88 protein-coding genes, 1 tRNA gene and 11 pseudogenes (2 of these 100 running past the window's edge) are annotated in these 115,343 nt (G+C 45.7%); 60 read left to right on the plus strand and 40 right to left on the minus strand.

Translation table 11 applies throughout. From position 1 onward, the window contains the following. Positions 1-1,361 carry the 3' portion of a tetratricopeptide repeat protein gene (locus IPJ02_01825; GenBank protein ID MBK7374341.1) on the plus strand. The gene continues 40 nt to the left of window position 1, outside the view, so 1,361 of the gene's 1,401 nt are visible here — the last part of the coding sequence; the start codon falls outside the window, past its left edge; it ends in the stop codon at positions 1,359-1,361. 297 nt (positions 1,362-1,658) lie between these two features. Continuing rightward, a complete protein-coding gene (locus tag IPJ02_01830; protein MBK7374342.1) occupies positions 1,659-2,273 on the plus strand; it encodes a hypothetical protein in 615 nt (204 codons plus the stop codon). A 26-nt stretch (positions 2,274-2,299) separates the two neighbouring features. Here the strand turns inward: IPJ02_01830 and mqnE are convergent, their stop codons facing one another. Continuing rightward, the gene (gene mqnE, locus IPJ02_01835) at positions 2,300-3,469 is read right to left on the minus strand and encodes an aminofutalosine synthase MqnE (protein ID MBK7374343.1); all 1,170 of its coding nucleotides are present in this window, start codon (positions 3,467-3,469) and stop codon (positions 2,300-2,302) included. 145 nt (positions 3,470-3,614) lie between these two features. Here mqnE and IPJ02_01840 point away from each other — a divergent pair, with 145 nt between their 5' ends. Further along, positions 3,615-4,577, plus strand: coding sequence for a hypothetical protein (locus IPJ02_01840; GenBank protein MBK7374344.1), 963 nt, complete (start codon positions 3,615-3,617; stop codon positions 4,575-4,577). 63 nt (positions 4,578-4,640) lie between these two features. After that, positions 4,641-5,893: pseudogene (locus IPJ02_01845) on the plus strand (nucleoside permease). Positions 5,894-5,986: 93 nt separating this feature from the next. Here the strand turns inward: IPJ02_01845 and trxA are convergent. Next, a pseudogene (gene trxA / locus IPJ02_01850) lies at positions 5,987-6,303 on the minus strand (thioredoxin). Positions 6,304-6,547: 244 nt separating this feature from the next. Beyond that, positions 6,548-10,181 (minus strand): annotated as a pseudogene (gene dnaE / locus IPJ02_01855) (DNA polymerase III subunit alpha). Positions 10,182-10,560: 379 nt separating this feature from the next. On the opposite strand from dnaE, the gene IPJ02_01860 reads away from it, so the two are divergent. Then, a complete protein-coding gene (locus tag IPJ02_01860) occupies positions 10,561-11,229 on the plus strand; it encodes a C40 family peptidase (protein MBK7374345.1) in 669 nt (222 codons plus the stop codon). Positions 11,230-11,284: 55 nt separating this feature from the next. Here IPJ02_01860 and IPJ02_01865 read toward each other — a convergent pair whose 3' ends face one another. Both IPJ02_01865 and IPJ02_01870 read right to left on the minus strand, forming a co-directional pair. Next, positions 11,285-12,799 (minus strand): polysaccharide biosynthesis C-terminal domain-containing protein, encoded by a 1,515-nt coding sequence (locus IPJ02_01865; GenBank protein MBK7374346.1) that lies wholly within the window; start codon positions 12,797-12,799, stop codon positions 11,285-11,287. 19 nt (positions 12,800-12,818) lie between these two features. After that, positions 12,819-14,523: pseudogene (locus IPJ02_01870) on the minus strand (M1 family metallopeptidase). Positions 14,524-14,569: 46 nt separating this feature from the next. Here IPJ02_01870 and IPJ02_01875 point away from each other — a divergent pair. Both IPJ02_01875 and IPJ02_01880 read left to right on the plus strand, forming a co-directional pair. Then, entirely contained in the window at positions 14,570-16,282 is a 1,713-nt protein-coding gene (locus tag IPJ02_01875; GenBank protein MBK7374347.1) for an ABC transporter substrate-binding protein, read from the plus strand. Between the two features lie 20 nt (positions 16,283-16,302). Then, on the plus strand, positions 16,303-16,716 hold the full coding sequence (locus IPJ02_01880; GenBank protein MBK7374348.1) for a c-type cytochrome: 414 nt from the start codon (positions 16,303-16,305) through the stop codon (positions 16,714-16,716). A 177-nt stretch (positions 16,717-16,893) separates the two neighbouring features. Here IPJ02_01880 and msrA read toward each other — a convergent pair whose 3' ends face one another. Next, a complete protein-coding gene (msrA, locus tag IPJ02_01885; GenBank protein ID MBK7374349.1) occupies positions 16,894-17,568 on the minus strand; it encodes a peptide-methionine (S)-S-oxide reductase MsrA in 675 nt (224 codons plus the stop codon). Between the two features lie 270 nt (positions 17,569-17,838). Between msrA and IPJ02_01890 the strand changes: the two genes are divergently transcribed. The 6 genes from IPJ02_01890 to IPJ02_01915 all read left to right on the plus strand — a co-directional run bounded on the left by IPJ02_01890 (position 17,839) and on the right by IPJ02_01915 (position 23,598). Further along, positions 17,839-18,246 carry a DNA-binding protein gene (locus IPJ02_01890; GenBank protein MBK7374350.1) on the plus strand — a complete coding sequence of 136 codons (408 nt, stop codon included), beginning with the start codon at positions 17,839-17,841 and terminating at the stop codon, positions 18,244-18,246. A gap of 52 nt (positions 18,247-18,298) precedes the next feature. Next, complete coding sequence (locus IPJ02_01895; protein ID MBK7374351.1) at positions 18,299-20,413, plus strand: DNA mismatch repair protein MutS; 2,115 nt, start codon at positions 18,299-18,301, stop codon at positions 20,411-20,413. A gap of 40 nt (positions 20,414-20,453) precedes the next feature. Continuing rightward, positions 20,454-20,541, plus strand: a tRNA-Ser gene (locus IPJ02_01900). 54 nt (positions 20,542-20,595) lie between these two features. Continuing rightward, on the plus strand, positions 20,596-22,434 hold the full coding sequence (locus IPJ02_01905; GenBank protein MBK7374352.1) for an ABC transporter ATP-binding protein: 1,839 nt from the start codon (positions 20,596-20,598) through the stop codon (positions 22,432-22,434). A 133-nt stretch (positions 22,435-22,567) separates the two neighbouring features. Further along, complete coding sequence (locus IPJ02_01910; GenBank protein ID MBK7374353.1) at positions 22,568-23,032, plus strand: DUF3276 family protein; 465 nt, start codon at positions 22,568-22,570, stop codon at positions 23,030-23,032. Positions 23,033-23,103: 71 nt separating this feature from the next. Further along, entirely contained in the window at positions 23,104-23,598 is a 495-nt protein-coding gene (locus tag IPJ02_01915; protein ID MBK7374354.1) for a hypothetical protein, read from the plus strand. A 26-nt stretch (positions 23,599-23,624) separates the two neighbouring features. On the opposite strand, the gene pgi is transcribed toward IPJ02_01915, so the two are convergent. The 3 genes from pgi to ltaE all read right to left on the minus strand — a co-directional run bounded on the left by pgi (position 23,625) and on the right by ltaE (position 27,332). Further along, positions 23,625-25,217 (minus strand): glucose-6-phosphate isomerase, encoded by a 1,593-nt coding sequence (gene pgi / locus IPJ02_01920; GenBank protein ID MBK7374355.1) that lies wholly within the window; start codon positions 25,215-25,217, stop codon positions 23,625-23,627. A 165-nt stretch (positions 25,218-25,382) separates the two neighbouring features. Further along, positions 25,383-26,258: a hypothetical protein gene (locus IPJ02_01925; GenBank protein MBK7374356.1), complete on the minus strand. Its 876-nt coding sequence runs from the start codon at positions 26,256-26,258 to the stop codon at positions 25,383-25,385. Between the two features lie 54 nt (positions 26,259-26,312). Continuing rightward, positions 26,313-27,332, minus strand: coding sequence for a low-specificity L-threonine aldolase (gene ltaE, locus IPJ02_01930; protein MBK7374357.1), 1,020 nt, complete (start codon positions 27,330-27,332; stop codon positions 26,313-26,315). 312 nt (positions 27,333-27,644) lie between these two features. Here ltaE and IPJ02_01935 point away from each other — a divergent pair, with 312 nt between their 5' ends. From IPJ02_01935 to IPJ02_01960, 6 genes and pseudogenes are all read left to right on the plus strand, one after another. Next, positions 27,645-28,502: an RNA polymerase sigma factor RpoD/SigA gene (locus IPJ02_01935; GenBank protein MBK7374358.1), complete on the plus strand. Its 858-nt coding sequence runs from the start codon at positions 27,645-27,647 to the stop codon at positions 28,500-28,502. Between the two features lie 155 nt (positions 28,503-28,657). Then, positions 28,658-29,539 (plus strand): DUF4249 domain-containing protein, encoded by an 882-nt coding sequence (locus IPJ02_01940; GenBank protein MBK7374359.1) that lies wholly within the window; start codon positions 28,658-28,660, stop codon positions 29,537-29,539. A gap of 53 nt (positions 29,540-29,592) precedes the next feature. Continuing rightward, positions 29,593-30,531, plus strand: a complete 939-nt coding sequence (gene trxB, locus IPJ02_01945; protein ID MBK7374360.1) for a thioredoxin-disulfide reductase — start codon at positions 29,593-29,595, stop codon at positions 30,529-30,531. A gap of 152 nt (positions 30,532-30,683) precedes the next feature. Next, positions 30,684-31,034: a dihydroneopterin aldolase gene (gene folB / locus IPJ02_01950; GenBank protein MBK7374361.1), complete on the plus strand. Its 351-nt coding sequence runs from the start codon at positions 30,684-30,686 to the stop codon at positions 31,032-31,034. A gap of 84 nt (positions 31,035-31,118) precedes the next feature. Next, positions 31,119-32,926: pseudogene (locus tag IPJ02_01955) on the plus strand (M1 family metallopeptidase). 140 nt (positions 32,927-33,066) lie between these two features. Then, on the plus strand, positions 33,067-34,419 hold the full coding sequence (locus IPJ02_01960) for a DUF418 domain-containing protein (GenBank protein ID MBK7374362.1): 1,353 nt from the start codon (positions 33,067-33,069) through the stop codon (positions 34,417-34,419). Here the strand turns inward: IPJ02_01960 and IPJ02_01965 are convergent. After that, entirely contained in the window at positions 34,416-35,396 is a 981-nt protein-coding gene (locus IPJ02_01965; protein MBK7374363.1) for a helix-turn-helix domain-containing protein, read from the minus strand. The two genes, IPJ02_01960 and IPJ02_01965, sit on opposite strands and share 4 nt — an antisense overlap. A gap of 127 nt (positions 35,397-35,523) precedes the next feature. On the opposite strand from IPJ02_01965, the gene IPJ02_01970 reads away from it, so the two are divergent. Genes IPJ02_01970 through IPJ02_02000 form a run of 7 tightly spaced genes read left to right on the plus strand, consistent with a single transcriptional unit; the run spans position 35,524 to position 39,103 of the window. Then, entirely contained in the window at positions 35,524-35,949 is a 426-nt protein-coding gene (locus IPJ02_01970) for an SRPBCC family protein (GenBank protein MBK7374364.1), read from the plus strand. A 19-nt stretch (positions 35,950-35,968) separates the two neighbouring features. Beyond that, positions 35,969-36,808, plus strand: coding sequence for a VOC family protein (locus IPJ02_01975; GenBank protein ID MBK7374365.1), 840 nt, complete (start codon positions 35,969-35,971; stop codon positions 36,806-36,808). A gap of 5 nt (positions 36,809-36,813) precedes the next feature. Further along, positions 36,814-37,107 (plus strand): hypothetical protein, encoded by a 294-nt coding sequence (locus tag IPJ02_01980; protein ID MBK7374366.1) that lies wholly within the window; start codon positions 36,814-36,816, stop codon positions 37,105-37,107. 4 nt (positions 37,108-37,111) lie between these two features. Continuing rightward, positions 37,112-37,537, plus strand: a complete 426-nt coding sequence (locus IPJ02_01985) for an SRPBCC domain-containing protein (protein MBK7374367.1) — start codon at positions 37,112-37,114, stop codon at positions 37,535-37,537. Beyond that, complete coding sequence (locus IPJ02_01990) at positions 37,534-37,950, plus strand: VOC family protein (protein MBK7374368.1); 417 nt, start codon at positions 37,534-37,536, stop codon at positions 37,948-37,950. The genes IPJ02_01985 and IPJ02_01990 overlap by 4 nt, the downstream gene beginning before the upstream one ends. A 3-nt stretch (positions 37,951-37,953) precedes the next feature. Then, positions 37,954-38,457, plus strand: a complete 504-nt coding sequence (locus IPJ02_01995) for a DUF1801 domain-containing protein (GenBank protein MBK7374369.1) — start codon at positions 37,954-37,956, stop codon at positions 38,455-38,457. 1 nt (position 38,458) lies between these two features. Next, the gene (locus IPJ02_02000) at positions 38,459-39,103 is read left to right on the plus strand and encodes a hypothetical protein (GenBank protein MBK7374370.1); all 645 of its coding nucleotides are present in this window, start codon (positions 38,459-38,461) and stop codon (positions 39,101-39,103) included. A gap of 13 nt (positions 39,104-39,116) precedes the next feature. On the opposite strand, the gene IPJ02_02005 is transcribed toward IPJ02_02000, so the two are convergent. Then, positions 39,117-40,469 carry an MATE family efflux transporter gene (locus IPJ02_02005; protein ID MBK7374371.1) on the minus strand — a complete coding sequence of 451 codons (1,353 nt, stop codon included), beginning with the start codon at positions 40,467-40,469 and terminating at the stop codon, positions 39,117-39,119. Between the two features lie 44 nt (positions 40,470-40,513). Here IPJ02_02005 and IPJ02_02010 point away from each other — a divergent pair, with 44 nt between their 5' ends. The 8 genes from IPJ02_02010 to IPJ02_02045 all read left to right on the plus strand — a co-directional run bounded on the left by IPJ02_02010 (position 40,514) and on the right by IPJ02_02045 (position 47,458). Beyond that, positions 40,514-41,341, plus strand: coding sequence for a DUF3822 family protein (locus IPJ02_02010; protein ID MBK7374372.1), 828 nt, complete (start codon positions 40,514-40,516; stop codon positions 41,339-41,341). Continuing rightward, entirely contained in the window at positions 41,332-41,877 is a 546-nt protein-coding gene (locus IPJ02_02015; protein ID MBK7374373.1) for an RsmD family RNA methyltransferase, read from the plus strand. The genes IPJ02_02010 and IPJ02_02015 overlap by 10 nt, the downstream gene beginning before the upstream one ends. A gap of 113 nt (positions 41,878-41,990) precedes the next feature. Further along, positions 41,991-43,040 (plus strand): tetraacyldisaccharide 4'-kinase, encoded by a 1,050-nt coding sequence (gene lpxK / locus IPJ02_02020; protein MBK7374374.1) that lies wholly within the window; start codon positions 41,991-41,993, stop codon positions 43,038-43,040. 39 nt (positions 43,041-43,079) lie between these two features. Next, complete coding sequence (locus tag IPJ02_02025; protein ID MBK7374375.1) at positions 43,080-44,624, plus strand: sulfatase; 1,545 nt, start codon at positions 43,080-43,082, stop codon at positions 44,622-44,624. Between the two features lie 89 nt (positions 44,625-44,713). Continuing rightward, on the plus strand, positions 44,714-45,277 hold the full coding sequence (locus IPJ02_02030) for an RNA polymerase sigma factor (protein MBK7374376.1): 564 nt from the start codon (positions 44,714-44,716) through the stop codon (positions 45,275-45,277). A gap of 56 nt (positions 45,278-45,333) precedes the next feature. Then, complete coding sequence (locus IPJ02_02035; protein MBK7374377.1) at positions 45,334-45,657, plus strand: hypothetical protein; 324 nt, start codon at positions 45,334-45,336, stop codon at positions 45,655-45,657. 10 nt (positions 45,658-45,667) lie between these two features. Continuing rightward, positions 45,668-46,207 carry a periplasmic heavy metal sensor gene (locus IPJ02_02040; GenBank protein ID MBK7374378.1) on the plus strand — a complete coding sequence of 180 codons (540 nt, stop codon included), beginning with the start codon at positions 45,668-45,670 and terminating at the stop codon, positions 46,205-46,207. A 45-nt stretch (positions 46,208-46,252) separates the two neighbouring features. After that, a complete protein-coding gene (locus IPJ02_02045) occupies positions 46,253-47,458 on the plus strand; it encodes a cytochrome-c peroxidase (protein MBK7374379.1) in 1,206 nt (401 codons plus the stop codon). Between the two features lie 157 nt (positions 47,459-47,615). Here IPJ02_02045 and IPJ02_02050 read toward each other — a convergent pair whose 3' ends face one another. Beyond that, the gene (locus IPJ02_02050) at positions 47,616-48,941 is read right to left on the minus strand and encodes a DEAD/DEAH box helicase (GenBank protein MBK7374380.1); all 1,326 of its coding nucleotides are present in this window, start codon (positions 48,939-48,941) and stop codon (positions 47,616-47,618) included. Positions 48,942-49,212: 271 nt separating this feature from the next. Beyond that, entirely contained in the window at positions 49,213-49,422 is a 210-nt protein-coding gene (locus tag IPJ02_02055) for a hypothetical protein (protein ID MBK7374381.1), read from the minus strand. A gap of 291 nt (positions 49,423-49,713) precedes the next feature. Here IPJ02_02055 and IPJ02_02060 point away from each other — a divergent pair, with 291 nt between their 5' ends. After that, positions 49,714-49,968, plus strand: a complete 255-nt coding sequence (locus tag IPJ02_02060) for a hypothetical protein (GenBank protein MBK7374382.1) — start codon at positions 49,714-49,716, stop codon at positions 49,966-49,968. A 212-nt stretch (positions 49,969-50,180) separates the two neighbouring features. After that, positions 50,181-50,702 carry a hypothetical protein gene (locus IPJ02_02065; protein MBK7374383.1) on the plus strand — a complete coding sequence of 174 codons (522 nt, stop codon included), beginning with the start codon at positions 50,181-50,183 and terminating at the stop codon, positions 50,700-50,702. A gap of 118 nt (positions 50,703-50,820) precedes the next feature. On the opposite strand, the pseudogene bglX reads toward IPJ02_02065, so the two are convergent. The 6 genes and pseudogenes from bglX to IPJ02_02095 all read right to left on the minus strand — a co-directional run bounded on the left by bglX (position 50,821) and on the right by IPJ02_02095 (position 62,034). Then, positions 50,821-52,957: pseudogene (gene bglX / locus IPJ02_02070) on the minus strand (beta-glucosidase BglX). A gap of 335 nt (positions 52,958-53,292) precedes the next feature. After that, positions 53,293-54,363: a family 16 glycosylhydrolase gene (locus IPJ02_02075; protein MBK7374384.1), complete on the minus strand. Its 1,071-nt coding sequence runs from the start codon at positions 54,361-54,363 to the stop codon at positions 53,293-53,295. Beyond that, entirely contained in the window at positions 54,360-55,256 is an 897-nt protein-coding gene (locus IPJ02_02080; protein MBK7374385.1) for a PKD domain-containing protein, read from the minus strand. The genes IPJ02_02075 and IPJ02_02080 overlap by 4 nt, the downstream gene beginning before the upstream one ends. A 17-nt stretch (positions 55,257-55,273) precedes the next feature. Then, positions 55,274-57,349, minus strand: coding sequence for a hypothetical protein (locus IPJ02_02085; GenBank protein ID MBK7374386.1), 2,076 nt, complete (start codon positions 57,347-57,349; stop codon positions 55,274-55,276). Between the two features lie 27 nt (positions 57,350-57,376). Then, positions 57,377-58,888, minus strand: coding sequence for a RagB/SusD family nutrient uptake outer membrane protein (locus tag IPJ02_02090; protein ID MBK7374387.1), 1,512 nt, complete (start codon positions 58,886-58,888; stop codon positions 57,377-57,379). A gap of 23 nt (positions 58,889-58,911) precedes the next feature. Continuing rightward, positions 58,912-62,034 carry a TonB-dependent receptor gene (locus tag IPJ02_02095; GenBank protein ID MBK7374388.1) on the minus strand — a complete coding sequence of 1,041 codons (3,123 nt, stop codon included), beginning with the start codon at positions 62,032-62,034 and terminating at the stop codon, positions 58,912-58,914. A gap of 293 nt (positions 62,035-62,327) precedes the next feature. Between IPJ02_02095 and IPJ02_02100 the strand changes: the two genes are divergently transcribed. Beyond that, on the plus strand, positions 62,328-65,135 hold the full coding sequence (locus IPJ02_02100; protein ID MBK7374389.1) for a transcriptional regulator: 2,808 nt from the start codon (positions 62,328-62,330) through the stop codon (positions 65,133-65,135). A 55-nt stretch (positions 65,136-65,190) separates the two neighbouring features. Here the strand turns inward: IPJ02_02100 and gyrA are convergent, their stop codons facing one another. Next, positions 65,191-67,776 carry a DNA gyrase subunit A gene (gene gyrA / locus IPJ02_02105; protein MBK7374390.1) on the minus strand — a complete coding sequence of 862 codons (2,586 nt, stop codon included), beginning with the start codon at positions 67,774-67,776 and terminating at the stop codon, positions 65,191-65,193. A gap of 225 nt (positions 67,777-68,001) precedes the next feature. Here gyrA and IPJ02_02110 point away from each other — a divergent pair, with 225 nt between their 5' ends. After that, a complete protein-coding gene (locus IPJ02_02110; protein MBK7374391.1) occupies positions 68,002-69,276 on the plus strand; it encodes a saccharopine dehydrogenase NADP-binding domain-containing protein in 1,275 nt (424 codons plus the stop codon). A 4-nt stretch (positions 69,277-69,280) separates the two neighbouring features. On the opposite strand, the gene IPJ02_02115 is transcribed toward IPJ02_02110, so the two are convergent. The 3 genes from IPJ02_02115 to IPJ02_02125 all read right to left on the minus strand — a co-directional run bounded on the left by IPJ02_02115 (position 69,281) and on the right by IPJ02_02125 (position 71,081). Beyond that, a complete protein-coding gene (locus tag IPJ02_02115) occupies positions 69,281-69,763 on the minus strand; it encodes a hypothetical protein (GenBank protein MBK7374392.1) in 483 nt (160 codons plus the stop codon). Positions 69,764-69,795: 32 nt separating this feature from the next. Then, the gene (locus IPJ02_02120; protein MBK7374393.1) at positions 69,796-70,488 is read right to left on the minus strand and encodes an NAD-dependent deacylase; all 693 of its coding nucleotides are present in this window, start codon (positions 70,486-70,488) and stop codon (positions 69,796-69,798) included. A gap of 140 nt (positions 70,489-70,628) precedes the next feature. Next, complete coding sequence (locus tag IPJ02_02125) at positions 70,629-71,081, minus strand: hypothetical protein (protein ID MBK7374394.1); 453 nt, start codon at positions 71,079-71,081, stop codon at positions 70,629-70,631. On the opposite strand from IPJ02_02125, the gene IPJ02_02130 reads away from it, so the two are divergent. Beyond that, positions 71,082-71,294, plus strand: a complete 213-nt coding sequence (locus IPJ02_02130) for a hypothetical protein (protein MBK7374395.1) — start codon at positions 71,082-71,084, stop codon at positions 71,292-71,294. On the opposite strand, the gene IPJ02_02135 is transcribed toward IPJ02_02130, so the two are convergent. The 5 genes from IPJ02_02135 to rpsO form a co-directional block, all read right to left on the minus strand. Further along, a complete protein-coding gene (locus tag IPJ02_02135; protein ID MBK7374396.1) occupies positions 71,266-72,072 on the minus strand; it encodes a M48 family metallopeptidase in 807 nt (268 codons plus the stop codon). The genes IPJ02_02130 and IPJ02_02135 overlap by 29 nt on opposite strands. Positions 72,073-72,209: 137 nt before the next feature. Continuing rightward, on the minus strand, positions 72,210-72,866 hold the full coding sequence (plsY, locus tag IPJ02_02140) for a glycerol-3-phosphate 1-O-acyltransferase PlsY (protein ID MBK7374397.1): 657 nt from the start codon (positions 72,864-72,866) through the stop codon (positions 72,210-72,212). A 142-nt stretch (positions 72,867-73,008) separates the two neighbouring features. After that, positions 73,009-73,833 carry a 50S ribosomal protein L11 methyltransferase gene (gene prmA, locus IPJ02_02145; protein ID MBK7374398.1) on the minus strand — a complete coding sequence of 275 codons (825 nt, stop codon included), beginning with the start codon at positions 73,831-73,833 and terminating at the stop codon, positions 73,009-73,011. A gap of 80 nt (positions 73,834-73,913) precedes the next feature. Then, a complete protein-coding gene (locus IPJ02_02150) occupies positions 73,914-76,061 on the minus strand; it encodes a polyribonucleotide nucleotidyltransferase (GenBank protein ID MBK7374399.1) in 2,148 nt (715 codons plus the stop codon). A gap of 149 nt (positions 76,062-76,210) precedes the next feature. Then, positions 76,211-76,483, minus strand: coding sequence for a 30S ribosomal protein S15 (rpsO, locus tag IPJ02_02155; GenBank protein MBK7374400.1), 273 nt, complete (start codon positions 76,481-76,483; stop codon positions 76,211-76,213). Positions 76,484-76,784: 301 nt separating this feature from the next. On the opposite strand from rpsO, the gene IPJ02_02160 reads away from it, so the two are divergent. Continuing rightward, on the plus strand, positions 76,785-77,822 hold the full coding sequence (locus tag IPJ02_02160; protein ID MBK7374401.1) for a glycosyltransferase: 1,038 nt from the start codon (positions 76,785-76,787) through the stop codon (positions 77,820-77,822). Beyond that, positions 77,819-78,943 (plus strand): glycosyltransferase, encoded by a 1,125-nt coding sequence (locus tag IPJ02_02165; protein MBK7374402.1) that lies wholly within the window; start codon positions 77,819-77,821, stop codon positions 78,941-78,943. Before IPJ02_02160 ends, IPJ02_02165 begins: the two co-directional genes overlap by 4 nt. On the opposite strand, the gene IPJ02_02170 is transcribed toward IPJ02_02165, so the two are convergent. Beyond that, positions 78,924-79,613: an ATP-binding cassette domain-containing protein gene (locus tag IPJ02_02170; GenBank protein ID MBK7374403.1), complete on the minus strand. Its 690-nt coding sequence runs from the start codon at positions 79,611-79,613 to the stop codon at positions 78,924-78,926. The genes IPJ02_02165 and IPJ02_02170 overlap by 20 nt on opposite strands. Before the next feature lie 181 nt (positions 79,614-79,794). Between IPJ02_02170 and IPJ02_02175 the strand changes: the two genes are divergently transcribed. Both IPJ02_02175 and IPJ02_02180 read left to right on the plus strand, forming a co-directional pair. Beyond that, on the plus strand, positions 79,795-80,151 hold the full coding sequence (locus IPJ02_02175; GenBank protein ID MBK7374404.1) for a BlaI/MecI/CopY family transcriptional regulator: 357 nt from the start codon (positions 79,795-79,797) through the stop codon (positions 80,149-80,151). Between the two features lie 102 nt (positions 80,152-80,253). Beyond that, positions 80,254-82,488 (plus strand): energy transducer TonB, encoded by a 2,235-nt coding sequence (locus IPJ02_02180; GenBank protein ID MBK7374405.1) that lies wholly within the window; start codon positions 80,254-80,256, stop codon positions 82,486-82,488. Positions 82,489-82,548: 60 nt separating this feature from the next. On the opposite strand, the pseudogene IPJ02_02185 reads toward IPJ02_02180, so the two are convergent. Further along, positions 82,549-83,720: pseudogene (locus tag IPJ02_02185) on the minus strand (phosphoribosylformylglycinamidine cyclo-ligase). 124 nt (positions 83,721-83,844) lie between these two features. Between IPJ02_02185 and ribF the strand changes: the two are divergent. Continuing rightward, positions 83,845-84,768, plus strand: a complete 924-nt coding sequence (ribF, locus tag IPJ02_02190; protein ID MBK7374406.1) for a riboflavin biosynthesis protein RibF — start codon at positions 83,845-83,847, stop codon at positions 84,766-84,768. A gap of 50 nt (positions 84,769-84,818) precedes the next feature. Here ribF and holA read toward each other — a convergent pair. After that, a pseudogene (gene holA, locus IPJ02_02195) lies at positions 84,819-85,818 on the minus strand (DNA polymerase III subunit delta). Between the two features lie 215 nt (positions 85,819-86,033). On the opposite strand from holA, the gene IPJ02_02200 reads away from it, so the two are divergent. Beyond that, positions 86,034-87,038 carry a hypothetical protein gene (locus IPJ02_02200; protein ID MBK7374407.1) on the plus strand — a complete coding sequence of 335 codons (1,005 nt, stop codon included), beginning with the start codon at positions 86,034-86,036 and terminating at the stop codon, positions 87,036-87,038. A gap of 53 nt (positions 87,039-87,091) precedes the next feature. Here IPJ02_02200 and IPJ02_02205 read toward each other — a convergent pair whose 3' ends face one another. Further along, positions 87,092-90,553, minus strand: a complete 3,462-nt coding sequence (locus tag IPJ02_02205; protein ID MBK7374408.1) for a hypothetical protein — start codon at positions 90,551-90,553, stop codon at positions 87,092-87,094. Positions 90,554-90,865: 312 nt separating this feature from the next. Between IPJ02_02205 and IPJ02_02210 the strand changes: the two genes are divergently transcribed. The 13 genes and pseudogenes from IPJ02_02210 to IPJ02_02270 all read left to right on the plus strand — a co-directional run bounded on the left by IPJ02_02210 (position 90,866) and on the right by IPJ02_02270 (position 103,947). Further along, on the plus strand, positions 90,866-91,153 hold the full coding sequence (locus IPJ02_02210) for a hypothetical protein (GenBank protein MBK7374409.1): 288 nt from the start codon (positions 90,866-90,868) through the stop codon (positions 91,151-91,153). Positions 91,154-91,172: 19 nt separating this feature from the next. Next, positions 91,173-92,246 (plus strand): PQQ-dependent sugar dehydrogenase, encoded by a 1,074-nt coding sequence (locus IPJ02_02215; GenBank protein MBK7374410.1) that lies wholly within the window; start codon positions 91,173-91,175, stop codon positions 92,244-92,246. Positions 92,247-92,336: 90 nt separating this feature from the next. Further along, positions 92,337-92,600, plus strand: a complete 264-nt coding sequence (locus IPJ02_02220) for a T9SS type A sorting domain-containing protein (protein MBK7374411.1) — start codon at positions 92,337-92,339, stop codon at positions 92,598-92,600. Between the two features lie 252 nt (positions 92,601-92,852). After that, positions 92,853-94,574: a PQQ-dependent sugar dehydrogenase gene (locus IPJ02_02225; protein ID MBK7374412.1), complete on the plus strand. Its 1,722-nt coding sequence runs from the start codon at positions 92,853-92,855 to the stop codon at positions 94,572-94,574. Positions 94,575-94,655: 81 nt separating this feature from the next. After that, positions 94,656-95,270: a YceI family protein gene (locus IPJ02_02230; protein MBK7374413.1), complete on the plus strand. Its 615-nt coding sequence runs from the start codon at positions 94,656-94,658 to the stop codon at positions 95,268-95,270. After that, positions 95,267-98,182, plus strand: a complete 2,916-nt coding sequence (locus IPJ02_02235) for a histidine kinase (protein ID MBK7374414.1) — start codon at positions 95,267-95,269, stop codon at positions 98,180-98,182. Before IPJ02_02230 ends, IPJ02_02235 begins: the two co-directional genes overlap by 4 nt. Continuing rightward, positions 98,179-98,937 carry a response regulator transcription factor gene (locus tag IPJ02_02240; protein ID MBK7374415.1) on the plus strand — a complete coding sequence of 253 codons (759 nt, stop codon included), beginning with the start codon at positions 98,179-98,181 and terminating at the stop codon, positions 98,935-98,937. Before IPJ02_02235 ends, IPJ02_02240 begins: the two co-directional genes overlap by 4 nt. Before the next feature lie 182 nt (positions 98,938-99,119). Next, positions 99,120-100,691, plus strand: coding sequence for a hypothetical protein (locus IPJ02_02245; protein MBK7374416.1), 1,572 nt, complete (start codon positions 99,120-99,122; stop codon positions 100,689-100,691). A gap of 169 nt (positions 100,692-100,860) precedes the next feature. Next, a complete protein-coding gene (locus IPJ02_02250; protein ID MBK7374417.1) occupies positions 100,861-101,286 on the plus strand; it encodes a hypothetical protein in 426 nt (141 codons plus the stop codon). Positions 101,287-101,335: 49 nt separating this feature from the next. Then, positions 101,336-102,040 (plus strand): hypothetical protein, encoded by a 705-nt coding sequence (locus IPJ02_02255; protein MBK7374418.1) that lies wholly within the window; start codon positions 101,336-101,338, stop codon positions 102,038-102,040. A 24-nt stretch (positions 102,041-102,064) separates the two neighbouring features. Further along, the gene (locus IPJ02_02260; GenBank protein MBK7374419.1) at positions 102,065-102,439 is read left to right on the plus strand and encodes a hypothetical protein; all 375 of its coding nucleotides are present in this window, start codon (positions 102,065-102,067) and stop codon (positions 102,437-102,439) included. A 10-nt stretch (positions 102,440-102,449) separates the two neighbouring features. Beyond that, positions 102,450-103,004 (plus strand): YceI family protein, encoded by a 555-nt coding sequence (locus tag IPJ02_02265; GenBank protein ID MBK7374420.1) that lies wholly within the window; start codon positions 102,450-102,452, stop codon positions 103,002-103,004. Positions 103,005-103,021: 17 nt separating this feature from the next. Continuing rightward, positions 103,022-103,947 (plus strand): annotated as a pseudogene (locus IPJ02_02270) (hypothetical protein). Between the two features lie 17 nt (positions 103,948-103,964). Here IPJ02_02270 and IPJ02_02275 read toward each other — a convergent pair. The 8 genes and pseudogenes from IPJ02_02275 to IPJ02_02310 form a co-directional block, all read right to left on the minus strand. Next, positions 103,965-104,729, minus strand: coding sequence for a succinate dehydrogenase/fumarate reductase iron-sulfur subunit (locus tag IPJ02_02275; GenBank protein ID MBK7374421.1), 765 nt, complete (start codon positions 104,727-104,729; stop codon positions 103,965-103,967). Positions 104,730-104,738: 9 nt separating this feature from the next. Then, a pseudogene (locus IPJ02_02280) lies at positions 104,739-105,622 on the minus strand (glycosyltransferase family 2 protein). Between the two features lies 1 nt (position 105,623). Further along, a pseudogene (locus IPJ02_02285) lies at positions 105,624-107,601 on the minus strand (fumarate reductase/succinate dehydrogenase flavoprotein subunit). Between the two features lie 30 nt (positions 107,602-107,631). After that, positions 107,632-108,345: a succinate dehydrogenase cytochrome b subunit gene (locus tag IPJ02_02290; GenBank protein MBK7374422.1), complete on the minus strand. Its 714-nt coding sequence runs from the start codon at positions 108,343-108,345 to the stop codon at positions 107,632-107,634. Positions 108,346-108,447: 102 nt separating this feature from the next. After that, a complete protein-coding gene (locus tag IPJ02_02295; GenBank protein ID MBK7374423.1) occupies positions 108,448-109,011 on the minus strand; it encodes a hypothetical protein in 564 nt (187 codons plus the stop codon). Positions 109,012-109,131: 120 nt separating this feature from the next. Continuing rightward, a complete protein-coding gene (locus tag IPJ02_02300) occupies positions 109,132-110,358 on the minus strand; it encodes a T9SS type A sorting domain-containing protein (protein MBK7374424.1) in 1,227 nt (408 codons plus the stop codon). A gap of 69 nt (positions 110,359-110,427) precedes the next feature. Next, entirely contained in the window at positions 110,428-111,243 is an 816-nt protein-coding gene (gene murQ, locus IPJ02_02305; GenBank protein ID MBK7374425.1) for an N-acetylmuramic acid 6-phosphate etherase, read from the minus strand. A gap of 8 nt (positions 111,244-111,251) precedes the next feature. After that, on the minus strand, positions 111,252-112,094 hold the full coding sequence (locus tag IPJ02_02310) for an N-acetylglucosamine kinase (GenBank protein ID MBK7374426.1): 843 nt from the start codon (positions 112,092-112,094) through the stop codon (positions 111,252-111,254). 196 nt (positions 112,095-112,290) lie between these two features. Between IPJ02_02310 and IPJ02_02315 the strand changes: the two genes are divergently transcribed. Together IPJ02_02315 and IPJ02_02320 are read left to right on the plus strand one after the other, a co-directional pair. Further along, on the plus strand, positions 112,291-113,880 hold the full coding sequence (locus IPJ02_02315; GenBank protein ID MBK7374427.1) for a S41 family peptidase: 1,590 nt from the start codon (positions 112,291-112,293) through the stop codon (positions 113,878-113,880). Between the two features lie 283 nt (positions 113,881-114,163). Then, positions 114,164-115,343, plus strand: partial view of a pyridoxal-phosphate dependent enzyme gene (locus IPJ02_02320; protein MBK7374428.1) — the 5' portion only. The gene runs 194 nt beyond the window's last position; 1,180 of the gene's 1,374 nt are visible here — the first part of the coding sequence; its start codon is at positions 114,164-114,166; the stop codon falls past the right edge of the window.

The following is a 115,343-nucleotide window of genomic DNA, read 5'->3' on the forward strand; positions in this document are numbered from 1 at the left end:
TGTACAATATCAGTGTTGGCCAGACAATAAAAAGCCAGGCTACTTTCCGGATGCTGAAAACAGCTACGACCCTGATGGAAGCACAGCAGTTTGAAGCCGCGGAAGAATTCTTTACCAAGGGCCTTCAAAGAGCCAAGGCCAATTACGATGCATACTGCCAGGCATTTGCTTATGAAGGGCTGGGTAACCTGTACAGTAAATTAGACAGGTCCGAAATGGCCATCAGCAATTACCGATCGGCGGTAAGGATATACCGGAGCATGGGACTGACCGTAATTGCCGATGTGGTGGAAAGCCTTCTCAAAAGTCAACAGGGCATTGGGGATATGTATGCCGGCATTGAGATAGGGGCCAAGGGTATTAAATTAAGCGTGATCGAGGTCAAGCTGAGCAAGGACAGGGAATACGATTATACCCTGATCAGCGATACGTCCATCAATACCGATGCGGCGGCACTTTCTTACCAAAGTGAAAAGGAATCCAAGGATGCCATCGCCATTCTCTGGAATATCCTCAGCAGCCGTTATAAGATCCCTTCCGCCAAAGTGCATATTGTGATCAGCAGCGGGCTAAAACAGGAACTGGACAAGTATAACAAAGTGGAGTATTTTGCCAATATCATACGGCCTGTGAACCTTGACCCGGCCATCCGGATCACGTATATCACACCCGAACAGGAATCGCAGTTAAGCCTGCTGGGCATTGTTCCCCAAAAGCGCCGTTTTACCGCTACACAGTTAGACGTGGGCAGTGGCAATACCAAGGGCGGGTATTACAATGAAAATAAGATATTCATACCGGTAACATTTCCCCTGGGTACAAAATCGTTTCAGCGGCTGATCGAATCAAAGACCGAAGGCGACCTGAACAATTACATAAAGACCGCAGAGGATATCTGGAGAGACAGCCTGAAACGGATCGTGATGAATGAATTTTTCATCAAACGGGATGTACGGAACAGGGATATCATGTACATATCCGGCGGAGTGGTGTGGGCCATCGTTTCGCTGATGCATCCGGAAAGCGCCAATTATAATTATACCGAAATAACCAGCCAGGATATCTCTGAATTCAGGCGGCTGCTGTTTACAGACTATGATAACCTGGTAAAACCAGACCTGTCTTTTATGGCCGATCCGGCACAGGCCAGGGTTTCGCAAAAAAATATAACAAGAGTTGTTAATACCTACGATAAGAAGGCTTTACTGGCTGGAACGATCTGGCTGGATGAACTGATAAAAGAAGTAAATGCGGCCAACCCCAATAAGAAACTTATTTATGCCAAATATGCCTATGTAGGTTGGATAAGCGGCTATATCATTAAAAAAGTGACCCAGCAATATACCGGCTTGGTTAACTAAACCGCCTGATTCAGCAATTAGTGGACAAAATTCTACAGGGGATCGGTATCTGCTTCTACTGGTTTTTGGGATTGGGATATTTAGCTTTGTACTGCTTGATATCCAAACCTCTGAATCCGGCCAATATTTGTAAAAACTGGTTTTCCCCGTAAAACGCTTTTTATCAGTTAAAGCCTTCCGATGGAAGGCTTTTTATATCAGGAACAGCTAAGCGGCCTGTTTAGATTTCTCAAAATAAACCCGCTGAAACAGCAATATTTTTTTTCATATTCCGTTTATAGATTAAATCCTAATAATATGAGAAAATCTATACCCAGTATTGCACTAGTGTGCATATCCCTTTTCATGCTTGATTCCTGTGCCATTACCCAGAATTCAGTTGACCAGTCCATGAACGAAACAGAAAGCAGCGGCCCTGTATCCTCTTCCTGTTATGTGATAAAGACCGACGGTTCCACCCAGCTGTATTCAAGTTTAAAACTGGTGACCGGCGTATTGGTCACGCCACACCTGGTGGCTGACAAGAACACCGTAATTAACGCCAAAGATGTCCTGGCATACCATGATGGTAAACGCTATGCGGTATCACAAAAATTACTTTCCACCAAAAAGATCAGCTATGTGGCTGCAGAGACCTTACCTGGATTTGCTGTACGCATCGCCATGGGGAAATTGAATATCTACAGCCGTAAGTACTACAACGGCAACACAACGATCACAGAATATTTCGTACAAAACGGGGATGAAGGACAGATCATTGCATATTCCCCGGCGGTAATGAAAGAACTGGTAAAAGACAATGCAAGGGCATCCGAGTATTACAACAGCAAAGTGAAGGTATCGCCTAAGTCAAAAAAATTAATGGTTACGGCCGATATTTATAACAATCCCCAGTACATATCCAAGAATTAGAAAGGGCAACCTGGTCATACCGGCAATTAATTAAGCACAGCCTGCAGGTTATCGCCTGCAGGTTTTGTATTACTGTGATCTTTCACCACGTTGTACAGGGTATCCCTTTCCACCGGCCTGCGTTTGGCCTGCCTGATCAGCATTACCAGCTCTTCGGTTGTCATGGCGGGATTTTGTTCTTCGCTGCCGGCCATGCTGTAGATCTTAGTTGAGTCGTCAATGGTGCCGTCAATATCATTTACGCCAAAGGACAGGGTGAGTTGTGCATGCTGCCTGCCCAGCATGGGCCAGTAGGCCTTCAGGTGCGGAAAATTATCAAGATAGATACGGGCAATGGCATAGAGCCGCATGTCTTCTGTAACAGAGGATTCGGGTACATGGCTCATGGCATTATCCTGGTTGCGGAATTTCAGCGGGATGAATGTATTGAAGCCACCCGTTTTGTCCTGCAGATCCCGCAGTCTTCGCATATGGTCAACCCGGTGTTCATATTTTTCAATATGGCCATAGAGCATGGTGGCATTGCTGTGCATGCCTAACTGATGTGCTGCTTCATGAATGGCCAGCCAGCCGTTTGCATCTACTTTATCGGCACAGATCTGCTCTCTTATTGCGGGATGAAAAATTTCTGCACCACCACCTGGCAGACTATCCAATCCGGCGTCGTGTAACTGCTTCATTCCTTCTTCAATGCTTAGTTTTGCCTTGCGGAACATATAATCCAGTTCCACAGCCGTAAATGCTTTCACGTGCAGGGCAGGGCGATGCGCTTTTATCTTTTGCATCAGCTCAATAAAATAAGCCATGTTCATCTTTGGATGAACACCGCCCACAATATGCACTTCGGTAATGGGCTTGCCATCGTAGGATCTCACAATGTCAAGCATCTGGTCGATGCTCAGTTCCCAACCATCTTCTTTGTGTGCATACAGGCGGGAATACGAGCAGAAATTGCAACTGAACACACAGACATTGGTGGGTTCAATATGAAAGTTGCGGTTGAAATAAGTTATATCCCCATGCTTTTGTTCCCGGATATGATTCGCCAGCGCACCCACAAAAGCCAGGCTCCCTTTTTCGAAAAGCAGTATGCACTCATCGTCGGTAATCCGTTCACTGTTCTTTACTTTCCCGGCAATGGTCTTGAGCCCGGGTTCGGAAACGGTATCGGTCAGAATATCAAGGGAAGAGGACATCGTAAAAATTTTTACAAAATTACGATGATATGGATTCCCCCCGTTGTTTTTTTGGGAATAATCCCGCTTAAAAAGCCGGGGTTATTCTGGTTGAAGAATAAATGGCTATCTTCCCGAAATGTTCAACAACTAACCGAACTGAACAGTGAAAGCCAGGTTTTTCATCAGCATTCTTCTTCTCACGATCGCTGTGGCTGCAGCCGGGCAGCCGTATAAGTACATTTATTATATGGACGCCAACCTCAACTTTGCTGAAAAAGGGAAAGCAAATGTTATTGGCAAGGCATATGAAAAAGACGGACACCTCGTACTAGATTGTTTTGCAAAAACCACCGAACAAAAATTCCTGTCAGCAACTTTTAAAGACTCCACCCTGGGTGAACTGGATGGTTTATTCCGTACGTTTCACATCAACACGGTACTGGAATCAGAAGGCAGTTATATAAATAATGAGATGAACGGGGTATGGCGATACTGGGATAACCGGGGTTTCCTGACCGACTCCGTAATATACAGCCAGGGCATCCGGGTAGCGTATGCAAAATATGATTACTATTTTGGCAGGTTCACCTTAGGGCAATACTTTGGCACCGATAACATGAAGAATGCATTCCATCTTCTCAGGTATTCTTTTACAGACAGCCTGAATAATACCTTCTCAGAAAAGGAAATTTCATTTATTGATGGCAAACCGAGGCTGAATTTTGAAGCAGATTTTATTGGTAACCGGGGAGTATTGAAGGACTATGACAGTACCGGGGCTTTTAAAACAGACTCCGTATTCGATCGTATACTGAAGGAGGCAAGCTTTCCGGGAGGAGATGACGAATGGCGCTACTTCCTGTTTAAAAATCTGAATTCTTCGGTACCTGCAGACAGCAATGCACCCGACGGAAAATACACGGTCATAATTAAATTCATTGTAGATACGGATGGAACGCTTTATGATATCATTGCCGAAAATGACCCGGGGTACGGAACAGCCAAAGAAGCGCTCCGGGTCATACAAAAGTCACCGAAGTGGAAACCCGCTATTAAATACGGCCGTTATTTCCGGGCTTACCGAAGGCAGCCGATCACATTTTTTATAGAGTCCGGCGGAAGATAAATACCATTGGATGCAACCGATTAATAACTAATTTCAGTACTTAAAACCAAAACCGGGTAACTTATGAATATCAAGTTTCGTCTTACGCTGATGAGTTTTATGCAGTTCTTTGTCTGGGGGCATGGCTGATTACAATCGGGACCTATTGTCTGAATGCCAAACACTGGACATTCCCCCAGTTCGGAGCTATTTTCTCTACCCTTGCCGTTGCTTCACTTTTCATGCCAGCACTAACAGGAATAATTGCTGATAAATGGCTCAATGCAGAAAGGCTCTATGGGATATTGCATATTTTGTATGGGATCGTGTTGTTTTATGTCCCAGAAGTAAATGACCCCGATACTTTGTATTATGTAATTTTAGTTGCAATGATATGCTACATGCCCACCATATCATTATCCAATTCGATTGCGTATACAATTTTAAAGAACAATAAATACGATGTTGTAAAAGTTTTTCCTCCCATACGGGTTTGGGGAACCATTGGTTTTATTGCGGCGATGTGGATCACCAACCTTACCGGGAGTAAGGCCAATGCCAACCAGTTCATTATTGGGGAATTGGCGCTATTGTATTGGGTATTTTCTCCTTTACCCTTCCCAAATGCCCGCCACAAAAAACAATTGCAAAAGACGCTTCCCTTATTGAGCAACTGGGATTAAATGCATTCAAATTGTTCGCCAAATATAAAATGGCTTTGTTCTTTATTTTTTCTATGTTTCTGGGTGCTGCGCTGCAACTGACTAATATGTACGGTGACTCTTTTATAAATGACTTTAGCCTTATACCCAAATATGCCGATTCCATCGTGGTAAAGTACTCCACAATAATTTTATCAATCTCCCAAATATCAGAAACGGTATTTATTCTTACGATTCCATTCTTCCTCAGAAAATTCGGCATCAAAAAAGTTATGCTGTTTTCTATGCTTGCGTGGGTACTGCGGTTTGGTCTGCTTGGCTATGGCAACCCCGCTGAAGGGTTATGGATGATCATTCTTTCCTGTATTGTTTACGGGATGGCTTTTGATTTCTTCAATATTTCAGGCTCCTTATTTGTGGAGACAACTACCGATCCGAAAATAAGATCCAGCGCTCAAGGCTTATTTATGATGATGACCAATGGGGTAGGAGCATGGCTGGGAAGTAAAATAAGTGGGTATATTATTGGTAAATATTTCGTCTCCCCAACGGTTTGAACGACTGGCAGGGCATCTGGATCACATTTGCCATTTATGCCCTGGTGGTTCCATATTATTCTCCATACTGTTCAAACACAAACACGACCCCAAAGCATTGGAAAGCGTACAGCACTGATCCCGATAGCTATCGGGACAACTCAACTATTGCTGTATTAAAAATCCCCCGCTGAAAACGGGGGATTCTTTTATAAAGGAAACAGGTTAGGCCTTATTTGTGCTGCTCAATTTTCTTTACAAAATTAGCCTTCGGCTGTGCACCCACCAATTTGTCAACCACCTGGCCCCCTTTTACAAAAGGATCGCCGGGATGCTGGTAATGCCGTAGTTCATGGATATCTGCGGATTGTTATCCACATTTACCTTGCCTACGTTCACCTTGCCATCATATTCCTTTGACAACTCTTCAATTACGGGGCCTATTGCACGGCAGGGACCGCACCATTCTGCCCAAAAGTCAATTACAGATAATTTATCGGATTCCAGAACATTGGTTTTAAAGTTCGAATCAGTGAATTCTAGTGCCATAGTTAATTTATTTTATTGTATAGAAGGGAGCAAATTTAAGCCCATTCCTGCTAAAATGCTGTTATGACATATCCACAGTATGTGACCAAAATATAATTGACATATTATGAGCCATTGTGGCGGTGGAAAATACCGTTCCAGGGTTTGAAATGTTTCAATCGTTGAATTCGTTTCAGTCGTTTCAGGGTTGGCAGGGTTCGGTCAAACGGTTTAAACCCTGCAACGGGTTCAACGACTCAGATGTTCACCCCGTAACCACACTCACTTCTATATCTTTGTTCTCATTCAAAAAAGACGCCAGTTCATCATTCATGGTCAGGCTTCTTTCCAGGCTGTACATGCCCACTTTGAATTTGTGCCTGCTGTCGATGATGTTGAATTTCAGGGATGTCTTACCGGGATTTGCTTTAACGTTCTTATCGATGAAATTCACCATCTCCTCATTGATGAACTGGGGCTCCACGTCTATGACCACCTGCCTGGTCAGGCTCGACTTAACGGTATCCAGCAAATGCAGCTTTGCCAGTTTAAAATCATACTGGTCACTGTTATACCGCTGGCGGAACGAACCCTCCACCAGTACGATCATTCCTTTTTCCAGGTAGTTCTGGTACTTCACATAATCCTCACTCCATAACATGAACTCCGCTTTACCACTGTAATCCTCCAGGGTGAGTATCCCGAAATTCTTCCCCGCTTTTGTAAGGCGGTGCTGGGCATCCACCACCAGGCCGGCCAGCCTGAACTGCATGGACGGGTTTGGATGGGTGGTCACAGCAGCCTTGAATTCGGTATAATCTGCAAGTGCTGTGATGTTATAATGCCGCATCTCGAACTTGTAATTATCCAGCGGATGACCGCTCATGTACATACCGGTAACTTCCTTTTCATAATCTAACTGCATAGCCAGTGGCCATGGCTCACACACCGGCAGCCGGGAGGAACGATCTCCGGCATCTGCAGGTCTCAAATAACGTATTGCTTGTGCTGGCCGAATTAGACTGGTACACAGTTCCGAACTTCAGTATCTTTTCCAACCCGGTAACATCGCCGGGAGGCTGGTAAAAATATTGAGCCCGGCTGATGTCCGGGAAACAATCAAAAGCGCCGGAATAGGCAAGACTCTCTATTGATTTTTTATTGGCAGAACGGTGATTGACCCGTTTCGCAAAATCGAAGATAGAACTGAAGTGGCCGTGCTTGCCCCGCTCTTCAATGATGTTCTGGATGGCATTCTCACCAACCCCTTTCAAACCGCTGAAGCCAAAACGTATCTCACCTTTTTTATTAACCGCAAAACCATTCTGTGATTCATTGATATCCGGTCCCAGTACTTTCAACCCCATGCGCTTGCATTCCTCCATGAAGAACGTGATCTTATCAATGCTGCCCGCATGGTTGAGCACGGCAGCCATGTATTCACTGGGATAATGCGCCTTTAAATAAGCGGTCTGGTACGCTACAAAAGCATAACAGGTGGAGTGCGATTTATTGAAAGCGTATTGTGCAAATGCTTCCCAGTCGGTCCAGATCTTTTCTAATTTATCTGCCGGGTGTTTTTTTGCCGTTGCACCGCTGATGAACTGAGCCTTCATCTTATTCAGCACAGCGATCTGTTTTTTACCCATTGCCTTACGCAGCACATCCGCATCGCCCTTGCTGAAACCGGCAAGCTTTTGACTTAACAGCATCACCTGTTCCTGGTAAACGGTAATGCCATAGGTTTCTTTCAGGTGCTCTTCCATATCCGGCAGGTCGTACTGCACCTGTTTTTTGCCATGCTTACGGTCAATATACTCGGGTATATAGCTCATGGGGCCGGGGCGGTACAGGGCATTCATCGCAATAAGGTCATCAAACTTATCCGGTTTCAGTTCCCGCAGGTATTTTTGCATACCCGGACTTTCAAACTGGAATGTTCCGTTGGTATCACCATGCTGGTAAAGCTGGTAGGTCTTTTCATCATCCAACGGGATGGTATCAATATCAATTTCCACCCCATGGTTCTGTTTGATGAGTGACAGGGCGGTTTTTAAAATGCTCAGTGTTTTTAAACCCAGGAAGTCCATTTTTATTACGCCGGCTTCTTCAATGGTACCGCCTTCAATTTGTGTCAGCCACAATTCACTTTCTTTTGATGTGGCAACCGGGATCAGGTCAGTGAGGTCTCTTGGAGCAATGATGATACCTGCTGCATGAATGCCCGTATTGCGTACCGATCCTTCCAGTATTTCCGCTTCGTGCAAAATGGTGCTTTGCAGCCCGGGGCTGTTATAAATTTCCCGAAGCTTCCGAACGTTCTCTATATCATCAGCCACCAATGCCTCTTTCTCTTCCAGGGATTTTTCCCGTGCTGAGCCTGTCGCAGCATTTGCCTCCTTGATGGTGAACGGGGCATGCAATAATCTTTTCAGGTTAATGCCCGGCCGTTCAGGAACCAGTTTGGATAATGCCCTGCTTTCTGCCAGTGGCAGATCCATTACCCTTGCCACATCGGCAATGCTGCTTTTGGCCGCCATGGTACCATAGGTGATGATCTGTGCCACCTGGTTCTTTCCATATTTATCAACCACGTAGTTGATCACTTTCTGCCTTCCGTCATCATCAAAATCGGTATCGATATCGGGCATGCTCTTGCGATCGGGGTTCAGGAACCTCTCAAACAGTAAATTGTATTTGATGGGATCGATGTTGGTAATGCCGATGCAATATGCCACCACCGAACCGGCAGCTGATCCACGGCCAGGGCCTACAAACACCCCCATATTCCTGCCGGCCTGTATAAAGTCACTTACAATGAGGAAGTAACCGGCAAAACCCATCTGTTTAATTACACCCAGCTCAAACCGGATACGTTCCTCTGTTTCGGGTGAAAGGATCTTATACCGCTCTTTTGCACCGGCCCAGGTAATGTTCTCCAGGTATTCATCCTGGCTTTTGAAATTGGCCGGTACTACAAAGTGGGGGAGCAGGATATCACGTTTCAGGTCAAGCAATTCAACTTTATCAACGATCTCATTGGTATTGTCAATCGCTTCAGGCAGGTCTTCAAACACCCTGGACATCTCCCCGGTCGTCTTAAAATAAAACTGGTCGTTGGGAAAGGCAAAGCGTTTGTTTTTTACCAGCACATCGTCATCGGTGAATTCACGCAGGGCAGGAGTACTTTGTTTCTCGCCCGTATTGATGCAGAGTAGGATGTCGTGTGCATTGAAATCCTTCTGGTCAACATAATGCGAATCATTACTGGCAATAACTTTTACGTTATACTTTTTTGCAAACTTCAGCAACACCGCATTTACTTTTTCCTGTTCCGGGATACCGTGCCGCTGTAACTCAACGTAATAGTCCTCCTGGAAGATATTGAGCCACCACTTGAATTCATTTTCGCCTTCTTCTTCACCTTTCTTTAAAATGGTTTGCGGCACCAATGCCCCCAGGCAACAGGTGGTGGCGATCAACCCCTCGTGGTATTTATGAATGAGTTCCTTATCAATCCGGGGATATTTGGAATACATGCCTTCAATGTATCCGAGCGAGGTAAGTTTTACCAGGTTCTTATAACCCTGGGCATTTTTGGCCAGCAGTATCTGGTGGTGGCGGGGATCCTTTTCATCTTTGCTGAACGTTTTCCGGTGCCTGTCCTGTGTGATATAAAACTCGCAGCCCACAACCGGTTTTATCTTTAATGTGCCATCTTCATTTTTGTGATTATATGCCTCTTTCACAAATTCAAAAGCCCCGAACATATTTCCGTGATCGCTGATGGCCAGTGCAGGCATGCCATCTGCAATGGCTTTTTTATAGAGGCCTTTGATAGAAGCAGCCCCGTCTAAAAGCGAGAACTGTGTATGTACGTGTAAATGTGAAAACTTCATGGTAATGCTTGATGCGGATGCAAGATACATGATACCAGATCCCAGATCCCGGATCCCGGATCCCGGATCCCAGATCCCGGATCCCAGATCTTGTATCCGGTTGCAAATATCGTTAACAATAAGCGACTTATGTTGTTCGTTTTTCCACAGCAGTTGTTAAAACAGCTGTTTATGCCATACTATTAATAATTCGTTAAAGGGTTGCATTTCCGGCATGGGGAGGTTACCTTTGCAAGGCATTAGAAAAATCTATTTTATAACAGTTAGTAGGACAGGAATCACAGGAAGGAGCAGCTAATCAGCCCGGTCAAAGAATATCGAAGACGAGTAAAGAACAGAAGACTAAGTTGTACTTACGCATAAAACCCCATTTTATCGTATGAAACACTTAATTTTTGTTTCTGTAGCCGCGGGCTTTTTTTCAGGAACATCTATCTCTGCAAACGCACAGGCTGCTGTTAACTCGGTTGCAGATACCCGGGCTATAAACAAATCACCCCAATTTATTGAAGGGATCGAAATAAGGCCGGAAACCAGCATTCCGCCCAGGCCGCCACTTGCTGCCAGCTCTAAGGATAAAAATACGGCTGCAGCCCGGCTTTCCGCACGCAATGAAGCTTCCGCAATTGAACAGTGCAGCTCCCTGCAATTCAAATATGCCCAGCTGCTGAATATGGATGTGGAGGCCGTTACCAATATTGAATTGTACAGTTTCATGGAGAAATGGTGGGGCACTCCATACCGCTATGGCGGCGCCACCAAAGACGGGATAGACTGCAGTGCCTATTCCGGCACGCTGGTGCATGATGTTTACGGAATGATCTTATCAAGGACCGCCCGTTCTCAATATGCTGAATGTGAAAAGATAAAAAGAAGTATCTGCAGGAGGGCGACCTGGTATTCTTTAAAAACCGGAGAGCCATCAGTCATGTGGGCATTTACCTGGGCAACGGGTACTTTACCCATGCCAGCACCAGCAACGGGGTCATCATCAGCAGCCTGGACGAAGCGTACTACAGCAAAAGGTATGCGGGGGGTGGAAGGATAGCCCTGCCTTCAAGGTCTTCCGAATAAGTGTTACATGATCTTTTGATGGGAGATACTCAATCTCCTTTTTTTATGCCCAGCCGTTTTTGAAAGGTTTGCCAGACCGGTCTTACATCCGGTGATAGGTTCAGCAATTTTGTGCCGGCAGCAAAGATCAGGATGAATAATACACTTCTTGCGATCATACCCACGAAACCATGCATATCCCTGAATAAGAAGAAACAGCAATAATAGGAAGCGGCCCCCAGCAGGATGGTATAAATGGTTTTAAGATTAAAAGGCTGCAGGTTGAATTTTTTGTACAGGAACCAATACCGTATGCTGTTGTAAATGGTGAACGTGATCAGGTTGGCAATGGCAGGGCCGGTCACACCATAATAATACTTGGTAAGTATATAATTGAGTGGCAGGGTGATCGACAGCAGGATGATCCCCGTAATAAAATCAAAACGCCAGCTTGTGGAGGTACTGATGATCTGGCTGTTTACCCCGGTGCCCATATCCACGATACGCATCATCCCGATAAAAAAGAATACCCATGCAGCCTCCAGGTAGCGGTGCTGCAACTGAAAATTAAGCACGGCATCATCAAAGTTGAGCCAGATGAGCGCAAACATGGCCACGGAAAAAAGCAATTGGTTGATGGATGAACTGTTGTAGATCCTGCTGATCTTGCCCATATCTTTGTCCTTCCATGCCTGCGACAAAGGTCCGATGGACGAAGAGATCACCCCTCGTTGTGGCGCCTGGATCAGGCTGGCAATATTCTGTGCCAGTGTATAAACCCCCGCCAGCGCCAGCCCATCGGGCAATACTGCCGCTATGATGATGGTATCTATTACCATGGAAACAGTGAACACCAGGCTGCCTCCGTATACAAATGATATCAGCGAAATGATCTTCCGGTAGAACTTTTTAGAGACCCTGCTTACCGAAAAGCTGAATGAAATGTGCTTCGTGAATACGAGGTAGCCAAGCAGGATGATGGCCACCGCAAGGAATGTGAACGAATAGATCTTGATGAACAGGTCAAAGGACGCAATGATGCCGGCGAAGCTCAGAACAATGAGCAGGGTGGTCAGGAGCCGGAACTGTATCTCCCGCAGGAAATTGGTGAACACCGACTTTTTTAATTGCCAGGCATATGCTTCCAGGACAGTGAACAGGGTAAGCCCAAGCCCGAAAGGAAAAACATAATAGTAATATTTTACCAGGTCGGGAGAGTTGGTACCGTATTTACGGATCACGAGGTCTTTGAACAGGATCCCGGCAAGGATGACCAGGCAAAAACCCAGCAAAGAAACGAGCAATGCCCAGCTGAGCATGTCATTCTTCTTTTTGGGCAGGTTATCATTGTAATAAGGATAGAACTTATAGATATAAGCAACCATGCCCAGGTTGGCAAAGGAATACATGATATTGGCAATGGCCATGAAGATACCCGTAAGCCCGTATTCGGCCTGGGTAAAACCGCCCTGCCTGGTAAAGAGATAGGTATTAAGGAACCCGATAGCAAAGCCAATATAAACAACCAGCGAGGAAACAATACTTTGCTTTCGGATCTGCGACATAGCTTCGTTTGCTGCTAAATTACTCTGTCTTTTTTGTAATGATATAGAAATTTGGGTCCACCGTAAAACTATTGTCGCCTTCCGGATACAGGTCCAGCGTTTTCCATTCTTCCGTCGGCTTTATCCATTGTTCTGTCTTGAATTTCACTTTCAGCGGCATGTTAAACCCCTTTACACAATTGCTGTAGCGGTACGAAAGTTTGTTCCCCTCCACTTTGTATTCCAGCACGGGTATCTGAGTGGTCCTTAAATACTGGTCGAACACTTTACTGAGATCGGTCTTGCTCTGCTGACTGATGTAATCCTCCACCTGCCGGGTGGTTACCGTTTGGTGGTAAAATGTTTTGTTCAACCCCCTCAATACCTGCCTGAATTTCTCATCATCATTGATCACCTGGCGGATATTGTAGCATGTTACCGCCTTTATAATACATGTCACCACTTCCTTCCTTGTTCACATTGTATGTACCGATGATGGGCTTATCATTGCTGATCAGTTTACGGGTACCCTGCACATAGGCGTTGCCGGCTTCTTTTCCATACCAGTAATCCGTAAAAAGTGTTTCGCTGTAATTGGTAAAGCTCTCGTGTATCCACATGTCGGCAATGTCTTTTGAAGTGACGTTATTGGCAAACCATTCGTGGCCGCTTTCATGCACAATGATGAAATCCCATTTCAATCCCCAGCCGCTGCCGCTCAGGTCGCTGCCGCGGTAGCCGTTTCGGTAGCCGTTGCCATAAGCGGTTGCACTCTGGTGTTCCATGCCCAGGTGCGGGGCATCCACGAGTTTATATCCGTCCTCATAAAAAGGGTAGGGACCGAACCAATGTTCAAATGCCTTCATCATCTTCGGTGCATCTTTGAATTGCTCTTTGGCTTTTTCCAGGTTTTCCTGCAGCACCCAGTAATCCATATCCAGCTTCCCTTTTTCACCGGAGTATACTTCGCTGAAGTGAACATATTTGCCGATGTATGGAATGATGGTATAATTGTTTATCGGGTTTGTTACTGCCCAATCGTAGGTTGCAGTGCCATCGCCGTTGTTTATTTTGCCACGGTAGCGGCCATTGCCTACACACATCAATGTATCGGGAACCGTAATGTGCATCTCGGCGCTGTCCGGCTCATCACTTTGATGATCCTTGCAGGGATACCATACGCTGGCACCCAGGCCCTGGCAGGCAATACTCACCCAGGGACTGAAGTCCCTGCTCTTTCTCCAGATCAGTCCTCCGTCCCATGGCGGGCGGCGGGCAATACGGGGCTTGCCATGGAAATAAACAAAAAAGTAATGAACATTATTGGTTTGAAGTGTATCACCCAGGTTGATCAAATAGGCATTGCCTTCCTTACTGATGTCTTTCGCTTTTACTTTGATCAGGGAAGTAGTACCAAATTTCCGTGGTTTATAATCCACGTTGGAGCGGAGCAGGATGCTGTCGATCATCATCGGATCCTGCCGGTCGATCTGGAAGACCTTCCCTTTTTTCAAGGCCTTTAGCTGAATGACATTATACCCGCTGATCGTACTATCCGGGATATTGAACTTCACATGCAGATCATATTTCAACACATCCCACCAATCCCGGGAAGGGCCATACGCACCCCGTAAGCTATCCGCACGGGTAAAGTCCTTTTTCTGGTTCAGCGGTTGAGCCTGAACAGCATTGAGAATTAAAAATGAAGAATTAAGAATGACAAAAGCCTTAACAAGTTGTTTCATGTGTATTTGTATATAAGTGCTAATTTAGTTTTCTTTCCTGTTACAAATGAGCCGTTCAAAAAAAAAATACAAAGAATCTGACCTGGATACAAGATACCAGATCCAGGATCAAGGATCTCGTATCTGGTATCCTGTATCTTGTATCCGGTATCCAGTATCTGTTATCCTTCTATCCTTAATCCTTCTATCCTGCACTTCCCACCGGCATACTGATAAAAAGATCTTCCGCTACAACGAAAGCAGCGGACTTGCCTCCCTGGATCCTGCTTTTGCCAAGAATAAACAGGTGATGTGGGCGGTGCATCAACTGTACAATACACTGATCGAGATCGACAGCAATATGCAGATGAAACCATCCCTGGCTCACCGCTGGACAATCTCTGACGATAACCTGGAGTTCACTTTTTACCTGCGCAATGATGTGTTCTTTACAGATGATCCATGCTTTGCGAACGGCAAGGGAAGAAAACTGACGGCGCAGGATGTGGAGTACAGTTTTAAACGGATGGTGGATAAGAACACAGCCAGTCCGGGCGCCTGGATATTCAACAACCGGGTGGACTCTGTGAACGGATTTACGGCCATTAACGACAGCACTTTTCGATTAAGACTCATCCGGCCTTTTCAGTCCATACTCGGGATATTAAGCATGCAGTACTGCTCCGTAATTCCCCGCGAAGCGGTTGAAATGTACAAAGCTGATTTCCGTCGCCACCCCGTGGGTACAGGCCCATTCAGCTTTGTGGCATGGGAAGAAGGGCAGGCACTTATTTTAAAGAAGAATGAGCATTATTTTGAAACCGACACCGATGGAAACCGGTTGCCCTATTTAGACGGCATAAAGGTCTCGTTCTACGACAGCAAGGCAACCGAGTTCCTGGAGTTCCAGCAAGAGCGCCTGGACTTTATTGATGACATCGATCCCTCTTTCAAAGACGAAGTGCTGACCAAGACCGGCAACCTGAAAAGCACATGGCTGGATAAGATCGAACTGCACAAACATCCTTACCTGAACATCGAATACCTTGGCATTCTGGTGGATGATGATAATGAACTGGTGAAAAATTCACCATTACGGCTACAGAAAATAAGGCAGGCCATCAATTATGGTTTCAACAGGAGAAAGATGATGCTCTATTTACGGAACAGCATCGGCATTGCCGCAGAAAGCGGCTTTGTACCGGCCGGGTTGCCCTCGTTTGACCCGGTTGCCGTTAAAGGATATTACTATGATGTTGCCCGGGCAAAACAGTTGCTTGCCGAAGCAGGGTTTCCGGAAGGGAAGGATCTACCCGCCATTAAATTACTCACCATTCCCATCTACGGCGACCTGGGAACATATATTGCCAATGAACTGTTGCAGGTTGGCATTAAAGTGGAGGTGGAAGTGGTTCAGAAAAGTTTATTGATGGAGCAAACCTCCAAATCACAGGCTTTATTCTTCCGGGGCAGTTGGATCGCCGATTATCCCGATGCAGAGAATTACCTCAGCGTATTTTACAGCAGGAACCCGGCGCCGCCCAATTATACCCGGTACAGGAACCCGGCATTTGATGCGTTGTATGAAAGTTCCCTCTCGCAAAAGAATGATTCATTGCGCTACCGGTTATACCAGCAGATGGACCGGATCGTTATGAATGATGCCCCGGTGGTACCCCTGTGGTACGATATGGCCATTCACCTTGTTCATTTAAACATCGTAAATTTCTATCCAAACAGTTTAAACCTGCTGGAGTTACGGCGTGTAAAAAAATTATAGACCCCTAAAAGTCACAGACCATGAAATCGTTTAAAAAATTAAAAGTGATCCTTGTTTTATCCCTGTTCGTTCTTATAGGGATCGCCGCAGTGAAGCAACCCCGGGCTGATAAGTTCAAGAACCTGCAGGTACTTCCCAAAAATATCACCGAAGATTCGCTGAATAAGATAATGGATGCCTTTGCCCTGGAACTTGGGGTTGACTGCAAGTACTGTCATACCCGGGATAAAAAAGCTGATACACTGATCTTTGACAAGGATGAAAAGCCTGAAAAAGAGATTGCCCGTAACATGATGCGGATGACCATGGACATAAACGAAAAGTATTTTCACTTTAATGAAGAAGTGAAGGCAAGCGAGGTACAGGCGGTCACCTGCTTTACCTGTCACCGGGGAGTACCCATGCCTGCAAAAGAAACAGGAGTCAAAAAATAGCTCCTGTTCACTTGTATCGGGGGTAGTGCATCAGTTTTAAAAAATAGTTGTCAGCCTGAACTTGTCGAAGGCGATTTAACAGTAAGATGAACTTCGACATCCCGACAGCTATCGGGATATCCCGACACAATTTATGGTTCAAAATTTTCAGACTGGTGCACTACCTATCGGGTCAACTTACTGTTTCTTTAATTTATTCCGGAACACTTTTTCAAATTTTTCCACCTTGGGCCTTATCACAAACTGGCAATAGCCCTCGCTGGTATTATTGCGGTAATAATTCTGGTGATATGCTTCGGCCGGGTAAAACACGGTGAACGGTTCCAGTGTTGTCACGATCGGGTTATTAAAAGCGCCGCTTTTATCCAGTTCGGATCTATACTTTGCCGCTTTTGCTTTTTGTTCTTCGTTATGATAAAAGATCACACTCCTGTATTGCGGTCCCACATCGGCGCCCTGGCGGTTTAACGTGGTGGGGTCATGTGTTTGCCAGAAGATCTCCAGCAGTTCGTCAAAGCTGATCTTTTTGGGGTTGTACAGAATATTCAGGCATTCGGCATGGCCGGTCGTTTTGCTGCAAACCTCTTCGTAAGTGGGGTTGGCAACGGTACCGCCGCTATAGCCGCTGGTCACTTTTTCCACGCCCTCCAGTTGCTGAAAAATGGCTTCGGTACACCAGAAACAGCCGGTACCAAAAGTAGCTGTATCAAGGGTGAGCGGAGTCGAACCCGGGATATTGCTGAGCGAAGTCGAAGCATTCATTTTATTATTTTTTTTGTTTGAATTATCTTTTTGGGCACAGGAACTAAGTCCTGCAAAGCTGATGACCGAAATGAATAAAACTTTTAACATGGTTGTGATTTTTTCATTTACTTACGCAAAGTTACCCGGCACAGATCGTATAACAAGTTATTGCAACAAAAGTTTAACACGGAGGCCCTTTGAACCATATAGGCACATAGTACACAATAGAAAGAACATAGACACCTTGAGTTCACTTATGTTTTCTATGTTCCAATGTGGTTCAATATCTTACTTGAATTAATCATAATGAGAACCTGTTTCATTATTTTAGTATCCGCGATCTTTTTTTCCTGTCATTAAAAGCCTGCTATGCAAAACATCACTTCTCATGCCTTCCGTTTAAAGCCGGGCCAGGACCTGAAAGCTGAAATTCAGAAAATGGTCAGTGAAAAGCAAATTAAGGCAGGATGGATCAGTACGGCTGTCGGCAGCCTGACAATCTATACCATTCGTTTTGCCAACCAGCCAACCGGCAGCAGCGACAGCGGGTATTTCGAGATCCTAAGTCTTGCTGGAACGGTTTCGGTAAACGGCTCACACCTGCACATCAGCGTCAGCGACTGCAGCGGCAAGACCATTGGCGGGCATTTAATGGAGGGCTGCATCATTTATACTACTGCCGAAATTGTGATCCTAAGCAGCAATGAATTTATTTTTAAGCGGGAGAAGGATGGAACAACCCCCTGGGAGGAGTTGCAGACAGTAGCGGTAAAAAATAAAGAATAAGAAACTACCTTTGCCTTCTTTAATTAAAAATCCTGCTCGAGGGTAACAGGCAATGAAATTTTTTCCTGAATCGGCATTGGTGCAACTGGAATATGAAAAGGTAAAGACCTTACTGGCCCTGCATTGCCGTACCGAATATGCAAAGTACAGGGCCGATAACCTCCGCATCCATACCAAAAAAGAATTCATTACAACCGAATTGCAGCAGACCAATGAATTCAGGCTGTTGCAGCAAAGTGGCCAGCATTTCCCCAATGATTTTACCCATACCCTGCAAAAGGAGTTGAAATTACTGGGTATCCCGGGTGCCGTTCTGAGCGGGGAACAGTTTTTACTGATCCGGCGGTTGACGGACAATGCAAATAATATCTTCCGGTGGTTCGATAATGAACGCCGGATCGCCTACCCGGCCATGGCAAAAGTGACGAGTGATGCCTATTATGAAAAGCGGATCATTGAGATGCTCGATGAAGTACTGGATGAGACCGGGCAGGTGAAAGACAGCGCCAGTGAAGAACTGGGAAACATACGGATGAACCTCTACCGCAAGCGGAATGAACTGCGTCGTGTTTTTGACAGGATAGTAGGCAAGCTGAACAAGCAGGGTTACCTGGCCGATATTGAAGAAAGTTTCATGAACGGCAGGAGGGTGCTGGCCGTTTTTGCTGAACAAAAGCGGATGATCAAAGGCATCCTGCACGGCGAAAGTGACAGTCGCAGGACCTCGTTCATTGAGCCCGAAGAAACAACCGAACTGAATAACACGATCTTTTCGCTGGAGAATGACGAACGGAAGGAAGTGTACCGGATATTGAGAAAACTTACCCAGGACCTGAGTGTATATGCATCCCTGCTTAAAACCTATCATGCCATATCCGGGGAATATGATTTCATCCGGGCCAAGGCAAGATTTTCCATGGAGTACAACGGAAATTTCCCCGTGATACTGGATAAAGCACATGTAAAACTGATCCAGGCTTTTCACCCCTTGCTGTATCTCTACAACAAAACGAGCAGCAAACCCACCATCCCGGTGGATATAACCCTGGATGAGAAGCAACGCATACTCGTCATCAGCGGCCCCAATGCCGGGGGCAAGACGGTTACCCTGAAAACCGTAGGGCTTTTACAACTGATGATGCAGAGCGGCTTGCTTGTTCCGGTGCATCCCGACAGTGAGATGGGGATCTTTAAACAGATCATGATCCACATCGGCGATACACAAAGCCTGGAATTTGAACTGAGCACATATTCTTCCCACCTGAAGAACATGAAGCACTTCATGGAGAATGCCAATGGAAAAACCTTATTTTTCATTGACGAGTTAGGCAGCGGCAGCGATCCCAGCCTCGGCGGAGCCTTTGCCGAAGTGATCATGGAAGAACTGGCACATAAACACAGCCTGGGCATTGTTACCACCCATTACCTCAACCTGAAAGTGATGGCGAACAAAGTGCCGGGCATCATAAACGGCGCCATGCAGTTTGATGAAAAAAAACTGCTTCCCTTATACAAGCTGATCGTGGGCAAGCCCGGAAGTTCCTATACCTTTTCCATTGCCGAACGGATCGGGCTGGAGAAAAGACTGATCGAAAAAGCCCGCAAACTGGTGGATGAAGATCATTTTACCCTGGATAAACTGCTTAACCGCACCGAACAGGACCTGCAGGATATTGACAAGGAAAAAGCCTCCTTGCAGAAGCTGTTGAAGGAAAATGAACGGCTGAAAAAAGAAATGCAGCTGGTGATGGACAAGGAAAAGCACCGGCAGGAGATCGAACGGCTGAAAGAACAGAATAAGATATCGGAAGAGCGGCTGGCTTATGTAAAAGATATGGAGCGGCGCCTGAAGGCCATGGTGATCGAATGGCGCAAGGCAGACGACAAGGATAAAGTGGTGAAGATGATCCATGCGCTGTTGTTCAAACAAAAGGAAAAGATCACTTCCGAAAAGCAGCAGAAAAAGCTGAATGAAAAATTTGAAGAAGTGGGTGGGGAGATAAAGATCGGCCTGAAAGTAAAGATGAAACAAAACCGGCAGGTAGGTATCGTAAAAGATATCCGTGGGAAAAAAGCAGTACTGCAGGTTGGTGTAATGCCCATCACGGTTGACTTAAAGGACCTGGTGGTGGTAAAAGATAAAGTCCCGGACCAAATAGTTTCGTAAAACTTTTGGGTTGAAATAGTTCAAAACGTACTTTTGCGGCGGAGAGATGGCAGAGCGGTCGAATGCGGCGGTCTTGAAAACCGTTGACTGTTACAGGTCCGGGGGTTCGAATCCCTCTCTCTCCGCCAGTACAAGATCCTCCGTCTGATACGGAGGATTTTTAATTTACCTTTACTTCCCGAATGAAACATCTCTCCAGCCTCAATAAATATTTCTGGAAATACCGCTGGCATTTTATGCTGGGATTCATTTTTATCATTCTCACCAATTATTTCCGCATCCTTTCTCCCCAGATAACGGGCTACGTGGTTAATACGGTTGTACATTCCATAAAAACAGAACAAAGCGGCACGGGCCTGCCGGCTACCAGGGAAAGTGAAAAGAACTACGACTTTGCCGTGCAGCAGGTGATCGCAAAGTTTGAAGAAAACCCCTCCGATAAGATCCTCTATGCAGGCCTTACCCTTTTTGTGATCGCCATCATCAGCGGCTTCTTCATGTTCCTGATGCGGCAGACCATTATTGTAATGAGCCGGCACATCGAATACGACCAGAAGAACGAGATATTCACCCACTACCAGAAACTGGATACCAATTTCTATAAAACACACAGCACCGGCGACCTGATGAACCGCATATCGGAAGATGTAAGCCGGGTGAGGATGTACACGGGGCCGGCCATCATGTATTTCATCAACCTGGCAGCGGTGATCGGCTTCAGCATTTTTTTTATGATGAAGGCAAGTCCCAAACTTACCCTGGTTGCATTGTCGCCACTGCCCGTACTGGCCATCAGCATTTATTTTGTTAATACCATCATCAATAAAAAAAGCGAGCGCATCCAGTCGCTGCTGAGCAGTTTAACCACCAATGCACAGGAATCTTATTCCGGCATCCGGGTGATAAAATCATTTGTGCAGGAAAAGGCCATGCTTGGTTTTTTCAAGAAGAACAGTGAAGCATACCGGGACAATGCCCTTAGCCTGGCCAGGACCGAAGCCATTTATTTTCCCAGCATGGCATTGCTCATCGGTTTAAGCACTTTGATCACCATCATGGTGGGCAGCCTGGACGTGGTGAACCAGGTAAAAGGAGCCAGCGTGGGGCAGATAGCAGAATTTGTGATGTACATACAAATGCTGACCTTCCCGGTGAGTGCCATCGGCTGGACGGCGAGCATGACACAGCGGGCTGTCACATCGCAGAGAAGGATCAACGAGTTCCTGCATACCGGGCCGGGTATTAAAAATGGACCGGAGCCGCTAAAACCCATGCTGCAGGGGAACATCCTTTTCTCTCATGTTGATTTTGTGTATCCGCATACCGGTATCCATGCGCTGAAAGATTTCTCCCTGCAGGTCAACAAAGGAGAGAAGATAGCCATTGTAGGCAGGACCGGCTCGGGGAAATCCACCCTGGCACAACTGCTCCTGCATATGTACGAACCACAAAAGGGAATGATCTGTTTTGACGGAATCCCCATCAACAAGATCGACATCCAGTGGCTGCGGCTGCAGGTAAGTTATGTACCCCAGGATGTTTTTTTATTCAGTGAAACGGTCAGCAACAATATCCGGTTTGGCATTGATGGAGCAACGGATGAACTGGTGAGATCGGCAGCCACCCAAGCCAGCATTCACAACGAAATAGAAAAATTCAGCAGCGGGTACCGCACCATGATCGGGGAGCGGGGTGTGACCCTGAGCGGCGGACAGAAGCAACGCATATCCATCGCCCGGGCTTTGATCAAAGATCCACGCATTGTGATCTTTGATGACTGCCTGAGCGCCGTGGATGCCCGTACCGAAAAAGAGATCATCGGCAACCTGTACCGTTACCTGGAAGACAAAACGGCTGTAATAATCACCCACCGCATATTTTCCCTGTTTGAATTTGACCGGATCATCGTGATCGACGACGGCCGCATAGCCGAACAGGGAACCCATCAGCAGTTGCTTGAGCGGAAAGGGTATTATGCCGAAATGTATGCCCGGCAGCAGGAACAGGACCGGGAAAAGTAATGCCCGTTGCCAAGCAGCCCTTTACCAGCCACCCCGGCAACGCTGATACTTATATTTTGTAGAATGGAAAACAATTTTATCTTTGCTTCGCCCAAAAAAATGAGGCTATCGTTAAAAATTAAAACTTAAAACAGTGGCGTACGAGAACAACGAAAAAAAACAGGACAGTGTTTACAGTAAACGCATCAGGGCCGGAAAACGCAGAACTTACTTTTTTGATGTAAGGGAGACCCGTGGCAATGATTATTATCTGACCATCACGGAAAGCCGCAAGCGGTTTGATTCAGACGGGTACGACAGGCATAAGATCTTCCTGTACAAAGAAGACTTCAACAAATTCATCAAGGGACTGGGAGAGGCAGTTGATTATGTAAAAACAGAATTAATGCCCGACTTTGACTTCGATGCCTTTAACCACGACACCCCGTATGAAGGAGAAGAGGGACAGGCACCCCGCCCGGTATCAACCGAAGCCGAAACACCCGTTGCAGTTGCAGAAACTCCCGCGGCTGAAGCAGCGGAAGAAAAGACCGAAGCTCCTGAAGCAACCAATATTTCCGTTGATAACGGAAGCACTGAGGAAGTAGACAAGTGGTAAACCAAACACCAAACCTAATTGCAACAGAGTCCTCCCTCACCGGGAGGATTTTTTTATTGTAACTTGTGTAAATGAAAAAAGTGATCCTGGTCATCGTAGTTGCCGGTACAGGCATCTTTTCATCCTGCGCCCAGGTTACGTGCAAATTCAGCAAGGCCTACGCTTATTTTACCGTTTCCATGCCCGGGACACAGATGGTGGATGAAAAAGGGAACCCCGTGCCCCCTGTACCGGTAATTGAAAGGTTTATTTATATAGAAACGACCGGTCCTGCGATCCCGAAAGTTGTGTTTGTGAGATACGATACCCTTTTAATGAAGGCAACGGTAGCCCGTATCGAAGGAAATACATCCTCTCCGGGAAATAATCCTGAAAATTATAAGCCGGTCATTCTTAAAGCAAAAAAAGGCAACCATCTCTGGAGGATAGACCTGCAACCGGCTGAAGAATCACCAATGAAAGCTACGGCATACCGGAACATCCATGTTAAGATCCTGCGATCCGGCAGATCATGCGTCTTAAGATTTAAAGCTGAGAAAGAGCTTTCTACTTTCCCGAGGTATTGACCTGTTTCAAAAAACCGGGTCTTTGGTTACCGCATTTTTTTATACTGGTTTACCAGGCCATTTGTAGAACAGTCGTGGGAACTTACAACGTCCGTATTCTCCAGTTCAGGTAATATTTTATTTGCCAGGACCTTGCCCAGTTCAACACCCCATTGATCAAAACTGTAAATATTCCAGATAACCCCCTGTACAAATATTTTATGCTCGTACAGGGCGACCAGTTGTCCCAATGTGAAAGGAGTGATTTGCTTCAGCAAAAAGGAATTGGTCGGACGATTGCCCTCAAATATCCGGTAAGGATTATCCTGCGTGGTTCCATTCATCAGCGCTTCTGTTTGTGCAAAGAAATTACTCAACAACTTTTGATGATGATCTCCCACCGCATTATGACTGATTGCAGGTGCTATAAAATCACAGGGGATGATCTGTGTACCCTGGTGAATGAGCTGGTAAAACGCATGCTGGCCATTGGTGCCGGGTTCACCCCAGATAACCGGGCCGGTGGCATAATTCACTTTGTTGCCGTTCCGGTCAACATACTTTCCGTTGCTTTCCATATTCCCCTGCTGGAAATACGCGGCAAAACGATGCAGGTACTGGTCGTATGGGAGAATGGCTTCTGTTTTTGTGCCAAAGAAATTGCCATACCAGATACCGATGACCGCCATCAATACCGGGATGTTTTTATCAAACGATGTTTCCCGGAAATGCCGGTCGGTTTCATAAGCGCCTTTCAGCAACTGTTCAAAATTCTCGTAGCCAATGGTCAGTGCAATGGATAATCCGATGGCACTCCATAAACTGTATCGCCCGCCTACCCAATCCCAGAACTCAAACATATTTGCCGGGTCGATGCCGAACTTTATTACGTCTTTTTCGTTGGTGCTCAGGGCAACAAAGTGTTTGGCGATATGCGCCTCGTCTTTTGCATTTTGCAGGAACCAGTTCCTTGCCGTATGCGCATTGGTCATGGTTTCCTGCGTGGTGAAGGTCTTGCTGGCAATCAGGAAAAGCGTCTCATCAGCCTTTACCTTTTTCAGCGTTTCGGAGATATGGGTTCCATCAACATTGCTTACGAAATAAGTTTCAATACCATCAACCCAGTAAGGCTTCAACGCCTCTGTCGCCATTACCGGGCCAAGGTCGCTGCCGCCGATTCCGATGTTCACGATGTATCTTATTTTCTTACCGGTATATCCCTTCCAGCTGCCATTGTGTATGTTGGAACAAAAATCCTGCATCTGCTGCAATACTTTTTTGATTCCCGGCATCACATCTTCGCCACCGGTCATCACCGGCTTGCCGGAAAAATTCCGGAACGCGGTATGCAGCACCGCCCGGTTCTCTGTTTCATTGATCCTTTCGCCGGTGAACATGGCCTCAATCGCATCCTTTAACCGGCATTCTTCCGCTAATTGAAGCAACAGTTCAATGGTATTTTCGGTGATGATATTTTTAGAATAATCAAAGAGAATATCATTCATCTGCAAGGAGAACCGGCTGAACCTTTCCGCATCATTATAGAAAAGGTCTTTCATGTACACTTCTTCAAACAATTGCCGGTGCTGCTGCAATGCCTGCCAGGATGGGGTAGTGGTGGGATTTATTTTCGGGAACATGTAAATACTGAAGAATTAAGAATGAAAAATTAAGAATGCTGTACGACGAAGATATTTAAAAACAGGGTAAGTACTTGCATCGTTCTTTTTGACGGTGCCCGTCATTCTAAAAAAGAAAACCGGATCTTTATCGGATCCGGTTGTTAAAATATTCGTGCTTATATCTTATTGTCTTTTCGGTATCATTCCCCGGATACCCATATCAATAACCTGGTCGCCGTTATTGGGGTCGTAGGTGCCGTTGCCGTCTACGTCGATCCATTCAAAGCTTTTATTTACAGAAAGCGATACTACGATATTGATATCGGCTGTTTCGTTACCGGTTACAACAAGCGGTGATAGAAATTCACCGGTAACGAGGCAGGATCCCTGCGGTATGGGTGAAGTGGCAAACAAAGGATTGGGAACGGTAGTTGCCCCGGGAGGTGCCTGGCCGGTACTTAAAAATCCAAAGCCCAGGTATTTTCCTTCCACAGCCCAGTAACCCTGTAACTTATTTGCATTCACTGTTACGGTAGAATCCTTTACTTTATAATTAGTGAGATAGGTATTATATCCAATGAAGGATGCTACCGTGGCATCAATGGTTTGTCCCAATGCATTCATATACACATTATAATTCTGGTAGGCCAGTGAAACCCTGAGCCAGGTATAGGTGCCCGCAGCAAAACTTTTAACAGGCACACTGAGAAAAACCTGGTTGTTGCCCGCAAATTTTGAGTTGGCAAAATCAATGGCTTTGGTGCCCCCGGTGGTGACCTCAGGGGCTTTGTACAAAACAGCACCTGCACCTAAAGCAGTAAAAGGAGATGGGGTCATCTCCACATAATGTGCGCTCATCAGGTTAAACCGCGGCGACTGGCCCGCATGGCCCGCCGGCATGGGAGCCGGTTGCCCGATCGCATTCAGCCTGACCTGGGTAGAATCAAATTTGAAAATGAAATTCACTTTCGCTTCACTGGTGCCTGCATCGGGCTCTTTCTGACAAGATTGGAATAATAAGGCGGCGATGGCCATCGCCATGATGGATCGTAACTTCATAGTTGGCTGTGTTTGTTTGGGCTGGAAACGCCCCACGGCCGGTTTATTTCCCATTTACATGGATACGATCACCTGCAGGAGCCGATTTAGCATTTCTTTAGTAAAATCAAGGTGGGTTACCATCCTGACCTGGGTTTGAGAAATGGGCAGGCAGAGTATATCCTGTTGTTTTAGTTTGTCACAAAAGCCTTTTGCCGAATCGTAGTTGCCTTTTACTTCAAAGATCAAAATGTTTGTTTCAACAGGCATGATATTGCCAATAAATTCCTTTTTGTCCAACGCTTCCGCGATCTGCCTGGCATGGTCATGGTCTTCAGCCAACCGGGCAATATTATTCTCCAGGGCATAAATACCGGCTGCAGCAATGTACCCGGCCTGCCGCATACCACCGCCAAAAACCTTCCTTACCCTGCGGGCCTGCTTAATAAAAGCCTGCCTTCCTAATAGCAGGCTTCCCACCGGCGTGCCCATGCCTTTGCTCAGGCAAATGGATATGCTGTCGAATATTTCACCGTACTGCTTTGGGCTCTCATTCTTTGCAACAAGGGCATTCCAAAGCCTTGCACCATCTAAATGGAAGCTGAGGTTATTTTTTGAACAGATTTCTTTAATATGTTGTATTTCAATAAAATCATAACAACTTCCACCGCCCCGGTTAGCGGTATTTTCCAGGCTCACCAGCCTGGTTCTTGCTTTATGCACATCATCCGGATTAATGGCTTCTTCAACCTGGCCGGCTGTGATCCTTCCCCGGTCCCCATCAATTGGTTTTACCTGGCTGCCGCTGTTAAAAGCGATACCCCCTCCTTCATAAATGTAAACATGGCTTACTTTATCGCAGATCACTTCATCGCCAGGTTGCGTATGGCATTTAATGGCTATTTGGTTGGTCATGGTCCCGCTGGGGCAAAAAAGGGCTGCTTCCATTCCAAACATTCCGGCTGCCATGGCTTCCAACCTGTTAACGGAAGGGTCTTCCCCAAAAACATCATCCCCAACCTGTGCTTTGAACATAGCCTCCAGCATGGCCGGGCCAGGTTTGGTAAAAGTATCGGAGCGTAAATCTGCTATCATGGGTTAAAGATAAGCCTCAGGCCCCAAGCTGCAAGGGGGCTGATCTTAGAAAATAGTATGAATATGGATTCGAAAAGGGTCAGAAAACGCATGCCATCCCTTGAAGCTTGTTACTTGTGGCTTATTATCCCCATTCATCCCTTTTTTTACCCAAACGTTATGAAATACGGCCGTTGCAACGTACCTTTGCAAATAATTTTCGCTGGAATTTGAAGCATTAACCATTCGTTTGCAACCTTTTCCCAACAAAATGCGTCTAGTTATTGTTCTTCCATAAGAGTTCTATCTATTTAAGATTTTTAATATAAGAAAATGAGGCAACTTAAGATCGCAACGCAGATTACCAACCGTGATTCACAAGCGGTTGAGAAATATCTGCAGGAAATTTCGAAGATTTCGATGATTACTCCGGAGGAGGAGACCATTTTGGCCCAAAAGATCAAAATGGGAGACCAGCGTGCATTGGACAAACTGGTACAGGCCAACCTGCGTTTCGTGGTATCCGTAGCAAAGCAGTACCAGCACCAGGGCCTTTCGCTGAGTGACCTGATCAACGAGGGCAACCTCGGCTTAATTAAAGCGGCACAACGCTTCGACGAAACCAAAGGTTTCAAATTCATTTCATACGCCGTTTGGTGGATCCGCCAGTCCATCCTGCAGGCGTTGGCAGAGCAGGGCAGATTGGTCCGCCTGCCTCAAAACAAAATTGGCACCTACAACAAGGCTAACAAAGCATATATGGCGTTTGAACAGGAACATGAGCGTGAGCCAAGTACCGAAGAACTGGCTGAATTGCTGGAGATGAGCGAAACAGAGATCAACAACATTTTTCAAAGTAATACCCGTCATACTTCACTGGATGCACCCGTGCATGAAGCAGAAGATGTGGCCATGGGTGACCTGCTGAAAGGTGGCGATGAGACCGATGAGGACGTAATGCATGATTCACTGAAAAATGAGATCCGCAGGGTCCTGAAATCTTTAAGCCCCAGAGAAGCGGAGATCGTGAATGCATATTTTGGGCTGGATGGGGAAAATGGGGTTACCATTGAGCAAATTGGCCAGAAATATGACCTGACCAAGGAACGCATCCGCCAGATCAAAGAAAGAGCGATCAAGCGTTTGCAGAAGGCCCGCTACAGCGGTGCACTGAAAGCATATCTCGGATAATGTAATTTTGATGGGTTATATCAAAGTCCTCCTGCCAAAAGCCGGAGGATTTTTTTATCCCCCAGCTCTTCGCAACATTCGGGATGAATAAATGTTAACTAATATTAACGTACCGTTGAGTGGAATAAAACGGGCTTGATCTAAATTTGATCTTTATGAAACGGATAATCTTATTTTTCAGTACCTGCCTGTTCCTCAGTTCCTGCGAAAAGAACATTGACTTTGATCTCAAAACCACTACATCCCTTTTAGTAGTTGATGCGCAAATTGAGAACGGGCTGGCGCCAACCGTAGCCCTTTCAAAAAGCCTGGACTATTTCGGGGCCATCAGTCCCCAGGTACTGGCATCGTCCTTTGTTCATAATGCCGAAGTGACCATGAACAACGGAACACGTACGCATACCTTTAAAGAATATACCGTACCGGTCGGTAATGGCTATTCCATTTATTACTACAGCATTGATTCAGCCAGTCTTGCCACGGCTTTTTCCGGGGAGTTTGGTAAACAATATGATCTTACCATCAAAGCCGAAGGAAGAACATATGCCGCCAAAACGACCATTCCCTTGCTTACCAAAATATTTGATTCGCTCTGGACAAAAAAAGCTCCTGCACCGGCCGATACGTCTAAAAGGGTTTTATGGGCAAGGGCCATTGATCCACCGGGACTTGGCAATTACATCAGGTATTACACAAAGAAGAACAGCGAACGGTTCCTGCCCGGCCTCAACTCGGTATTCAATGATGAAGTGGTTGACGGTACAACATATTCCGGTCAGGTTGACCAGGGTATTGACCGGAACCAGCCTGTACCAACCGGCGATGATAAGTTTTTCAGCCGGGGCGATACCATTTATTTCAAACTCTCCAACATTGACAGGGCTTCTTATACTTTCTGGAACACCTGGGAATTCAACCAGCAGAGCATCGGGAATCCATTTGCCCAGCCGGGCAAGGTGATCGGCAATATCAGCAACGGGGCACTGGGTGCATTCTGCGGATATGCATCCCAGGTTGGAACTGTTATCGCCCGGTAACGGCAACTGGAAATATTCAGCTAAATTTGCACAAATAATAAGACAGGAGATCTATGGCAACTGAGAAAGTACATTGTTTGATCATTGGTTCGGGACCGGCAGGATATACCGCCGCTATTTATGCTTCCAGGGCAGGACTGAATCCTGTTCTGTACCAGGGCATTCAACCCGGCGGACAATTGACCATTACAACCGAAGTAGAAAATTACCCGGGCTACCCCGATGGGATACAGGGCCCTGAAATGATGGTGCATTTTGAGAACCAGGCAAAACGCATGGGTACGGATATAAGATACGGCCTTGCTACCAGGGTCGACTTCTCTGTCCGCCCGCTGAAAGTAGAAATTGATGAAGAAAAATGGATCGAAGCGGACTCGATCATCATCTCAACTGGTGCATCGGCAAAATGGCTGGGCATTGAAAGCGAACAAAGACTGAATGGCTATGGTGTAAGCGCCTGTGCAGTCTGTGACGGATTCTTCTTCAATGGAAAAGAAGTGGCCATTGTGGGTGCAGGGGATACCGCAGCAGAAGAAGCGCTCTATCTTTCAAAGATATGTTCGCAGGTGCACATGATCGTTCGCCGGGGAGAGATGAGGGCCAGCAAAGTGATGCAGGAAAGGGTGATCAATACGCCCAACATAAAAATATACTGGAACAGTGAAACCGATGAAGTGCTGGGAGATAAGAACGTTCATGCTGTTCGGATAAAGAATAACAAAACAGGAGAGAAGCAGGAGATACCGGTTAGCGCCTTCTTTGTTGCCATCGGCCACCAACCCAACTCGGGTATTTTCAAAGGCTGGCTTGATATGGATGATGCCGGTTACATCAAAACCATTCCAGGCACATCTAAAACAAATATCGAAGGTGTATTTGCATCCGGCGATGTTCAGGACAAAATATACCGCCAGGCTGTAACGGCAGCCGGATCAGGATGTATGGCAGCCCTGGATGCTGAACGTTACCTGGGGGAAAAAGGGTTGCACTGATAAATAAATTAAGAATGAAGAATTAAAAATTAAAAATGCCTTTGGTTCACTCAGTCTTTTAAATTCAATAAGTCTCTTTCATTCTATGAAATTCTAACCCGCCTGCCGGAGGGCAGGTTCTTAATTCATAATTTTTAATTCTCAATTGTCCCATGGTTACCATTCAACTTAAGAATTTGCTTTTTTATTCCTGTCATGGCATACATGCCGAAGAGAAGATCCTGGGGAATAATTTTGAAGTAAATGTTGAACTTTCTTTTGATGCAGGTGACCGCATCGACTCCCTGGAACAAACCATCAATTACGCATCGGTGTATGAGCTGATCAAACAACGCATGGCAATTCCCACTGAGCTCCTCGAAACACTTGCCTGGGATATCGCCCACCAGGTTCATGCAATGGATGACCGGGTCCTGTCCATTACGGTTGCTGTTGAGAAAAAGAACCCGCCCATCCCCGGCATGGAAGGATCTGTCGGCGTAAAATATCACAAAGACTTTTAGGCTTTTCGCCCTTATTTAATTCTATGTTAAACGGCAACCGTTTACCCGCCGATTTAGTTACCTTCGGAATTCAAAAATCAGTTTATGATAAAAAAGGTATTCAGTGTTTTAGCGTTGAGCATTTCGATCGGTTCCCTGCAGGCACAGGACGACCTGATCAAACAATCAAAGTACGATCCGCATGCACTTTTCTCCCCACTGTTCTATCCAAACGGCACAAGCATTACAAGGGCAGCAACCGGTGAACCCAATGTGGGTTACTGGCAGAATAAGGCCGATTACCAGATCAGCGTATCCCTGAATGACGAGACCAACCAGGTTTCCGGAACGGTCACTATTACCTATAAAAACAACAGCCCGCATGCATTGCCCTTTTTGTGGCTGCAACTCGACCAGAACCTTTTCAATAAAGAAAGCAGGGGACAGGCCCGCATGCCCCTCAACAGCCGCAGCCGCTACGGCGACAGTAAAAGCGATTTCAATGGTGGTTATAAGATCCGTTCAGTTAAACTGCTCAATGAAAATGCGGATGCCAACTATGTCATCACCGATACCCGTATGCAGGTACGCCTGCCCAAAGCCATGAAGGCGGGAGGTGATATTACCAGGATAAAAATTGAATACTCTTTTATCTTACCGGAGTACGGTGCCGACCGTTGCGGTATATTAAAGACAAAGAATGGAAATATTTTTGCCGTGGCTCAGTGGTTCCCCCGCCTGTGTGTGTTTGATGATGTGCAGGGCTGGAACACCGATCCATACCTTGGCCCCAGTGAGTTTTATTGTGAGTATGGCGACTTTGATGTGACCATCACGGCTCCTGCAACACATATTGTTGTTTGCAGCGGCGAATTGCTGAACGAAGCAGAGGTACTGACACCAACACAATTCAGCCGCATGGCGCAGGCAAAGAAAAGCGATAAGACCGTGATCATCCGCTCTGCAGAAGAAGTGACTGAAGCGTCTTCCAGGCCAACGAGATCAAAAACACTCAGCTGGCATTATAAGATAACCAATGCACGGGATGTGGCCTGGGCCAGCAGCAAGAGTTTTATCTGGGATGCAGCAAAGATGAACTTACCAAGCGGCAAAACCTCATTGGCCATGAGTGTATACCCGGTTGAGAGTGATGGAGCCAAAGGCTGGGGAAGGTCAACCGAATATACCAAGGGCAGCATTGAGAATTACAGCAAGCGCTGGTTCGAATATCCCTATCCCTGTGCCGTGAATGTAGCCAGCAATATCGGCGGTATGGAATACCCCGGTATCGTATTCTGCGGCTACAATGCCACCAAGGGCGACCTGTTTGGTGTTACCGACCATGAATTCGGTCATACCTGGTTCCCCATGATCGTTGGCAGCAATGAACGGAAATACGGATGGATGGATGAAGGCTTCAATACCTTCATCAATTCATTGGCCGGTGATGATTTCAACAACGGCGAATACAAGGATGGTGCTGCCAATATGGAACAGGTGGCTGCATTTTTATTCGGTCCCGGCAGTGAACCCATCCTGCTTACGCCCGATGCCATGAAGGAAAGAAATATCGGGGTGGCGCTGTATTTTAAACCGGGGCTGGGTCTGTCCCTGCTGCGTAAAGAGATAATCGGCCCCGACCGTTTTGATTATGCCTTCCGGGAATACATCAGGCTAAAGGAGCCATCGTTCACATCGTGAACATGGAACAGATGGCGTTGCCCGTAAACATCAGCTATGAAACAAAGAGTGGTGTGAAAGGAACGCTCAAATTACCGGTAGAAGTATGGAACAATACCAACAACTGGAAAGTAAAACTGCCTACCACCGAAGAACTTCAGCGTGTTACCCTGGATGAGGCAAAGGCTTTCCCCGATGTGAATTTTAAAAACAACAACTGGCAGTCTAATTAAATAACTGAAACGATAAACGAGTACCGCAGCCTGAACAGCTGCGGTATTTTTTTTACTTATAAAGAACGGAGTTATTTGAATTGGCTTTGTTCTTAAATTAAAATTGCGTTTCTTACCTGAAATAAACGAAACGAACATACATGCCCAACGGACAAATGACCCATTCACTGGCCGCACCAATCGCCCAGCAGGAAAGAATTACGATAATCGACAGCCTGCGGGGTATCGCCATACTGGGCATATTGCTGATGAATATACCCGGTTTTGGCCTGGCTCATTCAGCTATCTTCGATTTTTCATTGCAACCCCAGGGTGATCTCAATTATGTTTTCTGGTATGTTTTCGGCCCGGGCGTTTTTGAAGGTAGTATGAGAGGGATTTTTTCTATGCTTTTTGGCGCCGGTATGTACATTTTTGTGACAAGGCTGGAAAAAAGAACAACCGGATTGATGCCGGCTGAACTTTTTCTCCGCAGGCAATTGTGGTTGCTGCTATTTGGAATATTCCATGCCTATGTATTACTGTGGTTTTGGGATATACTGTATCATTATGCCATCTGTGGAATCGTGCTGTTTGCTTTCCGCCGCTTAGCACCCAAATACCTGTTAATAGGAGCTGCTGTATGCCTGGTGCTGATGACAGCCAGGGAGAACAGGGATCTCTACAAAAAGAAAGATATAATAGCAAAAGGAGAGATCGTTGCGGCTATCGATACCACAAAAATAAAACTCACCGATATACAGAAGGAACAACTGGGTGCCATGAATGAGTTTAAGGATAAAAGTAAACCCGAAGAGAAAAAGAAAAAGATGGAAAGGCAATTGCAGGAAGTGAGAGGCGGCTATGCTGAATTGTATGAAACAAGAAGTAAAATGGCCGAGGAAGGACAAACAATGGCCATGTATTACTGGGCGATTTTTGATGCACCCTTGTTTATGTTCATTGGCCTCGCTTTTTTTAAACTACGTATTTTACAGGGTGAGGCAAAAACAAAAGTATATGCATGGATGGCCGTTATCGGGCTTGGTGTGGGTTTACCCCTGTCGTATTTATTCGTCACCTTTGATGTGAATTATAATTTCAACTGGTTTGAGATCGTGAAGAACAAACAATTCGAGTTTTATGAACTGCAGCGCCTCATTCATTCCATCGGCATATTCGGCTTCATCATGCTGCTGTACAAATCGGGCCTGTTTAAATGGCTGTTTGCCCTGATGCGGCCCGTAGGGCAAATGGCTTTTACCAATTACCTGATGCAATCCGTTATATGCAACATCGTTTTCCTGGGCATTGGATTCGGATTATTCGGACGCCTGGAATACCACCAATTGTATTATGTGGTTGCTGCTGTATGGGCCGTAGAAATAATCTGGAGTCATTTGTGGTTACGATACTTCCGGTTTGGCCCCATGGAATGGATATGGAGAAGTTTGACCTATTGGAAAAGACAGCCGCTTAAAAAAGATAAAATGACCGGTGTAATAAATACTTAGGCCATTGCTGCCATCTTGTTATACTTGTTCCGGTATTCAACCGGGGTAAGGCCCGTGATCTTTTTGAACGTGGTGCGGAAAGCTTTTGTATCGGTATAACCCACATGGTACATCAATTCATTGATGTTCCTGCGGCTGCTTTCAAAACTCCGCTTGGCAGCTTCTATCTTTATCCGCTGAATATATTCCAGCACCGAGTTGTTGGTGGCCAGCCGGAACCTTCGTTCAAAACTTCTTCTGCCCACAGCCACTTTGGCTGCCAGTTCATCTACGTTCATTCTTTCCTCAATATGATGCTCAATGTAATCCTGCGCTTTTTTTATGGCTTCGTCCTTGTGTTCTTTCTGTCCTTTGAATATGGCAAAAGCCGACTGGCTGTTGCGGTCAATATCAATGGCAAAATATTTTGAAACCAGGATGGCCGTTTCCCGGTCGGTGTATTTTTCAACCAGGTGCAACAGCAGGTTCCAGTAGGAGTTGGCACCCCCGCTTGAATAGATCCCGTTATCTTCGGTAACAATGCTTCCGTCCTGTACGTCCACTTCGGGAAACATTTCCCGGAATTCGTTGGTAAAACCCCAATGCGTTGAACATTTTTTCCCGTTCAGCAAACCCGTAGATGCCAGTAAAAAAGCGCCAACACAAAGGGATGCTACCTCAGCGCCTTTCTTATATTGCTGAACGATCCAGGGCACCAATACCTTATTTGCCTTTACAGCCCCGGCCATATCGCCAAACAAAGCAGGGATGAAGACCAGGTCGGTCTTCTTTACATCCTTCAGTAATTTATCCGGGTGAACGGTGTATTGGCCGCCGTTGAGTTCAATTTGTTTTTTGGTTCCCACCAGTTGCAGATCGAACAGGGGCTTTCTGCCCGACAGGGTCAGGAACCGGTTGACGGCGCTGAAGCAGTACTGCGGATCGGCAATGGCCTGCATAACCGAACTTTCCGGTACCAGGATGGCTACTTTTTTCATACCTTAAAGGTAGAAAATAATCTGTCGCAAACAGCCCCCGGATTGTCGTTTTTGCACAGCACAATATAAATACAGCCGCCGTATGTTTGTACGGTTAAAATAAACGATCATTCTAAAAATAACTACAATGACAACTGCCGGAAAAACAACCATCACCATCGAAGCAACCGTAAATGCTTCAGCCGAAAAAGTATGGAAGGTCTGGACAAACACCGAATACATCACCCAATGGAACAACGCCTCACCCGACTGGCATACAACCCGGGCTGAAAATGACCTGCGGCCGGGAGGAAAATTCCTTTCCCGGATGGAAGCAAAAGACGGAAGCATGGGCTTTGATTTCTGGGGAATTTATGATGTGGTGAAGCCACATGAATATATTGAGATGACCCTCGGGGACGACCGGAAGGTAAAGATCTATTTTAAAGGCAGCGGCAATCAGACACATATCGTGGAAACATTTGAAGCAGAAGGAGAGAACCCCATCGAGATGCAACGGGCCGGCTGGCAGGCAATATTGGATAACTTCAAACAATACACCGAAACAAATTAATAACCGCCAAAAAAATTACATGACCAATCAAATTCATCCTTGCCTTTGGTTCGACGGCCAGGCACAGGAAGCAGCCGGATTTTATTGCGGTATTTTTAAGAACTCAAAAATAACCGTAGACACTCCCATGGTGGTGAACTTTGAACTGGCGGGAAAGAAATTCATGGGCCTGAATGGCGGCCCGATGTTCCGTTTCAACCCGGCCATTTCTTTTTTTGTAAAATGTTCATCCGCCGAAGAAACAAACGAGGTCTGGAACAGGCTGATCGATGGCGGCAACGCATTAATGCCGATCGGGAAATATCCCTGGAGCGAACAGTATGGCTGGGTGCAGGATAAGTTTGGACTTACCTGGCAGGTGATGGCACACTATGCAGCCGGGACCGAACAGACCATTACGCCATCCATGTTGTTTACGAATGCCCAATTCGGCCGGGCAGAAGAAGCCATCACTTTTTATTCTTCTGTTTTTGAGAATTCTTCCACCGCAAGGATGGAGCGTTACCCGGCGGAAGATGCTGCAAATGCGGGTAAACTGATGTATTCCGAATTCAGCCTTGGCAACTACGATCTCATTGCAATGGATGGGCCCGGCGGGCACGATTACATCTTTAATGAAGCCATATCCTTTGTGGTGAATTGCGGGAACCAGGAAGAGATAGATCATTACTGGAATAAACTCACCGAAGGAGGATCAGAGAGCATGTGCGGCTGGCTGAAAGATAAATTTGCTGTGTCCTGGCAGATCGTTCCGGCCGTATTGGGCAAACTGATGACCGACCCGGACAGGTCCGGGAGGGTGACGCAGGCCTTCATGCAGATGAAGAAATTCGATATTGAAAAACTGATGAACGCTTAATTAACGTGACGGCCAGGAAAGGAACAGCAAGGATATGCAGCAATGGCCACCGCTATTACAAAAGCAGCGGTTGTTTGACCTGCCCGGTTTGTGAACAGCAACGGAAACCGGAAAGCGGCTTTTTTTCTTTGCTACCGGCACCGGCAAGAAGGGCCCTGGAAAACAAAGGCATTAGAAACCCGGAACAGTTGTCCGGTTTCAGTGAAAAGGAAATACTTGCATTGCATGGAATGGGAAAGACATCCATGCCCTTATTGAAAGGACTATTACTTGAAAAAGGATTGACCTTCAAAAAATAAATGTATGCTCACATTACGGTTCAACATGAAAATAAATGCACCCCGGGAAAAAGTATGGCGTGCATTATGGGATGACCGGGCCTACCGGGAATGGACCTCGGTTTTCACCGCCGGCTCTTATGCCAAAAGCGACTGGAAGGAGGGGAGCCGCATTGATTTCCTAAGCCCCGGCGGCAGCGGCATATTTGCGGTCATTGATAAACTGGTGCCCAACACCCAAATGACCTTTAAACACCAGGGGGAGATAAAGAATGGAGAAGATGTTACCGGCAGCGAATGGGCCGGTGCCCTGGAAAGTTATTTCTTATCGGAAGAGAACGGGCAGACCATTTTGAATACGGAGTTACAAACCACCGATGACTTCCAGCAATATTTCAAGGACGTATTTCCAAAAGCCATGGAACTGGTAAAGCAAATTGCCGAACGATGAGAGGCATCAGCAGCTACCTGACCTTTGCCGGGAACTGCAGGGAAGCCATGTTGTTTTATAAAGAATGCCTGGGCGGTGAACTGAGCCTTCAGACCATCGGGGAATCACCGTTATCGGAAAAGATGCCCCCGCAGATGAAAGACTCCATTCTTCATTCCACCCTGGCAAAAAAAGGTTTTGTACTGATGGGTTCAGATATGGTAAGCAAGGAAGGATTGATAAAAGGCAATGCCGTTTCAATGATGCTGAACTGCAGCAGTGAAAAAGAAATAAGGACCTGTTATGAGAATCTTTCGCGGGAAGGTAGAACAGAACATCCGCTGGAGATCACTTTCTGGGGGGCATTGTTTGGCGACCTGACGGATAAATACGGCAATCACTGGCTGCTTCATTTTGACAAACAAAAAAAATAAACCATGCAGGATATACGCATAAAAGACATTGACAGCTACCTGGCCCTGGTGCCTGTCCATATACGGCCCCTGCTTGAAAAGCTGCGGCAAACCATCCGGAAGGCAGCGCCCAAGTCCGAAGAACTGATCAGTTACGGGATGCCGGCATTCCGGTACCACGGCATACTGGTCTATTTTGCCGGCTTCAAAGACCATTGCAGTTTTTTCCCTGGCAATGCATCGCTGATAAACGAAATGAAAGACGAATTGAAGGGTTTTAAAACATCGAAGGGAACGATCCGGTTCAGCATTGATAACCCCTTACCGGCCTCCCTGGTGACAAAGATGGTGAAGACCCGGGTGAAGCAGAATCTTGAAAAGAAAAAGCAAAGCAGGCAAAAGCGAAATAAATTAACGGTTCATTCCTGCCTGCTTTTTATATCTTTACGGAAAGCTTTTTATGAAAGCCTTTCTTTTAATTTTATCTTTTCTCCCCGCCTTCTCCGGGTACGCACAAAAGGTGGTTGATGTGAGTAAGAACAACCTGCCCAATACAGCAGGCCTTTATTATGCCGTTGGAGGCCAGCCCTTCCTTAACTACAAATATGTGCGGGTGATGGAAGGCACTCCCTATTTCAAAGAAGAATGGATGGGCGGAAAAGTGATCATGAGCGGTGGTTATGCATACGACAGTGTTTACCTGCGCCTCGACCTGATGGAAAACAGTTTACATTACATCGGCCAGGATGGCCAGGAGATGATCTCCACTTCCCCGGTGAGAAGCGTTATACTTTCTGATTCTGCTACCGGCAATAAATATAGGTTTGTAAACTCGGATTATTTACCCGTTTCCGGCAAGGTAGAACAAGGTTGGTACCAGGTACTGGATACCGGCCAGGTCACCCTGTACAAACGCTATGTAAAGGTCATTAACGAAAATAAACCCTATAACGCTGCCACCACCGAACAGCGGGTCATAACGAACGGGCAGTATTTCCTGGTGATCAACAGCGTCTTTACCCCCGTTAAGAAGTTCAGGGATATTCCCGGGGTATTCCCCGAAAAGAAAGAGGAACTCAAGTCCTTCATCAGCATGAAAAACCTGTCTGGCAGATCGGATGCAGATTATTCCGCACTCATCAGCTATTACAACAGCATCACTGCAAAACAATAATGACAGGCAAAGTTTATTTTGTCTTCCACTTTCCGCTCCGCAGGTAAATAAAGGATATGATGAAGATGCTGAACCAGTAAACCAGTTCATTGCTCCATGCCATCGCCAGGGATATGTAATCTACTTTTATGAAATACCAGGTATAAACCAGGTAAACGGTAATGGCAATGATCTCGATCAGCAGGTTCATCCTGGTCTTGCCCGTACCGGTAACCCCGTTCAGCCATATATTGGCAATGCTCATCAGTAATAAACCCAGGCTGACCACCCGTAATACCGGTATTCCCTTTTGCACAAAGTCGGGCCCTTGTCCAAACACCCCAAAAAATGTTTCCGGGAAAATATTAATGAGCAGGCACATGGCCACACAAAAACCGATGCTCAGCATCATGATACGGGTGATGGCTTCCAGCACTTTGTCTTCCCGCTTTTGTCCCATCAGGTTACTCACCATAACATTGGTGGTGCTGGCAAAGGCCCACACAAAAACACCCGTAAGCCCGAATACGTTGCGCATGGTATTGCTGATGGCTTTGGCGGTCTCGTCGTGCAGGCTTTCGATCAGGATAAAGAATACCAGCCAGGTGGTAACGCTTATCACGTACTGAAGCATCAGGGGAGCCGATATGTTGAGTATCTGCTTGGTTATTTTTTTATCGTATGCATAACTTTTCAGCAGTCCATATTGCTTTTTCAGGCCGGTACGGAACAGTACCAGCAGCACCACGATCATCCCGATCACTTCCGCGATCACAGAAGCATAGGCAGCGCCGTTGAAACCCAGGGCCGGGAAACCAAAACGTCCTTTGATGAGTAAGTAGTCAAGCACAATATTTACGGCAGCCTCACAAATAAAACCGATCATCAGGTAGCGGCTGTTGAGCGATGCCACTAAAAAGGCATTGCCCATCTGGAAAAGGAATAAAAAAGGCAGGCCAATGATCCGGATCTTTAAAAACTCCATTTCCACCGGGTATGCCTTCGGATCAGCCACCTGCTGCATGATGAAGGGCGCAATGAACCAGGTAAATAATATGCCGGCCAGTGCAAACTGCAGGCAGATGCGTATGCCCTGTGCAAGGATCACTTTGAAAGCATCGCTGTCATCGCTTCCTGCATACCGGGCAAATACCGCCTGCAATGCATTGTTCAACCCATGCCCGGCCACGGCAAAGATCAGGTAGAACACGCCCGTGATGCCTGCATTGCCCAATGCCTCGGTGCTTAAATTTCCCAGGAAGATGCTGTTGGTAAGCATGTTTATCTGGGGAATAAGAATGGCAAGGGTTATAGGTAAGGCAATTGACAGTATCTGTTTATTGGTAACCTTAACTTTTAAATCCCGGGTGACTGCTGTACTTTCCATAAAGTCAGCAAAATTATCTTATTTTGTCCCCCCAAATACAAAATGTGAACCCATCTTTTAATATACAGGCCCCAAAGATTTATACCAACCCGGCCCAGTTGTTCATAGAAGCAGGCCCGATGGGTATTTCCTTCGTCATTCTTAATACCGGTGATTGTTTCCAGGCAGTGGTCATGTATGCTTTTCCCAATAAACTGACCGAAGCAGAAGTGAATGAAGAACTGGAAGATATCCTGAAAGGGGAGCCGCTGATGAAGAAGCAATATAAAAAGATCCATATCATCTGGACTTATCCCGAAAGCATCCTGGTGCCGCCGGATCTTTTTGACCGGGACAATAACGCGGCCATGCTGAACCTTGTTTTTGGCGATGCGGTAAAAGGGAATGTTCAGCACGAATTCCTGTACAAGCATAACCTGCACAATACCTACCGGGTTCCGGGAAGTGCAGCTAAAATTTTTGAAGAATTGCTTCCGTCCGCCACCCAAAGCCACCAGTATTCCTTACTGGTTGACCAGCTGCGGAAGGGAGGCAACGAACTCTTTGTTTTGTTTTACACCGGCAGTTTAACGCTGATGCTTTGTAAAGACGATAAACTGCAGGTGATCCGGAACTTTACCTACAATACCCCGGAGGATATCATCTATCACCTGCTGAATGTTTGCCGGAGTTTTGACGTGGAGCCCGAAACAGCCAAACTACGCCTCAGCGGGATGGTGGATAAAAGATCGAACCTGTATGCCGCCGTTTACAAATATTTCCTGCAAATAGAATTTGAGAACCTGCCTGCCAATTTCACCGTGGCAGAAGAGTTGAAAAGCCAGCCTCCCCATTTTTTCAGTCATTTATTTTACCAGGCACTATGCGTATAATAAGTGGCATACACGGCGGCCGGAGGATCAACCCGCCGGCTAAAATGCCCCATACCAGGCCCACTACCGATATTGCCAAAGAAGGGCTGTTCAATATCCTGCAGAATAACCTGGATATCGACACCTTGAAAGTACTGGATCTTTTTGGGGGTACCGGCTGCATCAGTTATGAACTGGCCAGCAGGGGAGCACCGGAAATTACCATCGTGGAAAAAGATGATAAAATGTATGACTTCATTAAAAAGACCGCTACCGAACTGGGATTTGAGAATTTTAATGTGGTCAGGTCGGATGTGTTCCGTTTTATGGATACAACCAACCAGCAATACGATCTTATTTTTGCCGGTCCGCCCTATGCCCTTACTACCATTGATGAGTTACCAAAGAAGGTATTTGAAAAGGGCCTGTTAAAGCCGGGCGGCTGGTTTGTGCTGGAACATACACCGAGAAATGATTACAAGAAATCTGAACATTATAAAACAGAACGCAATTATGGCAGCACGATCTTCTCTATCTTTATAAATGATGCGCATTAGCAATGACCTAATGACCTAATGACCTAATGACCTAATGACCTAATGACCTAATGACCTAATGACTAATAACCAATGACCCTTAAACCCTTAAACCTTTTAAACGACCCATAACGATGCTCCGTAGTTTCAGATACCTGCTGTTCCCCTTCTCGCTTATTTACGGAGCGGGAGTATGGCTTCGGAACAAACTGTTTGATAAGGATATCCTGAAATCATCATCCTTCAATTTCCCGCTTATCTGTGTGGGCAATTTAGCGGCAGGCGGCACCGGCAAAACTCCCATGACGGAATACCTGGTAAGGCTTTTAAAGAATGACTTTAAAACCGCCACACTCAGCAGGGGCTATAAAAGAAAGACCGTTGGATTTGCCATAGCCAATGAGCATACAACGGCACTGGAGATCGGGGATGAGCCCATGCAGTTCCACCAGAAGTTTCCCGACGTGGTGGTGGCCGTGGGAGAGGAAAGACTGGTGGCCATACCACAATTGCTGCATGAACGGCCCGGTACACAGGTGATCATTTTAGATGATGCTTTCCAGCACCGGCAGGTGGTGGCCGGTCTTAATATCTTACTGACCGATCATTCGGACCTGTACACCAGGGATTTCATGCTTCCCTCCGGCAACCTGCGGGACCTGAGAAGCAGCAGCAGGAGAGCCGATATCATCATTGTAACCAAATGCAATGCAGACTTACGGGAGACCGAAAAAAAAGAAATACTTGCAGAAATAAACCCAACAGCCAGGCAGACCGTTTATTTCACCACGATCGTGTACGGCAAACCCTACCAGCTTTTCAGTAAAGAAGAACTGAATATCACCCATGACCATGCGGTATTGCTGGTATGCGGCATCGCCAATCCCTCGCCGCTGAAGAAACAGCTTACCGATACCGTTCACACATACGATATGCTGCGTTATGACGACCACCACATTTTTCACAGCAACGACCTCCGGGACATCAAGCAGCAGTTTGAAAAAATGAAAGCCGAAAAGAAGATCGTGTTAACAACGGAGAAAGATGCGGTGCGGCTGGAAAAATTCGTGAACGAGCTGAAAGACTTCCCCATCTACGTGATCCCGATAAAACATTCCTTTTTATTCGGCGGCGCTGCAGATTTTGAAACCCGGGTAAAACAGTTTATCCATTCATTTAAATAAATACCATCCGGGTTGTATCTTGCCTGTAATACATTCATCATGCGGCTGCTTATTTTATTCCTGTTATTACATGCAGATTGTTTTGGCCAGCAAAGGCCCAACATCATTTATATCATGAGTGATGACCATGATGCGGATGCCATCAGCGCCTACAATAAAAAATTCATCCATACACCCAATATTGACCGGCTTGCCAAAGAAGGCGTTCTATTCACCCGTGCCTTTGTAGCCAATTCCATCTGTGGCCCGGTAAGAGCCACTGTAATCACCGGGCAACATTCGCACAAGAACGGGATGAAGGATAACCGTACAAGATTTGATTCCTCAAAGATCACCATGCCCAAACTGATGCAGCAGGGCGGTTACCAGACCGCCCTCATCGGCAAATGGCATTTGCATTCTTACCCGACCGGCTTTGACTTTTGGAAGATACTTCCCGGGCAGGGCCTGTATTTTGAACCCAGGTTCATTTCAATGAAATGCGATACCAGCACCTACCATGGATATGCCAGTGATGTGATCACGGGTGAAGCCCTCCAATGGTTAGATGGCAGGGACCGGGGCAAACCCTTTCTGATGCAGCTTCATCACAAAGCGCCTCACCGGTATTTTTTTGCACCGCTTAAGTACATCGAACAGTTTCACAACAAAACATTCCCGGAACCCGCCACGCTTTATATGGATACGGCAGGCCGTGGTACTGCATGGCGCCTGCAGACCATGAGTATCCTGCACGACCTGAAACTCTGCAGCGACCTGAAAGTTGATCCAAAATATTTAATGGATATCCCGGAACTAAGGCCCGATTCTGCCGATATTGTTTATTACCATGCGATCTTCAACCGCATTCCGGAACCCGGCAGGAGCAGCATCAAAAAGATCTATGAGGAAAGAGGAAAACTATTGCAGCAACTCAGGCCAACGGGAAATGAACTTTTAAAATACAAGTATCAATGGTACATGCAGGACTACCTGGCCTGCGTGGCTTCTGTAGATGAGAATATAGGAAGGGTGCTTGATTACCTGGATAAAAATGATCTTACAGAAAATACCCTGGTCATTTACACCAGCGACCAGGGGATGTACCTCGGGGAGAACGGGTGGTTCGACAAACGCTGGATGTACGATGTGTCGATGCAGGCGCCGCTGATGATGCGCTGGCCCGGTCACATCAAACCAAATTCTGTAAATACCAATATGGTGCAGACCATTGATTATGCCCCCACGATCCTGGGTGCTGCCGGTATCGTGGTTCCGGCCTGGATGCAGGGAATAGACCTGGTACCGGTCATTACCGGCAAACAGAAGACCCTGTCCAGGCAGAATCTTTATTATCATTTTTATGAGTACAAAGCCGACCATACAGTTTTGCAACACCTCGGCATCCGGGGCGAACGATACAAACTGATCTATTTTTATACTGTAAATGAATGGGAACTGTATGACCTGAAGACCGATCCGGATGAACAAAAGAACCTGGTGAACTCAGCATCACACCAGCATATAGTACGGCAGATGAAAAAAGAGCTGCTCCGGTCAAGGAACCAGTACGATGACCATGAACCCGCCGGGGAACTGCGTTGAACAGAAGAGGCTGATCCCTGCGGTAATTATTTACCTGCTCACCGTTGGTTTTTGTATTTTACAACGTCTAAACTAAAATCGCACCGCCTTTGACTGAAGAGGAATTGCTTTCCGGCCTCCGGAACGGGGAGGAGCCTGCATTTAAGGAATTGGTTACCCTGTTCCAGGATAAGGTATTCAATACAGCCCTCGGCTTACTGCAACATCATACCGAAGCCGAAGATATTGCGCAAGAGGTTTTCATACAGGTTTACCGTTCTGTTCAGCAATTCAAGGGTGATTCTCTTTTATCTACCTGGATTTACCGGATCACCGTAACCAAATCACTCGATCACCTGCGGAGCAAAAAAAGGAAGAAGCGCTTTGGTTTTTTAGGCAACTTGTTTGGGGATGACAATAAGCCTGTGTATGAACCGGAAGATTTTAACCACCCGGGGGTGCAGCACGAACGGAAAGAAGACGCAGCCCTGCTTTTTAAACTGGTGGATGCACTGCCCGGGAACCAGCGTACCGCCTTCATCCTGAACAAAGTCGAAGAACTAAGTTACCGGGAAATAGCAGCTATATTAAATACTTCAGAACCCGCCGTAGACTCCCTGCTGCAGCGGGCCAAACAAAACCTGCGGAAAAAGATAAATGAATTACCGCCATAGCCGCGAAGGTTTTTATAAAAAACGACATCTAAACTTATAACAGGTAAATTTTGATAATGGAAAACAATACGTCAGATCAGCGCACGGAACGGATACTAAAAAGTCTTGACGGGCTGCAAAGATCAGCCGCCCCCGGTTTTTTTTATACCCGGCTGCTGGGCAAAATGCAAAACGAGCCGGAGAAAAAGCAGGCACTTGTACTCAGGCCGGTATTCATCACCGCAACGCTTTCGGTCTTGTTGCTGGTAAATATCTTTTCACTTTTTGAAATGGGCAAAATACCCGGACAACCTGCTGTGGTGATCCAAAACGATCAGCCGGCCGGCATTGAAAGCTTTGCAAAAGCCTATAACCTGAACCCGGGATCTGTGTACGAATAAAGTTTACAACATGAACAATTTTACAAACAACCGCTGGCTTCCTGTTATAACATTGCTGCTGATCACAGCCAATATTGTAACGCTGGCTTTATTATGGACGCATAAAAGTTCAGGCGGGAAAGAGGATGGAAAATTACCGCCACCGCGGGGACAGGTCTTTGAGTTCCTTACGCATGAATTAAAATTAGACCCTTCGCAGCAGGAAGCATATAAAAAACTGAGAGACGAACACCAGGCAGGTGTACGTGCCATCCGGGACAGCATTCAGAAAAAAGCAAAAGAAGCCCTGTTTGCTTTGTTGAAGAAACCCGGTGTTTCCGATTCTGAAATACATGTATACAGCGGCCGGGCAGCAGCAGCCGACCAGCAGTTGGATGAATTTACCTTTTATCATTTTCAGAAACTAAGGGCTTTGTGCAATAAGGAACAGCAGGATAGATTTGATGAGATCATCCAGGATGCGTTGCGCCGGATGGCACCCGGGCGGCAGGGGCCACCACCAGGCATGATGCGGCCGGAAGATGGGCCACCGCCGCCGCCGGGCAACTGATCAAAACATAAATACACTGAGAGAACCCTAAACCATTAATTATATATGTACCAGAAAAAAACGATCGTTATCAGTATCCTGACCCTGGGTGCTTTTACTTTCCAGTATTGTTCAAAAAGCAGCGATACGGTCACCCCGGTTACACCCGCAGATCCCTATGCAGCGATCAAAGCAACCTTTGGCACCAGCATCGATCCCAACAACCTGGCTAATTATGCCAACCAGGGCAAACCCAACTACATTGTAAAGGAGAATGCCGGGGGCGCTGCCATTTCCAATGCAAAAGCTACATTGGGTAGGGTGTTGTTTTACGATAAGAACCTGAGCATTGATAATTCCATTTCCTGCGCAAGTTGCCACAGGCAGCAGTTCGCCTTCAGTGATACGGCCATCGCCAGCAAAGGTGTTGCCGGCGGCTTAACAGCAAGACACTCGATGCGACTGGTCAACACCCGTTTTGCCGTTGAACAGAAATTCTTCTGGGATGAACGTGCAGCCACCCTGGAAATACAAACCACCAAACCGATACAGGATCATGCCGAAATGGGTTTCAGCGGGCTGAACGGAAGGCCGGGACTGCCCAACCTGCTGGTAAAACTGCAGGGAATAAATTATTACAACGAACTCTTCAAATTTGTTTACGGCGATATCACAGTAACCGAGGCCCGCCTGCAGGAATGCCTGGCGCAGTTTGTACGGAGCATCCAGTCCTTCGATTCAAAATATGATGCGGGCAGGGCGCTGGTTGGAAACGACGGACAGCCGTTCCCCAACTTCACGCCTGTTGAAAATATGGGAAAGCAGGTATTTATAAATCCTCCTGTGTTTGATGCAACCGGTAACCGGGTAAACGGTGGGGCAGGATGCAATGGCTGTCACAATGCACCGGAGTTTGACATTGCCCCCAATTCGGGCAACAACGGCATCATTGGAAGGATCCCTCCTCAACCCGGCATTGACATAACCGTTACCCGGGCGCCCAGTTTACGGGATCTTACCAATACGGCCGGGATCGTGAACAGCCCCTTCATGCATACAGCAAACCTCGCTACATTACAAAATGCCATCGGGCATTACAATACCATCAATATCGCCCCGGGCAATACCAATCTCGATCCAAAGCTCAGGCCAAATGGTTTTGGACAGCACCTGAACCTAACCGGCCAGGAGATGAATGCACTGGAAGCGTTCCTGAGAACCTTATCGGGCACCAATGTGTATATTGATAAAAAATGGAGTAGTCCTTTTTAACCAGAGGCTCTGTCATGCTGAGCCTGCCTGCCGGAAGGCAGGGTACGAAGCATCCCTGCAAATCATCCGTATTGTTTTATTTCGGTGGGATTCTTCGTATCGCAGAGTGACAAAAATCCGTTTTAATCCGCATCAATCAGCGTTATCCGTGTTTCTATCACCTTGCTATTTCAATTTTTACTTTCTTATTCTTTATCTTTTCATTCTTTATTAATTGCAGTGCATGGCCCAGTTTTAATTTACGCACGGCCACAAAACTGAAGAAATCCTTTACGTCGATCAGGCCGATGTCTTCTTTTTTCAGTTCGCCTTTCTTGGAAAGGAAACCAACGATGTCTATCTTGTTCACTTTATCTTTTTTTCCGGCGGCAATGAATAAAGTGCTCCATTTTGGCTTTTCCGGCAGGGGATAATTCCCTTCCAGTTCAATATGCTCAACATGCTGGATATATGCCGGTAATTTTTCTTCAGCCGATAAGATCAAAATAGCCGTGCCGCTGGCATCCATACGGGCAGTGCGGCCGTTGCGGTGCGTAAACACGTCTTCGCTGGCCGGCAGATGGTAATGAATGATGTACCGGATGTTGGGGATATCCAGTCCGCGGGAAGCCAGGTCGGTGGTGACGAGTACGTTGGAAGTACCGTTACGGAATTTACAGAGGGCGCTGTCTCTTTCCTGTTGTTCCATGCCGCCGTGATAAAAAACATTCTGTATTCCTTTCTCCGTTAAAAGGTTGCTGGTGCGTTCCACCGATTCCCGGTGGTTGCAGAATACGATCGTTGAGCGGTTGCCCAGGTAACAGATGAGCTGGAACAGGGTATCCAGTTTGTCCTTATCACCGCTGAAAACCGTTTTTACGTCCAGCATGCTGCCCGTATTTTCATTCTCCGGCAAAAAATCCAGGAATACGGGCTCCCGGAGGCCTATGAAATCCGGTATGGCTACGGCATGGGTGGCCGAAGTAAGGATGCGTTTGGTAAGGCCCTTTAGTGAACCGGTGATGAAGGACATTTCTTCGGTAAAGCCCAGTTCCAGCGATTTATCAAATTCATCCAGCACCAGGGTCTTTATATTGTCCAACGAGAAATTATTGCGGCGTATATGATCGGCCAGGCGGCCTGCCGTACCAATGATCAGGGCCGGGGCCTGCTTCAGGTTGTTCTCCTCGGTTTCCCGTTTGTGGCCGCCGTAGCAAAGCGTTACTTTAAAACCCGTCTGCATCCTGCGGAACACGTCGTCGATCTGTATGGCCAGCTCACGGCTGGGCACGATGATGAGGGCCTGTACATCATTGATCTCCGGGTTCAGGCGTTCAAGCACCGGCAATAAAAAAGCCAGGGTCTTTCCCGAACCGGTGGCCGATAATAGAACGGTGTTCTCATTTTTTGCAATGGCTTCCAGTGCAGCTTCCTGCATGGGGTTGAGCGATGAGATATTGAGATTGGAGAGGAATGAATTAAATTCTTTATAGTCTTTTTGCATTTCGGCAAAAGTAGCCTTTGTATTCCTATTAAACAGAATCCCCAGGCTAAGAATAGTCCGGGGATCGTTGATTAAAAGGTAAAACCCGTATTAAAGCAGCCTATTTGCCTATAATTATGCGTTATGTTAAACAGGTTGGCGTATGTAGTAAGTTTATTTACAACTACATACGAAGGGTGGAAGGGAAATTATTTAAGAAAAAAGCTGCGGAGCATCGCTTTGTAAAAGCGAAACCTTTTCAATTACTGGAATAAAGATGGAAGGGGTAAATTTAACTGTTTTCTACAGTCGTTAATTTTACAGAGTTAACAAATTTTTCAAATATTTTTAACTTTTCTTCGTCCAAAGTTGTTAATATATAGGCGTGTATCATAGCTCTTATAGCTATTATTTCAGCTAATTGTTGTTCAGCTATACTAACTATTGGTAAGTCAGTTCTGTGCATTTGTGGTACATTTAATTTAAAATCTTCAGGTTTCATAATCTTCTAATTTATCTTCGCGCGTGGCAATGGCTTTTCTTAAATAATTTACCCGTGTGCCTGTTTCACATAATGGCTATTATAGGCTTTTTTCATGCCTTGTTGCCACATACGATTTTCATGTGGCAATTTAATGAAAAATCGTATGTGGCAACCAATTAAATTATTATAAATGAAAAAGCCTATAATTAACATTATGTTAAGTAGGCACACGGTGTTCTGTTTTAATGCGGCCATCGCCACCATAGAGCGGAGATTTTGGCGTAGATTGGTGCGAGAAAATTAATTGCTATGGGAAAAACGCTTGAGGTAATACTCCGAAACGGGGAGAATATAGACTATTCATTTATAGAACATAGTACAAAAGAGGCAGAGAAAGCATTATCAATCTTTGAGGAAGAAATCATTCAGAATGGACTGAAGGTTGAGCTTCACATTTATCGTCTTGATGGCAATACTGTTTGTCGTGAGTATCGCTACATAAAGAATTGGCCTGAAGACCTTCTAAAGAATGTTGATGTCGCACTATCTTCGACACTCCAGTAGTCATATTTGTTTCAATATGCCATCTTCCGCCAGGCGGAATTGAATATATCTTTTCTTCTTTCGCCATTTGTCGCTAAGGTACACGACATTTGTCGCTATTCCTGCGCATCCTGAAACCTATAACTAATCTTTATGTTAAGTAGTCATACGGTGTTCTGCTTTAATGCGGCCATCGCCACCCTAGAGCGGAGATTTTGGCGTAGATTAGTGGGATGGAAATGGAATTCCTTAATTATTTAAACGAAAGGCCTGGACTATGGCAAAAACTATTACCTTATTTTAAAAATTTATCTCGTAACAAAGCGGATAGAGCCATAGAATTAAAACTACTTTTGGATGATCTTCATGCTAAAGGCTTCATCCAATTCCCAAGTCCAAACGAACCTTATGCCGACCTAAAAGATATGACTGTTGATGATTATGAAGCCAAGCATCATAATCTCGATGCCTTAATAACTTTAAATGGGCGCATATTTTTAAAGGAACAGAAACGAGCAGACAACCAAGAGATAATAAATTCTAGGCAAGCCGATATTAATAGAAGTATTTCAATTTTTACTGGGATATTAATGGGCATAGCTACCCTTACGCTCGGTATAGAAATCTACAAATTGAGTACAAAAGGAAAAGAAGGGAAATGCAAACAAAAATTCGAGATGCAACCAAAAGAAAGTCCCCTCCAATTAAAAACCGATACCATAGCCAAAACTCCGAACGTCGGTTCGGGTCTGTAACACTCCTTTCGCATTAAAACCATCAGAACTGCCTACTACACTTCGCGGTTGTTCTGGAAAACTTACAACTGCCTGCTTCACAGCCCTAACTTACTTAGACATAATGTTGAGTTATAATTTATTTCCTCGTGAACTTTCCTGATATCCCCTCTTGTGAATTTGTACCAACCATCACATCAAAATCTCCCGGCTCAACAATAAATTCCCCGGAATTATTATAAAAGCCAAGTTCAGCGTCGGTGAGTATGAACTCCACTTCCCTGGACTCGCCGGGCTGCAGGCTGAATTTCTTAAATCCCTTTAATTCCTTTACGGGCCTTACCACACTGGCTACCTTATCCCGGATATACAGCTGGGCAACTTCTTCGCCGGCCATTTTGCCGGTATTGGTTACAGTAACCGTTACTTTAAAATTTGATTGACCGGATGCCTGGATGCTGAGGTTGCTGTATTGAAAGCGGGTGTAACTTAAACCATAACCGAACGGGTACAGGGGTTTATTGCTTTCGTCGATGTAATGACTCCAGAAAACCTCGGCCTTTGGGCCCGGCCTGCCGGTATTGTAATAGTTGTAATAGACCGGTACCTGTCCTTCACTCCTGGGAAAGGTCATGGGTAATTTACCAGCGGGGTTATATTCGCCAAATAATACCTGCGCAATGGCATTCCCCGCCTGTGTACCCGCCTGCCAGGTCTCCACAATAGCCGGAATATGCTCATCGGCCCAGGTAATTGCCAGGGGCCTTCCGTTCATCAATACCAGGATGATGTTCTTATTCACTTTATATACCTCTTCCAGCAGTTGCTGCTGCACCCGGCAGGTCCAGTTTTGTGCGGCTTCTGCCCTCACCGGACTGGAAACCATGTTCGCCCAAAACCATGATAACAACCTCGGATGAGGAGGCCAGCCTGATCGCATCGGCAAAACCGTTTTTATCTGTTTCATTGATCGTTACTTCATTAATGAAATTTACAGGTCCAATGGCCAGGTCGGCTCCTTTTGCATATTGAAAATTGCCGGTATATTTTTTTAATCCTTCCAGGAAAGAAACGCCGCTGCTGTCATCAGAACCCACCCGCCAGCTTCCCAAAGGACTGTTCTTGTCATTTGCCAGGGCCCCGATCACGGCAATTTTCTGCTGGTTCTTCTTCAATGGCAGCAACTGGTTCTCATTTTTCAGCAGTACAATCGATCTTTTTGCCATTTCCAATGCAGCAGCCATATGATCCGGGTGATAGATCAGCTCCTTCTCTCTTTTTGCATCGCAATACCGGTACGGGTCGTCAAACAATCCCAAAGCAAACTTTACCCTCAATATCCTTCTTACTGCTTCATCAATGACTTTTACTTCCACCTTTCCTGATTCAACCAGGCCCTTTAAATGGTTCACATACGCATAGGATTCCATATCCATATCACTCCCGGCATTCGCAGAAAGTTCCGCCACCTGTTCCAGATCTTTTGCAAAACCGTGGTCTATCATTTCCATGCCTGAACCCCAGTCAGAAACGACAAATCCCTTAAAATTCCATTTATTCTTTAAAATATCCCTTTGCAGGAACCGGTTGGCGGTGGCTGGTATTCCATTAAGGGTATTGAATGAGTTCATTACCGTTTGCACATCCGCATCAACCGCCGCTTTAAACGGGGGAAATATGATATTGTACAACGTTGAAGTGCCTACATCAACGGTATTGTAGTCCCGGCCTGCTTCCGCAAATCCATAGCCTGCAAAATGTTTGGCCGTGGCGGCAATGGTATTATTTGCCGACAGGTCATTGCCCTGGAATCCTTTGATACGGGCCAGGCCTATCTTTGTACCCAGATAAGTATCTTCCCCTGCCCCTTCCATCACCCTTCCCCAACGGGCATCACGGGTTATATCCACCATGGGCGCAAAGGTCCAGTTAATGCCTGTGGCCGATGCTTCAATGGCGGAAATGCGGGCCGATCTTTCTATGGCTTGCAGGTCCCAACTGGCGGCTTCACCCAGTGGTATGGGAAAAAGGGTCTTATGTCCGTGAATAACATCGTACCCGAATAGCAGTGGAATTCCCAGGCGTGTTTCCTTTACAGCTATCTCCTGCAGCTTACGTACATTATCCGTGCCCTTTACATTTAATACGGCGCCTACCCTGCCTTTGCGCAGGTGATCGTACTTGATCCTGGCATCACCGGCTGCGGGTGCAGGGCCTGTTATTTCCCAAAAGCCATTGTACTGGTTCATCTGCCCTATTTTTTCTTCGAGGGTCATTTTCTGCAGCAGCACATTTATTTTTTCTTCGGTGGTAAATGGCCCCTTATATTGGTTTGTGCCGTAACGGCTGCATGAAAGGATATTAAAAGAACAAACGCAGCATATCCTGCTATTTTATACCTGATCTTGTTCATTAAGAATTTTTTGAAACGTAAAGAAGTAGATAAAAAGCGGAGGTATCTACCTGGATAAGTGAATACGATCCGCTTAATAACGATTGCTTCATGAGAAAACTAACTGCTAATAACTAACTCATGCAGTAATCAACGCTTATTTTATATTAATGACCGCTCGTTGGGCCCGGTACAGGCCGGCAGCCCGAAAAAGACCTTTTACTGGTACACCCGTATATAATCTATCTCATACGTTGCACTGGTGAATGCAGGATCTACAGGTCCGCCAAAATTGCCGCCCATGGCCATATTCATTAAGATGAAAAAATTCTGATTAAATGGTATGGCCGCTGAATTGGTTACCGTATGGTACAACTGTGCATCCACGTATATTTTTATGGTTGATGCCGACCATTCCACCGCATAGGTATGAAAAGCCGTAGTGGCATCCGGTATCACGATGGTATTTCCATCGGCATTGCCGCCGGAATGGCCTGGATAATGCAGGGTACCGTAGATCTTATTCAGGTCGCGGCCCAAATGCTCTGCAATATCAATTTCGCCGCAGGCAGGCCAGCCCACCGTGTTGATATTATCGCCCAGCATCCAGGCTGCAGGCCAGGTACCCACACCCGTGGGAAATTTAGCCCGTACCTCTATCCTGCCATACTTAAACGAATATTTACCCTTTGATAATAAACGGGCTGATGTATAAGCGCTGCCAAGATAATTTTCCTTAACCGCAATAATTTTTAAAACACCCCCCTGTACAATTACATTTTCGGGCCGGTTGGTATAATACTGCAATTCATTGTTTCCCCAGCCACCACTGCCTGTGCCGATATCGTACCCCCATTTAGTAGGGTCGGGAGCGCCATTGGAGTTGAACTCATCACTGAATACCAGTGTGGGTGCGCCGCCGCCAGCCGTATTCACCGTTACCTGTATCGACTTGCTGATAGCCAGGCCTGAACTGCTTTTTGCTGTAACATTTACGGTGTAGGTTATATTACCAACCGTAGTGTAGCGGTACGTAACCAGGCCTCCCGGAACCGTTTCAATAATACCATTGCCATACTCATAGATATAGGTTATGGCATTGGTGGCCGTAGCGGTAAAAGCAACATTACCGCTTCCATCGGTACTTGGAGTAGCCGTAACCACCAGGTTTGATGGCGCTGTTTGTGTAGTACCGCTGCCGTTACCTGAGCTTCCTTTACTGCAACTTAACAGGATAATAAAAAGGAAAGCCAAAATGGTTGAGTGCTTTGCTATTCTCATTTTCATCATTTTTTAATTAGTTTTTGATACCAGGAGTTCCCGTCAATGCCGATGTTACGCAGGTGCATTTGTGTATCGGTAATGGATAATATCTCGTACGTGGTTCCACCGGTTCCGAAATTGATAATGCCGTTACCGGGAACAGTAAATTGTATCCGGGTAGATTGCGCAGGTGTGGAATTTGATGTTGCATCCATAAAGATCAGTGATCTTAAACCACCGGTATTAATGGCATAACAACCATCGCCGCCTGCAAAACCATAAAATGCCGTTGCAGCCCCGATGGAGAAAGAGGCACCTTTGTTATCGATCGACATTTTTACATTATCATTGGCGTCTTTTGAAAAAGTGATATCATCATCATAGGCACAGGCTTCTCTTGAATTTGGCGTGGCCGAATACCAGATGGGAGCAAACTCGGTATTTGGCCCTACTCCAAAATGCCCGGGAGCATCATGGTCGGTTTGCCACACTTTTGATGAACCATTGGTGAGGTTTGCCAGGATCGTTGCAGGTATCTGGAAGTTAACAAACACTTTTACCTTTTTGGTAAGCGTACTCATGACCCCTGCTGTGCCAATGGCATTTACCGTGATATTATATTCGGCTGTACCGGGGCTGCCATAGCGGTATTGAATGGTTCCTGTTGGAACCAGCTGTGGTGCCGTACCATCGCCGAAATCTATTTTATAAGTAAGTGCATTGGCGGCCGTAACGGCAATATCTACTTTGCCGGTTCCATTACCGAAAGGATTTGCAGCATCTGCACCAACAACCACCGTGGTCATGGCCAGGCCGGTTGGCGTTACAATATCACCAAGCGAATATTCTGCTTTTTTACAGCTGCTGAAAACTACGGTCAGCAAAAAAAACGCAATGAATGATTTCTTAATCGTTATCATGATCTTGATTTTTAAAATTAATTAAGTGTGATGTCATCAAAATAAAAGGTAAAGTTTGGAGACCCGTCTCCTGCCGTACCCAGGTCAAAAATGAATACCACTCTTGAATAAGAAAAGCCAAGATTGATCCCGGAATAATCAAACGTTAATTCCTCCCAGGCATTGGCTGTTGTGGTTGTGGCTTCCCTTTCATAATTCTGAGCACCATTGGCCGGATTCTCTACTTTCAAAAGCAGGCGGGCTCCTATCCTTGGGGAATAAACCTTTACTTTAAATGTTCGCTGTACCGAAAAATTAATCGGGTTTACCAGGTCTATAAAGCTGCCGGCCCATACTTCTGGCGCACCTTTTACCATTCTGCCAACCCGTGTGCTGGTATTGATACCGGAGGGATCGGGATTGTTTACAACCGTTGCATTGGCACCGCCAAAGTTTACAAAATTATATGGATAGGTGGTACTCTGGAAATTGATGGGCAGTGCCAGGTAATTGGGTGTTGTGTTTGCTGCCAGGAAGGTCACATCATCCCAATAAAATATGCTGCCGGTTCCGGCATTACCAAAGTCAAAGAATACGGATGCCATATCATACGTGTAGGCCAGGTTCAATGCTGCTGTTCCTGCAGATTGATTTGCGAAATCAAATACCAGGGTTTCCCAGGTATTGGCAGCCTGTGTCATGGCTTCGGTTTCTACCGATCTTGTATTATTGGTACGGTCCTCTACTTTTAACCTTATACGTAAACCTGCAGCAGGAGAATAAACCCTGATGCTCATTTGTGTTTTGGTTGCTGTAAAAGCTATTGGGGCCGTAAAGCCTGCCCCGATAGTAGTACCGGCCCAGGTTTGAGCGCCGCCGGTCTTGGTTGTTTTCTTTACATTATTTGCCCCGCTGGTCGGGTCAATTGCAGGCTCGCTCAAGTTGCCCCCAAAATCGGTAACCTCATAATTCACACCTGCCTGATCAAATGTAACCGGCAAGGCCAGTAAACTTACCGGCATCTGGTTGGTAAGCCGGATGTCATCAAATAACCAGGTAAAATTGGCTGAACCATCTCCGGTTGTGCCCAAATCAAATATCAAAACAACTTTTTGATAGGTATTGCCTGTATTAATTGCCCTGAAATCGAATGCCATATCTTCCCAGGTATTTGCCATAGTGGTAAGCACTTCCTTCTCAAAGAATATTCCCCCGTTTGTAAGATTCTCTACCTTCAGCAGGACTTTTGCCCCTACCCTGGGAGAAAAAACCTTCATCCTGAAAACTTTATTGGCTGAAAAATCAATAGGGTTACCTACAGTGATAAAACTGCCTGCCCAAACTTCAGGAGGATTTTTTACCATACGGGCCACATTGGCACTGGTATTAATGCCATTCATCTGCGGGTTGGCGATTTTTGTTGAAACACCGCCACCAAAATTGGTAAAGGCATAATTAACGGTAGGAGATTCAAATGTTATTGGTATTAATACTGGATCAACGATATTCACTGTAGTGGTATATGAAGTGGTGGCGGCACCTCCGCTGTAAGCCACTACCCTGACCGTATAGGCACCAACAGCAGCATATATATGACTTACTGTTTGCCCTTCTAAAAAGGACTGGCCTGGCTCATTGGGAACATCGCCCCAGAAAACTTTAAAGAACGTTTCATACAAAGCAGTGGCAGAAACATTCAGTTTAAAATTATTTACTCCGTCAATGGCCAGGTTCACTACCAGGTTTTCCGGCGCCCGGAAAGAAACGGTCAGTTTCTGTACCAGTTCAGTTGTTTTGCCATTAACTGCGTGTGCTACGATCTTTACATTATATACCCCTTCAGCATATACATGTGTTGTACTTTTTCCGGCTGATATATTAACAGGTGTAGTAGTTGCATCACCATAATAAACATCATAAAAAATGGCTCCTTCGCCGTTGGGTGTTATAGTTACCAGGCCTGAATTATCCTGTGTAATATCGAACAGTACGGATAGTTTATCCGGCGCTGCAGCTGCGTCAACAAACGATATGTCATCGTTTACCGTTTTTGTACAGCTACCCAATACCAATACAAGGCAAAAAGCGCTGAAGAAATATTTTATTGCATTCATAAAAAATTATTTTTAGTTGGTTAAATATCAGTACCCCGGATTTTGTGTTAAACCCGCCAGATCTACTTCTCCCTGCGGTATAGGAAACAACTCATGTTTGCCTGCAACAAATCCCAATGGACCTAAAACAGCCGGCGCTTTACCGGTTCTAACCAGGTCAAAAAAGCGTTCCCCTTCCATTGCCAGTTCCAGTCTTCTTTCAGCTAAAATGGCATCGTATAAAGCAGTACCGGTTGATGTAATATCGTGTAAAAGATCGCCGAATGCCCGGCGGCGAACCAGGTTCAGATAGGTTTGCGCCTTACTGTCATTTCCGGATTTATTATACGCCTCGGCAGCCATCAGCAATACATCGGCATAGCGAATGGTGCGGAAATTATTGGAGTAGTTTAATTCTACCTGTCCGGATGTTTCGCCTTTACGTGGCAGGTATTTTTGATTGTACAAGCCTGTATTCTGATAAGGCGCTACCTGGTAGGTTATACTGAATGCGGGGTTGGCCGTTTTATATGCTTCAATATCCAGCACCGTTACTGCTTTTCTTTTATCGCCTGCGTCATAAGCTGCTGCCAGGTTTTGTGTTGGCAGATTGGTGCTCCATCCGGGATTGTAAGGCATGGCAGCCGTTCCGTTCAGGCCACGTATGCCACATTGCTGCACTGAGTAATTTCCCTGCCCGCGGGTAACATGGCCCCAATCGTACGTAGCCGATCCATTGGAATACTGTATTTCAAAAACAGACTCAGGGCCATTTTCGCCCGACGGCAAAAAGATGGAATTGAAATCGGGAACCAACGAATATACATTTGAATTAATTACATTATCCAGCATGGCAGCCGCAGGAGCATATTTGTTCTGGTATAAATACACTTTACCTAGTAAAGCCTGTGCAGCAGATTTGGTTACCCGGCCCTTTTCCGGCTGCACAACCGGTAACGCGGCAATGGCATTGGTAAGGTCTGTTTCGATCTGCTTGTATACGTCAGCCTGGGTGGCTCTTGTAATGGTGCCTAGATCTAAAAAATTCAGTCTTCTGTCTACAAACAAGGGTACACCTCCAAACATTTTTACAAGCGTAAAGTAATAGTATCCCCTTAAAAAATATACTTCACCGTATAAGGCATCTTTACCCGGAAACGTAATGGTTTGACCTGCAGGATTCTGATCTTTATACTGATGCATGTAATTAACCCGGTTAATTCCTTCGTAACAGGACTGCCAGAGGTCGGCTGTGGTACCATTAACAGGCGTATGGGTAAAATTATTGATCTGCTGTAAGGAGAGTACGTCGGATGCACTTTCGCCACCTGTTACAGAATTGTCAGAAATGATATCCCCTACAGGAACAATCTGGTTAAGCCATTGCAAAGGAGCATACGCACCCACTGCTATTGACCGGTAATCCGCTTCGCTTTTAAAATATTCCAGGTCGGTTATCTTAAAATCATCTTTCGGATCATAATCAACCCACTTTTTACAGGATACAAGCATCGTTCCTGCGAGTAAGATGCCTGTTAGTATTACTTGTATATTTTTCATTTTACTATTATTTGATGAATGAATTAAAATTTAATATCCAGTCCTACAGAATAGGTTCTTGCCTGGGGATATGCACCACGGTCAACACCAACATCCTGCAACGGGGCAGCTATTTCGGGATCGAACCCGGTATATTTGGTAAACGTGAATGCATTTTTTACCTGTGCATATAACCTTACCGTTTTAAATATCTTTTTTATTGGTGCAAACTGAAAATTATATCCAAGCAGGATGTTCCTGATCTTTATGAAAGATCCATCTTCCACATACCTGTCAGATACACGGCTGTTGTTATTGGCATCCGTGAATGAATACCTTGGATTGTTAGCATCATTGGTCGTACCGGGCCCTGTCCACCTTTCCAATACACTGCTGAATTTATTGGTATAGTTGCCATTTCTTTCCAGGGCACGGAAAACATCATTACCATAAGAGGCATAGGCCAGAACAGAGAGGTCAAAGTTCTTATATTCCAGGTTCAGGTTCCAGCCCATAGTAAATTTGGGAAATGGATTTCCGATCTGGGTTTGATCTTTTGAATCAATGATACCGTCGCCATTCAGGTCGGCAAATTTAATATCGCCTGGTTGTGCGCCTGGTTGTGCAGGACTGGAAGCGATCTCAGCATAGGTTTGAAATAAACCGAGTGTTTTATACCCATAATAATAATAAGGTGTTTTTCCCTTTTCAAATACGCTTACGGTTTGGGATTGGCCGTTAAAATAACTACCCCCTGTGATCCTTGCTGTACCTTCTGTATTGGTGCCTGTAACCAGGTTTTTAACAGTGGTAAACGTTACCGAAGTAGATAATTTAAGGTCTTTACCTATTCGGTCATTGTATCCCAAAGTAAGATCAAGGCCGCTTGATTTGGTAGAACCTATATTGGCAAACGGAGCTGAAAGCCCCCCCAGGATTACTGCCGGCGCTGAGGCCTGGTATATCAGTCCTTTTGTCCTTTTCTCGAAGTAATCAGCAGCGATATTGAATTTATTTTTATAAAAATTCATATCAAATCCTCCATTTAACTGGGTTTGTTCTTCCCAGCCTAATTTTTCATTCCCCAAAGAGGCCAATGTAGATCCTGAAGAAAAATTATTACCATAAGTATACCCTATACTGTTACCAGACCCATACAGGGAAGCCAGGTAATCGGTAAGGATCGTACGGTACTGGGGATTAACATTATCAGATCCGACCGATCCGTAACTGCCCCGTATTTTTAGGAAATCAATGAATGTTGATTTAAAGAAATTTTCCCTGCTGACTACCCATCCCAATGAGCCGGAAGGAAAAACACCCCATTTATTTTCCTTACCAAAAGCAGTAGAACCATCCCTGCGTGCAGTTACTGAAGCCAGGTATTTTTCTTTATAATCGTAATTTATCCTGCCAAATAAGGAAGCATTCCTTTTTTCATACTGGTAGTAATACCCTGTATTGGCAAAAAGGTTTGATGCTGAATTATTTCCTGTTGCGGAGGTATGATCTGCAAATTCCCAGCTGTTAAAGGGAACATCCTGCCTGCTTGTGCCGGCTGTATTACCGCTGACTTTTTGCATGGAGAATCCCAACGTTGTTTCAAAAGAATGATTTTGGGCTACTTTAAAATTATAATTGCCAAACAATTCATAGGTGAATGAGTTATAGTTTGCTTTTTCCTGTGCTACGCTGTTGTGTTTGCCTGCCACGGTAGTGCCATCCCCGTTCATGGAGTTATCTACATTATTCAATCCCCAGAACACAAGCGGGGTAAATGTTTTGGCATTGCCATCATATTTGGTGTAACCGAAACGTGTACTGAGCCGCAGGTTTTTGATCACTTCATACTGCAATTCGAACTTTCCAAATAACTTATTCCCCACATTCCTGTTGTAGGTATTTTCCAGTTTGGTGAGGGGATTGAATATTTCAGATAAAATCAGGTTACTGAAGCCATATTTACCCACGGTATTGGGTACCGTGTTGTACACCGGAACAGTTGGATCGTAGTTCAATGCACTGCCGATAATGCTGTTAAAAGAATTTTCCTGGATACCTTTTGAACTCAGGTTTACATAATTGGCATTTAAAATGAACTTCAGTTTAGACGTCAGGTCAAATGCGATATTTGACGAGAAGTTGATGCGGTTGAACTTTGATTTATCAATTCCGCCTACAACCCCACCCTGGCTTAAATAAGCTCCGGATAAGAAGTAAGTTACCTTTTCTGATCCGCCCCTTGCTGCAATGCTATGCGATTGTAACGGAGCCTTTTTAAAGATTTCCTTTTGCCAGTCGGTTCCTTTACCCAAAACGGAAAGGTCAGGGAAAATAATACTGCCACCGCTTAAAGTACTTCCCTCATTAACGATTGCTGCATATTCGGATGCATTTAATACCGGAACCGTATTGGCAACCTCCTGGATACCATAAAAGCTGTTTATGGTAAATTCGGTTTTTTGATTTTTTCGTCCTGCTTTTGTAGTTACTATTATTACGCCATTACCACCACTTACGCCATAAATGGCAGCGGTAGCGGCGTCTTTTAATATATTAATACTCTCTATATCAGCAGGGTTAATTGAATTCAGGTCCGCCTGTGATTGAGGTACACCGTCAACAACCACCAGGGGCCCGTTATTACTATAAGATGGGATACCTCTTATAAGTATCAATGGCTGAGCACCGGGTGAGCCGCTTTGAATAACATTTACACCCGAAGTGCCCTGTATAGCTTCTTCAACCCTTACCGGTTTCAGCTTTTCAATTGCCGCTGCCTTAACACCAGATATTGCACCCGAAACCTTGGTTACCCGTTGGGTACCATAACCCACTACTACCACTTCATCAAGGCTTTTAGATGCCTCTTCCAGCAAAATGGTAACAGCGCCTTCTTTGTTGATCTGTATACTTGCCGGTGCATATCCAATAGAGGTAATGGTTATTCTGCCTCCTTTAGGAACTGAAATGGTAAAATTTCCTAATGCATCAGTTGAGGTTGTAGTTGCAGAACCCTGAAGGCTAACAGTTGCTCCAACTACCGGATCGCCGGTTGTTTTGTTTTTTACTTTACCGGAAGCAGAAATATTTTGCCCAAAGGCCTGGTTGAGGAAAAATGTGCCAAGTAAAATACTCAGGCACAGCATGCTGGTCTTTAATTTCATATAGCGCTCGTTTTAGTGAATCAAAAAATGGTCAGAAATCGAAATGTAAATATAGATTGCACCACTACAGTTTTAAAATATTTCACCACATCATTACTACATCACAAAGTATAAAATACCGGATTCAGGTACTACATTGGTACTACATTGCTACATCATAAGAATTTTGTCTAACTTCATGTTTACTATCAGGTAAAATGATGAAACTACTGCTTTTTTTATTTTCCCTGCCTTTACAGGCCCTTTGCCAAAATACTATTGGCCTACCAGATATTATTAATTATTCCAAACCGTTGTATAAAGCAGGCCTGCAAAACTGGGATATTAAACAGGATAAGAACGGGATTGTTTACTTTGCAAATAATGAAGGTTTGCTGAGTTTTGATGGCAAGTACTGGAATAATTATCCGTTACCAAATAAAACCATTGTACGCTCTGTTGAAATTGGCCCTGACAATCGCATATATGCCGGCGGGCAGGATGAGATCGGGTATTTTTCCCCTGCCGGTAACGGGCGTTTACAATATCATACCCTGATTGACCGGATACCTGTTAAAGACAGGTCGTTTGGAGATGTATGGGATATTGTATCATTCAATGGCAATACCTTTTTCCGGTCCCCCACCAAAATCTTCAAATTTACTGACCGCACTGCCGTGGTATACCATGCTGCCAATGAGTGGGCTTTTTTAGGTATTTGCAGTGGCAATTTATATGCACAGGATTATAAAACAGGTATTTTAAGATTTGAAAATGAGGTTTGGATGCCGGTTCCCGGCAAAAATACTTTACCGGTCAATGATGCCGTTACCGGCATGTTGCCTGTAAATCCCGGCAACGCAATCATTACTACATTAAAAAACGGGTTATACAGCCTTTCAAACAACGGAATCTCTGAACTGGAATCGGTTAATAATACTGTTTTTAAAAATGAGCGTATTTATGCTGCCACTGCTGTAACCAGGGATTGGATGGCATTGGCTACAAACAATAAGGGTGTTTATATTACTGATTTTAAGGGAAACATAATTCAAAGTTTTTCAAGAACGGAGGGCCTGCAGAACAATAATGTCCTCAGTATTTTTTCTGACAGTCAGCGTAACTTATGGCTGGGCCTGGATAATGGCATTGATTTAATTACCTACAACAGTTCCATCAAACAGATCAAACCTTTATTGCAGGACGGATCTGGTTATACTGCCAGTTTGCATGATAACCGGTTATTTTTAGGCACCTCAAATGGCTTATTCAGTGTACCCATGCAACCCATAGCGGATATGAGTTTCAGCAAGGGCAGTTTTACAGCTGTAACCAATACAAAAGGGCAAACCTGGGGACTTGCAAAAATCAATAACCAACTGTTGCTCGGTCATCACGAAGGTGCATTTGTAATCAGGAATAACGATGCCATACCTGTTTCTCCGAATAAAGGGTTCTGGAATTTTGTGCCGCTTTCCAATACCTTTCCGTCGGGCCGTATTGTTGCCGGGGGGTATACCGGGTTAACCATCTTTGATTACGTTAATGGCCAATTCATACAATCCAGAGTAATTCCGGGTTTCAGTGAATCTTCCCGGTTTGTTGAACTTGATAAGGACAGTAATATCTGGGTATCGCACCCCTATCACGGTGTTTTTAAAATAGTCCAAAATGCAGATGACAGTTACAGTACGTTTGCTTATTCAAATACAAAAGGGCTCCCCTCTTTATTAAACAACCATATTTACAGCATCAAAAACGAATTGGTGGTTGCAACTGAAAAAGGTGTTTATGTTTACAATAAAGTAAAAGACAGTTTTGAACCTTCTGAATTTTATCATAAACTGCTGGGCGATCAAAGCATCCGTTACCTGAAAGAAGACAACAACGGCAATACCTGGTTTATTCATGAAAAATCTTTGGGTGTAATTGATTTTTCAAAAAAAGAACCTGTAGTCATACAACTTCCCGAATTGAATAACAAGATGCTGAGTGGTTTTGAGTTCATTTATGCCGCAAATCAAAACAACATTTTTTTGGGAGGTGAAAAAGGATTTTATCATATTAACTATGAAAAATACAAACAGACTTTGCCAAAGCTAAGGGTACAGATACGGGCCTTGAGTATAATAAATAAAACCGACAGCCTTTTATTTGGCGGATATTACGATAAGGAAAACCAAATTCAGGATCCGGAAGATGTACCCGCAATCAATTACCGCTGGAAAACATTGCGTATTGAATATTCCTCCTCACTTTTTGGTTACCAGGCCAATCTTGAATACAGTTACCGGCTTAAAGGATATGACAACAACTGGAGCGAATGGACAAACAGGACAGAAAAAGAATACACCAATCTGCCACCCGGAAAATTTACATTTGAGGTAAAAGTCAGGAACAACCTGGGTTCAGAATCTGCTACAACTGAATATACCTTTAATATATTGCCGCCCTGGTATAAAACCAACTGGGCAAAAGCCATGTACCTGATCCTTTTGGCTACCGGACTGTTTTTTTTATACAGGTTGGAGCAGATAAGATTCAGATCGCAGCAGGTAAAATACGAAGAAGAACAGAAAAAGCTCAGGTACATCCATGATCTTGAATTGGCTAAATCTGAAAGTGAACTGGTAGCATTACGGAATGAAAAACTGGAAGCTGAGATCAATTATAAAAATTCTGAGCTGGCTTCTTCAGCTATGCACCTGGTTAAAAAAGGCGAACTGGTCTCTAAAATGAAGACCGAACTGGCCCATGTCATGAAAGGTATCAGCAATCCCGATGCAGAGGCCGAACTTAAGAAAATAATCAGGACCATCAGCGAAGACGACAATATGGACAAGGAGTGGGAAAATTTCGCCCTTCACTTTGATAAAGTACATAGTGATTTTATCAGCGCATTAAAAGAAAAACATACTGGCATAACCAACAACGAGATCAAACTCTGCGCTTACCTAAGAATGAATTTATCCACCAAAGAGATCGCACAGCTGATGAATATCTCAGTCAGGGGTGTTGAAGTAAGCCGTTACAGGTTACGAAAAAAAATTGAACTGCCTAAAGAGATCAGTTTATTTGATTATTTACTTACGATCCAGACAAATAAGATACAGGATCAATAATAACATAAAACCCAATATCTCTATTGGGTTTTATGTTCAACATATTTATCAGCGCTTAGCTTTCCGTTGCCTCTGCAGCTTCCCCGGTCGTTTCATTTCCCGGGGTTGCTTCACCGGTAATGTCGCCGTTCTCTTCGTCCTCTTCATCCAGCTGGGTAATGGCAGCAATCTCATCGCCTTCATCCACCCGTATCAGCTTCACCCCCTGGGTAGCCCTGCCCTGTTCGCTGATCTGGTTCACCGGCATGCGGATGGTGATGCCACTTACGCAGGTTATCATCAGGTCTTCTTTTTCGGTCACGTCGAGCAGGCCAACCAATGCACCGGTCTTATCGGTAACATTGATGGTCTTTACGCCCTTGCCGCCCCGGTTGGTGATGCGGTATTCTTCTACCGGGGTACGTTTGCCAAATCCTTTTTCACTTACCACCAAAATGGTACGGGTCCTGTCTTCCCGGTTCACACATGCCAGGCCAACCACTTCGTCCTTTTCATCCTCCACTTCAATACCGGCAACGCCCTGGCCGCCACGGCCCGTGCTGCGTACCTTTTCTTCGGGGAAACGGATGGCACGGCCGCTCTTCACCGCCATCATGATCTCGCAATTGCCATCGGTGAGTTTGGCTGCCAGTAACTGGTCGCCGTCTAAGATATTGATGGCATTGATACCGGTTTGCCTTGGCCGGCTGAAATCCTCCAGGTCGGTCTTCTTGATCATTCCCTTCTTGGTGCAAAGGATGATGTAATGGCTGTTCACAAAATCCTTGTCCTCAAAATTCTTCACGTCAATGATGGCCCTTACTTTATCGTCGGGCGGTATCTGGACCAGGTTCTGGATGGCCCTTCCCTTGCTGGTCTTGTCGCCTTCGGGGATCTGGTATACCGGCAGCCAGAAGCATCTTCCTTTTTCGGTAAAGAATAAAAGCGTGTGATGCGTGGATGCCACAAACAGGTGTTCGATATAATCTTCCTGCCGGGTGCTGCTGCCCCGGGCGCCACGTCCGCCCCTGCGCTGCTGGCGGTATTCGGTGGCCGAAGTACGCTTGATATAACCCAGGTGGGAAATGGTGACCACCACATCTTCTTCTTCGATGAGGTCGATCATCTTTATCTCATCATCCAGGTAGGTTATCTCGGTACGGCGTTCGTCACCGAATTTATTTTTGATCTCGGTAAGTTCTGCCTTGATGATGCCGAAACGCATGGCTTCATTGGCCAGTATCTCTTTCAGGTGTTCGATCAGTTTCATTATTTCGGCGTGTTCTTCCCGGATCTTCTCGATCTCCATGCCGGTAAGGCGCTGCAAACGCAGTTCCAGTACCGCCTTGTCCTGTATCTCACTCATGCCGAAGTTGCTCATCAGTCCTTCCTGTGCAATATTTGGTGTGGCTGAATTGCGGATCAGTTTGATCACTTCATCCAGGTTATTCAGTGCGATTATATACCCTTCTAAAATGTGTGCCCGCTCTTCGGCCTTACGCAGATCATATTTTGTCCGCCGTATCACCACTTCATGCCTGAAATCAACGAATTCCTTGATCAGGTCCTTCAGGTTGAGTGTGTATGGCCTTCCCCGTACAATGGCCACATTATTTATACCGTATGATGTCTGTAGCTCGGTGTGTTTGTACAACTGGTTTATCACCACCTGTGCCACCGCATCCCTTTTCAGGTCAACCACGATACGGGTGCCTTCCTTGCTGTTGCTTTCATCATTTACGTTGGAGATCCCTTCTACGATCTTTTCGGATGTTATCTCGCCGATCCGTGCAGCCAGGTTATCAATATTCACCTGGTATGGTACTTCATAAATGACCAGTTTTTCCCTTCCATGGGCGCCGGTCTCAATATTCACTTTACCACGAAGCACCAACCTTCCCCTCCCGGTATGCATGGCGGCCCGAACGCCCTCAAAGCCATAGATGATCCCGCCTGTCGGGAAATCAGGCCCTTTAACGTGTTTTATCAGGTCCTCAATGGTTATATTATTATCATCCACAAAGGCAATGCAGGCATCTATCACTTCTGAAAGATTATGCGGCATCATATTGGTGGCCATCCCTACAGCAATGCCGCTGCTTCCGTTCACCAGCAGTTGCGGTACCCTGGTTGGCAGTACGGTAGGCTCCTTCAGGCTGTCATCAAAGTTTAACTGGAAATCCACGGTTTCTTTATCAATATCTTCCACCATGGCTTCGGCCAGTTTCTGCATGCGTATCTCGGTATAACGCATGGCAGCCGGCGGATCCCCGCCCTGGCTTCCGAAGTTACCCTGCCCATCAACCAGTTTGTAACGCATGTTCCATTCCTGTGCCATCCGAACAATGGTGTCGTAAATGGCAGAATCGCCATGCGGATGGTAACGTCCCATCACATCACCCACGATACGGGCACTTTTCTTATAGGCCTTGTTGCTGTTATTGCCCATTTCATTCATGCCGTACAGTACCCGGCGATGTACCGGTTTTAAGCCGTCCCGTACATCGGGTAATGCCCTTCCCACGATCACACTCATGGAGTAATCGATGTAAGAGGTCTTCATTTGTTCCTCGATATTAACCGGTATGATCTTGCCCCGGTTATTGAGATTGCCGGTATTTTCCGGCAGGTTTTCTTCGTTTAAATTCCCGTTGTTTTCCATATATTTTTATAGGCTGCGAAGATACCGAAAATAGCCCGTTTTTGAACTTAAAAAAGGGCGTTTTTGGGGTATATTTTCGCACATATTCCGGGCTGTTGTGGATAGAAACACGGATGACGCAGATGCAACGGATTTTACACAGATCTTATCCGTTTTTATCCGCCAGGATCCATGTCATCAGCGTTTCTATTGCCATTTCATTTAACTTGCAAAAAACTTTTGTACTTGAAAACGATCGTCCTCATCGGCGCCGGGAAATCGGCCACTGTTTTAATAGATTACCTGGTTGCGGAAGCCCGGATCAACGACTGGAAATTCATTGTGGCAGATTCCAACCGGGAACAGGTACTTTCCAAAACAAACAACTCCCCTTTTGCCGAAGCCGTGCAACTGGATGTTACCAATGAAGCACAGCGGACTGAACTGATACAAAAGGCGCATGTGGTCATTTCCATGATGCCCCCTGCCCTGCACTTTTTAATTGCCAAAGATTGTGTGGAATACCGGAAGCACCTGCTCACTGCTTCTTATTTAGATGATAAAATGAAAAGTCTGCAGGATGAGGTCAACGAGCGGAAATTATTGTTCCTCTGTGAAATGGGACTGGACCCCGGCATCGACCACATGAGCGCCATGAGGATCATTGACGGGATAAAAGCAAAAGGGGGCAGCATCACTTCGTTTAAAAGTCACTGCGGCGGACTGGTGGCGCCGGAAAGTGATGACAATCCCTGGCATTATAAAATAACCTGGAACCCCAGGAATATTGTGATGGCCGGACAATCAGGCGCAGTGTATAAACTGAACAACGAAACAAAGACGGTGAAATATGCCGACCTGTTTGATGTATCCAACAAAATTGTTTTTGACGGGCTGGAAAACCTGGCCTTCTACCCTAACCGGGATTCATTAAGTTATATACCTACCTATAAATTACCGGATGCGGCTACGTTCATGCGTACCACCCTAAGGCATGTTGATTTTTTTAGGGGATGGAATGCCATTGTGCATGCGGGACTGACAAATGAAACAGAAAACATCCAACCAACTGGTCTGACCTTTGCCAAATGGTCTGCCCCTGTTTTACCTTTTGTGAATGATGAGAATAAGGCCATGCTGCAATTCCTGGGATTATTTGAAGATGCATTGGTTCCGGCCACAGCCAAAAATTCTGCCGACATCCTGCAATTCCTGGCAGAAACAAAACTGAAGATGCTGCCCGCCGACAAGGACATGATCGTTATGCTGCATGAATTTGAATATGTGCTGGAGGGAAAGAATAAAAGTTTAAAAAGCTGCCTGGTTGTAAAAGGGGAAGATAGTTTGCGGACAGCAATGGCTAAAACGGTTGGCCTGCCATTGGGCATTGCAGCTAAATTGATCCTGAACGGGTTGATCCGGTCAAAAGGATTACACATACCTACTTCAAAGGAGATCTATGATCCGGTATTGCAGGAACTGGAATTAGCAGGTATAAAGTTTACAGAAACTGCCGGGTAAGATCTCATTGATGAAATATTCCTTTCTCTGCATCCAGGGTGAAATTGTCACGATTGGCAATGATAAGTTTACGATACTCATTCACTTTGATCCAGTGCAGTATCCAGCAGACAACAAAGCCAAGATTTGCCAGTACGCCCAGTAAAGGAATGAAGGAACAAAGCCTCAGGATATTCTTGGTCATGCCGATCCCCTGGCTGGGTTTTGACTCTGTGACAGGGATATTGAGCCGGTAACACTCCAGTGCAAAGGATTCTGCAATTTTATTTACCACAAAGAACATCCAGATAAAATTAAACAATGGGATCAGTGAAAGCCATACCTGCCCGGGAGGCATTTGCCTGTTCTCTTCACTGACCGCCTCCAGCGCTTTTTGCAGGCTGATAAAATAAAAGATGGTGGGTATTAAAAATAAAACTACCAGCAAAAAAGTTATCAGTGCAGAACCGGAATTTCCCTCTACAGAATATCCAAAAGTTTCGAACATATTGTTTAATTAGCCAGCAAAGGAATGTAAAATTATCTGACCGGTAAAATCCTTCTTAGTTCTTTCACTCCTTCTGTTGCAGGCATTTCGATCAGTGTACAATCAGCATAGCGCTCTTTTTCGGGTATTTTTTTATCGATGATGAATTTTGGCTGGCTGGCTGTTGTGTAATACAGGAGTGATGCGGCAGGATATACCTGCAGCGATGTTCCTACCACCACGAAATAGTCGCAGTCCCGGACAATGGAAGCTGCTTTTTCCATCATGGGAACGGCTTCTCCAAACCAGACAATATGGGGCCTGAGCTGGTAGCCATCCGAGGCGGTATCTCCCAGCATGATGTCGCCACGTATCCCGTACAGTTCATGCTCATCAGCGATGCTCCTCATTTTAAAGATCTCGCCATGCAGGTGTATGACCCTGGAAGAGCCGGCCCGTTCATGCAGGTCATCAATGTTTTGGGTGATGATGGTCACATCAAAATCATTTTCCAGTTCTGCCAGCCCGGTATGGGCAGCGTTTGGAGATGCTGCCGCCACGTCTTTTCTCCGTGCATTATAAAAATCGAGCACCAGTTGCGGGTTCCTGGTCCAGCCTTGTGGAGATGCCACTTCATATACATCATATCCCATCCATAATCCGTCGCTGTCACGAAAGGTCTTTAACCCGCTTTCGGCACTGATGCCGGCGCCGGAAAGGACAACAATGTGCTTTTTGTTATTCATCATCAATAATAAGGGGTAACAAAAATAAAGAAGGTCAGACAGGGAATGCAGGCCGTGCAATTATTCTTTACAGGCCCTGTTCTCCTTTAAAATAATGCGGATGCAATTGCGGAGCAGTTTGATGGACGGACGGAAGTTGTTTATGCCATTTGAAGGATCTCTGCTGTAAAAGCAGACCTTTTTTTATTTTCCGTTCCCTCTTCAATAAGAATGCGTTCAAAACGGGCAGCGCTCCATACATTATCCAGCGCCACCATCCGTACGGCCTCAAAACCGTGGTCGGAAACGAAATCCCAGTTCTTATCCCTGGAAAGGTCGCTGGCGATCTTGGAAGTAGGTTTTGGATAAGCGATCCAGAATTTGGCATCTTCCTGCAAAACGGGCACTACGTCTTTTAAGATATCAACCAGTTGGCGCTGGCTGACTGCAAAAACAAGGGCAAAATCAATTTTACGCTTTGAAAGCAGGGGTGTTACATTTTTTGAAAAAGACAATTTAATGAATTGCTTCTCTACGGAAGATGGTAAACCCTGGATCAGGAGGTTCTTTTCATCCTTTAATTGCAATTTTTCCAGTAACGATTGTGAAGACATATGCAGTTGCAGTTAATGATTAAAAAAACATATCAAAATTCTCTCAAAAATAAACATGCCCTTTTGGGGCAGCTTGCAGCAGATGGGTTAATGAAGGGCAAAGATAAACATTCTGTTCGTGAGATAAAAGTTTTGGGCAAAAAAAACTCCCTGAAACAGGGAGTTTTAAAGGATTTCAGGGCTTTTATTTGCCCACGGGCTTATAATAGCTGAGTGCTTCGTTCATATATTCCTGCAATTTGGCAATACGGTTCTCATCGGAAGGATGGGTAGACAAGAACTCCGGTGGTTTTCCGCTGCCGGCTGCTGCTCCCATCCTTTGCCAGAAAGGAACGGCTTCCCTTGGATTATACCCGGCCATGGCGGCAAAATTCAACCCGAAATGATCGGCCTCGTACTCCTGGTTACGGGAGTTGGGCAATAATACCGCCACCTGTGCCGTGGGAGAAAACACATTATTGAAGATGCTGTTTGCTTTCTGGTTCCCGGATGTAAATATATTTCCGGCTATTTCCAGGCCCTGTGCCAGTGCAACCTGGCTTATCCGTTCATTGCCATGATGGGCAACAGCATGTGTTATCTCATGCCCCATTACAACAGCCAGCGCTGCTTCATTCTGTGTTATGTTCAAAAGTCCCGTGTAAACAACTACTTTGCCCCCGGGCATGCACCATGCATTCACTTCTTTTGATTCTACTAAATTGAATTCCCATTTGTAGCCGTTCAGTTCGCTGGCCAGTCCTTTTTGTGTATAGTAATCCGTAATAGCTTTTGATATCCGCATTCCTACCCTGCTTACCATTTCCGCATCTTTATTTACGGTTCCGCTCAATACCTTGTTCTGCGAAAGGAATGACCGGTATTCAGTGACTGCCTGTTGCTGCAGTGTTTCTTCCGGAAATAATTTTAACTGCTTTCGCCCGGTAACCGTGTTCGTGCTGCAGGCTATGAACATGGATAATCCAACGAATAATAAAAGAAACTTTTTCATTTTGTCAGGGGTTTTTGTGATACACATGATCAATTGCTGTACCAATATAAAAAAATGTACCTTATAAAAGTATAAAATCAGGGAAACAAAAAAGATGAGCCTGGTCACCGGTGATCTTGAACCCGGTCAGTTGTGATCTATTGATCCTGGCGGCGGCGGGATTTTCTTCGGTCGCGGTGCTTGAGGATCGGAATGCGGCTTTCCACACCACGTAAAATGCGGCCTATATTTTTCTGGTGGGTAAATAAGACCAGCACGGCCACCAGCAGTGCAAATATCCGGTAGAGTACTTCATGCTCATTCCATATCCACAATACACAGATCGGCAGCGCTATGGCTGCTAAAATTGAACTCAATGAAACATAACGGGTAAGATAAAGAACCAGCAGGAAAACACCCGTGCAGCTTATCGCAATAACGGGTTGTACAGCCAGGATCATTCCAAACAGTGTAGCAACACCTTTACCACCCCTGAAACCGGCAAACACCGGGAATATGTGACCGGCCACTGCAGCCAGGCCCAGGCCGATCATAAAATTGGTGCGTTCCAATTCATTCTGCATGTAAAAAGGGATGAACGTATATAATCCAACAGCAACCATCCCCTTAAGAATGTCGATTGCCATAACCAGGGTCCCATACCTGGAACCCAATACCCGGAATGTGTTGGTGGCGCCCATGTTGCCGCTGCCGTAATCCCGGATATCTACACCAAAAAATCGTTTGCTGACAATTAAAGCGGTAGGGATAGAGCCAATCAGGTATGCAAGAATAATAAGAAGCAGTTCTTTCATTCGTTTCCTTAGCTTGAGTTGAGAACACAAAAATAATGATAAATTAACTGCGGATAGCTGTTTATTTACCTTATGGCCTCATTTTATGTGAATAACCGTCTTATTACAATGATGTACATAGTATTAGATATGAAATTTAATATCAACCCATTTTAAGTTTCAGGCATATCCAGTCGCCTTTTTGCCTGGTATTGATATGACCGAGATTGAAAACGGAAACCAATTGCAACAGGTCCGGTGCATCCTGCTTTAAGAAACCGCTTAATACTATTTCAGAGCCTTTTTTTGCTGCTTTCACAATGATGGGAAGATTATCTACGATCACATTCAGGTTGATGTTTGCAAGAATGATATCGTAAACCTTTCCGTCTTCCAGCCTGTTGGCTTTTGAAATGTGTATGGCAGCACAATTGTTGGCAGCAATATTTTCTTTGGCATTCTCTATGCTCCAGTCATCGTTATCAATGGCATCAACAGAGACCGCCCCCATTTTTTCTGCAAGTATGGCAAGCACTGCTGTACCTGTGCCAAAATCTACTACCGATCTGTTTGCCAGGTCCATGTCCGCCATTTGTCCGATCATCAACCAGGTGCTGGCATGATGGCCGGTGCCGAAACTCATCTTTGGGGTGATGATGATCTCGTGCCTGACATGATGCACGGGTGGGTGAAACCCCGCCCGGATGGCAGCAAAATCATTGATGATGATCGGCTCAAAACTCCCCTCCCACTCCGCATTCCAGTTTTGCTCTTTAACAGAGGATACTTCATATTCAACAGCAACTGTCTTCAAAACGGCTTCCAGGTCCTGCCGGTCAAAGATTTCGGAATCAATAAAAGCTTTCAGGTCATTACCCGTTTCCTCAAAACCGGTATACCCTGTATTGCTGAGCATGGCGATCAGTATTTCTGCCTGCTCAGCACCGGTATTTTTAAAATGTACCTGCACAAACTCTTTAGGCTTCATCAATAAACGGGTTTATATACACCCTAAAAAAAGAACCGGCAGTTTTGCTGGTACTGCCGGTTAGTGTATGATCTAAAAAATTATGCTTTCCCTTCCTGTGGCCTTGGTTGTGCCTCCGGCTTTGGGATCAACGCCTTCCTGCTCAATTTGAACTTGCCTGTCTTCTGGTCGATGTCCAGTAATTTAACCTTCACTTTGTCTCCTTCCTTAAAAATACCATCCATGCTTTCAAGGCGCTTCCAGCTTATTTCACTGATGTGCAGGAGGCCTTCTTTTTTAGGCAGGAACTCAACAAAAGCACCAAATTCTTTAATGCTCTTCACGGTTCCTTCATAGGTATCACCTACAACAGGTACCGCTACCAGTCCGTTCACCCATGCAAGCGCTTTATCTAGCCCTTCTTTCTCCTTGGAGAAAATGCTTACTTCACCATGGTTATCCACTTCTTCAATGTTGATGGTAGTTCCGGTCTCCCGCTGAATTTCCTGGATCACTTTACCACCTGGCCCGATCACTGCGCCAATGTATTCTTTGTCAATGATGATCTTGACCATCCGGGGTGCATGCGGTTTAACATCCGCCCTTGCAGCAGGGGTACATGCATACATGGCATCTAAGATATGCATCCGGCCTTTCTTTGCCTGTGCCAAAGCCTGGCGCATTACATCCATACTTAAACCATCTACCTTGATGTCCATCTGAACACCACAGATACCTTCCCGTGTGCCGGTAACTTTAAAGTCCATATCACCCAGGTGGTCTTCGTCACCTAATATATCGGTCAATATAGCGAAGTCATTGTCTTTTTTGATCAAACCCATTGCCACACCACTTACGTGTTTTGCCAGGGGAACACCGGCATCCATCAGGGCAAGTGAACCGGCACAAACAGTAGCCATGGAAGAGGATCCATTGCTTTCCAGTATATCGCTCACCACCCTTACCGTGTAAGGATACTCATTGCCCGGCATCATTTGTTTCAATGAACGCATGGCCAGGTTACCATGACCCACTTCCCTGCGGCCTACCCCTCTCATCATCTTAACCTCACCGGTTGAGAATGGGGGGAAATTATAGTGAAGTATAAACTTGGTGTAATCTGATTTGTGTGCGCTTTCAACCAGTAACTCATCTAAAGGAGTTCCTAAGGTAACGGTTGTAAGTGACTGTGTTTCACCTCTTGTAAACAAAGCGGAACCATGCGGAGTTGGTAAAATATCCGTTTCCATTGCCAGTTGCCGGATGTCTTCCGTACCCCTTCCGTCAAGGCGCTTTCTTTCATGCAGGATCATATCCCTTACCACATAGTATTGCAGTTCGCCAAAGTAATGGCCGATCAGGGCCTTATCTTCATCGGGAAGTTCTTCACCCAAAAAGGTCTTCACTTCGTCTTTCAATGCATCAAAAGCCGCAGAACGCTCGTGCTTGGCTGATGCAGCAGCTGAAATAGCATGCATTTTATCTTTTGCAAAAGCTGTGATCTTCTGGTTCAGTTCTTCGTTGCGGTAAGGTTTGGTATATTCTCTTTTAGAAGTAACGCCAACCAGGGCCCTTAATTCTTCCTGTGCCTTAACCTGTATGCGGATGGCGTCATGGGCTGTTTCAAGTGCAATCACCAGGTCTTCTTCCTGGCATTCTTTACCCTCACCTTCCACCATCATGATGTTTTTGCTGGTAGCGGCTATGATGAATTCAAAATCGGAAACCGCCAGTTGCGAACGGGTTGGGTTTATGATCACTTCGCCGTTTACGCGGCCGATCCGTACTTCTGAAATGATCTCCTGCACGGGTATGTCGGAAACAGCCAATGCTGCAGATGCAGCCAGACAAGCCAATGAATCCGGCATCACTTCATCATCCGAGGAAATGAGCGAAACCAATACCTGTACATCACATAAATAATCTTCGGGGAACAGCGGCCTTAATGCCCGGTCGATAAGCCTGCTGGTCAATATCTCGTAATCATTCAGCCTTGCTTCCCGTTTAAAGAATGAGCCGGGGATTCGGCCTGCAGAACCAAATTTCTCCTGGTAATCAACTGACAAAGGGAAGAAATTCTGGCCATCCTTGGGTTCCTTATTGGCCACAACGGTTGCCAGCAAAATGCAATTCCCCTGGCGAACGGTAACGGAGCCATCAGCCTGGCGGGCCATTTTACCGGTTTCGATGGTAACCATACGGCCGCCACCTATATCAAATGTTACTGATTGAGGTTTTAAAAATGACATATAAATTTTTGTAGTTTATGTTTTACTTCAGGCTGCTGCGACTCACATACGGAGGAATGAACAGGCAAAAGCAAATCTTGTTTAAAAAGAAGAATTCCCAACCGGGTAATCGTAGTTGGGAATCATTCGTATTACATAGTTGGAATAGTTTATTTACGCAGACCTAATTTCTCGATCAAAGCCCTGTACCCGGTCAGGTCGTGCTTGCTGAGGTAAGTAAGTAAACGCTTGCGCTGGCCTACCATTTTCATCAAACCCCGTTGAGAAGAGAAATCCTTTTTGTTGGATCTCAGGTGCTCAGAGATCTGGTTGATCCGTTCTGTCAGGAGTGCGATCTGGCCTTCGATGGAGCCGGTATTGGTTGCTTTTGCACCAAATTGCGTGAAAATGTCCGCTTTTTTTTCAATTGTTAAATAAGGCATCTTTGTTTTTTTAATAACGTCTTTGTTATGTTTCTTTTTTATCGGACGCAAAAGTACGTAGAAATATTGGTTTTTAGGCGGTTGATTAAGGATTTTTTTTGAATATTGCCAAGGCAAAGGCAGTATGCTGCGTTAAAGGATTTCCGGGGTGATCCCGGGGGCGAAGATATGGAATTTGACAGGTCCCGGGAGCCAAGGCCCGCCCCTTTTGGCAGCATATAAAAGGGCACGCCATCCCAAACCGAGCGATTTGAAAAAGATAGTATTTACTGTTACCAACGACCTCAACTACGACCAGCGCATGATACGTATCTGTACCAGCCTGGCCAATGCAGGCTATTCGGTTACACTTACCGGGGTTAAAAAGGCCACGTCCCCGCCACTCAGCCGGGAAAAATATGATCAAAAGCGGTTGAATTGTTTTTTTAAATCCGGGCCCGGCTTTTATGCCGAATACAATACCCGGCTGTTCTTTTACCTGCTTTTCCGGAAAGCCGATATCATCTGCTGCATAGACCTCGACAGCATGCTGCCTGTTTGGCTGGTTTGTAAGCTCCGGAACAAAAAAGCGGTTTACGATGCCCATGAATACTTTTCACAACAAAAAGAGATACTGACCAGGCCGCGGGTTTACCGGGTATGGAAATGGATTGAAAGAACATTTGTACCGAAGTTCAAAAACGGATACACCGTGAGCCAGGGCATTGCAGAAGAATTTAAAGAACGCTATGCAGTAAATTATGATGTGATACGAAATGTTCCGGTATTAAGACCTTTTTTGCCCGGAATGCAGGAGAAACCCGGAACCATACTCTACCAGGGAGCTGTGAACGAGGCCCGTGGCCTTGAATTCCTGGTTCCTGCCATGAAGCTGGTTGATGCCCGGCTGGAAATTTACGGCGATGGGAATTTTATGGATCAGACAAAAAAACTGATCGTTGAAAACAATCTGCAGGATAAAGTGTTTCTTAAAGGGAAACTGCTCCCGGGAGAACTGGACAGTATCACCCGGCAGGCATGCATAGGCATAAACCTGGTGGAAAACACCGGGCTGAATCAATATTATTCATTGGCCAATAAATTCTTTGACTACATACACAATGCATTACCCCAGGTAACGATGAATTACCCCGAATACAAAAAGATAAATGAGGAATTTGAAGTGGCCATCCTGGTAAACGACCTGGACGTGGGAACCATTGCAGGTGCCATCAACAGGCTTCTGAACGATGAACCGCTCCGCCGGCAACTGAAACAAAACTGTTTAAAGGCCCGGGAACTCATCAACTGGCAGAATGAAGAAAAAAAGCTAACCGGTTTTTACAACAAATTAAATTGACAGACAAACAACTTCACATAGTAACCCACGATGTTCCCTGGCCCGCTGATTACGGTGGAGTGGTTGACCTTTTTTATAAACTGAAAGCCCTGCACGCACAGGGGGTGAACATACACCTGCACTGCTTTACACAGGGAAGGCCGCCGCAGGAGGAATTGAATAAATACTGTGCCAGTGTGCACTATTACCAGCGGGATAAAAGCTGGAAGCGTTTCTCTTTCCGGTTGCCCTTCATTGTAACCAGCCGGAAAGACGGATCACTTATCGCTAATCTAAAAAAAGATAACCACCCGGTTCTGCTTGAAGGCATTCATTGCACCTATTACCTGCACAACGGGCAGCTCGGCAACCGGAAGATCATCGTTCGGCTTCACAATGCAGAATTTGAGTATTACAAGCAACTGGCGAAGCATGAGACCAGCCTGTTCAAAAAGACCTATTTCCTTTTTGAAAGCACGCTCTTAAAGAAATACGAAAAGGCCCTTGCGCAGAAGGCAACATTCCTGGCTGTAAGCAGGCAGGATGTGGAACTTTATCAAAGTGTTTTGGGAGCACAGCACATTCATCATCTCCCTGTATTCTTACCCCATACCCTGGCGGTAGGCAAAGAGGGCAAAGGTTGTTTTTGCCTTTACCATGGCAATCTTTCAATAAACGAGAATGAAGAAGCTGCTGTATGGCTTATCAAAAATGTGTTCAGCAGGTCATCCGTGCCTTTTGTGATCGCAGGCAAATCGCCCTCCCAACGGTTACAGCAACTGGCGCACAGCAACCAGAATACCTGCCTGGTGGCAAACCCTTCCGAAAAAGAAATGCAGGACATCATCTGCAAGGCACACGTGCATGTATTGCCTTCCCTGAACAATACGGGCATCAAGTTAAAATTACTGAATGCATTATTCAACGGAAGGTATTGCCTGGTGAATAAGGCCGCGGTCAACGGATCAGGCCTTGAACCCTATTGCCGGATAGCTGAGACCGAAGAAGGTTTTCAGCAAGCCATAAAGGAACTTTACGAAACCCCCTTTACCGAAGAGGAAGCGCAGCGGCGGCAGGGTCTTTTACAAACCGGTTTCAATACGGAAAAAAATGCCCGGGAGCTTATGACATTTCTATGGTAGCATTATCCCAAACCTTTCCCATCTCTGTTTTAATGGTCCGTGCCGGGAATTTTTTAATGACCAGGTAATCGTGTGTTGCCATGATGATGGTGGTATTGTAGTCGCGGCAGATATGAAACAGCAACTGCATGATCTCATCACTTGTTTCGGGGTCAAGGTTACCTGTTGGCTCATCAGCCAGTATAAGCCGGGGAGAATTCAATAATGCCCGGGCAATATCCATACGCTGTTGTTCACCACCACTCAGCTCAAAGGGCATTTTAAACCCTTTGGTCTTAAGCCCTACCTTTTCCAGTACATCCGCGATCTTTTCATCCATTAATTTTTCATCCTTCCAGCCGGTGGCCTTCAGCACAAACTTCATATTCTCGTTCACATTCCGGTCGGTGAGCAATTGAAAATCCTGGAACACAACACCCAGGTTCCTCCGGAGGAAAGGTACGGTCTTCCAGGTAAGCTCCCGCAGGTTATGCCCCGCAACCCAGCCCTCTCCTTCTGTCATCTGAAGATCGCCATACATGGTCTTTAACAAACTGCTTTTGCCCGTTCCGGTCTTGCCCACCAGGTAAACAAACTCACCCTTATCAACAGAAATGTTCACATCGCTTAATATCAGGCTGTTGCTCTGGTAAATATTCACATGTTTTAATTCAACGATCGATTGAGACATAAATGGTTTTGCGTTTAGCGTTCCTGGGTTAAGCCATCCGTGCAAATTTACCTTTTACCACCCCAGCCGCAAGAATTAATTTCTTCACCATATGTTAAAAAATGTGAACAACTAAAAAAATAGTTGCATAACTAAACTATTAGTTTTATGTTTACATCAGAGTTAACTAAACAGCATAAATATGAAGACACTGACCAAGGCCGAAGAACAGATCATGCAGGTGATATGGAAGCTTGACAAAGCGTTCCTGCGGGAGATCATAGACGAATTAGCGGCACCCAAACCCCACAACAATACCGTGGCAACCATCCTGAAAATACTAGTTGACAAGGAATTTGTTGGCATCAATGTATTTGGAAGAACACACCAGTACTATCCGCTGGTAAGTAAAGATGCATACAGCAAGACAACTATGAAGAGCCTGGTAAAAGGATATTTTGAAGGTTCGTTCAGCAATGCCGTTTCCTTCATGGTGAAGGAGAATAACCTGAGCATTGATGACCTGGAACTGCTATTAAAGCAATTGAAAAAACGTTGACCGTTGCTGGCTGGCCGTTGACCGTCTACCGGAGGCCAACTGCTTTCTGATCGAACAACGGTCAACGAATAAAAAATATTGGTGTAATTAAATTCCATTATTATGCTCCCCTACTCCTGGTATTTGCTGAAAGTGATCATCTGCTCAGGCATTTTGTTCGGGTATTACTGGCTCTTCCTGCGCAATAAGATATTTCACCGCTACAACCGGTTCTATCTTATTTCGGCCATACTGCTTTCCCTGCTGCTGCCGCTGGCCAAAATAGATTTCTGGCAACCGGACAGGCCGCAAAGCCAGGTGATAAAAGTTTTACAGGCTGTTTCAGCCGGGGATGAATACATGAACAATATCGCACTGGCCGCCAACACAAACAACTGGAACATGCAGGATCTGTATTCGGTTATTTACGGGCTGATCAGTGTGTTTTTCTTAGGGGTGCTTTTGCGCACCTTGCTGATCATCCGTTCGCTGTTAAAAAAATACCCGGTACAGATGGTTGAACAGGTGTCGTTTGTGAATACGGATGACAACAGCACGCCTTTCTCATTCCTGAAATACATTTTCTGGAACAGCGGTATCGACCTGGATACCACAACCGGCAGGCAGATATTCAAACACGAACTGGCGCATATCCGGGAAAAGCACACCTATGACAAACTGCTGGTCAATATCCTGCTCGTCTTTTGCTGGTGCAACCCGTTCTTTTGGCTTTACCGCAAAGAACTGAACATGATACATGAATTCATTGCCGACCAGCGGGCCGTGGAAGACAGCGATACCACTGCCTTTGCAACCATGATACTGCAGGCTGCTTACCCGAAGCACCGGTTTGAACTGACCAACAACTTTTTCTACTCACCTATTAAACGCAGGTTACTTATGCTCAAGAAAAACAACGATCCCCGGGTCAATTATTTTGCCCGCATAATGGCATTGCCTCTCCTGGCAGTGGTATTTGCTGCTTTCGCATTCAAACCCAAAAAAACGGATGATAAACAATATGATTTCCCTTCCTATGTTATAACCGACACGGTCCCCCTTAAATCCAACCTCCTCCCTTCCGATCCCGCCATCGTTCCTTCGGGAAACGCTTCGGTAATGGAAGAAAAAGCCGACCCGGAAAAAGCATTATTGGTTGTGAATGGAAATATGATCGGCAAAGGAAAAGCCAAAGACGGGTTGCTTAACCAGTTATATGCACAGACGATCACCGTGAAGTGGCTGAAAAGATCAGAAGCCATTGCAAAATACGGCGCCGATGGCGCAGATGGGGCCTGTGAGATCAGTTATACCGATGGGGTAACCATTTCAACTTTTATAGATGCGCTGGACAATTCAAGTGTGTTTTATATGGGGATGCGTAACCCGTTAACTGTAACCGCCCAAAATGTACAACCCGAAGACCTGGTGGTCAGCATCTCTGAAGGAAAAATATTCGGTATCAACGGTGAATACATGGTAACGGTCACCCACGAGGGAGAAGTTACTTTAACCCTTTCAAAAAGGGATGGTACAAAACTACCCGGTCCATATACCGTTAAAGTAAAAAGATTGCCCGACCCAACTGACCCGGCTTTTCCATCAGCACTCAGGGAAAAGGTAAGATACGATAGCAGCCTGTCAGCAAAAATGAACCAGGAGCTATTGGATCAGCAACAAGGCCTGGCCAAACCTGGCTATGCGGAAAAAGAATTAAATGCAAAAATAACCGATGTGGCAGTTGAAAAAACCCTCTATGAAAAGAAACTGAAAGAACTGGAAACACAAAACCTCAAATTAAAGCTCATCGAAGAACAAAAGCTAAAAACGAACACGGACCTCACCGAACGGGTTGTTATGGGAAAGAAGATGCAGGACAGCGAGATACAAAACCTGAAACTAAAACGCATACAGGAACAACAGATCAAAAACAAACAGGAATTCGAAGAGCAGCTGGTACTGTCGAAAGACAAATCGGATGCCTATCAGAAACAACTTGCTGAGGTAGAAGTACAGGGAAAACCCGGTAATGTCATTTTTGTAAAAACAGAACAGATCCCGTCGTTTCCCGGCGGCGTGGAAGCATGGAAGAAATACCTGGTCCAGCATGTGCGGTCCACCACACCGGTTGATGAAGGCTGGAAAGCCGGCAAATATACGGTAGTGGTACGTTTCATTGTGCATGCAGATGGAAAAGTTTCGGATGTTACCACGGAAAATTATAAAGGCACCCTTACGGCCATGCATTGCATTGAGATCATTCGGAATGGCCCCCGGTGGTTACCCGCAATACAAAACGGGAAGAAAGTAAATGCGTATCACAAACAACCCATCACTTTTGTAATAGCAGACAAATAAAGTAAAGCCAGGAAACATTGCAGTTCCGGAGATGACATTCGTTGAAGGATGTCATCTCTTTTATGATGCGTAGCGGATATCTTCATTCTTTAACCGGATCAACAGTTCCTTCACTGCACTTTCCTCCACCCTGCCGATAACCTGTGCATCTATTCCAAACCGGTTCGCCGCATCGATCATGACCGAAGCATCAGCTGCATCACAATAAATTTCCAGCCGGCAACCCATGTTAAACACTTCATACATCTCTTTATTATTGCTGCCGCTGTTCTGCTGAATGATATTGAATATCTCCGGCGGCTCAAAGAGGTTGTCTTTTATGACCCGGAAATTGCCCGGCAGGTATTTCATGCACTTTGTCTGCCCGCCGCCGCTGCAATGAATGAGGCCGTGTATTTTATCGAAATGCTCTTCGAGCAATGGCTTTAGTACGGGAGCATAGGTTCTTGTTGGTGAGAGGATGAGTTGGCCGATGGAAAGATCCCGGATCCCGGATCCCGGATCAGACAGTTTGCTCTTACCGATGTAAATAACATCATCCGCCAGCTTGTTATCGTAACTCTCTTTAAAATTCTCCGCATAAAATTTACTGAGCACATCATGGCGGGCGCTGGTAAGTCCATTGCTGCCAATGCCGCTGTTGTAAGCAGTTTCATAGGTTGACCGGCCATAACTGGCTAACCCCACAATTACATCCCCGGCTTTGATCTTATCAATGCTGATGATCTTATCTTTTGGCCAGCGGCAGGTCATGGTGCCGTTTACCGCAACCGTTCGTACCACATCGCCTACATCGGCAGTTTCCCCGCCGAGGTAATGAATATGAACAGCAAAACTTTTCAAGCGGTCGAATAATTCCTGCGTACCATTTATGACCTGTTCCAGCACTTCCCGGGAATAAGGTTCTTATTCCGGTCGATGGTTGAATTGAAAACGATGTTATCGTATATGCCCACGCAAAGCAGGTCATCCAGGTTCATCACAACCGCATCCTGGGCAATGCCTTTCCAGACCGATATATCGCCGGTTTCTTTCCAGTATAAATAAGCCAGTATGCTTTTGGTACCGGCCCCGTCGGCATGCATGATGTTCACGAAAGCATCATCGCCACCCAGGTAATCGGGATAAATCTTGCAAAAGGCATTGGGGAACAGTCCCTGGTCGAGGTTCTTAACAGCAGCATGTACTTCTTCTTTCTGGGCAGATACACCCCGCTTTGTATATAAAGACATTAAGAATTAAAAATTAAGAATTAAGAATTAATCTGCCGCAAATTACAAAGCAATTATCCATTATCCATTATAAAATTATCAAGTAGATTTGCACCCTGCCTGCCGTCAGGCAGGTTCCTACATTATGCAGATACACCGTGATATAAACAGGCTACCGGAATTCAGGAATGCCGTCATTACCATTGGAACCTTCGACGGGGTTCATCTTGGTCACCACCAGATCATCGGCAGTTTAAAGCAGGAGGCAGTGAAAGCCGGCGGCGAATCTGTCATCATCACCTTCCATCCGCATCCCCGCAAAGTGGTTTCGTCGGTGATCACCGGCGTACGGCTCATCAATACCCTGCCCGAACGGATCGAATTGCTGGAAAAGACCGGCATTGATCACCTGGTCATTGTTCCCTTCACCGAATTTTTTGCCAACCAGACGGCGGAGGAATACATCCGTGATTTTTTAGTGGAGAAGTTCAGGCCGCATACCATCATCATCGGCTACGATCACCGGTTTGGCAAGGAACGCAGCGGCGATTATAAGCTGATGGAAGAAAAAGCAGCCACGTATCATTACCGGCTCAAAGAGATCTCAGAACATATCCTCAATACCATAAAAGTAAGCAGTACAAACATCCGCAATGCCATTTTGCACAGCCGGGTGGAGGAAGCGAATATCTTACTCGGGTATATTTTCTTTTTTGAAGGCGAAGTGGTGCATGGCGATAAAGTAGGCAGGGAACTGGGTTACCCCACCGCCAATTTAAGGAACACCGATGAGGAAAAAATTGTAATGGGCGACGGGATCTATGCGGTGTATGCCGATGTGGAAGGAAGGTCGTACAAGGGCATGATGAGTATCGGTTTCCGCCCGACCGTCAATGGGAGAACGAGGGTCACCGAAGTAAACCTGTTTGATTTCAATAAAGAGATATACGGAAAAACCATCCGGGTGTATGTAAAAAAGTATTTGCGGGCTGAAGTGAAATTCAATGACCTGGGGGAATTAAAGGAACAACTGCATAAAGACAAAGAAGAAAGTCTGAAGTGGCTATAAACGATCATTACAATATGGATTCAGTCCGCCTGAAGCGTGCCGACCCTGTTTTAAGCGATCATCTTCACCACCATCTCTTTCATCAGGGCAGCATCGGGAGTTCCTGCATTACCTACTCCTACGCCTTTTAAGTTGTATTGATGAAGCAGTAATAATATCCGTTCAATACCGTCGTACCCGTAGTTATGGATGGTTTCCATGGCATTCTTCACCGCCACACTGTTGAAATAGAAATGCGGTTTCAGGGCTGCTTCACTCCGGTCCTTCATTCCAAAAACCGTGTATACTTTGCTGAAACCGGCGTACAAAGCCGGCAATACCATCTGTATCGGCCCTGCCTTGGGATTGCCTTCAAAATACTGGATGATCTTAATGGCCCGGGCCAGGTCTTTTTTGGCGATGGCAGCCTGCAGTTCAAAAACATTGTACTCCTTGCTGATGCCGATGTATCTCTCAATATCATCTTCGGTGATCTCGTTTCGGCCCTTTAAATTCAAGGCCAGCTTTTCTATTTCATTGGAGATCCTGCCCAGGTCGTTCCCGATATGCTCATCCAGAAGACTGATGGCCCTGGAGGTTATCTTATATCCCCTGGCCTTTTACAAATTCCCCGATCCATTCCTGCAGTTTGTAATCCTTTATCTTTTCTGAGTTAAATATCTCTGCAGTTGACTTAAGTAATTTGTACAGTTTTGTCCGCTTGTCAAAGCTCTTGCCTTTATAACCCACCACGAAAATGGTGGACGCCAGCGGGCTTTCAAAATATCCCTCCAGTTTGTCGATATCTTTCATCTGCTGGGCTTCTTTCAGCAGCACTACCTGGTATTCGGCAAACATGGGATAACGCCTGCAGGCATTCAGTACCGAAGCCCAATCTGCATCCTTGCCGTAAAAAACCGTCAGGTTGAATCCTGCCTGCGCCTCATCCAGTATATGATGCTCCGCATGTTCCATCACCATATCGATGTAGTAATCCTCCTCCCCCTCCAGCCAGTACACCGGTTTGAAATTCTTTTTTTTCCAGTCGCTGATTATTTTTTCGGCACTCATGCCCCAAAGATATAAGTTACTAAGCAGCAGGTGGTTTTTGCTCCAAAAATGTTTTTAACACAGCAATAACTACCGGCTCTAATCCGTTCTAACCCGCTGCCTGTACCTTTGGTATGATTTTTAGAATAGTTCTGGCTTTTACAGCAATATCCTGGAAGCATTGCATTTTGATCCACAGGCAGAATCATTAATTTTGTACAAGAAAAACCTTAAGCATGGCTTTTGAAAATTTTCCCGGCACCGAAAAGCCAGTAGAAATGGCACCCCCTCCCACCAATAATAACTGGCGTAATTACCTTACTGCCGGATTGGTGGTTGCATTGCTGGGTACATGGGCCTATATCATCTGGGATAAGAACCAGACCAAGGAAAATATCCGGCAAAAGGAAACGGTCATAGCCACCACTACTTCGCAACGGGATCAGTTGCAGAAAGAACTGGAAGAAGCCACCATGCGGTATGACATGATCAAGACCAGCAGTGCAGACATGGCACACACCAAAGACAGCATCATCACCACCAAGGACCGGGAGATATCCCAAAAGCGCATAAAGATCCAGCAACTGCTTGCAAAAGTGAATGCCACCGAAGAAGAATTGGGCCAAGCAAGATCACTCATTTCATCCCTCAATTCAGACATCACCAGCTACCGCACAAAGATCGAGACCCTGGAAGGTGAAAAACTGGTTTTAACACAGGAAAAGAATTCCGTGATCCAGCAGCGTGATAAAGTGCAGAAGGATTTTGACTCCGCAAAAAGCATTATCCGGGAGAAAGATGAAGTGATCGATGTGGCTTCCACCCTGCATGCATCCAATTTCTCCATACTGGGCATTAATGAAAGAAGCAGCGGAAAGGAAAAAACGACCACCGTTGCAAAACGGGTTGATAAACTCCGCATCAGCTTCGACATTGACGAGAACCGCACCGCCACTTCAGGAACGAAATACATCTATGTTTGTGTATTTGCACCCGATGGCAAACCCGTTGCGGTAGAATCCCTTGGTTCCGGCAAATTCAATACACGGGATGGAAAGGAAAAGCCATACACACAGAAAATAGATGTTATCTACACACAGGGCCAGCGCCAGACATTAAGCATTGACCTGAAACAGGGTACCAGTTTTGCAACCGGTGATTACAGGATCGAAGTGTACAATAACGGATTTAAGATCGGCGAAGGCATCCGCAGTTTAAAGAAAGGCGGGATATTCAGCTGATGAAAAGATGATATGCAAAGAGGCATCCACCATCCGGCGGGTGCCTCTTTTATTTAGAAAATGGCCCGGATGGAAGCACGCCCGATATGCACCATTCTCGATTCGCCCGGCTTTCTTCCGTCATACTGGATACTCACTTCGATGTTACCGGCAAGCCGCTTGGTAAATTCCAGGTTCCATAAATAATTTTTACCGGGCAGCAAACCATCCAGTAAAATATAACCCACTGTTGTATTGGCAGCGCCGGAATACGCTTTAAAACCGATCTGGTTCAGGGAGAACCGTGCACTCAGCGTACTGTTGTTCAGAATATTATACCGCAGGTCGGCGGTCAATAAATGATTGGTCGCTTTCTCCAGCGAATCGATCGTATTTCTTTTCTGGCCATAGGCATAGGTGAGGCTGAGCCTGAAATTACTTTTATGCACATAAGAAAGCGATGGTTCAAGGATATGCTGTACAACAAGATAATTCCGGTTGTTGAACTTCGGCCCAACCGTGTTCAGAACATTCTTGATATTGCGGTAACCCAATGTGCCGGTAAAGCTGCGGTTCACATTCCAGCGTAACTTACCCGACAGGGCCCTCAGTTTACGGCTTTCAAAACCATACGAAAGCAGCGACTTGCCGTTGTTGATGCTGTGGGTAACATCAAATCCCCATTTGATATTGCTGCGGTTGAAATAAAAAGTATTCGACAAAAAAGAGGTCAGGGTTATCAGGGTTGTATCAACCAGTTTCCTGCTGAAGGGATTGAACAGGAAGGTGCCCGTGGCTATTTCTTTCTTATTTATCTGCAGGGCCGAACTGGTACTTGAACGGGATAGTATTTTTTTAAAGCCTCCTGCGGGTGCTGTTTTGAAAAGCGCTTTGGGATTCAATGAAAAACTGTAGTTGAACTGCAGGTAATTGGCTTTTACATATTGATTGCTTGGTGTGAATACCCGTATGTATTTTTTCTGATCCTGGAAAACGGCTATCTCAAATTCATTCAACTCCGGGATGGCGTTGCTGTTGTAATCTATCCAGGTGTATTCTCCCTGCCCTGCCGGCACTTCCACATAGGTATATTCCCTTTTTTGCTCCTGCCCCGAACCCAGTTCATACAGGACATTCCCGGTTAAAAAACCATTCCACTCGTTCACGTAATATTCGGCCCTGCCAAGTAAACTCTTGTCTTGCCGCTCCCTGCTGATGCCGGCATTGAGAATGTACAGTTTCCGGTATGTCAGGTTGAGCTTGAACTGGTGCCTGTCACTTTTCATCAGTTCAGTGACCAGGTTGAAATTATCACTCCGGTCTGCCTGCTCAAGTTTTGACCTGACCGGCAGCAGGTCGTTCCGGGTAAAATAAGTTACTCCCCACCTGTTTGGCTTTTCCGGATCAGACTTTACATAAACCTGCCACACATTAAACGCATAGCTGAACGGCGTTAAGGTATCGGCCAGTTTATTGCGGAGCCGGTTATGTTCACCGTTGTATTTAAAGCCAACCTGCATTTTCCGGAATTTTGTTACCTGCTTGTTGAGGTCAATGGTTGGCCGGAGGAAGGTTCCTGCCTGCAGGGTATTGTTCAGCGTGGTAAGGCTTAACTGGGTAGCCAGTTTCCATCCGCTTACATTATTATAACTGTTCAGCATCTGCCGCAGGCCATTGTATTTATCACTGCGGTTATAGCTGGTGAGGTCGTACTGCAGAAAATTGCCTTTATTGTCTCCCAGTTTTATCCCCGCATTGGTAATGTGTTCATCGGCTGCTGCAATATCATAAGGCAAACTCCAGTCCCTCAAAAATTCAATATTACGCAGGCGTTCTGCAGGTTTAAACCGGTTCTGCACAAACTCATAACCAAGCCTGGTTTGCATTAAAAGCGATGTATTGAACAAGCGGATCTTTGCATCACTGTACTGAAAATTCAGCCGGGCAGCAAATCCTTTATCATTGCTCTTGTCTTTCCGTGAAAACAGGTTCACATCGTAATTGCTCATGGCAACTTCCGCCTTCAGTTTTGTTTTTCCGGAAAATGCATACTCGCCTGCCACGGTCACTATCTGGAGTTTTTTGGGAGACACCAGTAAAAGAACCGGTGCATATTCCCCCTGCTTTACGTTATTGGCATCCGGGGAGACCCAGCCAAATACTTTTCCATTGGCCACACTCGGCAGCGCCACATAATTACCCTTGCCGGGGCCCAGGTACGTGAAACTGAGATTGTACAGAACATCCGTGGGATCGACCGAAAAAACAAAGATGGAATCATGGATGGTGCCGTTGTAAACCGTATCAATTTTCTTGTACAGTATCTTTCCTGCTGTAAGCGTATCTCTCACCGCATTCACATAGTAGGCGGTATCAATGCCATCGCCAATATCTGCCAGGAATTGTTTTTGCCTTGTATCCAGTACCTGGTTGATGGACGAATTCTTTGCATCTGCATTATTGTAGAACCCGATGCTCAGTAAGAATTTATCTTTAAAATTCACTTCATCATTTACATAGATCTGTGAATTCAGAAAATTACGGTCGGCGTATTCAAACTCCACCTGTATCCTTTTATCTTTGGTCACCAGCCGCTTTTGCGTAAAGGTCAGTTCGGCCGTATTATAATTGATCACATAGTCCTGGTCTTCGCCCCGTTGCAGTAGTTCTCCATCCATAAAGACCCGTTCGGTCCCCGCCAGGATAACAAAATAGAGTTCCTGGGTGGGGCTGGTGAGGCGGTAAGGCCCCTGGTTGCCTTCCAGGGGTGTCAGTATGTTCCGGGTGAACTTTCCTTTTGCGATCGCCCCGCTAAGTAACAGCGAATTGGAAATATTCTTTGTGAGTTTGTTATCCGTAATGAATGAAACCCCCTGCAGCCGCTTGTAAAAGTTGAGAAAGTAATTCTTGCTTTGCCGGATATCGATGTCGCCAAAATTTGCCTGCCAGCCCTTCTTCTTCACCTGCAGGTAGATGCGGTCAAAGTCACGAAGGTCCTGCGTATTCCCATCCGGCTGCACCGGGATGTTATTGTCGGTTATGGCAGCGGTCAGTTCCAGGCTGTCGCCGATAAACCCGTTCAATTGCAGGTTAAGACTGGAACTCACTACCGCATCCTGGCTGTTCCCAAACGATATGCCCCTGCCAAAACTCCCTTCTGATTTTATATTCCCAAAATCGGTTAAAGGGCTTGTTTGTTTGGTTCCGTATTTAAAGACAAAAGGCCTGCTGCTGATAAAATTGTTCCGGACACTGTCGTAGTTAAAATGACGTACTACGGCATTCAGCCGGTAAGGGAATACCCGGTAAGTGACGGTAACCGTTTCCTGCGCAGGCTTTTCGAGCCAGGTGAGGGTTGCATTCACTTCATCCACCTTATAATAGAATGGCGATACACCCTCCACGATCACCGACCCCGGGATGATGCTCAGTGAATCCAGTCTGATGATCTGTTCTTTTGTACTTACTGACCTTTTATACAGGTTAGAGAGGGACGGTGTAATTACCTGGGCACTGATAAAGTGTACAAGCAGCATTGAGGTCAAGAACAGGTATATCCGTTTTGGCTTCAAATGTTTTTCGGGGTTAGTAATGATAAAATTAGCGATTATTAGCAAGACAACTTAAAGAGGCACTATGCTGTCCAAAACATGGCCCCGGACAATCTGACTTCTTGATCTTGCCTGCTTCGATCAGGATGGGGCTGGTTCATTTTCCCGGGTATGTGCCAAAACTGTGCAAAACAACAGGCATATTATAAAAGGGTATGCATACATTTACCAGGCAAGAACTACAGGAATTTATTCTTACTTACCTGTTTAAGTCCATTATCCTGTTAAATGTATATTATGCATATACAGAAAACAGACAGAAACAGCGCTTCCTTATTTCTACTGCTTTTTACGGCAGTAGCTTTTTTCTGTTCTTTACGGTCTCATGCACAACCCCCTCCCAATCTTATTTATGCACCGGTTGTAACTACCGGGCTCAGTTCACCGGTTGATATTGTAAATGCCGGTGACGGCACCAACCGGCTTTTTATTGTAGAACGAACGGGAAAGGTCAGGATCATCAACGGCGGTGTGCTTTTAGCTGCGGCCTTCCCTGGACATAAGCGACAGTTTTCCACCCGGTGATGAGAACGGTTTTTTAAGTATGGCATTCCACCCGGAATATGAAACAAACGGGTACCTGTTCATTTACTACCTCAATGCAGATTATGATATCCGGATAACCCGCTTTCAATCGGCTGCACCAACTACCAATACCCCCATTAACCAAACAACCGGGGTAGTTATTATGACCATCCCGGCAGTCACTGCAAGCTTTCACAATGGTGGTAAATTAAATTTCGGCCCCGATGGTCATTTATATTTTGCCCCCGGTGACGGCAGTCCGGGCGGTGATCCTGACAATCATGCGCAGGATGGAAACCTGTTGTGGGGAAAGATGATACGCATTAACGTAGATAATTTCACAACGCCCCCCTACTATACCATTCCTGCAAATAATCCCTATGTAAATGACCCGGCGGTAAGAGATGAGATATTTGCTATTGGCCTGCGTAATCCCTGGCGCTGGAGTTTCGACAGGCTGAACCATGATGTATGGGTTGCCGATGTGGGAGAATCTGCCTGGGAAGAAGTGAACTACCGCAGTCTTGCATCATCCGGCGGCATTAATTATGGCTGGCGCTGCTACGAAGGAAATGAGGATTATGTAACAGCAGGCTGCCTGCCGCAAAGCAATTATGTCTTCCCTGTTTTTACTTATCCGCATAACAGTGCCACGGGCGGATATTCGGTGATCGGTGGCCATGTTTACCGGGGCACCGAGTATGCGGCCATGTATGGATATTATATCTGCGTTGATTTTGTTACGGGCAATGCCTGGCTGATAAAACCAAATGGCAGCGGGGGTTGGAACATATCGCAGCAATCCGGTTTGGCAACAGGCATCGTCGGTTTTGGCGAGGACGAGAATGGTGTTTTATATGCTGTAAAATTATCCGGAACACTTTTCAAGATCACTACCAACAGCGGGGGGCCGCTTCCGGTGACACTTTTGCAATTCAACGTAAAGGCTTTTACCGGTTATAATGAGGTAAGGTGGAAAACGGTTAACGAACAGCATATTGCTCATTATGAAATTGAATACAGTACAGACAGGGTAAGTTATGCGATCGCAGGAAGGGTTCATGCGGTGAATAATCCTGCAGAAAACAATTAACATTTTTCCCATGCCTTCACGGGCTTCACCAAACTCTATTACAGGCTGAAGGTAACCGACAGGGACGGCCGTCTTAATTATTCGGATGTTGTGGAAGTGGACAGGAAGGACAAAGCTCCTGTAAAGATCTACCCCACCTTTGTCACTGACCATCAACTGAATATTTTTTCTGAAAAGCAGGTGGAACAGGTGTTTATATATTCTGCAGAAGGAAAACGGGTCTTTGCCAATAGCCAGAATAATATGACCGGCATCATCCATATCACCCTTCCGAAACTGCCATCAGGTGTTTACCTGGTCCGTGTAAAACTGAAAGATGATCATTTCACCGGAAAAATATACATCGGCAGATGAACCGGCCATCTGTTCCGCAAAAATTTATTCAGCAGTGCATCCGGTTGAATAAATAAATGTCAGCCTGGGTTTATCAAAGGTGATTTTGCAGCACGATCAACTACAACAGCCCGATTGTTATATGAACAGGCTTAAAGATCAAAGGCTCTGCATTTTCAAACAGGTACACAACTGTTGGTTTCCCATACATCTCTCTGGCACTGTATTTGTGTTAAACTAAATTCACGTTGAATATCCGTTAAACACTGCATTATGGATATGAATACAGCTAAAAAAAATATTGCGGCACTGTTGTTCCTTACTTCGGTGCCATTTTTATTTGCGACCAGGAGTTCAGCACAAACCACCCCCGTTTTAATTTTCAGCCCGGTTGTAACTACCGGGCTTAGTTCACCGGTGGATATTGTAAATGCCGGTGATGGCAGCAACCGGCTCTTCATTGTTAACCAGGGAGGTACGGTACGGATCCTTTCCGGCGGCGTTTTACAGCCGGGAAATTTCCTGGATATCCCCGACAGTCTTTCCACCGGCGGAGAAAGAGGCCTGCTCAGCATCGCATTCCATCCCAACTATACCGCCAACAGGTATTTCTTTATCTACTATACCGCCACCAATGGTGATATCCGGATCACCCGTTTCCAGACACAGGCTGGCAACCCTAATGCAGCTGATGAAAATACCGGGGTTGTCTTGCTGACCATTCCAAAACCATTTGCCAATCACAATGGGGGCAAATTAAATTTCGGACCGGATGGGAACCTGTATTTCGGAACCGGTGACGGCGGCAGCGGCGGCGATCCCAATAACCTGGCACAGAATGGGAATTCCTTACTGGGGAAAATGATCCGGATCAATGTCGACAATTTCAGCACGCCACCTTATTATACCATCCCTTCGGATAACCCGTATGTAAATGATCCGAATGTAAGGGATGAGATCTTTGCCATTGGACTGCGTAATCCGTGGCGCTGGAGTTTCGACCGGCTTACGCATGATGCCTGGATCGCTGATGTAGGCCAGGGCGCATGGGAAGAGATCAATTTCCGCTCATTGGCTTCATCGGGTGGTATCAATTACGGATGGCGCTGTTATGAAGGCAATGCTGCGTACAATACTGCAGGCTGCCAGCCGCAGGCCAGTTATATTTCTCCCATTTTTGTTTATCCGCACGTTTTTGCTACAGGTGGTTTTTCCGTAACAGGCGGGTATGTTTACCGGGGTACAGAATTTGCGGCCATGTACGGGTATTATATCTGCGCCGATTATGTTTCGGGCAATGTATGGCTCATAAACCCCAATGGCAGCGGCGGATGGAACAGTTCGTTGCAAAGCGGGCTGCCCGGCAATATTTCGGGATTTGGCGAAGCAGAGAACGGGGACATGTATGCCGCATCCCTGAACGGAACTGTGTACAAGGTCATCACAAGCACCGTGTTACCCGTTACGCTGGAGCAATTTACCGTAACAGCTTTTGCAACATATAACCAGGTGCAGTGGAAAACCATCAATGAACAGAATGTTTCTTATTTCGATATCGAATTCAGCAGCGACGGGCTCAATTATTCAAACGCAGCAAGGGTGAATGCGGTCAATATCCCTCCCGCCAACAGTTACAGTTTTTCCCATTTCATTTCGGGATTCACCAAACTGTATTACAGGCTGAAGGTCACAAACAGGGACGGTCGTTTTATTTATTCCGCTGTGGTGGAAGTTGACAGGAAGATAACCGCTTCGGTAAAAATATTTCCTACCCTGGTCACAAACGATCAACTGAATATCTTCTCCGAAAAGCAGGTGGAACAGGTAGTCATTTATTCAGCGGAAGGCAAGCGGGTCTTTGTAAATGCACAGAACAATACGACGGGCATCATCAATATCCCCCTTCCGGGCCTGCAATCCGGACTTTACATCGTGCGGGTAAAACTGAACGCTGAATATTTCACCGGGAAAATTTTTATCCGCCGGGCAAACTGAATGCACGGTCCGCTTTATTTTTCCGGTTGAACTTTCCTGTACATTATAAGGATACCTTTGTAACATAAGTTACAAAGGCAGTTGGAAAAAACAGCTAATATTAAACCCAATAAATTCGGTTCATCCATCCTTACAATGATCTCATTCCGGAAAATCGTATTATGCATATGCATTTTATCGGTATTTGCATTTAAAAGGTCGCCGGCTCCCGGCATTTATGTCCTGAAAAAGGGACAGGTATCCTTTCATTCCAATGCAAAGCTTGAACTTATAAAAGCCTTTTCTACCCAGGTAAGGGGAATCATTGATGCGGAAAAGAGAACCTTCGCATTTTCCATAAGTATAAAATCGTTTGATGGTTTTAACAGTCCCCTTCAAAAAGAGCATTTCAATGAAAATTATATGGAAAGTGATAAGTACCCCAATGCAACCTTTACCGGCCACATCATTGAAGAGGATGATTTTACAAAGGACGGCTCATACAACCTGCGGGCCAAGGGGAAATTTGTCATTCATGGAGTAGAACAGGAAAGGCTGTTGCAGGGCGACCTGACCGTAAAAAACGGCACGATAAAACTGGTATGCATGTTTACCGTTCTGCTTTCCGAACATGATATAAAGATACCCCGGATCGTTCATGAAAAACTGGCGGCAGAAATAAATGTGATTGTAAATGCTGAATTTGTAAGCCAATGATGTGGAACCGTTTTTTACTTTTTGCTTTGCTGCTCATGCCGGTTACCCGCTTGGTTGCACAATACCCGTTTTCCAAAATAATTGATATTGAAGAAGACAACCTAACCATAAAGTCAACGGTTTTACTGAAGGATCATTCAGGCTTCCTGTGGATCGGAACTTCGGAAGGCTTGTTTAAATACAATGCACTGGACCCGGAAAAGATCCCGCTGCCCCAAACCGGCAAAACATACATAACCGCTTTGTATGAAGACGCTAAAGGGACCATCTGGGCAGGCTGTAAGAATGGGAACATCTTTACCATAAAAGGCCAGCAGGCTGTGTACTTTACCTTTAACGAGCGAAGACCAAAAGCATCCATTACTGCCATCTATGGAGATGGGGAAGGCAGGATCTGGTTTGGAACCGGTGGCGAGGGAATTTACTTTTACGATCAACACCGGCTTCAGAACATCAGCACAAAAGAGGGATTGAGTGATGACAATGTAAACTGCATGTACAGCCCCGATGGCAGGCAGCTGATTGCCGGAACCGACAGGGGCCTTTCGTTCATCCGTATTGAAGCAGGCAAAATAAATGTACACTTCTTCAGTGCAAAGAACGGGTTACCGGATAATATTGTTACCACCCTGGCCGAAAGCCGGGAAAAAAATTCCATATGGGTGGGCATGCAATCAAAAGGGATCCTTCTTTTTGATATTACCGGCAACCGGATCTCCGATACCAGTTATAAAAGCAAATGGCGATCCGGCCAGGTAAACGACATCATTGACTCTAAAGACAACATCTTCCTTGCAACGGAAGAAAAAGGCGTGATCTTTTATGACAAGGCAACAGCGGAATTTACCGGCAATGCCCTGGCAGCAACTGATTATTCAAAACGCATTACGGACCTGCAATATGATAACGAGGGAAATATATGGGCCACCTTCGAAGGGAAACTGATCAGTTTTACCAGCGATTATTTAAGATACTGGTATTCGGTCAATGAAACAGGTCTTAGCAATGTGCATTCCATACTTGCCGATGATGAGAAAAAACTGTGGTTCACACCCGATCTTCGACTGTACAGCGGACCACAGGATAAGCTGGGCACAACCGGGCTGCGCAGCTATGACATCACCCCTCCAAAGAACCATATTGATATCACCAGTCTTTACAAAGACCGGTTTGGATGCCTCTGGATAGGTACCATGGGAGAAGGCCTTTTCCGGATGAATATTGAAACAGGTAAATGGAGGCGCATTACCGAAAACCCGATCGCCTTTTATGGCAATGTATTGAACATAACCGGAAAAGGGGACCAGGTATGGATATCCACACTGAACGGGGTGGCCAGGTTCGATCTGAAAGAAAGCAGCTACGATCTGAATGAAAAGATAGCATACCGCAATTACAGTAAAAAAGACGGCCTGGGCAGCGATTACATCTACCACATACTGATCGATCAAAAGAACAGGGTGTGGTTTGCTACAGATGGCGCCGGGGTGACCATGCTCGAAAACGATGCCTTCATTAATTTTTATGCACACAAACTCTTCCCGGCAAAAGTTGCTTATTCACTTGCTGAGGACAAGAACCATCACCTGTGGATCAGCACTTACAACGACGGCCTGTTTGAATATGATGGGAAAAGGTTCATCCGCTACGGGACAGAGAATGGACTGACCGATATTACCATCACCTCCATTGCCATAGACGATTTTAACAACATCATTGCCGTTAATAAAAAAGGGATCGACGTGTTCAATCCCAGGAATAATATGGTGCAGCATTATGGTACTGAATCGGGATTCACGGAACAACAGCCAAATCTTAACTCCATAACCCGGGGCCGGGACGGGAAAATATGGATCGGTACAAACAACGGGATCGTTTGCCTGAACACCCATTCATCCCTGTCGGGCTTTGCCCCGGTTGCCGTAATTGAACGGGTGAGTTTATTTAACAACCCCCTGGATACGGCGGTAAAAAAAGAGTTTGCGTACAATCAGAACAATTTCAGTTTTAAACTGGCAGCTGCCTATTACAAGGCGCCTGAAAAAATAAAATTCCAGTACTGGCTGGAAGGATACAGCAAGCGGTGGGAAACAACCGGCGACAACATGATCAATTTTCCGCAACTGCGGCCAGGAACCTACAGCATGAAAGTGAGGGCTTCGGCAAATGAAAATTTCGGATCATCGCCCATAACGTCTTACCGCTTCACGATAGCGAGATCTTTCTGGACCACCTGGTGGTTCAGAACGCTGGTGCTTGTATTTGCCGCTGCTTTGATCTACTGGCTTGTCAGGCAACGGATAAAAAAAGTAAGAAAGACCGAACAGGAAGAAAGGGAAAGATTTCAACTGCAGTACGATGCATTAAAGAACCAGGTTAATCCCCATTTCCTTTTCAACAGCTTTAATGCCCTGCTGAATATCGTGGAGGATAATCCACAGGAAGCTTCTGTGCTCATCAAGCATTTATCGCAGTTTTACCGGAAGATGACCGCCTACAGCCAGAAAGAATTAATTACTTTAGCCGAAGAACTGGAACTGCTTAACTCCTATTTATTCATCCAGAGCAAACGGTACGGCAGCGCTCTCCAGGTAACGGTAAATATTGACACGGAGTTAAAAAGATCCACGTTCATTCCGCCGCTGGTCTTACAATTATTGGCAGAAAACGCCGTTAAGCATAATACCATAAGCAAAGACAAACCACTGTACATAAATATTGTTTCGGAGCCCGGGCAGCTTGTGATGCGGAATAATATCAGCCCCAAACTGGAAAAGGAGGAAAGCGAAGGCGTTGGGTTAAAGAACATACAAAACAGGTATAGACTTTTAACAAACAGGGAGGTCAGGCAGGAAGAGACCAGCAATGAGTTCATCATCCGGCTCCCTTTAATTTATATTGACGGAATATGAAGATACTTATCCTGGAAGATGAAGAGCAGGCATTGAGCCGCCTTCAGAAGATCATTGAACTGGTTGTACCAAACGCAGCCCTGGCCGGGGCTGCCTCCAGCATTGAAGAAGCCACTGCATGGTTCCGGGATAACCCCATGCCCGACCTGGTATTCATGGATATTCAACTGGCAGACGGCAACAGTTTCCAGTTATTCAACCGCATAAAGATCACCTGCCCCGTTATTTTTACCACGGCCTACGAAAGCTATGCCCTGCAGGCATTTAAGGTGAACAGCGTGGATTACCTGCTTAAACCGATCGATGAAGAAGATGTGAAAAGGGCTGTTGAAAAATTGCGCTTGCTCCGGCAATCCGCGTCATTCCCTGTTGATTATGCAGAGATCCTGAATACCATCCAGCAACCACAGAAAAAATACAAAGACCGTTTCATCATCAAACTGGGAGATACCATAAAATCCATCCGTGTTGCAGATATAGCTTACTTCTATACCGAGAACAAATCGAATTTTTTATGTACCAATGAAAGCAAACGATTTCCCATTGACTTTAATCTTGACCAGGTAGAACAGATGATGAACCCCCGGAATTTCTTCCGCATCAACCGGCAGTTCATCATCGGCCATCATGCCATAGAAGAAATGAAGGCACATACCCGTTCCCGGATCAATGTAAGGCTCACTCCCCCCTCCCGGCTTGATACCATCGTGGCCATCGACAGGGCACACGATTTTAAGAACTGGCTTGCAGAATAGTATCTTTCCTTCCCCTTGAAACGGCGCATACAGATTTAAACTCCTTTCCAACAGGTTCAGCCTGTTTTTACATGATTTTTACATGGATTGGCTTGCTTTTCGTAAACATAACTGGCAAATAATATCATCCTGTGACGAAATACAATATTTGCTGTTTTACATAACATAAATCCAATATGATCATGAAAAGAAGTATTACCATTATGCTTGCAGGCCTTACTGCCTGGATCATCCTTTTCCAGTTCGCCTGTAAACATGAAATTCCTGCGCCTTCCTGCGATGCGATCGGTTTTGCAGTGACGGCTACGCAAACCCCCGCCACGCTTAACCAGAATAATGGTACCATTACCGCCACGGCTACAGGGGGTACGGGATTTCAATTCAGTTTAAATGGCGGGCCATTCCAGGATACCGGTTATTTTGCAGGACTGGAACCATTCAGGAATTATAACCTGGTTGGCAAAAATTCGATCGGCTGTACAGATACCGTTATCATACAAATTCAATCCTATGACCCATGCCAGAGTGTTACCATCAATGTAACCCTTACAAAAACAGATGCATCTCCCAACCAGTCAAACGGTTCGGTAACAGCTACCGCCACCGGTGGTACAGGATTCACATACAGCATCAATGGCGGTGCTTTTCAAACCAGCGGAACCTTCAATAACCTTGCCGCAGGCACTTATGTAGTAGCTGCAAAAAGCGCCGCCGGATGTATCGGCACAGGCCAGATAACCGTAGGCACCAATAACCCATGTGCCGGAGTAACCGTCGTTGTATCAACCACGGTTGTGCAGCCAACCACTGGCCAGAGCAATGGATCTATCACGGCTACTGCTACCGGCGGAACAGGATTTACATACCGTTTGAATACCGGGGCATACCAGGCTAGTGGAACTTTCACCAACCTGGCTGCAGGCAACTATACCATTACAGCAAAAAATTCCAATGGATGTACGGGTGTTACCACCGTTGCATTGGGATCAACAAATCCATGCACAGGAATAACCGTTACAGTAACAACCACAACCGTTAATCCATCAACGGGTCAAAGCAATGGTTCCATCACTGCATCCGCCACCGGAGGAACAGGATTTATCTATAGTTTAAATAACGGGACATTCCAGGCAAGCGGCACATTCACCAACCTGGCTGCAGGCACATATACGGTAACTGCAAAAAATTCAAACGGGTGTTTGGGCACTACGCAGGTAACGCTTACAGCAACAAACCCCTGTAACAGTATCAACATTGTTATAACCACTGCAGTGGTGAATACCACCCCTTGTGTTACGCCAACAAGCAACGGAAGCATCACAGTTACAGCATCGGGCTCTACCGGCTTTACCTATAACATCAATGGAGGTGCTTACCAGGCCAGTAATGTATTTGCAAATCTTAACGCCGGAAATTTTGTGATGGGGGTTAAAGATGCCAATGGATGTACCAAGACACAGACGGCAACTGTTGGCGTGATAGCAAGTGGCCCGCTCTTTGCACAGGTCAGGAACCTGATATTAACCCGTTGCAACGGTAGTGGCTGTCATATCGGAAGTGGTAATAATGCGGCCGGTTACAATTTTGATTCCGATTGCAATATCGTTTCAAAATGGGCCCAGATAAATCATACAAGTGTACTGTATACAAACGGATGGGTAAAAATGCCAAAAAACCCGCAGCCGTTGTTAACAGTAGCAGAAAAAACAGCCATCACCAACTGGATAAATGCAGGTCACCGGTATTCAGATTAAAATGAGCTAAGCAAGAGCAGAGAGCATATCAGGACAAATGACATGCTGGCCTGTTTTAAGTAAAATTAAATACAGGCTCAGCATGCTCAGATGCAGGTTCAGCGGAAATTGGGAATATACCGAAATAGTCTGGCGTTATTTTTATAGAGTTAAAAGAGAATATCATTTTATGACAATATTTAAAAAGAAGAGGCTTATATGGATCCTGTCGGCATTGATTGTGATCGTACTGACAGCCGGTTTTGTAGGCTACCGCATGTACAACAAACCACACCGGGATGTACAGCATATCAAAGCGATTCCCGTTGCAGCATTGAAACTGGTGGCAGATTACGAAACCAATGAAGCCCTGGCCAATAATGAGTACCTGGATAAAGTACTGGAAATAACCGGGGAGATCGTTGAAATATCGAAAAACCAGAAGGGTGAAACAGTCATTTCCCTGGATGGTACGGGCATGGGTACGGTAAGATGCACGATGGAAGGCACTGTTCAGCAGGAGGTAAAGACCAAAACACAGGCAACCGTCCGGGGCATTTGCACCGGCTATCTTACGGATGTGATCGTTGTCAGGGGAATCAATCAGCGTAAATAGAATAGCAATCCTTTTTGAAAAACCACTTTTAAAAAAACCATCTATAACTATGCAAACGTCTAATTCAAAATTGCTGGAGATCATCGGGATCATTCTTTTCCTGGTAATACTGGTATCCTGCAAACATGATATTCCTGTACAGGTTATTGAAACGCCGCCAACAGGCGGTGAGCAGACCTGCAGCCCTGATACTGTATATTTTCAAAACAAGGTCTTGCCATTGCTTAATTCCAGTTGTGCCATGAGTGGTTGCCATGATGCGATCACACACAAGGAAGGTGTGAACCTGACCACATACGGTAATATCATGGCAACGGGCGGCGTAAGGCCCGGGAATCCCACTGGCAGTGACCTGTATAAGGTTTTGAACAAAACCGGCGGCGACCAGATGCCCCCTCCTCCTGCCGCTGCATTCACCCAGGCACAAAAGGATATCATTTACAAATGGATCCTGCAGGGCGCCAAAAACAATGCGTGCAATGATTGCGATACTGCTGTGTTCACGTATTCCGGGGCTGTATCGCCGCTGATGAATAACTATTGCAAAGGATGCCATAACCCATCTTCATTAGGGGGAGGCATTGACCTGAGTACCTATGCCGCCGTTAAAACTGTGGCCCTCAATGGTAAATTGATGGGAAGCATTAAACACCAGGCTGGTTTTATTGCGATGCCCCAGGGCAGCAATAAACTTTCTGACTGTAAGATCGAACAGGTACAGAAATGGGTGACAGCGGGCGCCCCGAACAATTAATTGGAAAAAGACTAAAATCATATCATGAAAAACGCTCTGGTAACCCTTCTTGGCGTATTTGCCATATTACTGACAGAAAGCTGTTATTACGATAAAGAAGAATTATTGTACCCCGACAGCAAACTCCCCTGTGATACAACAGCTGTTGCCAAATTCTCTACTGAAGTATTACCGGTAATGAATGCAAGTTGCAATGCAGGCGGGTGTCACAACACCACCTCTGCTTCGGCAGGCGTTATCCTGGATACATACGCCGGGGTAAAGACACAGGCACTGAATGGCAGGCTGATGGGCTCTACCTCGGTAACCGGCACCATGCCAAAAGGCGCATCCAGGTTACCGAACTGTACGTTGGCAAAAATTCAAAAATGGATCGATTCCGGAACCCCAAATAATTAAATCTTAAACCATGAAAAGACTGATCGTTTGCTTTCTTTTTCTTATCCCTGCAGCATTTGCGGGTGCACAGAACATTTATATGACCAAGAACGGCAAGGTCTCGTTCTATTCCCGTGCCAGGTCGCCCGAAAAAGTAGAGGCAGATAACAACGAGGTTTCCAGTGTTGTAAACACCCAGACGGGTGACCTGGTATTTGCCATACTATTAAAGAGTTTTCATTTTGAAAGTGCTTTGATGGAAGAACACTTCAATGAGAACTATGTAGAAAGCAACAAATTCCCGAAATCCACATTCAAAGGAAAGGTAGTTAACCTTTCTGCCATAAATTTCTCAAAAGACGGCGCCTACCCCGTTACGGTGGAAGGTGAATTAACGCTGCATGGTGTAACCAAAAAAGTCTCTTATACCGGTTCCTTCATCATCAAGGCCGGGAAGATAAACGCCACTTCAAAATTTACCATAAAACTAAAAGACTACAATGTGAGCATTCCGTCCCTGGTTGCAGATAAGATCTCGGAAGACATAGATGTGACTGTTGACTGCAAGTATGAATTAAAAAGCTAAATACCTAAAACCCGATCATGAAAAAACCATTTTTATTCCTTGCATTGCTAAGCGCTGTATCATTCAGACTTTGTGCACAGGATGACCTGATGAAAATGCTTGAAGAAGAAAGCAGGAAAGAAAATAAAAAGATTATGCAACGGCTACCTTTAAAACCACCCGCCTTATTAACGGCCAGTCGATCGAAAATGTGGCAAAGGGTGTCCTGGACATAAAGATCTCCCACCGGTTTGGGATGATCAACAGGGGTACGTATGAATTATTCGGTCTTGACCAGGCCACTATGCGGATGGGACTTGATTACGGCATCTCCGACCGCCTGATGGTGGGAATCGGCCGCAGCACTTATCAAAAACAATATGATGCCTTTTACAAATTCAAGATATTGAGGCAATCTACCGGCGGCAGGTGGTCTTCTCCCATATCCATCAGTGCTGCATCAAGTGTCATGCTTCAAACACTGAAATGGGAAGATCCAAAGCGCCGGAATTATTACACTTCCCGGATCTCGTATGCACACCAGCTGATCATTGCCCGAAAATTCAGCGAAGGAGTTTCCTTTCAGCTGATTCCATCCTACGTGCATTATAATTTAGCTAAAGCGGCCACGGACCCCAATGATATTTTTGCACTGGGTGGCGGCGGAAGGATAAAACTTTCAAAAAGGCTGAGTTTTAATGTTGAGTATTACCACATCCTCCCCATATCACTGGTTGCCGGGGAAGGGTACCGGATACCGGGGACAAAGAATTCGCTGGCCGTGGGATTTGACATTGAGACCGGCGGGCACGTTTTTCAGCTTCATTTCACCAATTCAACCGGGATGACGGAAAAGACATTCATAACAGAGACCACCGGTGATTTCTTCAAAGGCGATATTCACTTCGGGTTCAACCTGTCGAGGGTGTTTACCATTAAAAACAAAAGATTCAAAAGGCAATAAATAAAGGTAAAGTTCCTTTAATCTTCCGTACTTAACCCTGCCTTCAGGAACTCCCTGTTCATCCGTGCAATGTTTGCAACAGAGATCCCCTTGGGGCATTCTGCTTCGCAGGCGTATGTATTGGTACAGTTGCCAAAACCTTCCTTATCCATTTGCGCCACCATGTTCAGCACCCTTGATTCCCGTTCAGGTCCACCCTGCGGTAACAGGGCCAGCTGAGGAACCTTGGCGCTGACAAATAACATGGCGCTGCTGTTCTTGCATGCCGCCACACAGGCGCCGCAACCGATACAGGCTGCCGCCATAAATGCGTCATCGGCATCTTTTTTATCAATGGGAATGGCATTGGCATCAACGGCATTACCGGTATTGACAGAAATGTATCCGCCGGCCTGGATGATGCGGTCAAAAGCCGACCGGTCTACCATCAGGTCCTTTAAAACAGGAAAAGCTGCTGCACGCCATGGCTCTACCACAATAGTATCTCCGTCTTTAAAGGCACGCATGTGCAACTGGCATACGGTATTTTTTGTCCAGGGGCCATGTGCCCTGCCATCAATATACATGCTGCACATACCACAGATACCTTCCCGGCAGTCGTGGTCAAAAGCGATGGGGTCTTTCCCTTCCCGTATCAGTTGTTCATTCAGCACATCAAACATTTCCAGAAAAGACATTTCGGAAGAAATGTTCTTTACCGGGTAGGTTTCAAAACTTCCTTTTGCTGTGCTGTTCTTTTGTTTCCACACTTTCAGTGTGAGGTTCATTGTGTAATGCTCCATATGCTTAATTTATATCCGCTTATAATTGCTGTACTCAAACGGCCGCCATCCAAAGTTCTTCCACAAAAAATACAATACCCGGTGCTTTGTGTTTTTAAAATTCTTCTTTTTTAAATCGATGTTAAAATTCCAGTCTTCTTTGCTTACCAGTTCTTTCATTACGGCAGGGTGTGTTCCTGTAAAGACCATAACGGAATCGATATTTGAATAATCGAATTCCAGTCCTTTCCGCTCTTCCGCTGCAGTCCAGGCCTTGTGTTCCTCGTCGGTACTCCACCACTTCCCGAAATCGGTATATTTCTTTTTCATGGCCACGGGGTTACGCACCCAGCCATAATGATAAATATAAGCGTCGATCAGTTTTACATTCAGCTTCCGGTCGTCCAGCCTGAACCCCTGTGCATCCCGGTAACTGCGTATCTTTTTATTGTTCCGGATGACCCGTATCTCTTTTGAAAACCATTTTCTTCCGTCGCCGATGAACCTATAACTGCCGTAAAAGTGATGGTAATGAAACAACAATCCTTCTACCCTTTTATCGTTCTTGTATTTTTTCATTGCATCCAGTACCACCGGGTGATATTGTTCATGCAGCACTTCATCGGCCTGTATGTAAAGAGCCAGTCACTGCCGGCTGCCGTCGCATCCATCGCCTTATCCGTTTCAACCGCCAGCACTTTTCCACCCTCCCGCAAACCACTGTCCCAAACGGAATGAATGATCTTTATTTTGCCGGAACCAATTGATCCAATGAGCTTGTTTGTTTCATCCTCCGAGTCACCCAGGCAAACCACCATTTCATCAACAATGGGTAAAATCGAAGTAATGGATTCAACGACCGGGTAACCATATTTAACCGCATTCTTTACAAAAGTGAATCCGCTTACTTTCATTTTACTTGTATGAACGCTGCGTTGGTTTTACTATTTCAAAGGTCAACGGCTCTTTATTCAACTGCCATTCACTTTCCTGCTTATATTCCCATGCAGCCACGTAACTGTAATTATCATCGTCCCGTTTGGCTTCCCCATCTTCTGTTTGTGACTCTTCCCGGAAATGGCCGCCACAGCTTTCATTCCGCTGCAGGGCATCTTTGCACATCAGTTCGCCCAGTTCAATAAAGTCGGCCACACGCCCGGCCTTATCCAGTTCGGGATTCATTTCATTTATTCCGCCGGGTATCTTTACATCACTCCAGAATTCTTTTTTCAATTGCTGGATCTCAACGATCGCTTCCTGCAGCCCCTTTGCATTGCGTGCCATGCCACATTTATCCCACATTATCTTTCCCAAACGCTTATGGAAGCTTTCCACGGTCTGGCTCCCCTTGATACTCATCAGCTTATTTATCCGTTCGCTTACCGCTTTCTCGGTTTCTTCAAATGCAGGATGTGATGTTGGTATGGATGCCGTTCGGATGTCATCGGCCAGGTAATTGCCCAACGTGTATGGAATTACAAAATAACCATCAGCCAATCCCTGCATCAGTGCACTTGCACCCAGCCTGTTTGCGCCATGATCGCTGAAATTCGCTTCTCCTAAACAATATAAGCCATCCACGGTGGTTTTTAATTCATAATCCACCCACAAGCCACCCATGGTGTAATGTACGGCCGGATAGATACGCATAGGCATTTCGTAAGGATTTTCGCCGGTTATCTTTTCATACATCTCAAACAGGTTGCCATATTTTTCTTCTACAACGGCTTTACCCATTTTTATTATTGAAGCTTCATCAACATGGTCAAGTCCCTGCTTTCCTGCTTCAATCTTACCATAACGTACTATGGCATCTTTAAAATCAAGATAAACGGCCAGTTTGGTTGTACCAACACCATAGCCCCTCATCACATCTTTCTTTGGCTGCTCTTGAAGCCACATCACGTGGTACCAGGTTTCCAAAAGCCGGATACCTGCGCTCTAAATAATAATCCCTTTCATCTTCCGGTATATCAATGGCTTTACGGTTATCGTCCTTTTGTTTTGGCACCCAGATCCTTCCGTCATTGCGTAAACTTTCGCTCATCAGGGTTAATTTGCTCTGATAATCGCCGCTTACCGGGATACAGGTCGGGTGGATCTGCGTAAAACAGGGATTTCCAAAAAATGCTCCTTTTTTATGTGCCTTCCATACTGCAGTAACATTACTGCCCATGGCATTGGTGCTTAAATAAAATACATTGCCATATCCACCGGTGCAAAGCAGAACTGCATGACCAAAATGTCTTTCCAGTTTTCCGCTTACCAGGTCCCTGGCTATGATGCCTCTTGTCTTCCCATCAATGTTTACGATGTCGAGCATCTCATGACGGTTGTACATGGTAACATTACCCAATGCAACCTGTCTTTCCAAAGCGCTGTAAGCGCCCAGCAATAATTGCTGGCCTGTTTGCCCGGCTGCATAAAATGTACGCTGTACCTGTGTACCGCCAAAACTTCGGTTACTCAGTAAACCGCCGTACTCTCTTGCAAAAGGAACCCCCTGTGCCACACATTGGTCAATGATGGCAGCACTTACCTCGGCCAGGCGATGCACATTGGCTTCCCTTGCCCGGTAATCCCCTCCTTTTACGGTATCATAGAAGAGGCGGAAAACAGAGTCTCCGTCGTTCTGGTAATTCTTTGCTGCATTGATCCCCCCCTGCGCTGCAATACTATGTGCCCTGCGCGGGCTGTCCTCGAAACAAAAAGCTTTTACTTTATATCCCAACTCACCCAGTGATGCTGCAGCAGAAGCCCCGGCAAGACCGGTACCCACAACGATCACTTCCAGTTTACGCTTATTGGCAGGATTAACCAGTTTTACATGGCCTTTGTAATCGGTCCACTTTTTATCCATTTCGCCGTGCGGGATCTTAGAATCTAAAGACATAATAACTCAGTTAATTGGTTAATTCGTTAATTAGTTTATCCAGTGCATATAAAATGCAACCGGCATCAGGGCAAATAACAGGGGCACAATGATTGAAAAGGCCAGCCCGATTGCTTGGATGATGGGTGTATACCTTTTATGATTGATGCCGAATGTCTGAAAAGCGCTCTGGAACCCATGCAACAGGTGCCAGCCCAGTGAGATCACACCCAGTATGTATATGGTCACTACCGGCAGGTTATCGCGGAAGACCATTTGCATTTCGGCATACAGGTTCAGTGCCTCCTGGCCATTATAGGTTGCCAACGTGGTTTCTTCGAGGGCCTGGATGCCCCCGATACCACCCAAACGGGAAGGTGTCCAGAAATGGTAGATGTGCAGGATGAGGAATAATAAAAGCAAGGTACCCAACAGCCCCATGCTCCGGCTGTACCATTTGCTGTTCGCAGAAGCCTTGTTCATTTCATATTTTACCGGGCGGGCCTTGCTGTTTTGCGCCCATAATACAAACCCCTGGATGATGTGTAACAACAGACCGGCAAACAAACCGATCTCCATGGTACGAACGATCAGGTTGGTACCCATAAAATGCGCCCAGTGGTTGAACGTATCTCCACCATCATTAAAAAAGATCATGGCATTGATGCTGCAATGAACGACCAGGAATATGATTAAAAAAAGACCTGTAAGGCCCATTATGAATTTCTTTCCGATCGAAGAGGTGAAAAAATGTTTCCAGGTCATAGCGAAAGCATTAGAGTGTTAGTTGGGTCACAAAAATACGGCATGAACGCCCAAAAAACAGCTTAAACAAAAAGTTTTTGTTGTAAAAACCCATGATAAAAATCAGTTGATCCTCCGGGTCATCATATCATCCATCTGCTGAAAGACGATCTCGGGCTTGAGCGTACGCCATTGGGGGAATTCAACCAGCTCTATGTAATTGGTAAGCCGGGCCTGCTTAAAATCGTACTGGCTTTGTATGGGCATATCCAGGATAACTACCCAACCACCTGGATCTTCCAGCTGTTCCCTCCATTCTTCATAATAACTGTCGTCGCTGCTGTGAAAATTCAAAACGTTCTCTGCAATAAGGATGAATTTGCTGATGCCCTGGCTGAACAGGATATCGGTTATATCCCGCCGGAGGGTCATGATATCATTTTCGATCGCATCGTTCCATTCTCCCAGAAGTTCAATGATGGCATAGCCCTGTTCATAATCTGCAAATAATATCTTCATGTACAGGGTCCGGGAACCGAATTCATCCCATTGCGGATGGATGAAGTAGTTATATACGGTGTGCGAGAATTCAAACTCACTGTAGGTTCTCCGGTAAAAAGGCGACCGGTCGTCTTCTTCAGCCGTATATAAATGGCGCCAGTTATAATATGGTTCGATGTCCTGCAAAAAACAACGTTTGATATGTTACTGCAAATTTCCGTGAATTTAATTGAAATGACATACAAGGATATTATAAAAAAAGGGTTGCCAGAACCTGACAACCCCAAACTTAATAACCATAATATCTTACTGAACCACGATCCGTTCGGTGAATATGAATTTATTGTTTGCATCGGTCACCTTGACCATGTACATACCTTTTGCAAAACTCCTGTTCAGCGGAACAGTCTCTACCTGGGTCTTTCCATTAACAGTAACCACCCTGTTCATGACCGGCTTACCGGAAAGGTCCGTAACGGTAACATGATACCGGCCAGCTGCCAGTCCTTCAAAAGATATCCTGAATTCATTTGCGGTAACCGGGTTGGGGAAAATGTGTGCTTCGTTGGTGATAACGGGTACGATCGCTTTGAAATCAGCCGTACCATAGTTTTTGGCAGCATCGGCCTCTTTCTGGTATAATAAATTGCCGTTGGCCAGGTCAGACGCATTGTAAACCATGTCGGATCCTTCGATCTTTCTGGCATTAAGATCAGTAAGCGTGAATTTGTAATAGCCGGCAAACGTGTTTGCACTTGAGACCACAATGGCGCCCTCCTTATCAACAGCAGCCCCATTGGTAGAATAGTTTGCTGGAAGACCATTGATATAACCCATGTATTTTGCCACCCGGGTTTCCACATTTACAGAAAACACATAGTGATTGGCAGAGATAACATACAATTTATTATATGCATCTGCGATCATATCCCCGCCCCAACTGCTGCATTGGTTGTGTATGGAAATGGTCTTGTTTGATTCGTCATCAACCAGGTTGCCCAGGTCGGTGATGGTAACTTTCTTGCCGGTGGTGAACCGTATCAGGCGGTTCCCATCATTGGTAAGTGCATAGCCGTTGCCATCGGCCGCGATCACCATGCGGGTAAAGTTCTTTGCTTCGTCCCGTATACTTTCTGATGAATTCAGCAAAACGGATTTAACCGTATAGAATTTCCGGGCATCCCCCTGGGCGCCCAGGTCAAGCCAGCGTAATTCACCAACACGCATGGGTGTAAAGAACAGCTTGTTTTGATTCTTATCATATGCGGCAGCGGCAACCATGGTCTCGGTTGGCCTGGCCATATTATCAACCGGTCTTTTCGTATCGGCATCTGCAAGTGTATAGGCGGTTTTGTTGCGCTGGTAAATATCCTGGACGATCTTACCCGTGCTGATATCAACCTGGCGGATATTCATCCACATAAAATCACCGTTGCCGTCGCCGGTAATGGCAAATGTCCTGTTGGCATCCTGTGCCGCTGAAACTAAACTGGCTGCAATAAATGAGGTGGAAAGTAAAAGTTTAAGATTCATAAGAGGAGTTTTTAGTGAATAATTGAGATACGTAAATTACTCAAATTGCATAAACCATCCAATATTTTTTTATGAGTGGCGGCTCTCTACCGCTTTTTTAACACTTCCCGTCTTCAGCAGCAGTTCCCGGGCCGCTTCATAGTCGTCGGACTGTATCTTTTCCATCAGCATTTTCACGCCCCGGTCTACCAGTTTGTCGTTGGTAAGCTGCATATTCACCATCTTATTGTCCTCTACCCTGCCCAATTGTATCATCACGGTGGTGGAGATCATGTTGAGGATAAGTTTTTGGGCCGTCCCGCTTTTCATGCGGGTGCTGCCGGTCACAAACTCAGGCCCTACCACCGCTTCCACCGGGAGATCGGAAGCAGCGCTTAACGGGGTATCGGGGTTACAGCAGATACTGCCGGTAACAATATTATTTGCCCGGCATTTATGGAGGGCGCCTATTACATAAGGCGTGGTTCCGCTTGCGGCAATACCTATCACCACATCTTTGTCATTTATCGAATGTTCCTGCAGGTCAAGCCATCCCTGTTCCAGGTCGTCTTCAGCAAATTCCACGGCTTCGGTTATTGCCTTCTTCCCCCCTGCGATGATACCGATGACCAGGCCCGGGGGAACTCCATAGGTGGGCGGACATTCACTGGCGTCTACAATGCCCAGCCGGCCGCTGGTACCTGCCCCTATATAAAACAGCCTGCCTCCCATCAGCATCTTGTCCACGATCACATTGATGAGTTGCTCGATCTGCGGGATCACTTTTTCAATGACTGCCGGTACGGTCCTGTCTTCGGCATTGATACCGGCCAATATTTCTGCAACCGGCATTTTTTCGAGGTGCCTGTATTTTGATTCCGATTCGGTTATTTGCTTGAATGCCATAATCTCATTTAACGGTGAAATTTTACCAACCCGTCCATTGGCTTTTTTATCACTTTACCCAGTTCCAGTTCATAGGAATTGCAAAGGTCCTTCAAAACATCCCGGAAACCATAGGCCACGCTTCCGGTGAAATGAATGGGCAGGGTCCAGCTTTCCCGGTACTTGTAAATATGGTTAAAGAAGAAATCATTGAACCCGTCCTCAATGATATTCTCGATCATATAATGCCCCCGGTTCTCAGCCAAAAACAGGGCAAAAGAGGCCAGGTAACGGTTGGGCAAAGGCTTTTTATAAACGGCGGTCAGTATCTCGTCGCTGTTGGTGTTGAACTTTGCATTGAACCGGTCCATAAGATCCCCATCAAACGTGTTGTACAGGAAATACTGGATCACTTTACGGCCCAGGTAAGCGCCGCTTCCTTCGTCTCCCAGGACATAACCAAGGCCCGGACTGTTCTTTACGATCTTCCTGCCGTTATAATAACAGGAGTTTGAACCGGTACCCAGGATGCAGGCGATGCCCTTTTCATTTCCGCAAAGCGCTTTGGCGGCGCCCATCAGGTCGTGATCAACAGATATGGAAGATGCGGAAGGAAAAACCTTCCGGATGGCCTTTTTAACCAGTTTCACGTTGTCGGCATTGCTGCAGCCCGTTCCGTAAAAGAAGATCTCATCCGGCTCCGCCTTCTTCATCTTTGGTTTCAGCTCTTCCGTAATGATGTATTCTATTTGTTCGGCAGAAAGAAAATACGGGCTCAGGCCCTGTGTATAAAAGGTCTTTACAGACTTCCCGCCCACTAAACACCATTCTGTTTTTGTAGAACCGCTGTCGGCAATTAGTTTTATCGGCATCAACTGGTTTTGAAATTTCAAAATGAAGTTAAATCATTTTGTTTACATAGTTAAAAGCTGCAAGCAGCAAGGGAGCCGCATGAAGAATAAAGAACTTTTATAAAAGAGACCGGTTCATTCTTTGGATCCGGTAAGTGTCAGAACTTTCCCCCTCACAGCTTGCTTTACCCTTGCAGCTTCTTCTTATCTTCGCAAAATGAAGAACAAAAAGATACAGGTCTGGCTGCCCCTTCTTTTCAGCATCACCATGATCGTGGGAATGTACATGGGCTATAAAATGAGGGACAGCATGCCGGGAAAAGGTTTTTTCTCCCTTGAAAAACGCCGGCCGATCCAGGAAATAATGGACCTGATAAAGAACCGGTATGTGGATGATGTAAAAATGGAATCACTGGCCGATACGGCCATCGAAGCCATGCTCAGCAAATTAGACCCCCATTCTGTTTTTATTCCGGCAGAAGAACTGCAACAGGTGAATGAGGACCTGGCGGGAAAGTTCTTCGGCATTGGCATTGAGTTCAACATTTTTGATGATACCCTGAATGTGATAAATGTTTTGAAAGACGGGCCGGGTTATAAAGCGGGGTTACTGACCGGTGATAAATTCCTGCAGGTGGGCGACAGCCTGGTTGCGGGCCGGAAAACAAATGCCGATACCTACCGCAGGTTATTAAGAGGCAACCGGGGTACGGAAGTGACCATCACTTTTTTACGCGGACAGGAAAGAAAGCAGGCCACCTTAACAAGGGACGCCATTCCCCTGAGCAGCCTGGATGCCAGCTACATGATCAACAGCGAGGTTGGTTATATCCGGTTGAATAAATTCTCCAGCCAGACCTACCGGGAATTCATGGAAGCCCTGGAAGCCCTGAAAAAGAACGGCCTGCAAAAACTCATTCTTGACCTCCGGGACAATGGCGGCGGCATACTGGATGAAGCCGTGGAAATTGCGGATGAATTCTTAGACGGCGACAAACTGATCACGTATACAGAAGGTAAGCACGTGGAAAAGAAGGAATACCGTTGCCGCAGGGTGGGCCAGTTTGAAAAGGGCGCATTGATCGTTCTGGCTGATGAAGGCACGGCCAGTGCCAGCGAAGTACTGATCGGCGCCCTGCAGGATTGGGACCGGGCAACCATTGTTGGCAGGCGTTCCTTTGGCAAAGGATTGGTACAGGAACAGTTTGACCTGAGTGATAAAAGCGCCCTGCGCCTAACCGTGGCCCGTTATTATACACCCATTGGCAGGAGCATTCAACGGCCGTATACCAATGGAACCAAATTATATTACGACGAGATAAATAACCGCTACCACGACGGCGAAACACAAAGTGCTGATTCGGTAAAAAATGACACCAGCAGGATCTTTAAGACCAAAAGCGGGAAAAAGGTCTATGGCGGCGGCGGTATCACACCCGATCATTTCATTGCACTGGATACAACCGGTTTCAGCAGTAATGCAGCCAGGATCTACAGCAAAAATACCATCGGGAACTTTGCCTACAACTTTTACCTGAAGAACCAGGCCAGCCTGAAATTGTTCAAAACACCCGGTGATTTTATAAAGGGCTTCACTTTTTCCGAAGAATACTGGAACCAGTTTATACAGGCTGCTGCAAAGGATTCTGTGAACATCACGGGCACCAATGAAAAGGTCAAAGCAGACCTTATCAACCGCATCCGGTCTTCTATTGCCAGGCAGCTTTGGCGCAACGAAGGATACTTTGAAACGATGAATGCCAGCGACGATGCCGTACTAAGATCCCTTGAGATCCTTGCCAGATAAAAAAGCCTCCCGTTTGGGAGGCCTTTAATGTCGTTCACAATATCCGATCAAACAGGTGATCTTTATTGCGTACGGCTTCAGAGGTTGATCGGTCTTCCGGATACCGGATGTTCTTGGTCTTTTCGTTATGGATACCGAACAATACAAATATGCTCTCAAATAATTGTATTCTTAGTAGAACACGGGATAAATGATTTGTAGATATTTTTCTACCTGATCCCTTACGACATTTTCCGCCCCCCGTCCCATTTCCTTACCTTTGCCGCAAATAACGATTCTATATATGTGGCTCAACAGTATTTTAGACACCATTGGCAATACGCCCCTTATCAAACTCAACAAGATCACCAAAAACCTCCCCTGTACGGTACTGGCAAAAGTGGAATACTTTAACCCGGGTAACAGCATCAAGGACCGTATGGCCTTAAAAATGCTGGAAGTGGCCGAGCAGGAAGGAAAAATAAAACCCGGCGGAACAATCATTGAAGGTACCAGCGGCAATACCGGCATGGGCCTTGCCCTGGCTGCCTGTGTAAAAGGGTACAAATGTATTTTCACCACCACCGATAAACAGTCGAAGGAAAAAGCAGATATCCTGAAGGCCGTTGGTGCCGAAGTGATCGTTTGTCCTACCAACGTGGAACCGGATGACCCAAGAAGCTATTATTCAGTTTCAAAAAGACTTGCAACCGAAGTTCCTAACAGCTGGTATGTAAATCAATACGATAACCTGGCCAACCGTCTTGCCCATTACGAACAGACCGGCCCCGAAATATGGGAACAAACGGAAGGAAAAGTGACCCACCTGGTGGTAGCTACCGGAACAGGCGGTACCATTGTAGGAACAGCAAAGTACTTAAAAGAAAAAAATCCCAACATAAAGGTTTGGGCCATTGACACATACGGTTCCCTGTTGAAAAAATATTTTGATACCGGCGAGATCGACCAAAAAGAGGTTTACCCCTATATCAGTGAAGGATTTGGGGAGGATTTTGTACCGGCCAACTACGACATGAGTGTGATCGATGAGTTTACAAAAGTTACCGATAAGGACGGGGCTGTGATGGCAAGGCGCATTGCCAAGGAAGAAGGCATGTTCTGTGGTTACAGCGCCGGCAGTTGCCTGCAGGGCATGCTGCAACTGGCCAAAGGGCCTGATGGGAAAGACCGGTTGAAGAAAGAGGATGTGGTGGTGCTCATATTCCATGATCATGGCAGCCGCTATGTAGGCAAAGTATATAACGACCAGTGGATGATGGAGAGGGGCTTCCTGGATGTAAAGACATTTAAAGATGTGGTGGGAGGTCGTGGCACACAGCGCCTGATCAGTTTGACCACTGCAGACACCGTGGCAACAGCCATTGAACTGATGAAGAAATACGATATAGAGAACATACCTGTTCTGGAGAATGGGGAGAACATCGGCGCCATATCGGAAGGCGGTTTATTTGATAAGATCCTGA

It is taken from the genome of Chitinophagaceae bacterium, from assembly GCA_016710165.1.
In the GTDB taxonomy this organism is placed as follows: Bacteria; Bacteroidota; Bacteroidia; order Chitinophagales; family Chitinophagaceae; genus Ferruginibacter.

Bases quoted from the DNA above. Each gene is read 5' to 3' on its own strand.
- IPJ02_01830 (MBK7374342.1), top strand. From the start codon at position 1,659: ATGAGAAAATCTATACCCAGTATTGCACTAGTGTGCATATCCCTTTTC.
- mqnE (MBK7374343.1), bottom strand. From the start codon at position 3,469: ATGTCCTCTTCCCTTGATATTCTGACCGATACCGTTTCCGAACCCGGG.
- IPJ02_01860 (MBK7374345.1), top strand. From the start codon at position 10,561: ATGAAACACTTAATTTTTGTTTCTGTAGCCGCGGGCTTTTTTTCAGGA.
- IPJ02_01865 (MBK7374346.1), bottom strand. From the start codon at position 12,799: ATGTCGCAGATCCGAAAGCAAAGTATTGTTTCCTCGCTGGTTGTTTAT.
- IPJ02_01875 (MBK7374347.1), top strand. From the start codon at position 14,570: ATGAGCCGTTCAAAAAAAAAATACAAAGAATCTGACCTGGATACAAGA.
- IPJ02_01880 (MBK7374348.1), top strand. From the start codon at position 16,303: ATGAAATCGTTTAAAAAATTAAAAGTGATCCTTGTTTTATCCCTGTTC.
- msrA (MBK7374349.1), bottom strand. From the start codon at position 17,568: ATGTTAAAAGTTTTATTCATTTCGGTCATCAGCTTTGCAGGACTTAGT.
- IPJ02_01895 (MBK7374351.1), top strand. From the start codon at position 18,299: ATGAAATTTTTTCCTGAATCGGCATTGGTGCAACTGGAATATGAAAAG.
- IPJ02_01905 (MBK7374352.1), top strand. From the start codon at position 20,596: ATGAAACATCTCTCCAGCCTCAATAAATATTTCTGGAAATACCGCTGG.
- IPJ02_01915 (MBK7374354.1), top strand. From the start codon at position 23,104: ATGAAAAAAGTGATCCTGGTCATCGTAGTTGCCGGTACAGGCATCTTT.
- pgi (MBK7374355.1), bottom strand. From the start codon at position 25,217: ATGTTCCCGAAAATAAATCCCACCACTACCCCATCCTGGCAGGCATTG.
- IPJ02_01925 (MBK7374356.1), bottom strand. From the start codon at position 26,258: ATGAAGTTACGATCCATCATGGCGATGGCCATCGCCGCCTTATTATTC.
- ltaE (MBK7374357.1), bottom strand. From the start codon at position 27,332: ATGATAGCAGATTTACGCTCCGATACTTTTACCAAACCTGGCCCGGCC.
- IPJ02_01935 (MBK7374358.1), top strand. From the start codon at position 27,645: ATGAGGCAACTTAAGATCGCAACGCAGATTACCAACCGTGATTCACAA.
- IPJ02_01940 (MBK7374359.1), top strand. From the start codon at position 28,658: ATGAAACGGATAATCTTATTTTTCAGTACCTGCCTGTTCCTCAGTTCC.
- trxB (MBK7374360.1), top strand. From the start codon at position 29,593: ATGGCAACTGAGAAAGTACATTGTTTGATCATTGGTTCGGGACCGGCA.
- folB (MBK7374361.1), top strand. From the start codon at position 30,684: ATGGTTACCATTCAACTTAAGAATTTGCTTTTTTATTCCTGTCATGGC.
- IPJ02_01960 (MBK7374362.1), top strand. From the start codon at position 33,067: ATGCCCAACGGACAAATGACCCATTCACTGGCCGCACCAATCGCCCAG.
- IPJ02_01965 (MBK7374363.1), bottom strand. From the start codon at position 35,396: ATGAAAAAAGTAGCCATCCTGGTACCGGAAAGTTCGGTTATGCAGGCC.
- IPJ02_01970 (MBK7374364.1), top strand. From the start codon at position 35,524: ATGACAACTGCCGGAAAAACAACCATCACCATCGAAGCAACCGTAAAT.
- IPJ02_01975 (MBK7374365.1), top strand. From the start codon at position 35,969: ATGACCAATCAAATTCATCCTTGCCTTTGGTTCGACGGCCAGGCACAG.
- IPJ02_01985 (MBK7374367.1), top strand. From the start codon at position 37,112: ATGCTCACATTACGGTTCAACATGAAAATAAATGCACCCCGGGAAAAA.
- IPJ02_01990 (MBK7374368.1), top strand. From the start codon at position 37,534: ATGAGAGGCATCAGCAGCTACCTGACCTTTGCCGGGAACTGCAGGGAA.
- IPJ02_01995 (MBK7374369.1), top strand. From the start codon at position 37,954: ATGCAGGATATACGCATAAAAGACATTGACAGCTACCTGGCCCTGGTG.
- IPJ02_02005 (MBK7374371.1), bottom strand. From the start codon at position 40,469: ATGGAAAGTACAGCAGTCACCCGGGATTTAAAAGTTAAGGTTACCAAT.
- IPJ02_02015 (MBK7374373.1), top strand. From the start codon at position 41,332: ATGCGTATAATAAGTGGCATACACGGCGGCCGGAGGATCAACCCGCCG.
- lpxK (MBK7374374.1), top strand. From the start codon at position 41,991: ATGCTCCGTAGTTTCAGATACCTGCTGTTCCCCTTCTCGCTTATTTAC.
- IPJ02_02025 (MBK7374375.1), top strand. From the start codon at position 43,080: ATGCGGCTGCTTATTTTATTCCTGTTATTACATGCAGATTGTTTTGGC.
- IPJ02_02035 (MBK7374377.1), top strand. From the start codon at position 45,334: ATGGAAAACAATACGTCAGATCAGCGCACGGAACGGATACTAAAAAGT.
- IPJ02_02040 (MBK7374378.1), top strand. From the start codon at position 45,668: ATGAACAATTTTACAAACAACCGCTGGCTTCCTGTTATAACATTGCTG.
- IPJ02_02045 (MBK7374379.1), top strand. From the start codon at position 46,253: ATGTACCAGAAAAAAACGATCGTTATCAGTATCCTGACCCTGGGTGCT.
- IPJ02_02050 (MBK7374380.1), bottom strand. From the start codon at position 48,941: ATGCAAAAAGACTATAAAGAATTTAATTCATTCCTCTCCAATCTCAAT.
- IPJ02_02055 (MBK7374381.1), bottom strand. From the start codon at position 49,422: ATGAAACCTGAAGATTTTAAATTAAATGTACCACAAATGCACAGAACT.
- IPJ02_02060 (MBK7374382.1), top strand. From the start codon at position 49,714: ATGGGAAAAACGCTTGAGGTAATACTCCGAAACGGGGAGAATATAGAC.
- IPJ02_02065 (MBK7374383.1), top strand. From the start codon at position 50,181: ATGGAAATGGAATTCCTTAATTATTTAAACGAAAGGCCTGGACTATGG.
- IPJ02_02075 (MBK7374384.1), bottom strand. From the start codon at position 54,363: ATGATGAAAATGAGAATAGCAAAGCACTCAACCATTTTGGCTTTCCTT.
- IPJ02_02080 (MBK7374385.1), bottom strand. From the start codon at position 55,256: ATGATAACGATTAAGAAATCATTCATTGCGTTTTTTTTGCTGACCGTA.
- IPJ02_02085 (MBK7374386.1), bottom strand. From the start codon at position 57,349: ATGAATGCAATAAAATATTTCTTCAGCGCTTTTTGCCTTGTATTGGTA.
- IPJ02_02090 (MBK7374387.1), bottom strand. From the start codon at position 58,888: ATGAAAAATATACAAGTAATACTAACAGGCATCTTACTCGCAGGAACG.
- IPJ02_02095 (MBK7374388.1), bottom strand. From the start codon at position 62,034: ATGAAATTAAAGACCAGCATGCTGTGCCTGAGTATTTTACTTGGCACA.
- gyrA (MBK7374390.1), bottom strand. From the start codon at position 67,776: ATGGAAAACAACGGGAATTTAAACGAAGAAAACCTGCCGGAAAATACC.
- IPJ02_02115 (MBK7374392.1), bottom strand. From the start codon at position 69,763: ATGTTCGAAACTTTTGGATATTCTGTAGAGGGAAATTCCGGTTCTGCA.
- IPJ02_02120 (MBK7374393.1), bottom strand. From the start codon at position 70,488: ATGAATAACAAAAAGCACATTGTTGTCCTTTCCGGCGCCGGCATCAGT.
- IPJ02_02125 (MBK7374394.1), bottom strand. From the start codon at position 71,081: ATGTCTTCACAATCGTTACTGGAAAAATTGCAATTAAAGGATGAAAAG.
- IPJ02_02130 (MBK7374395.1), top strand. From the start codon at position 71,082: ATGCAGTTGCAGTTAATGATTAAAAAAACATATCAAAATTCTCTCAAA.
- IPJ02_02135 (MBK7374396.1), bottom strand. From the start codon at position 72,072: ATGAAAAAGTTTCTTTTATTATTCGTTGGATTATCCATGTTCATAGCC.
- plsY (MBK7374397.1), bottom strand. From the start codon at position 72,866: ATGAAAGAACTGCTTCTTATTATTCTTGCATACCTGATTGGCTCTATC.
- prmA (MBK7374398.1), bottom strand. From the start codon at position 73,833: ATGAAGCCTAAAGAGTTTGTGCAGGTACATTTTAAAAATACCGGTGCT.
- IPJ02_02150 (MBK7374399.1), bottom strand. From the start codon at position 76,061: ATGTCATTTTTAAAACCTCAATCAGTAACATTTGATATAGGTGGCGGC.
- rpsO (MBK7374400.1), bottom strand. From the start codon at position 76,483: ATGCCTTATTTAACAATTGAAAAAAAAGCGGACATTTTCACGCAATTT.
- IPJ02_02160 (MBK7374401.1), top strand. From the start codon at position 76,785: ATGATACGTATCTGTACCAGCCTGGCCAATGCAGGCTATTCGGTTACA.
- IPJ02_02170 (MBK7374403.1), bottom strand. From the start codon at position 79,613: ATGTCTCAATCGATCGTTGAATTAAAACATGTGAATATTTACCAGAGC.
- IPJ02_02175 (MBK7374404.1), top strand. From the start codon at position 79,795: ATGAAGACACTGACCAAGGCCGAAGAACAGATCATGCAGGTGATATGG.
- IPJ02_02180 (MBK7374405.1), top strand. From the start codon at position 80,254: ATGCTCCCCTACTCCTGGTATTTGCTGAAAGTGATCATCTGCTCAGGC.
- ribF (MBK7374406.1), top strand. From the start codon at position 83,845: ATGCAGATACACCGTGATATAAACAGGCTACCGGAATTCAGGAATGCC.
- IPJ02_02200 (MBK7374407.1), top strand. From the start codon at position 86,034: ATGGCTTTTGAAAATTTTCCCGGCACCGAAAAGCCAGTAGAAATGGCA.
- IPJ02_02205 (MBK7374408.1), bottom strand. From the start codon at position 90,553: ATGCTGCTTGTACACTTTATCAGTGCCCAGGTAATTACACCGTCCCTC.
- IPJ02_02210 (MBK7374409.1), top strand. From the start codon at position 90,866: ATGCATATACAGAAAACAGACAGAAACAGCGCTTCCTTATTTCTACTG.
- IPJ02_02215 (MBK7374410.1), top strand. From the start codon at position 91,173: ATGGCATTCCACCCGGAATATGAAACAAACGGGTACCTGTTCATTTAC.
- IPJ02_02225 (MBK7374412.1), top strand. From the start codon at position 92,853: ATGGATATGAATACAGCTAAAAAAAATATTGCGGCACTGTTGTTCCTT.
- IPJ02_02235 (MBK7374414.1), top strand. From the start codon at position 95,267: ATGATGTGGAACCGTTTTTTACTTTTTGCTTTGCTGCTCATGCCGGTT.
- IPJ02_02240 (MBK7374415.1), top strand. From the start codon at position 98,179: ATGAAGATACTTATCCTGGAAGATGAAGAGCAGGCATTGAGCCGCCTT.
- IPJ02_02245 (MBK7374416.1), top strand. From the start codon at position 99,120: ATGAAAAGAAGTATTACCATTATGCTTGCAGGCCTTACTGCCTGGATC.
- IPJ02_02250 (MBK7374417.1), top strand. From the start codon at position 100,861: ATGACAATATTTAAAAAGAAGAGGCTTATATGGATCCTGTCGGCATTG.
- IPJ02_02255 (MBK7374418.1), top strand. From the start codon at position 101,336: ATGCAAACGTCTAATTCAAAATTGCTGGAGATCATCGGGATCATTCTT.
- IPJ02_02260 (MBK7374419.1), top strand. From the start codon at position 102,065: ATGAAAAACGCTCTGGTAACCCTTCTTGGCGTATTTGCCATATTACTG.
- IPJ02_02265 (MBK7374420.1), top strand. From the start codon at position 102,450: ATGAAAAGACTGATCGTTTGCTTTCTTTTTCTTATCCCTGCAGCATTT.
- IPJ02_02275 (MBK7374421.1), bottom strand. From the start codon at position 104,729: ATGGAGCATTACACAATGAACCTCACACTGAAAGTGTGGAAACAAAAG.
- IPJ02_02290 (MBK7374422.1), bottom strand. From the start codon at position 108,345: ATGACCTGGAAACATTTTTTCACCTCTTCGATCGGAAAGAAATTCATA.
- IPJ02_02300 (MBK7374424.1), bottom strand. From the start codon at position 110,358: ATGAATCTTAAACTTTTACTTTCCACCTCATTTATTGCAGCCAGTTTA.
- murQ (MBK7374425.1), bottom strand. From the start codon at position 111,243: ATGGCATTCAAGCAAATAACCGAATCGGAATCAAAATACAGGCACCTC.
- IPJ02_02310 (MBK7374426.1), bottom strand. From the start codon at position 112,094: ATGCCGATAAAACTAATTGCCGACAGCGGTTCTACAAAAACAGAATGG.
- IPJ02_02315 (MBK7374427.1), top strand. From the start codon at position 112,291: ATGAAGAACAAAAAGATACAGGTCTGGCTGCCCCTTCTTTTCAGCATC.